At 60.7% G+C, this 114,084-nt stretch carries 105 protein-coding genes and 1 tRNA gene (2 of these 106 only partly in view); 54 read left to right on the top strand and 52 right to left on the bottom strand.

Translation table 11 applies throughout. The features are described from left to right. The 3 genes in view from lpxK to JQ863_RS00790 are tightly spaced (at most 8 nt apart) and all read right to left on the bottom strand, a layout consistent with a single transcriptional unit that may run on beyond the window. Window positions 1-117, bottom strand: partial view of a tetraacyldisaccharide 4'-kinase gene (lpxK, locus tag JQ863_RS00800; protein ID WP_204112435.1) — the beginning only. 876 nt of this gene lie to the left of the window's left edge; 117 of the gene's 993 nt are visible here — the first part of the coding sequence; it begins with the start codon at window positions 115-117; the stop codon falls past the left edge of the window. 1 nt (window position 118) lies between these two features. After that, complete coding sequence (locus JQ863_RS00795) at window positions 119-1,336, bottom strand: 3-deoxy-D-manno-octulosonic acid transferase (RefSeq protein WP_204112434.1); 1,218 nt, start codon at window positions 1,334-1,336, stop codon at window positions 119-121. Between the two features lie 8 nt (window positions 1,337-1,344). Beyond that, window positions 1,345-1,587 carry a DUF4170 domain-containing protein gene (locus JQ863_RS00790; RefSeq protein WP_204112433.1) on the bottom strand — a complete coding sequence of 81 codons (243 nt, stop codon included), beginning with the start codon at window positions 1,585-1,587 and terminating at the stop codon, window positions 1,345-1,347. A 182-nt stretch (window positions 1,588-1,769) separates the two neighbouring features. Between JQ863_RS00790 and JQ863_RS00785 the strand changes: the two genes are divergently transcribed. After that, the gene (locus JQ863_RS00785; RefSeq protein ID WP_204112432.1) at window positions 1,770-2,510 is read left to right on the top strand and encodes a glutamine amidotransferase; all 741 of its coding nucleotides are present in this window, start codon (window positions 1,770-1,772) and stop codon (window positions 2,508-2,510) included. Here JQ863_RS00785 and JQ863_RS00780 read toward each other — a convergent pair. Together JQ863_RS00780 and JQ863_RS00775 are read right to left on the bottom strand one after the other, a co-directional pair. Continuing rightward, window positions 2,507-3,967: an amidase gene (locus tag JQ863_RS00780; protein WP_239113182.1), complete on the bottom strand. Its 1,461-nt coding sequence runs from the start codon at window positions 3,965-3,967 to the stop codon at window positions 2,507-2,509. The two genes, JQ863_RS00785 and JQ863_RS00780, sit on opposite strands and share 4 nt — an antisense overlap. A 91-nt stretch (window positions 3,968-4,058) precedes the next feature. Continuing rightward, window positions 4,059-4,949 carry a sugar kinase gene (locus JQ863_RS00775; RefSeq protein ID WP_204112431.1) on the bottom strand — a complete coding sequence of 297 codons (891 nt, stop codon included), beginning with the start codon at window positions 4,947-4,949 and terminating at the stop codon, window positions 4,059-4,061. 105 nt (window positions 4,950-5,054) lie between these two features. Here JQ863_RS00775 and JQ863_RS00770 point away from each other — a divergent pair, with 105 nt between their 5' ends. Beyond that, window positions 5,055-5,756 (top strand): GntR family transcriptional regulator, encoded by a 702-nt coding sequence (locus tag JQ863_RS00770; RefSeq protein ID WP_204112430.1) that lies wholly within the window; start codon window positions 5,055-5,057, stop codon window positions 5,754-5,756. Here the strand turns inward: JQ863_RS00770 and JQ863_RS00765 are convergent. Next, window positions 5,748-6,785 carry a LacI family transcriptional regulator gene (locus JQ863_RS00765; protein WP_338055453.1) on the bottom strand — a complete coding sequence of 346 codons (1,038 nt, stop codon included), beginning with the start codon at window positions 6,783-6,785 and terminating at the stop codon, window positions 5,748-5,750. The two genes, JQ863_RS00770 and JQ863_RS00765, sit on opposite strands and share 9 nt — an antisense overlap. Before the next feature lie 191 nt (window positions 6,786-6,976). On the opposite strand from JQ863_RS00765, the gene JQ863_RS00760 reads away from it, so the two are divergent. The 7 genes from JQ863_RS00760 to JQ863_RS00730 all read left to right on the top strand — a co-directional run bounded on the left by JQ863_RS00760 (window position 6,977) and on the right by JQ863_RS00730 (window position 14,730). Then, entirely contained in the window at window positions 6,977-8,209 is a 1,233-nt protein-coding gene (locus tag JQ863_RS00760; RefSeq protein WP_204112429.1) for an ABC transporter substrate-binding protein, read from the top strand. 94 nt (window positions 8,210-8,303) lie between these two features. Then, window positions 8,304-9,194, top strand: a complete 891-nt coding sequence (locus JQ863_RS00755) for a carbohydrate ABC transporter permease (RefSeq protein ID WP_204112428.1) — start codon at window positions 8,304-8,306, stop codon at window positions 9,192-9,194. Window positions 9,195-9,207: 13 nt separating this feature from the next. Continuing rightward, the gene (locus JQ863_RS00750; RefSeq protein WP_204112427.1) at window positions 9,208-10,113 is read left to right on the top strand and encodes a carbohydrate ABC transporter permease; all 906 of its coding nucleotides are present in this window, start codon (window positions 9,208-9,210) and stop codon (window positions 10,111-10,113) included. A gap of 4 nt (window positions 10,114-10,117) precedes the next feature. Next, window positions 10,118-11,209, top strand: coding sequence for an ABC transporter ATP-binding protein (locus tag JQ863_RS00745; RefSeq protein WP_204112426.1), 1,092 nt, complete (start codon window positions 10,118-10,120; stop codon window positions 11,207-11,209). Window positions 11,210-11,247: 38 nt separating this feature from the next. After that, a complete protein-coding gene (locus JQ863_RS00740) occupies window positions 11,248-12,000 on the top strand; it encodes a sugar phosphate isomerase/epimerase family protein (RefSeq protein ID WP_204112425.1) in 753 nt (250 codons plus the stop codon). 10 nt (window positions 12,001-12,010) lie between these two features. Beyond that, window positions 12,011-13,132, top strand: coding sequence for a Gfo/Idh/MocA family protein (locus JQ863_RS00735; RefSeq protein WP_204112424.1), 1,122 nt, complete (start codon window positions 12,011-12,013; stop codon window positions 13,130-13,132). After that, a complete protein-coding gene (locus tag JQ863_RS00730; protein ID WP_204112423.1) occupies window positions 13,129-14,730 on the top strand; it encodes a glycoside hydrolase family 43 protein in 1,602 nt (533 codons plus the stop codon). The genes JQ863_RS00735 and JQ863_RS00730 overlap by 4 nt, the downstream gene beginning before the upstream one ends. 93 nt (window positions 14,731-14,823) lie before the next feature. On the opposite strand, the gene JQ863_RS00725 is transcribed toward JQ863_RS00730, so the two are convergent. The 7 genes from JQ863_RS00725 to JQ863_RS00695 all read right to left on the bottom strand — a co-directional run bounded on the left by JQ863_RS00725 (window position 14,824) and on the right by JQ863_RS00695 (window position 22,347). Further along, entirely contained in the window at window positions 14,824-17,040 is a 2,217-nt protein-coding gene (locus JQ863_RS00725; RefSeq protein WP_204112422.1) for an NADP-dependent isocitrate dehydrogenase, read from the bottom strand. Window positions 17,041-17,232: 192 nt separating this feature from the next. Beyond that, entirely contained in the window at window positions 17,233-18,366 is a 1,134-nt protein-coding gene (locus JQ863_RS00720; RefSeq protein ID WP_204112421.1) for an ABC transporter permease, read from the bottom strand. Further along, window positions 18,363-19,289 carry an ABC transporter ATP-binding protein gene (locus tag JQ863_RS00715; RefSeq protein WP_204112420.1) on the bottom strand — a complete coding sequence of 309 codons (927 nt, stop codon included), beginning with the start codon at window positions 19,287-19,289 and terminating at the stop codon, window positions 18,363-18,365. The genes JQ863_RS00720 and JQ863_RS00715 overlap by 4 nt, the downstream gene beginning before the upstream one ends. Further along, on the bottom strand, window positions 19,286-20,239 hold the full coding sequence (locus JQ863_RS00710) for an HlyD family secretion protein (protein ID WP_204112419.1): 954 nt from the start codon (window positions 20,237-20,239) through the stop codon (window positions 19,286-19,288). The genes JQ863_RS00715 and JQ863_RS00710 overlap by 4 nt, the downstream gene beginning before the upstream one ends. Window positions 20,240-20,312: 73 nt before the next feature. Further along, a complete protein-coding gene (locus tag JQ863_RS00705) occupies window positions 20,313-21,116 on the bottom strand; it encodes a metal ABC transporter permease (protein WP_204112418.1) in 804 nt (267 codons plus the stop codon). Next, window positions 21,113-21,868: a metal ABC transporter ATP-binding protein gene (locus JQ863_RS00700; RefSeq protein ID WP_204112417.1), complete on the bottom strand. Its 756-nt coding sequence runs from the start codon at window positions 21,866-21,868 to the stop codon at window positions 21,113-21,115. Before JQ863_RS00700 ends, JQ863_RS00705 begins: the two co-directional genes overlap by 4 nt. Continuing rightward, a complete protein-coding gene (locus JQ863_RS00695) occupies window positions 21,865-22,347 on the bottom strand; it encodes a transcriptional repressor (protein WP_204112416.1) in 483 nt (160 codons plus the stop codon). The genes JQ863_RS00700 and JQ863_RS00695 overlap by 4 nt, the downstream gene beginning before the upstream one ends. A 93-nt stretch (window positions 22,348-22,440) precedes the next feature. On the opposite strand from JQ863_RS00695, the gene JQ863_RS00690 reads away from it, so the two are divergent. Next, window positions 22,441-23,436, top strand: coding sequence for a zinc ABC transporter substrate-binding protein (locus JQ863_RS00690; protein WP_204112415.1), 996 nt, complete (start codon window positions 22,441-22,443; stop codon window positions 23,434-23,436). Here JQ863_RS00690 and JQ863_RS00685 read toward each other — a convergent pair. After that, window positions 23,433-23,996, bottom strand: coding sequence for a UbiX family flavin prenyltransferase (locus JQ863_RS00685; RefSeq protein WP_204112414.1), 564 nt, complete (start codon window positions 23,994-23,996; stop codon window positions 23,433-23,435). The genes JQ863_RS00690 and JQ863_RS00685 overlap by 4 nt on opposite strands. Continuing rightward, the gene (locus JQ863_RS00680) at window positions 23,993-25,489 is read right to left on the bottom strand and encodes a UbiD family decarboxylase (RefSeq protein WP_204112413.1); all 1,497 of its coding nucleotides are present in this window, start codon (window positions 25,487-25,489) and stop codon (window positions 23,993-23,995) included. The genes JQ863_RS00685 and JQ863_RS00680 overlap by 4 nt, the downstream gene beginning before the upstream one ends. 183 nt (window positions 25,490-25,672) lie before the next feature. Here JQ863_RS00680 and ubiT point away from each other — a divergent pair, with 183 nt between their 5' ends. The 5 genes from ubiT to JQ863_RS00655 all read left to right on the top strand — a co-directional run bounded on the left by ubiT (window position 25,673) and on the right by JQ863_RS00655 (window position 30,418). Beyond that, window positions 25,673-26,215, top strand: coding sequence for a ubiquinone anaerobic biosynthesis accessory factor UbiT (ubiT, locus tag JQ863_RS00675; protein WP_239113181.1), 543 nt, complete (start codon window positions 25,673-25,675; stop codon window positions 26,213-26,215). After that, the gene (gene ubiU, locus JQ863_RS00670; RefSeq protein ID WP_204112412.1) at window positions 26,215-27,198 is read left to right on the top strand and encodes a ubiquinone anaerobic biosynthesis protein UbiU; all 984 of its coding nucleotides are present in this window, start codon (window positions 26,215-26,217) and stop codon (window positions 27,196-27,198) included. Before ubiT ends, ubiU begins: the two co-directional genes overlap by 1 nt. A gap of 4 nt (window positions 27,199-27,202) precedes the next feature. Further along, window positions 27,203-28,102 (top strand): ubiquinone anaerobic biosynthesis protein UbiV, encoded by a 900-nt coding sequence (ubiV, locus tag JQ863_RS00665; protein WP_204112411.1) that lies wholly within the window; start codon window positions 27,203-27,205, stop codon window positions 28,100-28,102. A 74-nt stretch (window positions 28,103-28,176) separates the two neighbouring features. Then, window positions 28,177-29,175 (top strand): LacI family DNA-binding transcriptional regulator, encoded by a 999-nt coding sequence (locus tag JQ863_RS00660; RefSeq protein WP_204112410.1) that lies wholly within the window; start codon window positions 28,177-28,179, stop codon window positions 29,173-29,175. A gap of 160 nt (window positions 29,176-29,335) precedes the next feature. Next, window positions 29,336-30,418, top strand: coding sequence for a response regulator (locus JQ863_RS00655; RefSeq protein ID WP_204112409.1), 1,083 nt, complete (start codon window positions 29,336-29,338; stop codon window positions 30,416-30,418). A gap of 43 nt (window positions 30,419-30,461) precedes the next feature. Here the strand turns inward: JQ863_RS00655 and JQ863_RS00650 are convergent, their stop codons facing one another. Continuing rightward, on the bottom strand, window positions 30,462-31,049 hold the full coding sequence (locus JQ863_RS00650; RefSeq protein WP_204112408.1) for an acyl-homoserine-lactone synthase: 588 nt from the start codon (window positions 31,047-31,049) through the stop codon (window positions 30,462-30,464). Between the two features lie 515 nt (window positions 31,050-31,564). On the opposite strand from JQ863_RS00650, the gene JQ863_RS00645 reads away from it, so the two are divergent. The 3 genes from JQ863_RS00645 (at window position 31,565) to JQ863_RS00635 (ending at window position 33,846) form a co-directional block, all read left to right on the top strand. After that, complete coding sequence (locus JQ863_RS00645) at window positions 31,565-31,948, top strand: hypothetical protein (RefSeq protein WP_204112407.1); 384 nt, start codon at window positions 31,565-31,567, stop codon at window positions 31,946-31,948. A 130-nt stretch (window positions 31,949-32,078) separates the two neighbouring features. Next, complete coding sequence (locus JQ863_RS00640) at window positions 32,079-33,515, top strand: sensor histidine kinase (RefSeq protein WP_204112406.1); 1,437 nt, start codon at window positions 32,079-32,081, stop codon at window positions 33,513-33,515. Beyond that, complete coding sequence (locus JQ863_RS00635) at window positions 33,508-33,846, top strand: hypothetical protein (protein WP_204112405.1); 339 nt, start codon at window positions 33,508-33,510, stop codon at window positions 33,844-33,846. The genes JQ863_RS00640 and JQ863_RS00635 overlap by 8 nt, the downstream gene beginning before the upstream one ends. Before the next feature lie 15 nt (window positions 33,847-33,861). On the opposite strand, the gene JQ863_RS00630 is transcribed toward JQ863_RS00635, so the two are convergent. Continuing rightward, on the bottom strand, window positions 33,862-34,254 hold the full coding sequence (locus JQ863_RS00630; RefSeq protein WP_204112404.1) for a response regulator: 393 nt from the start codon (window positions 34,252-34,254) through the stop codon (window positions 33,862-33,864). Between the two features lie 232 nt (window positions 34,255-34,486). On the opposite strand from JQ863_RS00630, the gene JQ863_RS00625 reads away from it, so the two are divergent. Beyond that, a complete protein-coding gene (locus JQ863_RS00625; RefSeq protein WP_204112403.1) occupies window positions 34,487-35,872 on the top strand; it encodes an aspartate aminotransferase family protein in 1,386 nt (461 codons plus the stop codon). Window positions 35,873-35,981: 109 nt separating this feature from the next. Here JQ863_RS00625 and JQ863_RS00620 read toward each other — a convergent pair whose 3' ends face one another. Continuing rightward, on the bottom strand, window positions 35,982-38,090 hold the full coding sequence (locus JQ863_RS00620) for a caspase family protein (RefSeq protein WP_204112402.1): 2,109 nt from the start codon (window positions 38,088-38,090) through the stop codon (window positions 35,982-35,984). A 9-nt stretch (window positions 38,091-38,099) separates the two neighbouring features. Further along, a complete protein-coding gene (locus JQ863_RS00615) occupies window positions 38,100-38,729 on the bottom strand; it encodes a hypothetical protein (RefSeq protein ID WP_204112401.1) in 630 nt (209 codons plus the stop codon). 236 nt (window positions 38,730-38,965) lie between these two features. On the opposite strand from JQ863_RS00615, the gene JQ863_RS00610 reads away from it, so the two are divergent. The 8 genes from JQ863_RS00610 (at window position 38,966) to JQ863_RS00575 (ending at window position 50,707) form a co-directional block, all read left to right on the top strand. Then, the gene (locus tag JQ863_RS00610; RefSeq protein ID WP_204112400.1) at window positions 38,966-40,165 is read left to right on the top strand and encodes a trypsin-like peptidase domain-containing protein; all 1,200 of its coding nucleotides are present in this window, start codon (window positions 38,966-38,968) and stop codon (window positions 40,163-40,165) included. 12 nt (window positions 40,166-40,177) lie between these two features. Continuing rightward, window positions 40,178-40,882 (top strand): response regulator transcription factor, encoded by a 705-nt coding sequence (locus tag JQ863_RS00605; protein WP_204112399.1) that lies wholly within the window; start codon window positions 40,178-40,180, stop codon window positions 40,880-40,882. Beyond that, window positions 40,879-42,237, top strand: coding sequence for a sensor histidine kinase (locus tag JQ863_RS00600; RefSeq protein WP_204112398.1), 1,359 nt, complete (start codon window positions 40,879-40,881; stop codon window positions 42,235-42,237). The genes JQ863_RS00605 and JQ863_RS00600 overlap by 4 nt, the downstream gene beginning before the upstream one ends. An 83-nt stretch (window positions 42,238-42,320) precedes the next feature. Further along, window positions 42,321-44,372 (top strand): caspase family protein, encoded by a 2,052-nt coding sequence (locus tag JQ863_RS00595; RefSeq protein WP_204112397.1) that lies wholly within the window; start codon window positions 42,321-42,323, stop codon window positions 44,370-44,372. Window positions 44,373-44,387: 15 nt separating this feature from the next. After that, window positions 44,388-45,452 carry a serine protease gene (locus tag JQ863_RS00590; protein ID WP_204112396.1) on the top strand — a complete coding sequence of 355 codons (1,065 nt, stop codon included), beginning with the start codon at window positions 44,388-44,390 and terminating at the stop codon, window positions 45,450-45,452. A 13-nt stretch (window positions 45,453-45,465) separates the two neighbouring features. Next, entirely contained in the window at window positions 45,466-48,147 is a 2,682-nt protein-coding gene (locus tag JQ863_RS00585) for a UDP-N-acetylglucosamine--peptide N-acetylglucosaminyltransferase SPINDLY family protein (protein ID WP_204112395.1), read from the top strand. 132 nt (window positions 48,148-48,279) lie between these two features. Continuing rightward, on the top strand, window positions 48,280-48,990 hold the full coding sequence (locus tag JQ863_RS00580; protein WP_204112394.1) for a hypothetical protein: 711 nt from the start codon (window positions 48,280-48,282) through the stop codon (window positions 48,988-48,990). 85 nt (window positions 48,991-49,075) lie between these two features. Then, window positions 49,076-50,707, top strand: coding sequence for a CHAT domain-containing protein (locus JQ863_RS00575; RefSeq protein WP_204112393.1), 1,632 nt, complete (start codon window positions 49,076-49,078; stop codon window positions 50,705-50,707). 9 nt (window positions 50,708-50,716) lie between these two features. On the opposite strand, the gene JQ863_RS00570 is transcribed toward JQ863_RS00575, so the two are convergent. Further along, complete coding sequence (locus JQ863_RS00570) at window positions 50,717-52,054, bottom strand: lytic murein transglycosylase (protein ID WP_204112392.1); 1,338 nt, start codon at window positions 52,052-52,054, stop codon at window positions 50,717-50,719. A 64-nt stretch (window positions 52,055-52,118) separates the two neighbouring features. After that, the gene (locus tag JQ863_RS00565; protein WP_204112391.1) at window positions 52,119-52,841 is read right to left on the bottom strand and encodes a helix-turn-helix transcriptional regulator; all 723 of its coding nucleotides are present in this window, start codon (window positions 52,839-52,841) and stop codon (window positions 52,119-52,121) included. A gap of 84 nt (window positions 52,842-52,925) precedes the next feature. Here JQ863_RS00565 and JQ863_RS00560 point away from each other — a divergent pair, with 84 nt between their 5' ends. Next, window positions 52,926-53,648, top strand: coding sequence for a glutathione S-transferase family protein (locus JQ863_RS00560; RefSeq protein ID WP_204112390.1), 723 nt, complete (start codon window positions 52,926-52,928; stop codon window positions 53,646-53,648). Here the strand turns inward: JQ863_RS00560 and rnr are convergent. From rnr to dapE, 3 genes are all read right to left on the bottom strand, one after another. Next, a complete protein-coding gene (gene rnr / locus JQ863_RS00555; RefSeq protein WP_204112389.1) occupies window positions 53,629-55,884 on the bottom strand; it encodes a ribonuclease R in 2,256 nt (751 codons plus the stop codon). The two genes, JQ863_RS00560 and rnr, sit on opposite strands and share 20 nt — an antisense overlap. An 86-nt stretch (window positions 55,885-55,970) precedes the next feature. Continuing rightward, window positions 55,971-56,546, bottom strand: a complete 576-nt coding sequence (locus tag JQ863_RS00550) for a TIGR04282 family arsenosugar biosynthesis glycosyltransferase (RefSeq protein ID WP_204112388.1) — start codon at window positions 56,544-56,546, stop codon at window positions 55,971-55,973. Window positions 56,547-56,574: 28 nt separating this feature from the next. After that, on the bottom strand, window positions 56,575-57,720 hold the full coding sequence (dapE, locus tag JQ863_RS00545; RefSeq protein ID WP_204112387.1) for a succinyl-diaminopimelate desuccinylase: 1,146 nt from the start codon (window positions 57,718-57,720) through the stop codon (window positions 56,575-56,577). A gap of 460 nt (window positions 57,721-58,180) precedes the next feature. On the opposite strand from dapE, the gene JQ863_RS00540 reads away from it, so the two are divergent. Further along, window positions 58,181-59,074: a Hint domain-containing protein gene (locus JQ863_RS00540; protein ID WP_204112386.1), complete on the top strand. Its 894-nt coding sequence runs from the start codon at window positions 58,181-58,183 to the stop codon at window positions 59,072-59,074. Window positions 59,075-59,076: 2 nt separating this feature from the next. Here the strand turns inward: JQ863_RS00540 and JQ863_RS00535 are convergent, their stop codons facing one another. The 5 genes from JQ863_RS00535 to JQ863_RS00515 all read right to left on the bottom strand — a co-directional run bounded on the left by JQ863_RS00535 (window position 59,077) and on the right by JQ863_RS00515 (window position 62,659). After that, entirely contained in the window at window positions 59,077-59,439 is a 363-nt protein-coding gene (locus tag JQ863_RS00535) for a hypothetical protein (protein ID WP_204112385.1), read from the bottom strand. 42 nt (window positions 59,440-59,481) lie between these two features. After that, a complete protein-coding gene (locus tag JQ863_RS00530) occupies window positions 59,482-59,967 on the bottom strand; it encodes an NAD(P)H-dependent oxidoreductase (protein ID WP_204112384.1) in 486 nt (161 codons plus the stop codon). Window positions 59,968-59,991: 24 nt separating this feature from the next. Continuing rightward, window positions 59,992-60,819, bottom strand: coding sequence for a 2,3,4,5-tetrahydropyridine-2,6-dicarboxylate N-succinyltransferase (gene dapD / locus JQ863_RS00525; RefSeq protein WP_204112383.1), 828 nt, complete (start codon window positions 60,817-60,819; stop codon window positions 59,992-59,994). 92 nt (window positions 60,820-60,911) lie between these two features. Continuing rightward, on the bottom strand, window positions 60,912-61,700 hold the full coding sequence (locus JQ863_RS00520; protein WP_204112382.1) for a 2-keto-4-pentenoate hydratase: 789 nt from the start codon (window positions 61,698-61,700) through the stop codon (window positions 60,912-60,914). A 38-nt stretch (window positions 61,701-61,738) separates the two neighbouring features. Continuing rightward, window positions 61,739-62,659, bottom strand: a complete 921-nt coding sequence (locus tag JQ863_RS00515) for a threonine/serine dehydratase (RefSeq protein WP_204112381.1) — start codon at window positions 62,657-62,659, stop codon at window positions 61,739-61,741. 76 nt (window positions 62,660-62,735) lie between these two features. Here JQ863_RS00515 and JQ863_RS00510 point away from each other — a divergent pair, with 76 nt between their 5' ends. Further along, window positions 62,736-63,578 (top strand): LOG family protein, encoded by an 843-nt coding sequence (locus tag JQ863_RS00510; RefSeq protein WP_204112380.1) that lies wholly within the window; start codon window positions 62,736-62,738, stop codon window positions 63,576-63,578. Window positions 63,579-63,587: 9 nt separating this feature from the next. On the opposite strand, the gene JQ863_RS00505 is transcribed toward JQ863_RS00510, so the two are convergent. Continuing rightward, window positions 63,588-63,797, bottom strand: a complete 210-nt coding sequence (locus JQ863_RS00505) for a hypothetical protein (RefSeq protein WP_204112379.1) — start codon at window positions 63,795-63,797, stop codon at window positions 63,588-63,590. Window positions 63,798-63,938: 141 nt separating this feature from the next. Continuing rightward, window positions 63,939-64,937 carry an asparaginase gene (locus tag JQ863_RS00500; protein ID WP_204115010.1) on the bottom strand — a complete coding sequence of 333 codons (999 nt, stop codon included), beginning with the start codon at window positions 64,935-64,937 and terminating at the stop codon, window positions 63,939-63,941. A 180-nt stretch (window positions 64,938-65,117) separates the two neighbouring features. On the opposite strand from JQ863_RS00500, the gene JQ863_RS00495 reads away from it, so the two are divergent. The 5 genes from JQ863_RS00495 (at window position 65,118) to JQ863_RS00475 (ending at window position 68,998) form a co-directional block, all read left to right on the top strand. Continuing rightward, window positions 65,118-65,675, top strand: coding sequence for an invasion associated locus B family protein (locus tag JQ863_RS00495; RefSeq protein ID WP_420826198.1), 558 nt, complete (start codon window positions 65,118-65,120; stop codon window positions 65,673-65,675). A gap of 105 nt (window positions 65,676-65,780) precedes the next feature. After that, complete coding sequence (locus JQ863_RS00490) at window positions 65,781-66,410, top strand: Hint domain-containing protein (protein WP_204112378.1); 630 nt, start codon at window positions 65,781-65,783, stop codon at window positions 66,408-66,410. A gap of 98 nt (window positions 66,411-66,508) precedes the next feature. Beyond that, complete coding sequence (rlmN, locus tag JQ863_RS00485) at window positions 66,509-67,708, top strand: dual-specificity RNA methyltransferase RlmN (RefSeq protein ID WP_204112377.1); 1,200 nt, start codon at window positions 66,509-66,511, stop codon at window positions 67,706-67,708. Window positions 67,709-67,769: 61 nt separating this feature from the next. Next, window positions 67,770-68,390 (top strand): FMN-binding negative transcriptional regulator, encoded by a 621-nt coding sequence (locus tag JQ863_RS00480; protein WP_204112376.1) that lies wholly within the window; start codon window positions 67,770-67,772, stop codon window positions 68,388-68,390. 2 nt (window positions 68,391-68,392) lie between these two features. Then, entirely contained in the window at window positions 68,393-68,998 is a 606-nt protein-coding gene (locus JQ863_RS00475; RefSeq protein ID WP_204115008.1) for a glutathione S-transferase, read from the top strand. 75 nt (window positions 68,999-69,073) lie between these two features. On the opposite strand, the gene JQ863_RS00470 is transcribed toward JQ863_RS00475, so the two are convergent. After that, window positions 69,074-69,736 (bottom strand): outer membrane protein, encoded by a 663-nt coding sequence (locus JQ863_RS00470; RefSeq protein ID WP_204112375.1) that lies wholly within the window; start codon window positions 69,734-69,736, stop codon window positions 69,074-69,076. Window positions 69,737-69,957: 221 nt separating this feature from the next. Between JQ863_RS00470 and petA the strand changes: the two genes are divergently transcribed. From petA to JQ863_RS00450, 4 genes are all read left to right on the top strand, one after another. Next, entirely contained in the window at window positions 69,958-70,533 is a 576-nt protein-coding gene (gene petA / locus JQ863_RS00465) for a ubiquinol-cytochrome c reductase iron-sulfur subunit (protein ID WP_204112374.1), read from the top strand. 11 nt (window positions 70,534-70,544) lie between these two features. Beyond that, on the top strand, window positions 70,545-71,858 hold the full coding sequence (gene petB / locus JQ863_RS00460) for a cytochrome b (protein ID WP_204112373.1): 1,314 nt from the start codon (window positions 70,545-70,547) through the stop codon (window positions 71,856-71,858). 15 nt (window positions 71,859-71,873) lie between these two features. After that, the gene (locus JQ863_RS00455) at window positions 71,874-72,665 is read left to right on the top strand and encodes a cytochrome c1 (RefSeq protein WP_204112372.1); all 792 of its coding nucleotides are present in this window, start codon (window positions 71,874-71,876) and stop codon (window positions 72,663-72,665) included. A 193-nt stretch (window positions 72,666-72,858) separates the two neighbouring features. Next, entirely contained in the window at window positions 72,859-73,245 is a 387-nt protein-coding gene (locus JQ863_RS00450) for a phage holin family protein (RefSeq protein WP_204112371.1), read from the top strand. An 11-nt stretch (window positions 73,246-73,256) separates the two neighbouring features. Here JQ863_RS00450 and pncB read toward each other — a convergent pair whose 3' ends face one another. From pncB to pncA, 3 genes are all read right to left on the bottom strand, one after another. Further along, window positions 73,257-74,549, bottom strand: a complete 1,293-nt coding sequence (gene pncB / locus JQ863_RS00445; RefSeq protein ID WP_204112370.1) for a nicotinate phosphoribosyltransferase — start codon at window positions 74,547-74,549, stop codon at window positions 73,257-73,259. A 103-nt stretch (window positions 74,550-74,652) separates the two neighbouring features. Next, a complete protein-coding gene (locus JQ863_RS00440; RefSeq protein WP_204112369.1) occupies window positions 74,653-76,236 on the bottom strand; it encodes a BCCT family transporter in 1,584 nt (527 codons plus the stop codon). A gap of 121 nt (window positions 76,237-76,357) precedes the next feature. Further along, window positions 76,358-76,954 (bottom strand): bifunctional nicotinamidase/pyrazinamidase, encoded by a 597-nt coding sequence (gene pncA / locus JQ863_RS00435; RefSeq protein ID WP_204112368.1) that lies wholly within the window; start codon window positions 76,952-76,954, stop codon window positions 76,358-76,360. 98 nt (window positions 76,955-77,052) lie between these two features. On the opposite strand from pncA, the gene trhO reads away from it, so the two are divergent. Then, window positions 77,053-77,958: an oxygen-dependent tRNA uridine(34) hydroxylase TrhO gene (trhO, locus tag JQ863_RS00430; protein WP_204112367.1), complete on the top strand. Its 906-nt coding sequence runs from the start codon at window positions 77,053-77,055 to the stop codon at window positions 77,956-77,958. Here the strand turns inward: trhO and JQ863_RS00425 are convergent. The 6 genes from JQ863_RS00425 to JQ863_RS00400 form a co-directional block, all read right to left on the bottom strand. Next, window positions 77,945-79,144 (bottom strand): multidrug effflux MFS transporter, encoded by a 1,200-nt coding sequence (locus tag JQ863_RS00425; RefSeq protein ID WP_204112366.1) that lies wholly within the window; start codon window positions 79,142-79,144, stop codon window positions 77,945-77,947. The two genes, trhO and JQ863_RS00425, sit on opposite strands and share 14 nt — an antisense overlap. A 49-nt stretch (window positions 79,145-79,193) precedes the next feature. Beyond that, on the bottom strand, window positions 79,194-79,616 hold the full coding sequence (gene arfB / locus JQ863_RS00420) for an alternative ribosome rescue aminoacyl-tRNA hydrolase ArfB (protein WP_204112365.1): 423 nt from the start codon (window positions 79,614-79,616) through the stop codon (window positions 79,194-79,196). Window positions 79,617-79,923: 307 nt separating this feature from the next. Next, window positions 79,924-80,547 carry a queuosine precursor transporter gene (locus JQ863_RS00415; protein WP_204112364.1) on the bottom strand — a complete coding sequence of 208 codons (624 nt, stop codon included), beginning with the start codon at window positions 80,545-80,547 and terminating at the stop codon, window positions 79,924-79,926. Between the two features lie 121 nt (window positions 80,548-80,668). Then, a complete protein-coding gene (gene mepA / locus JQ863_RS00410; protein ID WP_239113304.1) occupies window positions 80,669-81,475 on the bottom strand; it encodes a penicillin-insensitive murein endopeptidase in 807 nt (268 codons plus the stop codon). Between the two features lie 107 nt (window positions 81,476-81,582). Beyond that, window positions 81,583-82,968, bottom strand: coding sequence for an MFS transporter (locus JQ863_RS00405; protein WP_239113180.1), 1,386 nt, complete (start codon window positions 82,966-82,968; stop codon window positions 81,583-81,585). A 79-nt stretch (window positions 82,969-83,047) separates the two neighbouring features. Further along, window positions 83,048-83,584: an acyl-CoA thioesterase gene (locus JQ863_RS00400; RefSeq protein WP_204112361.1), complete on the bottom strand. Its 537-nt coding sequence runs from the start codon at window positions 83,582-83,584 to the stop codon at window positions 83,048-83,050. A 133-nt stretch (window positions 83,585-83,717) separates the two neighbouring features. Here JQ863_RS00400 and JQ863_RS00395 point away from each other — a divergent pair, with 133 nt between their 5' ends. The 3 genes from JQ863_RS00395 (at window position 83,718) to yaaA (ending at window position 86,993) form a co-directional block, all read left to right on the top strand. Then, the gene (locus tag JQ863_RS00395) at window positions 83,718-84,002 is read left to right on the top strand and encodes a YggT family protein (protein WP_204112360.1); all 285 of its coding nucleotides are present in this window, start codon (window positions 83,718-83,720) and stop codon (window positions 84,000-84,002) included. Window positions 84,003-84,137: 135 nt separating this feature from the next. Next, the gene (gene recQ / locus JQ863_RS00390; protein WP_204112359.1) at window positions 84,138-86,183 is read left to right on the top strand and encodes a DNA helicase RecQ; all 2,046 of its coding nucleotides are present in this window, start codon (window positions 84,138-84,140) and stop codon (window positions 86,181-86,183) included. 30 nt (window positions 86,184-86,213) lie between these two features. Further along, window positions 86,214-86,993 (top strand): peroxide stress protein YaaA, encoded by a 780-nt coding sequence (gene yaaA / locus JQ863_RS00385; protein ID WP_204112358.1) that lies wholly within the window; start codon window positions 86,214-86,216, stop codon window positions 86,991-86,993. A gap of 10 nt (window positions 86,994-87,003) precedes the next feature. Here yaaA and JQ863_RS00380 read toward each other — a convergent pair whose 3' ends face one another. Next, complete coding sequence (locus JQ863_RS00380; RefSeq protein ID WP_204112357.1) at window positions 87,004-89,190, bottom strand: response regulator; 2,187 nt, start codon at window positions 89,188-89,190, stop codon at window positions 87,004-87,006. Between the two features lie 141 nt (window positions 89,191-89,331). Here JQ863_RS00380 and JQ863_RS00375 point away from each other — a divergent pair, with 141 nt between their 5' ends. Both JQ863_RS00375 and pbpC read left to right on the top strand, forming a co-directional pair. Further along, window positions 89,332-94,758 (top strand): alpha-2-macroglobulin family protein, encoded by a 5,427-nt coding sequence (locus JQ863_RS00375; RefSeq protein WP_204112356.1) that lies wholly within the window; start codon window positions 89,332-89,334, stop codon window positions 94,756-94,758. A 7-nt stretch (window positions 94,759-94,765) separates the two neighbouring features. Then, the gene (gene pbpC / locus JQ863_RS00370) at window positions 94,766-96,811 is read left to right on the top strand and encodes a penicillin-binding protein 1C (protein ID WP_204112355.1); all 2,046 of its coding nucleotides are present in this window, start codon (window positions 94,766-94,768) and stop codon (window positions 96,809-96,811) included. A 57-nt stretch (window positions 96,812-96,868) separates the two neighbouring features. On the opposite strand, the gene JQ863_RS00365 is transcribed toward pbpC, so the two are convergent. Continuing rightward, window positions 96,869-98,044 carry an acetyl-CoA C-acyltransferase family protein gene (locus tag JQ863_RS00365; protein WP_204112354.1) on the bottom strand — a complete coding sequence of 392 codons (1,176 nt, stop codon included), beginning with the start codon at window positions 98,042-98,044 and terminating at the stop codon, window positions 96,869-96,871. A gap of 136 nt (window positions 98,045-98,180) precedes the next feature. On the opposite strand from JQ863_RS00365, the gene JQ863_RS00360 reads away from it, so the two are divergent. From JQ863_RS00360 to JQ863_RS00345, 4 genes are all read left to right on the top strand, one after another. Further along, window positions 98,181-98,744 (top strand): helix-turn-helix domain-containing protein, encoded by a 564-nt coding sequence (locus JQ863_RS00360; RefSeq protein ID WP_204112353.1) that lies wholly within the window; start codon window positions 98,181-98,183, stop codon window positions 98,742-98,744. Window positions 98,745-98,883: 139 nt separating this feature from the next. Then, on the top strand, window positions 98,884-100,071 hold the full coding sequence (locus JQ863_RS00355) for a glycine C-acetyltransferase (protein ID WP_204112352.1): 1,188 nt from the start codon (window positions 98,884-98,886) through the stop codon (window positions 100,069-100,071). A gap of 14 nt (window positions 100,072-100,085) precedes the next feature. Beyond that, window positions 100,086-101,114, top strand: a complete 1,029-nt coding sequence (tdh, locus tag JQ863_RS00350) for an L-threonine 3-dehydrogenase (protein ID WP_204115007.1) — start codon at window positions 100,086-100,088, stop codon at window positions 101,112-101,114. 65 nt (window positions 101,115-101,179) lie between these two features. After that, window positions 101,180-102,136, top strand: a complete 957-nt coding sequence (locus tag JQ863_RS00345; RefSeq protein WP_204112351.1) for a PLP-dependent cysteine synthase family protein — start codon at window positions 101,180-101,182, stop codon at window positions 102,134-102,136. Window positions 102,137-102,351: 215 nt separating this feature from the next. Here the strand turns inward: JQ863_RS00345 and JQ863_RS00340 are convergent, their stop codons facing one another. From JQ863_RS00340 to JQ863_RS00330, 3 genes are all read right to left on the bottom strand, one after another. Further along, on the bottom strand, window positions 102,352-103,098 hold the full coding sequence (locus JQ863_RS00340; RefSeq protein ID WP_204112350.1) for a metallophosphoesterase family protein: 747 nt from the start codon (window positions 103,096-103,098) through the stop codon (window positions 102,352-102,354). A 69-nt stretch (window positions 103,099-103,167) separates the two neighbouring features. Then, complete coding sequence (serA, locus tag JQ863_RS00335) at window positions 103,168-104,763, bottom strand: phosphoglycerate dehydrogenase (RefSeq protein ID WP_204112349.1); 1,596 nt, start codon at window positions 104,761-104,763, stop codon at window positions 103,168-103,170. Between the two features lie 88 nt (window positions 104,764-104,851). Further along, the gene (locus JQ863_RS00330; RefSeq protein WP_204112348.1) at window positions 104,852-106,006 is read right to left on the bottom strand and encodes a phosphoserine transaminase; all 1,155 of its coding nucleotides are present in this window, start codon (window positions 106,004-106,006) and stop codon (window positions 104,852-104,854) included. A gap of 157 nt (window positions 106,007-106,163) precedes the next feature. Here JQ863_RS00330 and serB point away from each other — a divergent pair, with 157 nt between their 5' ends. From serB to JQ863_RS00315, 3 genes are all read left to right on the top strand, one after another. Beyond that, on the top strand, window positions 106,164-107,042 hold the full coding sequence (gene serB / locus JQ863_RS00325; protein WP_204115006.1) for a phosphoserine phosphatase SerB: 879 nt from the start codon (window positions 106,164-106,166) through the stop codon (window positions 107,040-107,042). Window positions 107,043-107,045: 3 nt separating this feature from the next. After that, window positions 107,046-107,804 (top strand): TSUP family transporter, encoded by a 759-nt coding sequence (locus JQ863_RS00320; RefSeq protein WP_204112347.1) that lies wholly within the window; start codon window positions 107,046-107,048, stop codon window positions 107,802-107,804. 108 nt (window positions 107,805-107,912) lie between these two features. Further along, the gene (locus JQ863_RS00315; RefSeq protein WP_204112346.1) at window positions 107,913-108,227 is read left to right on the top strand and encodes a YciI family protein; all 315 of its coding nucleotides are present in this window, start codon (window positions 107,913-107,915) and stop codon (window positions 108,225-108,227) included. Between the two features lie 20 nt (window positions 108,228-108,247). On the opposite strand, the gene JQ863_RS00310 is transcribed toward JQ863_RS00315, so the two are convergent. Genes JQ863_RS00310 through dapF form a run of 3 tightly spaced genes read right to left on the bottom strand, consistent with a single transcriptional unit; the run spans window position 108,248 to window position 110,976 of the window. Continuing rightward, the gene (locus tag JQ863_RS00310) at window positions 108,248-108,877 is read right to left on the bottom strand and encodes a glutathione S-transferase (protein ID WP_204112345.1); all 630 of its coding nucleotides are present in this window, start codon (window positions 108,875-108,877) and stop codon (window positions 108,248-108,250) included. Between the two features lie 24 nt (window positions 108,878-108,901). Continuing rightward, the gene (gene mtaB / locus JQ863_RS00305) at window positions 108,902-110,161 is read right to left on the bottom strand and encodes a tRNA (N(6)-L-threonylcarbamoyladenosine(37)-C(2))-methylthiotransferase MtaB (protein ID WP_204112344.1); all 1,260 of its coding nucleotides are present in this window, start codon (window positions 110,159-110,161) and stop codon (window positions 108,902-108,904) included. Beyond that, window positions 110,161-110,976 (bottom strand): diaminopimelate epimerase, encoded by an 816-nt coding sequence (gene dapF / locus JQ863_RS00300; RefSeq protein ID WP_204112343.1) that lies wholly within the window; start codon window positions 110,974-110,976, stop codon window positions 110,161-110,163. Before dapF ends, mtaB begins: the two co-directional genes overlap by 1 nt. 126 nt (window positions 110,977-111,102) lie before the next feature. Here dapF and JQ863_RS00295 point away from each other — a divergent pair. Then, window positions 111,103-111,178: transfer RNA gene (locus tag JQ863_RS00295), tRNA-Lys, on the top strand. 57 nt (window positions 111,179-111,235) lie between these two features. Then, window positions 111,236-112,273, top strand: a complete 1,038-nt coding sequence (locus JQ863_RS00290) for a TolB family protein (protein WP_204112342.1) — start codon at window positions 111,236-111,238, stop codon at window positions 112,271-112,273. A 122-nt stretch (window positions 112,274-112,395) separates the two neighbouring features. On the opposite strand, the gene JQ863_RS00285 is transcribed toward JQ863_RS00290, so the two are convergent. The 3 genes in view from JQ863_RS00285 to JQ863_RS00275 are tightly spaced (at most 36 nt apart) and all read right to left on the bottom strand, a layout consistent with a single transcriptional unit that may run on beyond the window. Further along, window positions 112,396-113,130, bottom strand: a complete 735-nt coding sequence (locus JQ863_RS00285) for a proteasome-type protease (RefSeq protein WP_204112341.1) — start codon at window positions 113,128-113,130, stop codon at window positions 112,396-112,398. A 36-nt stretch (window positions 113,131-113,166) separates the two neighbouring features. Then, window positions 113,167-113,964, bottom strand: coding sequence for a transglutaminase family protein (locus JQ863_RS00280; protein WP_204112340.1), 798 nt, complete (start codon window positions 113,962-113,964; stop codon window positions 113,167-113,169). A 7-nt stretch (window positions 113,965-113,971) separates the two neighbouring features. Further along, window positions 113,972-114,084, bottom strand: the 3' end of a protein-coding gene (locus JQ863_RS00275) for an alpha-E domain-containing protein (RefSeq protein ID WP_204112339.1). It continues 829 nt past the right edge of the window; 113 of the gene's 942 nt are visible here — the last part of the coding sequence; the start codon falls outside the window, past its right edge; it ends in the stop codon at window positions 113,972-113,974.

Raw genomic sequence — 114,084 nt, 5'->3', positions numbered from 1 at the left:
TTCCTGCGCCACGCGCCTGTGGGTCGCTTGCGCATAGAGATATCCTAAAGGGGACAACAGCCGCGCACGCCAGCCCGGGGCATCGGGGGGTGTTTTCCAGAAATCCGGTTCGCGCATCTCAGATTCCTTCCTCGTCGAGACGGTCCAGAACATGGGCAATGATCTGGTCCGAAGTCTCGGCACTTTCGGTCACGGTTTCCCACCCTGCCTGCGCCATGGTCGCGATCTGGTCCGGGGCCGTCAGCAACCCCAGCGCGGCGGTCAGGCTGGCGCTGTCACGCACGATACGCGCCGCGCCTGCACGTGCCAATCTGGTATAGCTTTCCAAGTGGTTGCGCACGCCGGGCCCATAAAGAACTGCAGATCCCAGCGCGGCAGGTTCCATCGGGTTCTTGCCGCCAAATCCAGGGGTCAGGGACGATCCCATGAAGGTCACCGGGGCGACGCGATACCACAACCCCAACTCTTTCAAATCCTCAGACAGCAGGATCTGTGTGTTCTCGTCTGGGAATTCACCGTCGTCCCAACACGCCACCCGCCAGTCCGCGGCGCGTAACCGCTCGCGAAACGGTACCGCCAGGTCCGGGCTGCCCGGCACCAGCACCATCATCAACCGATGAGACAGGCGTTGCGTGGCGCGATGGGCCGAGACGATGGCGTCCAACTCGCCTTTCTGGATCATTGCCGCCAACCAGACCGGACGGCCGGCCAGGGTGCTGCGCAGTTCTTCCAGGTCGCCTTCATTGCAGCGTCGCACCATGCCTTCTTCCAGCACCGGGCCACTGTCGATCACAGCCGCGTCTTCGGGCAATTGTCGCCGGATTCGGGTGCCGGCGACGCTGGAATGGGCAAAGATTGCATCAAACAGGCGCAGTGTCGCCCGCGTCGGTTCTGGAAGCAGTCGAAAACGCTTGTTCTCAAGCCGGGGTTCGCCGGCGTCCAGAAGATACATCGCGACGCCCCGGCGGTGGGCTTCGAACGTCAGTGCGGGACGCAGCCATTGTCCCAGCCACAGGCCGACCGTCGGGGACCAATGGTTCAGGAAGGCTGCGACCTCGGTCGGGCTTTCGCCGGGGGCGGTGTCGGTCAGGATGCTGTCACGGACGTCATCGGGCGCCCTCATCCCGCCGGGGAGCGTCAGCAATAGGGTGAAATCGCTGCGTTGTGACACCAATCGCTGTGCCAGTTGCACCAACGCTCGCGCCCGAGCGGGGTCCGCGCAGTGCAGCCAGAGGATGCGTCCATCCGGGCGCGGCTTCCGCTCAATCGGGTCGCCGGCGGGTTCACGGCGCGCGAAGGCCAGATATGCTGACAGGCTGAGGGGCGCGCGCGCCATGACGGTCCTTAGTTCAGTTCTTCGGTCGACGAAGCCTCGGCCTCTTCGTCACGAAGCCGGTGCAGATGCGCGATGAAGTAACGCATGTGCGCATTGTCCACGGTGCGCTGGGCTTCGGCTTTCCACGCATCGAAAGCGGTGGCGTAATCCGGGAAGATGCCTACAACGTGGATGTCGTCGACATTCTTGAAGGTGTTTTTGGTGGGGTCCACCAACTCACCGCCAAAAACGAGGTGCAGGCGCTGTGCCATGTCCCTGATCCTTTTGTCATTTGTCGTTCGGGCGCAAACTAGGCGCTGCGCTGTCCTGCGGCAAGGGTTGGCGCGACCATAGCGACCGGCACTTCGCCGCAGGTGGGGTTGACGTGCGGCCATCGCCTCTGCCACCAAGCGCCGACGCGTTGACGACGCCCCAATGTTCGAAAGACCACCTGATGAAACCGTTTCTGATCTTGCAATTGCGTCCCGAGACTGAAGCCTCGGATGATGAGTTTGCCGCGATCCTGCGCAAGGGTGGGCTGGCCGAAGATCAGGTCACGCGCATTCGTCTGGACCAGTCGGCGCTTCCAGGTGATCTTGACCTGACTGCGTTCAGCGGGGTGATCGTCGGCGGCGGTCCCGGTTGTGTCAGCGATCCGGTGGACAAGAAAAGCCCGGTAGAAAAACAGATCGAGGACGCGGTCATGGGGCTGATGCCCGAAATCGAGGCGCGTGATTTCCCTTTCCTCGGTTGTTGCTATGGGATTGGTATCCTGGGCCACCACCTTGGCCGGGTTGTCAGCAAGGAGAACTTTTCGGAACCGGTGGGCACCTCGGATTGCCGCCTGACCGAAGACGGCCGCGCCGATCCTCTGCTGGATGGCGTGCCGGAAAATTTTCACGCCTTTGTTGGCCACAAGGAGGCCGTGCAGCGCCTGCCTGAAGGCTGCACCCATCTTGTTGAAAGCCCGACCTGCCCGTTCCAGATGATCCGCTATGGCCGGAATGTTTATGCCACCCAGTTCCATCCCGAAGCTGACAGCGATGGGTTCGAGGTGCGGATCAACATCTACAAGCATCGCGGCTATTTCCCGCCCGAAGATGCTGAGCGGTTGATCGCCATGTGCCGGGCGGCGGATGTGCATGCGCCCGAACTTATCCTGCGAAATTTCGTGACCCGGTATCGCAGCGACTAAAGTCGGTCGACCAGCCGTTGCTGCGTAGCGGCCCAGGGTGCGGCGCGTTCCAATTGGCCCGCGAGGGACATCAGCTGGCAATCGGCACCGAACCGTGCGGCAAGATGGAGACCGATGGGCAGGTCCTCGGAATTGTGGAACAGGGGCAGGGATACTGCCGGTTGCCCGGACGCATTGAACAGAGCGGTATAGGGCGAATAGGCAAAGACCCCGGTCGGCCCGTTGCGGTAGTCGATGAAATCTTCGTTGTCGGGTTTCAATGCCCCGATCTCGATTGGCGGACGGGCAAGGGTTGGGGTCAACAGGATGTCAAACCCCTGGAACCAACGCGCGATGCGGCGGCCAAAGGCGTGAATTTCCTCAACAGATTCGAGGTAGTCGGCCCCTGACAGGGTGTGCGACAGGGCAATGGCACCGCGAGTCACGCCCTCGATAAGGCTGGGGTCCAGCGGCTTGCCTGCCAGTTTCTGACGCACCGACAAGGCGGTGCCGCAGGCAACGACGCGGGTCCAGGCCAGCATCAGATCAGAGATGTTCAGACCGGGATCCAGCGTGACCGGCTCGACATCATGGCCCAGATCGGCCAGCAGCTTTGCCGTGCGTTCGACCGCGGTGACGCAGTCGGGGTGGATTGGTGTGCCGTCCAGCGTGGTCGTGGCAAAGCGGATCTTCAGCTGTTCGGGGTCGCGACGGGCAGATTCGGCGAATGTCATCTCCATCGGCGGCGGAAAATAGGGCGCGCCAAGGTCGGGGCCGTTGATGCAGTCAAGCAATGCGGCTGTGTCGCGCAGGGATCGGGTCAGGAAACCGTCGGTGGCCATGCCCGCCCAGCCCTCACCCGCGCCGGGACCCTCAGGCAGACGCGCTCGGGTGGGTTTGAAACCGACCAGCCCACAAGAGGCCGCGGGAATGCGTACCGAACCGCCTCCGTCCGAGCCATGGGCAACCGGCACGATCCCGGCCGCCACTGCCGCACCGGCGCCGCCAGACGAGCCGCCCGAAGTGCGGCCGATGTTCCACGGGTTGCGGGTTGGTCCGCCATAGGCCTGTGCTTCGGTCACCGCACCGACGCCCAATTCGGGCGATGTAGTGCGCCCGAATGTGACCAGGCCGGCGGCTTTGAGGCGCAGATAGACTTCGCTGTCATAGCTGTGCTGCGATCCGGCCCATAGCCGTGACCCGGCACTGGTCGGGAAATCCACTGCTTCCGCGCCAAGGTCCTTCAACAGGAATGGCACGCCTTTGAAGGGTCCCTCGAGCAGTCCACCCGCGATGTGGCGGCGCGCGGTGTCCTTTTGAATGTTGACCACGGCGTTGATGTCCGGGTTCCGCGCGGCGACCAGCGACAGCGCCACATCCAGGAGTTCCCCTGCCGAAAATTCGCCCCTGGCCAGTTCCGCGGCAAGGCTGGTCGCGTCCTGTGAAAGGTAGTGGTTTGTCAGGTCCTGGCTTGGCATTCGATTGTCCCGGATGATTTGCGTGCCGCGCCACTGTTGCAGGTCAACGTGGCGGACACAAACCGGAATTTTCCGCGCTTGCCGGGTGTGGTCAGGCGACCGGTTTCGGCACCAACGCGCCCGGCCCCTGAACCACGCGCATGGCTAGATCATGGCCGGACAGCGCTGCGTCACGCACATTTGCGCCAGTCAGACGCGCCGACAGGTATCCGGCCGAGAAACTGTCGCCCGCGCCGGTCGTGTCTACCGGGGTGACAGTCGTCAGGTCATCGATCCGCCCGTCTTTTCCGTCGAAGTACAGCACCGGCCCGCCTCCGCTTTTGACCACGATTTCCCCGACGCCCAGTCCAACGTAGCGGGCAAGAGTCGCCTCAGGCGACGCATCACCGAAACATGCAGCATCGTCATCCGCCGAAGGCAGGACGATGTCGGATACCAGTGCTGCCGCCGTGATCCAGTCCCGCGCGGCCTCGGTGCCTTCCCACAGGCGGGGGCGATAGTTGGTGTCAAAAGCGACTGTGGCCTTTGAGGTGGCCAGCGCATCCAGAAGCGCCTGCCGCCGATCTGGGGCAAGAATCGCAAGGGTGATCGCGCTGACATAGGCCAGGGTCACGCCATCCAACGCCTTGTTCAGCATATTCGCGTCGTCAGCAAGGTGTCGGGCGGCGGATTGGCCGCGCCAATAGGCAAAGCTGCGTTCGCCCTTGTCCAGCGAGATCGCATAAAGCCCGACCGCACGGGATGGGTCGCGCGAGACATGAGCGGTCCCAATCCCGGCCTCGGCCAGGAAATTGACGACCCGGTGTGAAAACTCATCTGTGCCGACCCGGGTCAAGTAGTCGACCTGCCAATCGGGGCTCAGCGACTCTCGCAGGTACCAGGCGGTGTTCATCGTGTCGCCCGCGACTCCCAGTCGCCACAAGTCGTCGCCTGCGCCGGACAGCTCCAGCATCGCCTCGCCGATGGAAATAACCCGCTTCATGATCCGCTTTATCCTGCCTTGTCGTGGTGCCATGTCTGTGGCATTGCGTGTCTGGCAACTGGTATGGTAGTTGTCAAGCGGAACCCTCAAATCACGGGCATCGACATGGCTATTTCTCGACTGGACGATGGAAAACCGATCAACACGCAGCTGATAGTCTTGCTGCGCAACCGGATCGTGCAGGGAGAGCTTTTGCCCGGTGCAAAACTTTCGGAAGCAAAAATTGCCGCCGATCTCGGGGTCAGTCGCCAGCCTGTGCGCGAAGCCTTCATCAAACTGGCCGACGAGGGATTGTTGGAGATCCGCCCACAACGGGCAACCGTGGTCCCCAAGATCTCGGTTCCGCGCGTCATGGAGGTTCGGTTTGTGCGTGAGGCGATCGAGGCCGACATCGTGCGATTGGCCGCCACGCGCTTCGGTAGGGCCGAGCATGGCGAATTGGCAAGGATCATCGCCGCACAAGAGGGCGCGGACTCGGTCGAAGAGTTCATCGCCGAGGATGATCGTCTGCACCGATTTCTCGCGGAAGGCGTGGGGCAGGGCTATGCCTGGGGTGTGGTCGAGTCGCTGAAGCTGCAATTGGACCGAGTGCGATTCCTGACGGTTCGGCAATTTCCGAAGCAGTCGATCCTTGACCACCACCGGGCCATTGTCGCGGGGGTTGTAGCGGGTAACCCGGACAGGGCAGAACAGGCAATGCGCGCGCATCTCAACGCCATCAACGATGATTTGCCCGAGATTGCAAAATCAATGCCGGAACTGTTTGAGGATCATGTCGGGGCGGGGGGGCAGCCTGATCTAGCCTGAGCGTGATCCGGGGGCGTCCAACCCCTGCAAGGGCGGTCGGTCTGGATGTTCGATGGCCTGAACCACCGCGCGGGCCAGAAACGCACCGGCCTTGGCAACGTCTTCTGAGACCACGATGATCTCGTTCCGAAAGGCGTTCAGGAAGGGGATCGCTTCCTTCGCCGCCAGGTCGCAATTCTTGCCCAATTCTCGGCCCAGCCCCTCAAGCGCGACGGCGGCAGCAAAAGCGGCCTGCACGGCAGGGGCAATGATGCCATCAATGGTAGGGTCGGCGCGCACCTGTTTCTGGATTGCGGCCTGGATATCTTCGACCGAAGAGTCCGAGTTGGCCCCTGTCAGAGTGGTGATTGTTGCGCCCAGCCGGGCCGCGGTTTCGCGGCACCCGGCCATCAGGTGGCGGGCATAGTTCTGATCCATCGGAGGGGCCAGAACCAGAATGTTGCGGCGGTCCTTGGCCACCAGTTGCGTGACGCATTCGGTGCCGAAGACATGGTTGTCAAAATCGAAATAGGGTTCGTTCGCGCAATCCTGAGTTCGGCCATGTGTGGCGAAGGGGCACCCGTTCTCGCGAAGGTAGCGGACGCGTTCGTCGTCGGGTTGGATTCGGTTAAGGATCACGCCGTCTGCCGACCGTGTTTGGACCACGTATTTCACCGGGTTGAGCGGTGACTCATCCGGGAAATAAGGGATCACGATCATGTGGTACGGAGTGGCGCGCAGTTCAGACGCGATCGAGGTGATAAGTCGCGCGGTGTTGTGGTTCATAACGTCATTGTCCGTGCGCAGGACAAGCGCGATCACATTGGTCTTGCCGGTGCGCAACCGCAACCCGGCGCGGTTGGGGCGATAGCCGATTTCCTGTGCAATGGCTCGGACCCGCGCTTTGGTGGATTTGCCGATGTCCGGAGCATCCGACAGGGCGCGCGATACAGTGGGAACCGACAGGCCGGCCATGGACGCGATGGTTTTCAGTGTCGGCCTTTGATTGGCCGCCACGTTCAGTCCATCCTGTTTTCCGGTCTTGGCCACTTTAATTCGCGCTCCGAATCAATTTGCTGTTGCGTTCCGAAATGCGTCCCCGAACACTGAGTCCAATTTTGCAGATTCTTGCGATCTATAGAAAAACAAACGAACTTTCCAGCTTGATCGGAGAATCTAAATCGATTTAAGCTTAACGTAATCGTTTTAGAAGTCAAAAGGCTCATCAGGGAGGAGAAACGATGAACAAACTGAAATCGCTGCTTTGCGGCACTGCAATCTGCGCTGCGGGCGCAGTTAGCGCCGCTGACCTTGAGGTCACGCATTGGTGGACATCCGGTGGCGAAGCCGCTGCTGTCGCCGAGTTTGCGCGTGAGTTCCAGGAGCAGACGGAACACAAATGGATCGACGGCGCGATTGCCGGCGGTGGCGGCACTGCCCGCCCCGTGATGGTCAGCCGGATCATTGGTGGCGACCCGATGGGCGCGTTCCAGTTCAACCACGGTCGTCAGGCTGAGGAACTGATCGAGGCCGGTCTGCTGCGCGACATGACCCATGTTGCCGAGGCCGAGGGCTGGAAAGACATCGTCAACCCGCCATCGCTTCTGGATGCCTGCACCCTCGACGGCAAAATCTATTGTGCGCCGGTCAACATCCACTCGTGGCAGTGGTTGTGGCTGTCCAACAAGGTGTTCGAGGATGCCGGGCTTGCAGTCCCGACCAACTGGGACGAGTTCGTTGCCGCCGCGCCGAAGCTGCGCGAGATGGGTGTCCAGCCGATGGCGCTGGGCGGTCAGTCCTGGCAAAGCTCGGGCGCGTTCAACGTGCTGATGGCGACGCTGGCCGGTCCTGAAATCCTGCAAAAGATCTATGGTGACGGCGATGCCGACCTTGCCGGCGGCGAGGAAATGGCCCGCGTGTTCAAAGCGGCCGAGGACATGCGTGACATGGTTCAGGGCTCGAACGTGCAGGACTGGAACCAGGCGACCAACCTTGTCATCACCGACAAGGCCGGTGGTCAGATCATGGGTGACTGGGCACAGGGTGAGTTCGCCGTTGCAGGTGAAGTGGCCGGTGAGGATTACACCTGTCTGCCGGGTCTCGGCGTGCATGAGGTGATCTCGACCGGTGGCGACGCCTTCTATTTCCCGGTCACCAACGACCCGGAAATCGAGGCCGCACAGGACGCGCTTGCCGCGACCCTGCTGAAGCCGACCACCCAGGTTTCTTTCAACCTGAAGAAAGGGTCGCTGCCGGTGCGTGCCGATGTTGACCTGGCCGCGGCGAACGACTGCATGAAGAAGGGTCTTGAGATCCTGGCATCGGGCAACATCATGCCGGACGTCAACATGCTGAACACCGAGGACACGAACAATCAGCTCAACGACCTGTTCGTGCAGTTCTTCCAGGATACGTCGATCAGCGCAGCCGATGCGCAGGCACGTTTCGTGTCGATCGTGGAAGACAAGGACTGATCTATCAGTCTCCGGCTGACCCGCGCGTGACTGTTGCGCGGGTCGGTCCGGCCGCTCTTCTTTTCTGACCCCCCTTCTTGCCGGAGGCGGCACTATGGCCACGGGTAAACCCATCCGTCTGTTCCGCAATCTCAGTTCCAAGATTGCAGCAATCCCGATGATCCTGACGGTCTTGTTCGTCTTTGTCGGGGGCACCGCATGGACGGTGACCTATTCCTTCACCTCGTCAAAACTGTTGCCGAAGACAAAATTCGTCGGCTTGCGGCAGTATGAACGGCTGTGGGAGACCGAGCGCTGGCTGGTTTCGATCGAGAACCTTATGATCTATGGCCTCTGCTCGATGGTCCTAAGCCTGCTGATCGGGTTCATCCTCGCTGCGCTTCTGGATCAGAAGATCCGGTTCGAAAACACGTTCCGGTCGATCATGCTGTACCCATTTGCGCTGTCCTTCATCGTCACAGGGCTGGTCTGGCAGTGGCTGCTGAACCCGGATTTCGGTATCCAGAAAATCATCAACGGGCTGGGCTTCACCAGCTTCGAGTTCAACCCGCTCTACAATTCCGACATCGTGATCTATGGCGTCCTCATCGCCGGTCTGTGGCAGGGGTCGGGGCTTGTGATGGTGCTGATGTTGGCTGGTCTGCGTGGCATCGACCAGGACATCTGGAAAGCCAGCCGTGTTGACGGCATCCCGGCCTGGAAGACCTACCTGTTCATCATCATCCCGATGATGCGTCCGGTGTTCATCACCACGCTGGTCCTGATCGCCAGCGGCATCGTCAAGCTTTATGACCTGATCGTTGCGCAAACCGGGGGCGGGCCGGGCATCGCGTCTGAAGTGCCCGCGAAATACGTCTATGACTATATGTTCCAGGGACAGAACCTGGGTCAGGGCTTTGCCGCCTCGACCATGATGCTTCTGGCGGTTCTGATCGTGATCATCCCGTGGGCCTATCTTGAATTCGGAGGCAAGAAACGTGGCTGATACCGCTTCCCAAATGGCACCGACTACCGCGCGCGACATGACCGGACCGCATGGTCCCAAACCTCGGCGCGCCCTGTCTGGCCGCAACATCATGATCTATGGCACGCTGATTGTCGTCTCTATCTATTACCTGCTGCCGCTCTACGTGATGATCGTAACCTCGTTGAAGGGCATGCCCGAGATCCGCATGGGCAACATCTTTGCGCCCCCGATGGAAATCACCTTTGAGCCCTGGGTCAAAGCCTGGTCGGAGGCTTGCACTGGCCTCAATTGTGATGGGCTCAGCAGGGGATTCTGGAACTCGGTTCGCATCACGGTGCCGTCGGTCATCGTGTCGATCGCGATTGCCTCGGTGAATGGCTATGCCCTGGCAAACTGGAAGTTCAAGGGCGCGGATATCTTCTTTACCATCCTGATCTTCGGGGCGTTCATTCCCTATCAGGTGATGCTCTATCCCATCGTGATCCTTCTGCGCGAAATGGGTCTTTACGGGTCGCTGACCGGACTGGTCATCGTGCATTCGATCTTTGGCATGCCGATCCTGACCCTGCTGTTCCGCAACTACTTTACCTCGCTGCCTGAAGAGTTGTTCAAGGCCGCGCGTGTCGATGGAGCCGGATTCTGGGGTATCTATTTCCAGATCATGCTGCCGATGTCCTTGCCGATCTTCGTTGTGGCGATGATCCTTCAGGTCACTGGTATCTGGAACGATTTCCTCTTTGGTGTGGTTTACACCAAACCTGACCTCTACCCGATGACCGTGCAGCTGAACAACATCGTCAACTCGGTTCAAGGCGTGAAGGAATACAATGTCAACATGGCCGCCACCATCCTGACCGGCCTTGTTCCCCTGATCATCTACTTTGTCTCCGGCCGCCTCTTCGTGAGGGGCATCGCCGCAGGCGCCGTGAAAGGCTGACCCAATGACCATTACCACCCAATCCACCGGCCAGCCATCCGTCGAGGTCCGCGACCTTGTGCTGAAATTCGGAGAGCTGACCGTTCTGAAGAACCTCAACCTTGATGTCTATGAGGGCGAGTTTCTTGTGTTGCTGGGATCATCCGGCTGCGGCAAGTCCACGCTTCTAAACTGCATCGCCGGGCTGCTCGACGTCTCGGGTGGGCAGATCTTCATCAAGGGCAACAATGTGACCTGGGCCGAACCCAGCGAACGTGGCATCGGCATGGTGTTCCAGTCCTATGCGCTTTATCCGCAGATGACAGTCGAAGGGAACATGAGTTTCGGTCTGAAGAACCAGAAACTGCCCAAGGACGAGATCGCCCAGCGTGTCGCGCGGGCGGCGGAAATCCTCCAGATCGAACCATTGATGAAGCGCAAGCCCTCGGCCCTGTCGGGAGGGCAGCGCCAGCGGGTTGCAATTGGCCGTGCGTTGGTGCGGGACGTGGATGTCTTCCTGTTCGACGAGCCGCTGTCGAACCTTGACGCCAAGCTGCGCGCCGATCTCAGGGTCGAGCTGAAACAGCTGCACCAGCAGCTTGAGAACACGATGATCTACGTGACCCACGACCAGGTCGAGGCGATGACGCTGGCCGACCGGATCGCAATTATGAAGGACGGGTTGATCCAGCAGCTTGCCAGCCCGGAAGAGATCTATAACCGCCCCGCGAACCTCTATGTCGCGGATTTCATCGGCTCGCCGTCGATGAACCTGATCAAGGGAAAATTGAGCGGCGACACGTTTGACGCCGACGGATTTGCCGTATCGGTCGCAGGCTATGACTTCTCGCGCCAGCCCTCATCTAACGAAGTCTGGTTCGGCATCCGTCCCGAACACGTCGAGCTGGGCGAAGGCAGTGGCCCCCATTTCGAAGTGACCGCAGAAGTGGTCGAGCCTTTGGGTTCGGACACGCTGGTCATGACGCGACTGGGCGGTGAGCGGTTCTGGTTGCGGATGGACGGTCAAAGCCGGGTCACGTCTGGCGACAAGCTGACCATCGGCCTGCCGGTGCATGCGGTATCGCTCTTTGACGGGCGGGACGAGACAAGACTGTAAAACGAAGGCCCGCGCGGGCGAACAAGGACAAAGACACGATGCAACCGATTTCCTATCAACTTTATTCCTCTCGGAACTTCGGCCCGCTGCCCGAGACCTTCAGGATGCTGGCAGACATGGGCTATGCCCAGGTCGAAGGCTATGGCGCGCTTTACGCGGCGCTGGACGATATCGACGGGGTGAAGGCGGCACTGGTCGAGACCGGGCTTCAGATGCCATCGGGCCATTTTGGTCTTGACCTGGTCGAGGGCGATCCCGCTGCGGTGATCAAGATTGCCGGGGCGCTCGGCGTTAACCATGTCTTTGTGCCCTATCTTCTGCCGGAAAAACGGCCCTCTGATCTTGCCGGCTGGAAGGCCTTTGGCGCACGGCTTGAGGCGGCCGGCAAACCGCTGGTCGAGGCCGGTCTTGGTTTTGGCTGGCACAACCACGATTTCGAATTTGCCGGCGATGGCGACACCCTTCCCATTGACGCGATCCTTGAAGGCGGGCCGTCGCTTGCCGTCGAATTCGACGTCGCCTGGGCTGCGCGTGCAGGCAAAGATCCCAGCACCTTTATCGCCAATTACGGGCCGCGCATTGCCTCTGCGCATGTCAAGGATATCGCCCGCGAAGGCGAATGCGTTGACGAAGACGGATGGTCCGATGTTGGCCTTGGTGTCATGGACTGGGGGCGCCATATGGCCGAACTGCGCGACGCGGGCTGCCAGTTGTTCGTGATGGAGCATGACAACCCCAGCGACGACCGGCGCTTTGCGCAACGCTCAATCGATTATCTCAGAACCGTTTAAGGGGCAGACCATGACCACTCTTGGCGTCGGCATCATCGGATGCGGCAATATCTCGAAGGCGTATCTGTCGCTGGCCCCGAACTTCAACGGGATTGAGCTTCGCGCAGTAGCCGACCTGAACAAGGACGCAGCGCAGGCGCGGGCCGCTGAATTTGGCGTGCGCGCCGAGACGGTGGATGGCCTGCTGGCGGCAAGCGACATCGACATGATCGTCAACCTGACCATTCCCGCTGCGCATTACGATGTGTCGTCCCGGGCGCTTGAGGCGGGAAAGCACGTCTATTCCGAAAAGCCTTTCGTGTTGTCGCTGGAAGAGGGAGAGGCGCTGCGCAAACTGGCGTCGTCCAAGGGGTTGCGCGTCGGCTCGGCGCCGGACACGTTCCTTGGCGGGGCGCATCAACTGGCGCGCCGGGTCATCGATGAAGGCCATGTTGGGCAAATCACCAGCGGGACCGCCTTCGTGATGAGCCACGGGATGGAGCATTGGCACCCCAACCCCGATTTCTTCTTTCAGCCCGGCGCTGGCCCGGTTCTGGATATTGGCCCTTATTACATCACCAACCTCGTGCAGCTGATCGGGCCGGTGAAACGTGTCGCGGCCATAACCTCGACCCCATCGCCGACACGCACGATCCTGTCCGAACCGCGTAAGGGTGAGAAGATCCCGGTCGACACCCCGACCACGATCCACGCGCTTCTGGAATTTGCCAATGGCGCCACCATCACCCTTTGCACAAGCTGGGATGTCTGGAAGCACACCCATTCCCCGATGGAACTTTATGGTTCGGAAGGCAGCCTGTATGTGCCCGATCCAAATTTCTTCTCAGGCGATGTGAAGCTGACCCCCGCGAATGGCGAAACCGAGGTTGTACCGATGTGGGGCCATCCTTTTGCGGTGCCCAATGACGGCGAGCGGGCGAATTACCGGGTCTCGGGGCTGGCGGATATGGCACTGGCGATTTCCGAAGGCCGGGCGCACCGGTGTTCTCTTGAACTCGCGACCCATGTGGTCGAGGTCATGACTGGTATCCTTGCTGCCGGTGAACAGGGTGGCTTTGTCGACATGACGACCACCTGCGACCGCCCCGCGCCGCTTGGCCCGGACGAAGCACGGGCATTGATGGCGTCATGATCACCAATCCCATCCTGCCGGGTTTCCACCCCGATCCGTCCATGTGCCGGGTTGGGGATACCTACTACATCGCCACTTCGACTTTCGAATGGTACCCCGGCGTGCGCATCTACCGCTCGACCGACCTGACGAACTGGGAGTTCTGCGCCGCGCCGCTGGACCGGGCCGACCTGCTTGATATGCGTGGCAACCCGGATTCAGGTGGCGTCTGGGCACCGTGTCTGTCTTATGCCGACGGGCGGTTCTGGCTGGTCTACACGGATGTGAAGCGGCTGGACGGGTCGTTCAAGGACGCCCACAATTACATCACCAGCTGCGAAACCATCGACGGGCGCTGGTCGGACCGGATCTATGTCCATTCCTACGGGTTCGATCCATCGCTGTTCCACGATGACGATGGCCGCAAATGGGTTGTCACCATGCGCTGGAACCATCGCGGACCCGGTACTGGCTGCAACCCGGCACATGACAGTTTCGACGGCATCCTGTTGCAGGAATGGCATCCAGAACGCGGGTTGATCGGGGAACCGGTCAATATCTTCGCCGGCACCCCGCGCGGACTGACCGAGGCACCGCACCTGTTCAAGCGTGGCGGGTATTATTACCTGACCACAGCCGAGGGTGGCACCGGCTATCGCCATGCTGTGACATTGGCACGGTCCCGCGACATTGCGGGCCCTTACGAGGTTCATCCCGATCATCATGTCATGTCGGTTGTCGATACACCGGATCATCCGATCCAGCGCACCGGACACGGCCAATATGTCGAGGCACCTGACGGCACGGTCTGGCATTCTTTCCTGATGGGGCGCCCAATCGCAGGGCCGGAAGGTAAAGGGCGGTTCTGTCCTTTGGGTCGTGAAAGCGGGATCGAGCGCTGTGTCTGGGGTGACGATGACTGGCTCTATCTTGAGGCGGGCGGGCTTCTGGCGCGCGAGCATGTGCCCAGCGATGCTGAGCAGGAACCGCTTGGTCCCAGCCACTATCGTTTTGACGGCGACAGCCTGCCAGATGATTTCCAGTGGCTGCGGACACCTGAGACAGATCGTATTTTCCGCGTGGGTGGTGGCGCGCTGACCCTGATCGGGCGTGAAAGCATCGGCAGCTGGTTTGAACAGTCGCTGGTCGCACGCCGCCAACAGCATTTCCGCTATCGCGCCGAAACCGAGGTCGATATCGACCCGATCACGTCCCAACACATGGCTGGCCTGACGACTTACTACAACAGTCACAAGTTCCATGCCCTGATGGTCGGCGGTGACGGCAGGGGCGGACGCGAACTGGCGATTCTCAGCTGTCCCGGTGATTTTCCCTATGGCGAATTGGACCGCTCGATGCCTGCGCCGGTTGCTTTGCCAGACGGCCCGGTGCGGCTTGCGGTCGAAGTCGACCGCGCTACGCAGCAGTTCTTTTATGCGGTTGAGGGGGGCGATTGGCAGGCTTACGGACCGCCACTGGATGCCAGCCAGATTTCGGACGAGGGCGGCAAGGGTGAGCATCGCTCGTTCACCGGGGCTTTTGTCGGCTTGGCGTCGTTTGACACAACCGGAATGGGCGGCGAGGCGCGGTTTCCCTGGTTCAGCTACGTACCGAACTAAACCGCTCCGCGCGCGTCAGGGCCGCTCTGGGTTCACAAAACAAAAAGGCCGCCCCGAACCGGAGCGGCCTTTCGTTTTCCAAAGGGAAAGCCCTTATCCGATGATCGCGTTCAGCGTGGCGCTGGGGCGCATGACCTTGGCTTTCTTTTCAACGGACGGACGGTAGTAGCCGCCGATATCCGCTGCGGGCCCCTGGGCTGCGGCCAGTTCGGACAGGATCGCAGCCTCGCCATCGGCCAGCGCCTTGGCAATCGGCGCAAATTCCGCGGCGAGGTCCGCATCCTCGGTCTGTGCGGCCAAAGCTTCCGCCCAGTAACGCGCGAACCAGTAGTGGCTGTCGCGGTTGTCCGGCTCACCGACCTTGCGGCTGGGCGAGCGGTTGTTGTCCAGAATGCCTTGCGTCGCGGCCTCGGCTGCGGCACCCAGTACTGCGGCCTTGGCGTTTTTCTTGCTGTCGGCAAGGAAATTCAGCGATTCACTCAGCGCACAGAACTCACCCATCGAGTCCCAGCGCAGGTGGTTCTGTTCCACCAATTGCTGCACGTGTTTCGGAGCAGAACCGCCTGCACCGGTTTCAAACAGGCCGCCGCCGTTCATCAGGCTGACGATGGACAGCATTTTGGCCGAGGTGCCCAGTTCTAGGATCGGGAACAGGTCCGTCAGATAGTCGCGCAGCACATTGCCGGTGATGGCGATCGAGTCCTTGCCTGCCGTGATGGTTTCAAGCGACTGGCGGGTTGCCTCGCGTGGTGCCATGATCTTGAACTTGTCGGCAACGCCTGCGGCCTCAAGTGCCGGCTTGACGTATTTGATCAGTTCCGCGTCATGGGCGCGGTTTGCGTCCAGCCAGAAGATCGCTTCGGACCCGGTCAGGCGTTGGCGGTCCATCGCCAGCTCAATCCAGTTCTCAATCGGCGCTTTCTTCACGGTACAGGCACGCCAGATGTCTCCCGCTTCGACATTGTGCGAATGCAGCGTCTCACCATTGGCGAGAACAATGCGGATCACCCCGTCGGCGGGGGATTCGAACGTGGTCGGGTGCGAGCCGTATTCCTCTGCTTTTTGTGCCATCAGGCCGACGTTTGCGACCGAGCCCGCCTTGGTCACGTCCAGCGCACCGTTTTCCTTGAAGAAATTGATCGTCTCGTCGTAAACGGTCGAATAGCAGCGGTCGGGGATCACACAGTTGGTGTCGCCCTTTGCGCCGGTTTCATCCCAACCTTTGCCGCCCGCGCGGATCACGGCAGGCATCGAAGCGTCGATGATCACGTCCGACGGCACGTGCAGGTTGGTGATACCCTTGTCGCTGTCCACCATGTACATCGACGGACGCTCAAGTGCGGCGATCTCAGCCTTGATTTCTGCCGCGTTGGGGAGAGAGTCGATGGCCGACAGAACCGCACCAAGACCCGAGTTCGGCGACCCGCCAGCGGCAGCGATCGCGTCACCGTGCTTGTCCCAGACCGGGCCCAGCCATGCCTTGACCGCGTGGCCAAAGATGATCGGGTCCGACACCTTCATCATGGTCGCTTTCATGTGAAGCGAGAACATTGTTCCGTCTTTCTTGGTGTCCTCGATGGCATCCGCCAGGAACGCGCCCAGTGCCTTGGCCGACATGAAGGTCGCATCCGCAACGGTGCCCGCTTCCAGCGGCCAGCCATCTTTCAGTACGGTCACACTGCCGTCCTTGCCGACGAATTCGATCTTGGCATTGCCTGCCTGTGCCTCAGTGATCGTTGCCGAGACCTCGTTGGCGTAGAAATCGTTGCCCGGCATGGACGAGACCTTGGTCTTGCTGTCCGCAACCCATTCCCCCATCGAATGCGGGTTCTTCTGGGCATAGTTCTTGACCGCCTTGGCAGAGCGGCGATCGCTGTTGCCTTCGCGCAGGACCGGGTTTACCGCCGAGCCCTTGATCGCGTCAAAACGCGCGCGGATTTCCTTTTCGGCATCCGTCTTCGGGTCTTCGGGATAGTTCGGGATGTCATACCCTTGGGCTTGAAGCTCGGCGATTGCGGCCGTCAATTGCGGCACCGAGGCCGAGATGTTCGGCAGCTTGATCACGTTGGCCGAGGGAGTTTTGACCAGTTCGCCAAGCGCGGCCAGGTCGTCGGACTGGCGCTGTTCTTCGGTCAGGTTCTCGGGGAAGGTCGCGATGATGCGGCCCGAGAGCGAGATGTCCGGTGTGCCGACGGTGATCCCGGCGGCCGACACGAACTTGCGAATGATCGGAAGGAACGAGGCCGAGGCCAGTTCGGGGGCTTCGTCTACAATGGTATACAATATGTCGGCGTTCAGATTGTCGGCCATGATTTTTCTACCTTTTTGCAAGTCAGGAAGTTGAGCGCCACGGGTCGCGGCAGGGATCTGTTAGTGCCCAAACACGCCGGAACGGTCCGGCGGGGGCGGAATTCCCGCATCGTTTAGACCAGACAGGATGCGGGATCAATGACTCGAAACGTGTTGTGGCCACGCATATTGACGCGGTTTGCGGTAACCTTATCAGTCTAGGCGCTTGTTGAACCGGAAAGTCGCCACGGCCAGCCCGACCACAGTGAACCCGGACAGCCACAGCGCCCCGCCCGCCATTTCGACCAAAGTGGCGTCGCGCAGGACGACGCCCCGGATCATCGACATGAAGTGGGTCGCGGGGAACAGTTCTGCGATGTATTGCGCGGGTTTGGGCATGCCGTCGAAAGGAAACATGAAACCCGACAGAAGGATCGAGGGCAGGATCACGAACATTGTCATCTGCATCGCCTGCAACTGGTTCTTTGCAATGGTGGACAACACCAAACCAAGCGACAGGCTGGCCCCGATGAACAACAGGGTTACCGCCAGCAATGTGCCCATGCCGCCATTGATCGGGACATTGAACAGCAGGTTGCCAAGCCCCAGCACGATGGCGACCTGAACAAGGCCGATGACAAGAAATGGGATGATCTTGCCGATCATCAGTTCCAGCGGTTTCACGGGCGTATTAATCAGCATTTCCATGTTGCCGCGCTCGGTTTCCCGCACAATCGCCGCAGAGGTGAACATGATCATCGTCATCGTCAGGATGATCCCGACAAGACCGGGAACGATATTGACCTCGGACCGCTGTTCAGGATTGTAAAACAGAGCGACCTCGAATGTCGGCACCTGCGCATTGGCCGGTTGCTGCACAAGCTCTGCAAGTGGCATCCCGCGCAGCCCCCGGATGGCGGCGGCGACCATCGTGTCCGAGCCGTCGACGATCCATTGCCCCACCGGGCGCTTGGTCTCGCGCTTGCCGGGGCCGGCAGGGTCGCGGGATTGCGATACACGGCGGGCAAGATCATGCGGCAGGATCAATGCGGCGCGCACATCCGAGGCAGCAATCGCGCGTTCGGCCTCTTCCGGGGTGGCGAATGTGTGGGTGAATGTGACGACCTGTGTGGCCTCGACCATCTGCACAAGCGCACGGCTGAGGCCAGTTCGGGACTGGTCCACCAGTGCGGCCGGAACCTCGCGCAGGTTGGTGTTGATCGCGTAGCCGAACAGCAGCAGCTGGATCAGCGGGATCATGATGACCATGCGCAGAGTCATGCTGTCGCGTCTCAGCTGGATCAGTTCCTTTTTCAGGATCGCGCCGATGCGGCGGGGGCTGATCATGTCGCCTCTCCCGTCGTGGCAGACACAAAGACATCTTCGAGGTTGGCTCGCGTCCCGGTGACCATACCCGATGCACCCAGATTGGCGGCCTTTCGGACGAGACCCTCGGGGTCGGCGATTTCAGGTCTGACCATCACCCGCAGCCGCGCGCCGATCTGCGCCGCGGACAGGATGTCGGGTGTAGCGTCCAATAGGCGTTTGGCCTCGCGCAGGTTGTTGCCCTCGACCTGAACCACTTGTGCCTTCAGACCCGCCATCAGGTCGGGCGGTGCGCCGTCGAGCCGCTTGATCCCGTATTCAAGGATGGCGATGCGGTGACAGCGCTCGGCCTCGTCCATGAAATGCGTGGTGACAATGATCGAGGTGCCGTCGTCCACCAGGTCGAACAGTGCCTCCCAGAATACCCGGCGGGATTCGGGATCAACGGCGGATGTGGGTTCATCAAGGAACAATAGCCGGGGGTTATGCAGCACCGCCGCCGCCAGCGCCATCTTCTGCCGTTGGCCGCCACTCATGCTGCCGGACAGCTGGTTGACCTGCCCCTCAAGTTCGTACCGGGTTAGCAATTCCTCGATCCGGGATTTCTTCTGCTTGCGAGGATAGCCATAGACCGAGGCGGCGAAATCAAGGTTTTCCCACACCGTCAGGTCGCGGTAGTGCGAAAACGTCTGGGTCATGTAGCCGATCTGCCGCTTCAGGCCCTCGGCATTGCCGGGCAGGTCGGTGCCAAGAACACGTGCGGTGCCTTCCGTCGGGGTCAACAGCCCGGTCAGCATCCGCATCAGCGTGGTCTTGCCGCAGCCATTCGGCCCGAGGAAGCCATAGATCATGCCGGGGTCGATACGCAGATCGACATTGTTCACTGCCCGCTTGTCACCAAAGTCGCGGGTCAGCCCGTGGGTTTCGACAACTGCGTCGCTCAAGGCATGACCGCCTGTGCCGGAACACCAGACGGAAGCGTGGCCGCGGCGTCGGGCAAGTCAATCTCGGCGAGGTACATCAGACGCGCGCGGTCAGTCTGGTTGAGAGCATAGTAGGGTGTGAAAGCGGGTTCGGCGCTGATCCAGCGAACGGTTCCCTGCAGCGGCTCGTCGATGCCGTCAACGCGAACCTGAAGTGTAATCCCTTCATGCACTTTCACCCGGTAGGGTTCGGGCACGTAAACGCGGGCAAAGGGACGTTCCCCGGCCAGAAGGATGGCAACCGGGCTGCCGGCCGACACGCGTTCTCCCAGGTTCCAGGGCAACGCATCCAGAACCCCGTCGCGGGATGCGGTCACGACAAGATCGTCAAGCCGACGGCGTTCGACCTGAACCTTGGCCTGGGCAGCCGCAACTGCGGTTTCTGCAATGCGAATGTCCTCGGGGCGGGCGCCATTCTTTAACTCGCGCAGGTATTCGCGGGCGGAGTCCAGTTCCGCTTGGGCCGCATCCTGGCGGGCCAGGTCCGTGTCCAACCGTGCCTGGCTGACCGCATCCCTCGCCGCGAGAACCGTGTTGCGTTTCACCGTTGCCACCGCATCGGCAAGCGCGGCCTTAGCGCCTTTCACACGTGCCTCGGCGATGGCAATTTCTTCTTCTCGCGGACCGGCCTGAAGCTTGTCGAGGTTGGCGCGAGCAGAAGATAATTCAGCCTCTGCCAGCGACAGGTTCGACCGTTGGATCGTGTCGTCCAGACGTACCAGCACATCACCGCGTTCGACTTCCGATCCCTCTTCGACAGGCAGTTCGGTTATGATCTCGCTCATGGTGGCGATATGCGTCACACGCTCGCGCTCGACAATCCCAAGGGCAAGCCCGTCATCGCCGCCTTTGCAGCTGTCCAGAAGCGGGATTGCGGCGGAAAGGGTGAGCGCGGCGAGAAAGGTTTTCATCTGAGGCACCATGTCGGGACATCTGTAACTAAACTGACAAGTTTAGTTTGCGATGTCCATCGCTATCCCAAAGCTAGCTTCGGGCGTTTTGGCGCATCGGGATCAAGGCAGTCAGTGTAAAAACCAGCGCCGCAAGGCTTACGATACTGGGGCCGGCAGGCGTGTCGAAACGCCAGGCGATTGCCAGCCCGCCGAGGGCCGAAAACCCACCGATGACGGCCGCCATCAGTGCCATGCGCTCGGGCGTCGTGGACAGGTTACGTGCGGCCGCAGCAGGTACGATCAGCATTGCGGCGATCAGCAGGACACCGACAACTTTGATCGCTACGGCCACTACAAGCGCAAGGGCAATCGTCAGAATGCGCTGTTCGCGGGTCGGGTTGATCCCGGCGGACCAGGCCAGATCAGGGTTCAGGGTTGCCGTCAAAAGTGCCGACCAGCGCCAGCCCAACAGCCCCAGAACCAGCGTCGAACCGCCCCAGATCACAAGCAGGTCGGTGCGACTAACAGACAGGATGTCGCCGAACAGATAGGCCATCAGGTCGATCCGCACGCCGTCAATGAATGACACGGCGACCAGACCAAGCGCCAGTGCCGAATGTGCCATGACCCCCAGAAGCGTATCGACCGCGTGGCCCCGCCCCGACAGGGTCGAAACGGTCAAGGCCATTGTCAGCGCCACAGCCAGAACCCCGGCGAAGACCGAGGTTTGAAATGCCAAAGACAGTGCCACCCCTAGGATCGCGGCATGGGCGGTGGCGTCGCCGAAATAGGCCATGCGCCGCCAGACGACGAAACATCCGAGCGGCGCCGCAGCCAGCGCGACGCCGAGACCGGCAAGCGCGGCGCGGATCAGAAAATCATCCAACAGGCTCATGTCGCTGCCTCGTGGTCGTGCGCATGTTGGTGCGTATGATCGTGATCATGGGCGTGGTTGTGTTCGTGACGGTAAAGCGCCAGTGCGCCCTGCGTTCCGGTACCAAAGAGCGCACGGTATTCCGGGGCTGAGGCGACATGCTCTGGCTCACCTTCGCAGCAGACATGCCCATTCAGGCAGATGACCCGGTCGCTGGCCGCCATGACCACGTGCAATTCATGGCTAACCATAATCACCGCGCAACCGAGTTCCGCACGCAATTCTTCGATCAGCCGGTAAAAGGCCGCCGATCCAGGTTGGTCCAACCCCTGCGTGGCTTCGTCAAGGATCAGGATGTCGGGGTCATGTAACAGGGCACGGGCCAGAAGGACGCGCTGAAACTGGCCGCCGGACAGGGCCGACATCTGACGCCCTGCCAGCGCCGCCGCTCCGGTGCGCTCCAGGGCGCGCATTGCCCTGTCATCATCAACCCTGCGCGGCAGGCTGAGAAAACGGCGCACCGTCAGCGGTAATGTCTGGTCGATATGGAGCTTCTGCGGCACGTAACCGATCACCAGACCGGGCGTTGCTGTCACCATGCCCGCGCTTGGGGTTACGGCACCGATGATAGCCTTCAGCAGGGTTGACTTCCCAGACCCGTTCGGGCCGACGATGGTGACGATCTCACCTTTTTTGATGCTCAAGTTGACGCCCCGCAGCACAGTTTGGCCGGCAAGAGACACGGACATGTCCTGCAGCGAAATTAGCGTCATTCTGCGTGTCCTTCGCGGCAATTTGGACACAGGCCAAGGGCTTCGACCACACTGCGGTCAATGGCGAACCCGCTTTGCGACGCGGTGTCTGCCATGGCTTTGCGAACAGTGCGGCCATCGGACTCGGCCACGCTGTTGCAATCGCGGCAGATCAGGAAAACCGGGGCGTGATCACCTTCGGGATGGGCGCAGGCGACAAATGCGTTCAGCCGCTCGATCTTGTGGGCAAACCCGTGTTTTACAAGGAAATCCAACGCGCGGTAGGCCACGGGCGGCTGGCTGCCCAGCCCCTCGTTGCGCAGGTGGTCGAGAATGTCATAGGCGCCCATGGCGCGGTGCTCTTGCAACAGGATTTCCAGCACGCGCCGGCGCACCGGCGTCAGTTGCAGCCCTTTGGCGCGGCACTGCGCGTCGGCCGCTGCGACGCCGTCCGAGATGCAGTGGTCGTGGTTATGGGGGGAAAAACCGAGCGGGTCCAAATCGAGTCACATCCTGCCTGAAACTAGGACTTGATATGTTATACCATCCGCCTTATCAAGCCGCGGCTGTTATAACATTACATGAGTCCCGACATGCGTTTTACGAACTGGATTGGCGTCGCGCTGTTTTGCGCGGCAGGCACGGCTGCGGCAGAAGTGCCAAATGTAGCTGCCGACATCGCACCCGTGCGGGCGCTGGTGGCGCGGGTGATGGACGGCGTTGGTACGCCGGACCAGGTGTTGCCAGCCAATGCCTCGCCACACGGTTACTCCATGCGCCCATCCGAAGCGGCGATACTGGAAAAGGCCGATCTGGTGTTCTGGGTTGGACCCGAACTGGCACCGTGGATGGGGAAGGCAGTGTCTGAGCTGGCCTCGGATGCTGTGGTCATCTCGCTTTTGCACCAGGGTGGTGGGCTCGAGTTGCAGTTGCGCACTGGCGAAGCGTTTGCTGAACACGATCACGGAGATGACGATCACGGCCATGACGAAGATCATCACGACGACGATCGCCACGACGAACACCAGGACGATCATCACGACGCCGATCACTCGCACGAGGGCGAAGTCATCGACCCGCATGCTTGGCTCGACCCGGAAAACGGCAAGGCCTGGCTTGATGTGATCGCTGAGAACCTGGCCGGTGCAGACCCGGAGAACGCGTCCGCCTATCGTGCCAACGCCCGGGCGGGTCAGGAAGAGATCGACGCTGCAATCGCGGATGTCGAGGCGCTTCTGGCGCCAGTTCGGGGCGTGCCTTTCGTTGTGTTCCACGATGCCTATCAGTACTTCGAGACCCGGTTTGGGATTTCGGCCAAAGGATCAATTGCGCTGGGCGATGCGGCTGATCCCGGTCCGCGCCGGGTGGCTGCGATCCGCGACCTGGTGCGCGGCGCGGGGGTGACATGTGTCTTTTCCGAACCGCAGTTCAATCCCAAGCTGGTTCGAACCGTCACAGAAGGAAGCGATGTCGGCACCGCGGTCATTGACCCAATGGGGGCGGGCCTGGCCGAAAACATGGGCTTCTATCCTGACCTGATCCGCAACATCGGCATTGCGATGTCTGGCTGCCTTGGCGGGGAAAGTTAACCGTTCCAGGCCTCTGCAATAGGCGGCGCGACGCGCAACAGATCGACGGCGCGCGCCGCAATCTGGGTGGCGGCGACATCAAGGTTGGCGTGTCCCAAGTAGAAAGCGGGCACCGGAGGCATGATGATCCCGCCCATCTCGGTCACGGCGGTCATGTTGCGCAGGTGGGCCAGGGTCAGCGGAGTTTCCCGCGCCAGAAGGATAAGTTTGCGTCGCTCTTTCAACTGCACACCGGCGGCGCGGGTCAGAAGGTTGTCATCCAGGCCATGCGCAATGGCCGCCAGCGACCGCATGGAGCAGGGGGCGACGATCATGCCTGCGACCGGGGAAGAACCGCTGGCGATCCGCGCCCCGATATCGCGCACCGGATAGGTGGTGGCTGCGAGGTCTTTCAAACCGTCATAGGCATCGGGACCGATTTCTTCGGTCAGGGTGCGACGTCCCGCTTCGCTGACAACAAGGTCGATGGATGCGCCGATGTCCCGAAGCGCCCGCGCCACGGCTAGCGACAATACCGCGCCGGATGCGCCACTGACCCCTAGCACAACCCGGACCGTCATGGCCGCACCCCCGGTAGGACACGCGCGACAAGGTCTTGCGCCCAAGCCACATCGCCGGGGTCGGTGCGCATGACTTCACCCCAATCGCGGTGAGTTTCCGCACCGATCTTGGTGGTCGCGTCGATCCCCAGCTTACCGGCCAGCCCCGGTTCCGGCGACGCGAAGTCGAGGTAATCCATCGGCGTGCCATCGACCAGCATCAGGTCGCGACCCGGATCCATCCGGGTTGCAAGCGCCCAGGCGATATCGTCCCAGTTGGACGGGTCTAGGTCGTCATCCACTACGATGACCAGCTTGGTATAGGAAAACTGCGGCAGCATCCCCCACAACGCCATCATCACCCGCCGCGCCTGACCGGGATAACGTTTGTCGATCGACACCACCGCCATGCGATAGGAACAGGCGGCGGGAGGAAGCCACAGGTCGCGGACCTCGGGGATCTGCGCGCGGATCACTGGCAGTGTCAGGCGGTTGAATACCTCTCCGATTATCGCCGGTTCGTCCGGTGGACGCCCCGTATAGGTGGACAGGTAAAGGGGATCGGGTCGGTGGGTGATGGCGCTGACCTGCATGAGGGGAAAGGGCTCGGCGGCGTTATAGTACCCGGTGTGGTCGCCGAATGGTCCCTCGGGGGCGGTTTCAACCGGGTCAACCCAACCCTCTAGTATGATCTCGGCTTCAGCGGGCACCATCAGCGGCACGGTTTTCGCGGGCACCAAATGCGGGCGCGCTCCACGCAGGACGCCTGAGAAGGTCAGTTCCGACACGGTTTCCGGCAAGGGAAGCGCCGCCGCCAGCAGCGTGCCAGGATCACATCCCAGCGCAATGGCGACGGGCATCTTCTCACCCGCCTTCTGCCAGCTTCGATGATGCGCCGCGCCGCCGCGGTGGGCCAGCCAGCGCATGATGATGCGGTCCCGGTCAATCACCTGCGCGCGGTAAACGCCGGCATTATAGCGCCCGGTATCGGTTGGGTCGCTGTCGTGCGGGCGGGTCAGGACAACCGGCCAAGTGATCAGTGGCCCGGCGTCGCCCGGCCAGTGGGTCTGGACCGGGATTGCGCTCAGATCGACATCTTTTCCCTGCCAAACCTCTTTCTGTACCGCAGCCTTACCGCCGGTTTTTGGCCGGGTCGCCAGCGCCGCCTTCAGCATCGGCCAGCGCGACAGGGCATCTCGCATGCCTTCGGGCGGAGCCGGGCTGCGGAGCGAAGCAAGAAAGGCGCCGAACTCGTCCAGCCCGTCCAGAGTCAGGCCCAGCCCGGCAGCAACCCGGTCAGCAGTGCCGAACAGGTTGGTCACGACGGGCATGCCGTTTCCGCCAAGTGGATTGTCAAACTGAAGAACCGGGCCGCCCGCCTCCAACACGGTCTTGTGGACTGCCGTCATGCGATGGCGGATCGGGACCGGGTCGGCGATATGCGCAAGTTGCCCGGTGTCGTCGCACCATTGAAGGAAGTGTCTGAGGTCGGGAAAGGCGGGTAGGGCGCGCATCGGGCAGTTCCGGGGTCCGTTGATTGGAGATCGGCGGATTCTGTCCTAGCAGGGGAAAACCGCACGCCACTTGACGATTGTCAAGCAAGGCCCGGGCGACTCGGACTATGCCCTGTTTCGGGGGTGGGGCCTGCGTCCCGGTTCCTGCCCTCCAATAATCTTGGCCCGTGCAAGGAGGACAATTTGCATTACGCCGAAACGCCGGGATCGATACCGGTCTTTCCGCGCCCGGCGGCGCTGGCCTTGCGCCTGCCGCCGCTGGCGCCTTTGTCCGTCGCGCTGACAGCGCTGGCCCGTCGCATCACTCGACGCCACCCTGAACTTCTGACCCGCCTGGGTAGCGACGGCGCAGCGCGGTTCGTGATTGACCCGACCGACCTGCCGATGGTGCTGCAATTCGACCTGCGCGCATCCGAGCCGCATATCCGTGTGCTGCGCCGCGATCCCGGCGGGGATGCGCGGATTGCTGGGCCGATGGCTGCGCTGCTGGGTCTGGTTCACGGGGTCTATGATGGCGATGCTCTGTTCTTCTCGCGGGATCTGGTGATCGAGGGGGACACCGCCGCGACACTGGCCCTGCGCAATGCGATCGACGACGCGGAACTGGACCTGTCCGAGGAGATCGACGCCCTGCCGATGACCCTTTCCCGCCCCTTGCGTGCGCTGATCCGGTTCGCCGAACGTCGCACCGGCGTCGCGCTGACCCGCCCGGAAGAGGATTACTGATGACCCTTGAAATCGTCTGCCCCGCCGGAACGCCTGCAGCCCTGCGCGCTGCGGTCAAGGCCGGGGCCCACACGATCTATTGTGGCTTCGCCGACGAAACCAACGCCCGCAATTTCCCCGGCCTCAACTTCGGCCGCGCGGAAATGGCCGAAGGGATCGCATTTGCCCATGCCCGCGGTTCAAAGGTGCTGGTGGCGATCAATACCTATCCCCGTGCCGGAGCCGAACACCTGTGGCATGCTGCGATTGCCGATGCCGAAACCGCCGGGGCGGATGCGGTGATCTTGGCCGACATCGGCCTTCTGGCCTTTGCCGCCGAGCATCATCCGGGTCTGCGACGGCACCTTTCGGTTCAGGCTGCTGCCGCCAATTCCGATATTATCAACTTTTACGCCGATACGTTCGACGTGAAACGCGTGGTGCTGCCGCGTGTCCTGTCCGTTCCAGAAATCGCCGCGATCAATGCCGAAATCGATGTCGAGACCGAGGTGTTTGTCTTTGGCGGTCTCTGTGTCATGGCCGAAGGGCGGTGTTCACTTTCGTCCTACGCTACGGGAGAGTCTCCGAACATGAACGGGGTCTGCTCTCCGGCAAGCCATGTAAAATACAGTGAGGAACCCGACGGTTTGGCCGCCCGGCTGGGTGGTTACACAATCCACAAGGTCGGCCGCGATGAACCCGCGCCTTATCCGACCTTGTGCAAGGGGTGTTTCACCGCCGGTGACAAGACCAGCCACACGTTCGAAGACCCCACCAGCCTCAATGCGGAGCAACTGATCCCGCAACTGGCCAAGGCCGGAGTGACTGCGCTGAAGATCGAGGGCCGTCAGAGGTCGCGCTCTTACGTGGCGCAGGTGGTCAGGAATTTCCGCGCCGCAGTTGATGCCGTGGCCGAGGGGCGTCCGTTGCCTGCGGGTATGCTGGCGCGGCTCAGCGAAGGGCAATCCGGCACCACCGGCGCCTACAAGAAAACCTGGAGGTGACGCGATGGACCTGACAATCGGACCAAACCAGTTCTTCTGGGACGCAGACACCTGGGCGGGTTTTTACGGCGAAATGGCAGACAGCGCTGCGCTACGCGTGGTGCTGGGTGAGTTGGTCTGTTCCAAACGTCTGCCGTTTTATCAGGATCGTATCCCCGCGGCGGTCGAGACGCTGTTGGACGCCGGCAAGACCGTTGCGCTGACCTCGCTTGCGCTGGTGACGCTGAAGCGTGAACGGAAGTTGACGGCTGATCTGGGCGCGATGGGCGTCCCGGTCGAGATCAACGACCTAACGGCGCTGTCCCATGTGCCGGATGGGGCGGAGTTCTGGGTGGGTCCGCTGGTCAATGTCTATAACGAGGGCACGTTTCGCTGGCTTGCGTCGCGCGGCGCGACCCGGATTTGTCTGCCGCCCGAGTTGCCGCTGTCTTCGGTTCAGGTGCTGGCCGCGCTGGGCGCCGAGCTTGGCGTCGCGGTCGAGGTCTGGGGTTTTGGACGCCTGCCGCTGGCGATTTCAGGGCGGTGTTACCACGCGCGTCTGCATGGCCGCACCAAGGACAATTGCCAATTCGCCTGCGAGGACGACCCCGACGGGTTGTCAGTCGTGACAACCGATGGCCAGCCCTTCCTCGCCATGAACGGGGTCCAGACTTTGTCGGACAGCACCGCCAGCCTTGTGCGCAAAGTTGAAGAGTTGCGCGATGCCGGTGTCTCGGCCCTGCGACTGTCGCCGCAGACCGGTGCGTTCGGCAGCGTCGTTGCTGCCTATCGCGGTGTGCTAGATGGCTCCGTATCGCCTGATGATGCCGCGCGCGTCCTGGCTGCGCTGGCACCGGGGGGACGGCTGTCGGACGGGTTCCTGACGGGCGCGCGAGGCGCGGATTGGTCCGGCGTGGCAGTCTGATCAACCGATTTGCCTTTGATCTTGGTCGCCCGATTGACCATTATCGCCCGAAACCTTGAAGGAAACGGGCAGACGTGTCGCAGCGGGTGACGATCAAATCCATCGCCAAAGATCTTGGCATCTCGCATATGACCGTCAGCCGGGCGCTGTCGAACCATCCCAATGTGCAGAAGGAAACCCGCGACGCGGTGCTGAAACGCGCCGCTGAGCTGGGATACGTCAAAAGCGCCGCGGCCAAGGCGATGCGCGGTGATCGGACGGCAATTGTCGGCCTTCTGCTGCCCAATATCGTGAACGAGTTTTATGCCCGCTATGCCAACGCGTTGGCCGTCGCCTGTGAAGAACACGCGCTGCACCTGATTATTCACCTGACTGGTGACGACATACTGCTTGAGCGTCGTGCGCTGCAGCGGCTGGTCGAAGTTCAGGCCGGTGCCGTGGTCATGGTGCCGGCGCCGGGCGACTGGCAGTTCGAACGGCCACTGTTGAAATCCATGCGGGTTATCCAGTTGATTCGACACCGAGTTCTCGAGCAACCGGCCTCTTCCGTCCTGATCGACGATTCGACCGCATTGGCCCATGCGGTTGGTCAGCTCGCTGCCAAAAATCATCGAAAGATTGCATATGTCGGCGGCGAGGCCACACTGTCTTCGGGTGCCGAGCGGTTGGCAGCGTTTCTCAACGGCCTGTCGCAGGCCGGGCTTGGCAGGGACGAAACGCTTGAATTCACCGACGCGCCCAGTTTCGACCTGGGGCGTAGCAGCGCCAAAGCCATCCTGGACAGGGGCGATGTGGATGCCGTCGTCTGTGGCGGTTTCGAGATATCCAACGGCATTCTGAGCGCGCTTCTCGAGGCGGACCGAAGCCTGAACTCCGGCCCGGAGTTCGTCGGTTACGGCGATCCGGGACATTACAAGTGGATCGGAGGCGGGGTGTCGACCATTGGACTTCCTGTCGAGGAACTGGCCGCCAGAACGCTGACCTGCCTGACCGCCGAACAACAGGCGGCGACGCATTCACTGCCCGCAAACCTTATCCTGAGAGGGAAAATGCAGTCGTTTGAAAATGGTTAACGACCGGTAAAGAATCCTCTTTTCTGCCCGAATTCCGTCGCATTGCGCCAATAGCTTGACCTTGAAGCGGGCCACAGAACCATCCACTCCAACGGGGCGTGGTCGGCACATGGGAGCATGTAAAGGAGTCCTGGGGGCCAAAATCCCCGGGGGCGCACAGATGAAGATACTGGCAGTCGATGACGACGAAAACATCCGTGATCTTTTGACCGCTTCGGTGGAGGCCGAAACCGATCACCAGATCGTCACAGCCGAATCCGGCCCCGAGGCGATCCGGTTGATCAACGAGGCCGACGATCCGTTCGACTGCTTCCTTCTGGATATTCAAATGCCGGTGATGAACGGCATTACCCTTTGCGAGAAAATCCGAAAGACGCCCGGGTATCGCCGCACGCCGATCGTCATGCTGACGGCGATGAGTCAGAAGAAATACATCGACCGGGCCTTTTCCGCCGGTGCTACCGACTATGTGACCAAGCCCTTCGATTTTCTTGAGCTGTTCAGCCGCATCAAGAACGCCGAGCGTCTCTTCCGCGAGCAGGCTCGCAACCGGCAGGGGATGTCCGAAGTCGCGGCGCTGAAAAAAGATCTCGACAAGAGCATGGAGCACAGCCTGAACGAACCCATCGAGATTTCAGGAATCGAACGGGTTGTGGGCTATGTAAGTTTTGAAAACTACCTGATGCAGCTCAGCCGCGCGCGTCTGCTGCGGCTCAGTGTCTTTGGCGTGAAAATCGCCAATGCCGAGCAGGTGTTCGAGGGACTCAGCCACCTGGCCTTCCGCCAGCTTCTGACCGATGTGGCGTCTTATCTTTCGGACAATTTCAACAGCGAAGAAAACTTGATCACCTATCGCGGTGCGGGAGTGTTTCTGGTTGCGGTGAAATCGCGCAATGCGCTGTCACAGCATGCATTCGAGATGATGCTGAACGCACGTGTCGGGGAAACCTCGGCTGTCCGCATGAGCGGCCAACCGGTTCGCATGTGCGTCGGCGAAACCGTATCGCTGATGTCGCTGACCCGCGCCGGGGCATTGTTCTCGTTGCAGCAAGCGGTTGAAAACGCTGAATATCGCTCGTCCAACCAGAAGGAAGTCATGCGCAAGCTGCAGCGGATCATCCGTTCGCGCCGCCGGTCCGACATGCAGTCGGAAATGGAGCGCCGCGCCTATGAGGTCCTGCTGCGTGACTCGATGCGGGACGATCCCAGCGCGTCGGGGGCGTTTTCAGGCAAAGCCAGCTAAAAGCCGCGTGACGTCGCGGTCCCGTGGCGCGGGGCGGGCGGTGTCAGTGCAGGTTTTCTTCCAGGTCCATCATGGCGACCTGAACCTTCAGGCCGTCCATCTCCATCACCGGACCTGCGGGTTCCGCCCGCAGCCCAAGACGACCGATCCAGCGCGGCCAGACCGCAGGCACCATGCCCAGAAGTTTCTTGGCGCCTTGTTCCCGCGCTGCGGTGATCAGCTGCATCATCAACTGGCGCTGGACCTTGTTGCGGATGTTGGCGGGGATATCTTTGGCGATGAAGACCCGGCTGCTTTCCCAAACGTCCGGGTCAACCGGCGCTTCGAAATCCAGAAGGTTCGACGGGATCGTGTCCAGCATTCCCTTCTGAGCATCCCGGATCATATAGGAGTACATCCCACATTTCGCCGTTGTGGGCGTCAGGCGGATTCCGGCCAGGATACGATCCCCTTCATGCACCGCGATCCACCGGCTGGCGGGGGTGTCATACTGGTCGTATTCCATCCCTTCCGTTTCAGGAAGGTTCCAGTTGTTCTGGACAATAAAGCTTTGGCGTCGTGCTTTGAACAGACGCACCAGAAGGTCGCCGTGATTGTGCATGTTGCCGAATGAGAGCGTTGTCGCATGCATAGTTGTCTTCAGTCCCGTCGCAGTCGGTTCATGTCGTACCGGTGAACACCGTCAACCTGTCGCCACGCAATCGGCAACAAATATACCACACGCGTTGTCGAGCGAAGACTCCAAGCCCCAGGAGCACTCTACTACCGATAGACTCCTGGATCTTTCTGATCCTTCGGTGCCTTGATGTCTGCCTCAACTTTTCTAGTAACAGGCCACATGCCTGACCGTTTTTCCAGAGAAAAAATGCCACAATCGCAGGAAAACGGCAAAACTGTGGCAAATGCGTTATCAATTTTGCGATTCAACTATGAGTAATGCACAACTTTGACGCCGTGTCGCGCCAGATCGAAGTGCTTTTGGTACTGCATTGGCGTCAACCTGACGCTCCGCCGAAATTTCACGCAACTACCATGTTTTTGCCAGTTTGCGGCGCCACAACCATAGGGCAGGTCGCCAAGCGGTGGCCAAAGTGTTGAAAAATATGGGCCACGTGGGGGCGCGGCCCGGCTGCCGAAAGGGTGAACATGTCTGAATTTTTCATGCGTTTCCATGTAATGGGTGAAGTCGCAGAAACCCTGTTTCTACAAGATGAGGACCCGCGTCTTCTTGTCGATCTTTCGGTCGAACCCGCAAATCCTGGCGTGACACCGGTTCAGAAATACCCCAATCGCGTGTCCTTTACGCTGCGCGACCCGCAACTGATCGCGGAGTTCCAGGCACGTGTCGAGACTGGCGATCTTGTCGAGGCAACGGGCACTTTTTCGCAGTCAGCCTACGTGCCGCACCGCACCAGCCACATCGATACGACATTCGAAATGGTCGAATTCAACTGCCATCATCGCGTTGTTCCGCAGCTGCGGTATCAAGGGCAGGTGATCGAACCGCCGTGCGGATCGGCGCTACATTGAACACAATCACCGTTGAAATTCCGCGATTGGTCCCGAACCTTGCCACAATCCAGGGCTAACATGGTAGGCAACAAGTATTCTTATACGGGCAGCAGTCATCATGAAGCCAACCGCAGAAACCCAAGGGGATATGCCCAACGCACCCGATTTCGCGATCGGGCCAAAGGCCGCCCTTCGCCATATTGTTGGCAAACTGCGATCGTCTCACAAGCTGACGGGCGCGGACGTCAAGCGCCTTGAGAAGCAGATCAAGGATTTCGCCGGCGGCGGGCTTGCCCTGTTCTGGCAGCGCCAGGGGATCTATTTCGGCGCGGCCTTGTTGTGCGCGTTTTTCTATAGTCCCGATATCGCACTTTTCTGTTTCGCCCTGTGCCAGGGCACCGAGATGCTGGACACCTTCGTCTCGATGCGTGCGTTCCGCTGGAATGGCGGGTCGGCGCGCAAGGCGCGCATGTTCCATCGGCAATTGCTGGCCACATCGACGCTGAGTTCAATTGCGGTCGGCAGTTTCACCTTGATGGTGGCGAACCTCGAAGGGCCAGCCGAGCATTTCACATCGTTGTTCTTCCTCTTTGCCGCTGGGCTTTTTGCGGCCGTGAACAACCACCAGTTGCCATCGGTTCTGGGTGTCCGTCTGGTGATCTATGGTGCTGTATTCCTGTTCATCCCGCTGCGCGACATCTGGGTCGAGCAGCCGCCGATCCGATCGGCGATGTGGGTGCATTTCCTGACGGTCCTGTTTGTTCTCTACTTCGTGCTGGAATGTTCGATGATTTTCCTGCGGCTCTACCGCAATGGCATCGAACAATACGAGGAACTGAGGATCGAACGCGACCGCGCCAAAGAGGTCTATGAGCTGAAGTCGCAGTTCGTTTCTGTTGTCAGCCATGAATTGCGCACGCCATTGACTTCGATCATCGGGGCGCTTGGGTTGATGAAATCCATGGATACGACCGCGAATCCAGAGGGCTATCAGAAGATCCTTGGGATCGCGGACAAAAACAGCAAACGGCTTTCCAACCTGATCAACGACCTGCTGGACCTGCAAAAGCTGGAAAGCGAGCAGATGAACTACAACTTCGTCTCGCTTGATCCGGCCGAGGTGGTCGAGGATTCGGTCGATGCGATTGCCTCGTTCTCGCAGAAGGAAAACAAGGACGTGAAAGTCGTCACCGGGCGCATGGATCGCGGGCATCTTGTGCGTGGCGACTATGACCGGATGTTGCAAGTCTTTGACAACCTGTTGTCGAACGCTGTGAAATTTTCATCAGACGGCAGCAGCGTCACCGTCGAAGTGTGCAATATCGGCGATGCCATTCGGATCAGTGTCACCGACACCGGGATCGGTATTCCCGAGGGATCGAAGGACAAGATTTTTGCCAAGTTCAGTCAGATCGATTCGACCGATCACCGCGCCCATGAAGGCACCGGGCTGGGGCTGAACATCGTGCAGCAGATCGTGCATGCCCACGCCGCTGAAATCGACTATGAAAGTGAGCTGGGCAAAGGCACGACCTTCTTCGTAACAATGCCGCTGGCGGAACAGACCGAGGTGGATCATGGCTGACGGAACCGCGCTTGACCCGATTGCGCAATTGCGCCTTCGATTCCTGGGGTCGCTGCGGCGCAAGCACTCCGAGGTTGAGGACCTGATCTGCGAGTTTTCGGCAGGAACCGGAACGCCTGAGATGGTTCATCGGCTGTTTTACCTGTCCCACAATATCGTTGGCGTTGCGCCGACGCATGGATTCCACGAGCTTGCCCGCGTAGCGCAGGCCACTGAAGCTATGCTGGCGGATGTGGTTCTGCGCAATCTGCCGCTGGCGGATGAGATGGAGATGCTTCTTCTGGCCGATGAACTGGCGGACGAGATGTGCGCCTGTTTCGGGGACGAGTGACGGGGCGACCCGATTCTATTGACCCTGATGATGCGCGTTCCAGATGTCTGTGATCTGCTGCGCGAGGGTCATCGGATCAAACGGTTTCTGAACTGCCCCGACCGAAAGTGCGCGTAACTCGCTTTTGTATTCTTCCGCAACATTGACCGATGTGCAGAAAATCGCGGGCACGCCGACAAGCGCGGGGATTTCGCGAAGTGCTTTCAGCGTGTCGATCCCGCTCATGCCTGGCATCATCAGGTCGAACAGAAACAAGTCGGGCGCGAATGCCTCGGCCTTGTCCATCGCTTGCTGACCGCCTTCACATTGCAACAACTCGAACCCGCCCATTGCGCAAAGGCAGATATTGACGATTTCGCGGATGTCCGGGTCGTCTTCGACATGAAGAATGCGGTTGAGGCTTGGCACTAGTAAAATCCTTAAAGTTGTCCCGCTCACTATGCGCAAGCTGGCGCGTAACTGCAATATTTTGGTCGTTCGATCGGTAATTCAATACGGGCATTTTGGGGTGTCCAAGAACGGCATACCCTGAATTATCTATTTTTTATCCTTCGGAACTGCTCTACCAGCGATATCAAGATCCGTGAGATATCCATCCCCACGGTCCGATTTCTTGACCCCACCTTTCAAGGAGAGTCCGATGAACCTTATGAACTCGACTGCCGAACTGGACAAGCGCGCGCACCTGCACCCCTATACCAACGCCCGCAAGCTTGAGGCTGAAGGCCCGCGGGTCATGGATCGCGGCGACGGAGTCTTTGTCTATGACGACCAGGGCAATGAGTATATCGAGGCGTTGGCGGGATTGTGGTCAGTTGCGGTCGGCTTCGGCGAGGACCGTTTGCAGAAGGCCGCGTCAGAGCAGATGGCCAAGCTGCCCTATTATCATGTGTTTGCTCAAAAGACCCACGGTCCGGCTGCTCGATTGGCCGACAAGCTGGTCGAAATTACGCCGGATCATCTTACCAAGGTGTTCTTTACCAATTCCGGCTCGGAAGCCAATGATACGGTAATCAAGCTGGTCTGGTTCATGAACAACGCACTGGGCCGGCCTGAGAAAAAGAAATTTATCGCACGCAAGAACGGCTACCACGGTATCACCATTGCCTCGGGGTCGCTGACGGGCTTGCCCTGGAACCACACCGGGTTCGACTTGCCCGCGATCCCGGTGCGCCATGTGACTACGCCGCATGCTTATGCGTTTGCCAACGATGGCGAGACCGAAGAACAGTTCGCTCAGCGGCTGGCAGATGAGATCGAGGCGGTGATTCAGGAGGAAGGCCCGGAAACCGTCGCGGCCTTCATTGGCGAACCGCTGATCGGGGCGGGCGGCGTGCTGGTGCCCCCGGCGGGCTACTGGGAAAAGGTGCAGGCCATCTGCAAAAAATATGACATCCTGCTGATTGCGGATGAAGTCATCACCGGCTTCGGGCGCACTGGCAAGATGTTCGCGTGCGAGACATTCGGCATCAAACCCGATTTCCTTGTTCTGTCCAAACAGCTGACGTCATCTTATCAACCTCTCGCGGCGATCATGCTGTCGGACGAGGTCTATCAGGCCATTGCCACACACACCGCCGAACTTGGAACGCTGGGGCATGGCTTCACCGGCTCGGGGCACCCGGTTGCGACGGCGGTTGGTCTGGAAAACCTTGCGATCATCGAGGAACGTGACCTTGTTGGAAATGCCGCCCGTGTGGGCGAGGTGCTGCATGCGGAACTGGGCAAGCTGGCCGATCACCCGATGGTCGGGCAGGTGCGCGGCGTCGGCCTGATCGCGGCGGTGCAACTGGTGGCGGACAAGACCAATCGCACGCTGTTTGATCCCGAGGGCAAGGTCGGCGCGTTTTTCTTCGAGCGCGCCCACGACCACGGGCTGATAATCCGCAACATCAAGGACGCCATCGCATTCTGCCCGCCGCTGATCATCACCGAAGCGCAGGTTAGGGAAGCGGTGGCGCGGTTCGCCAAGACGCTGGATGACGCCTATGAATACGCCAAGTCGGAAGGGTTGATGAAAGCCTGACCCACCCGGTTAGTCAGACCTGTCAACGGCGCCCCGGTTCGGGCGCCGTTTTCGTTTTACAGGGCCGGGGCGCTGCCCCGGACCCCGGGGTATTTGAAACCAGAAAAAGTCAGCGCGCCGGTTTGGTGTCGATATCGAATTGCAAGATTGCCGGGGCCGGGCCGCTGTCATCTTCAAGCGCCATCGCGCCGCGGGTGACGGTTCCGAAACCGGCTTCCTGTAGAGCGGCGGAAAAGCCGCTGCCGCCGGTCGTCTGACCGCGGGTAACTGCCACCGCATCCTGCGCGAGAAACCGCAAATCCTCGACCGGGGTCTGGGGTTGGGCGGGCGAGATGATGACCACCACGCGGTCGCGTCCGAAGGCTTCGTCCGTTATGCGGAACAGACCCTTCTTGAGTTGGTCTCCGGGGTTCAGTCGACCCGAGTAGAAATGCGAGATCGAGTAGTCCGAGCCGATATGCAGGACGTTCACGTCGACGGGGAAATCCTTGTCGTTGCGAGTCAGGATATGGACCTGGTCGTCCGGCAGCAGCACCGGAACCGAAGCAAGGTCGAGGTCACGCAGGTTGCGGTTCTGTTTGTTCTTGGTCTGAAGCCGCAGGTCGATGCGCAGGCCCGTGTTGTCGTATTGACCGCCCAGTCGCAGCAGGTTGATCGCACGCGACATGGTCTCGAGGTTGTCCCGCAACAGTGCCGCGACCTCGGCGGCGTCGCGGCCATCCGTTCCGATGGACGGGATTTGTCCTTGTTTTTCATTCTCGAACATGCCCGATCCGGGTAGCATCCAGACTGCATCCGGGCGCCGGCTTTCGGGCAGAACCGCCAGGCGGACATCGGCCTCGGAACCTGCGGGCACGAACTGCACGCGGCCCGTCGTGCCCAGATCGGTCTGTAGCTGCGCTATCGCCTCGAACAGAGCGTTTGGAAGGGCGGGGCCGTCGGCGTCAGGAAGGGCCACGGTCAGGGTGAAATCCACAGGCTCCTGCAAGCGGCGCACATAGGCGCCGCGGGGCAGGTCGGCCTCGTCATAGGCGGCAAGGCCCTCGTGGTCTATACCCTCGGCTTCGGCAGTGAAGGTATCGACGAAGGTCACCTCGACATATCCCAACGCCTCGTTCAGCGTGCTGGCGGGGCTGGGTAGGATCGCCAGCACTTCGCCCTGAGTTAGGCCTTGCAGGTGACCGGCCTTGACCGAAAGGCCAAAGTCACTCTGAGAGACGGGCCATTGCGTGATCTTGCCGCTTGCCTCGCCCGAGAATACATGGGCGTCGAGATCGCCTTCGAACATCGGGGTCGACAGGGCCAGGTTCTGGACAGCGTATTTGCGCATCACTTCCTGCCCCAACTGGCGGTAGGTCAGGCCGGGTTTCTCGGCCAGAGTTTCAAAAATCGTATAAGTGAACACGCCTTGCGAGCGGCGACCCGGCTTGCCCTTGGGCAGGCGTTTTTCCGGTGTCGTTTCATTGGTCTGCGCGGCATAGAATGCGACAAACGCGCCGTCACCATCGCCCATCAGGGCATCCCCCACCGGGCTTTCGGGGCGGGTGCGGGGATCGGGGAGAGCACGGGAGCGTGTGGCTGCATCATCCAGTGCCGCTTGCGTCACACCCAGCGTTTCGGGGGACAGCTTGCGCAGACGGACCTCGTCCTCGTCATCGCCAGAGGGCGCGCCGCGGGTGACGGTGCCCGAATGGCAGCTGTCGAACACCGCCCAAACCGTGGCACCCTTGGCCCGTATCGCACCGATCAGAACACCGATCTCATCATCGACCAGCGCATTTTCAACGGTGCCGACCGTGTCGTTCCACGGGCCGATATCAACCGGCAGGAACATTTCATCCAGTCCGTCGATTTCGGTTTCCGGGTTGATCGCCGGGGCCTGGGTGCCGTGGCCCGAGAAATGCAGATAGACGAAATCGCCCTGCTGGGCACGGGCGGCGATCTGGGCGAATGCCTCGCGGATGGCGGCGAGGGTCGGCTTGGTGCCGCCTTCCAGCCCATCCGCCAGTACCGTGACATTCTCAGGTGCGAATGGCACAGGCGCGGTGGTGGTCAGGTAGGTGCGCACAAGGTCGACATCATTTGCCGGCCCCGTGAGCCAGAACCGTTCGTCGAGGTTGTCGTAAGTCGAGGCCCCGACCAGAAGGGCGAAATTCTCAGCCCAGGCGCCACCTGCGATGGACGAAGCCAGAATTGCAGCAAGGGACAGGCGTTTCATGTTGCCCCCTCAGTTCGTCATCAGCGAATATTCGGTGGTGAGCCCGGCGGCGTTCACCACCTTGACCGCGAAAGACCCGGTGGTCGCGGGCCGCCAGCCGCAATAGGCGATGGCGCTGGCGTCTGTGTCTGAACAGACAAGCCGGTTCTGGCTGTCATAGATAAATAGATTCAAATCGGTGCTGTCATGGGCCTCGACATAGACCGCGGCGTAGTCGGCGGCGGCGAAGTCAATTGGGCGATAGAGATGCTCGGCCTTTCCGTCGAGCTTGCCGATGTTATAGACCGGCCCGGCCAGAACGCCCTTGGTGTTTTCGGCTTCGACATCCGCAATGATGCCAAGAAGCACGTCGTCCCCGACGGCCAGTTCGCGGGCGGTCGCAAGCATCTGCTCCCAACCCAAGCGAGAGCCGTCATAGGCTATGCCGCCCTCGGGCAGGCGGTCCTTGGCGGCAAGGCCGACCGCGCGGCGCAACTTGGCGGCGGCGATGATGACAAGCGGGTCCTTTGCCGCGACACCTTCGTCGTAGACCTGCCGCGACAGGCGGGCCTTTTCCAACAGGTTTTGGGTATCGGCAATGGCGGGACCGGTCAGGCCAAGGGCACACAAGCTGACGAAAAATACCTTTTTTGAAATCATGAAAGCCTCCAATCCAACTGGCTGATGGAAGCCTAGGTCAGGGCCGGGTCTGCTGCCAATGGCTTTGTGAAACATGACAGGGTTTTTCACGTGAGTTTCTGCCCGTTTCGGCCCATCACGGAAGGCGAATGGATTGAAGAAACGGAATAGAGATGCGGATTTTTGGCGTTTTTGCAGTTATTTGGTTGTTGTTTTCGGCTGGAGCGGCGGTCGCCTCGTCTGGGCTATCACAAGCGATGGCTGCAACCCTTGTGGTGCGGAGTGCGAATCTAGATGAGCGTTTTCTTGGCTCTGGATTTGTCTATGGCGACGGGTTCACGGTGATTACCAACGCCCATGTGGTCGGGCGGGCGGATGAGGTGGTGCTGGTCGATCACGCGGGGCGGCGGGTGACCGCGCGGGTGCGGGCCGTGGATCCCGCGCGCGATCTTGCAGTCCTTCAGGTCGCCACCCCATTCGATGTAGTCCTGACCGCAGGCGCCGTGCCGCAGGTCGGAGAGGATGTCTATGCCGTCGGCGCGCCGCTTGAGGCAGTTTTCAGCGTGACCAGAGGGATCGTTTCGACGCGCATGCGGCAGGTCGACCCGCAGCAACCGGTTCGCTATCTGCAACATTCCGCACCGGTCAATCCGGGTTCCTCCGGAGGGCCGCTTGTGGATGCGGTGGGCCGGGTTGTCGGGGTCAATACGCGTATCGCTGACGGATCACGCTATTTCGTGGGAATTGCCTATGCCGTGCCCATGGAAGAGGTCGATCACCTGGTCGAGGGCGGTGCAAAGGCCGCGATGTCGCCTGGATTTCGGGTGCGGGCGTTATCCGCCACCATCCGCGCGGCTTTGGGGCTGGAACAGGCGCATGGTGTTCTGGTTGACCATGTCGCGGCCGGGAAACCGGCGGCGCTGGCGGGGCTTAAGGCGGGTGACATCCTTGTCGCGCTGGCGGGGACCGAGATCACGTGTCCGGGGGACATCGCCTTTGCCCTGGCTGCCCTGTCGCAGGGGCAGTACGAACCTGATATGGTTGTGATCCGGGACGGTGTGACGATGACTCTCACGTTGGCATCCCCACGCAGCGCACAGCCCATCGCGCCAATGGCAGCGACCGCTGTTCTGCGCAAGGCAAGCTATACGCTGCACGAGATGGGGATACAGACTGACCTTGCCGGAGCGATCACCAAGATCGGCGAAGACGGGATCGGCTTTTTCTCGGGTCTGAGTGTTGATGACCGCATCCTTGCGGTGAATGGCACGGCGGTTGATGCGCTTGAACAGGGATGGGCCGACGCCATCGGTTTCACCACGCCAGTCCTGCTTCTGATACGCCTCGCCGATGGCTCTACCCGGCATTATGTCTTGAACCCTTGGGAAGAAGGCGACAGGCTTCGTCCATCCAGCCGCGCCAATATTCTGGACCGCGAAGTCGTTATTTTCGATTGAGGGATTATGCAGATGGCCGAGAAAGAGCGCATCCTGATTGTCGAGGATGACCGCGACATGGGCGCAGTCTTCAGGGCCGCCTGTGCCGAGCTTGGATATGAGCCGGTGCTAATGACCAGCTATACGGACGCGATCAAGGCTGCGCCGCTGTCGCGCTATGCCATGGCGATCCTTGACCGGCTGCTGCCCGATGGCGACGGGATCGACGCCATTGCCGAGCTAAAGCGGGCTGGCACGATCCCGGCGATCCTTGTCGTATCCGCTCTGGCCCATGCCGGGCACCGGGTCGATGGATTGGAGCGGGGCGCGGATGACTATCTGCCAAAACCCTTTGCGCCAGAAGAATTGCGCGCCAGGATCAAGGCGCTGGTGCGTCGCGGAAGGGCGCAGGCGACGGACAATGATTTCCTTGTCTTTGGTGATCTCGAAATTCGCATCCGCGCCCGAACCGTGCATTTTCGACAGGAGTTTATCCCAGTTTCACCCAAGGAATTCGAACTGTTGATGTATTTCGCCACCAATGCCGGGGTCGCGGTGACGCGGATGCAGCTGCTGGAGCACGTCTGGAACCTGCATTTCGATCCGCAGACAAATGTCGTGGATGTGCATGTCGGCCGCCTGCGCCGCAAGCTCGAAGGTGCGACGGGCCTGGCCTTTATCCGAACAGAGCGCGGGGCAGGCTATCTGTTTGATCCCAACGGGGGGCAAGCCGAATGAACCGACGGTTCCTTTCGGGCCTGATGATTGCGTTTCTTCCCGTCGCTATGGCGCTTATCGGGGCGGTCATGATGCAGACACGGCTGGAAACGCGGCTGATGAAGGACGCCGAAACACGGCTTCACGCAGAGCTAGACAGCTATGCCGCGCTTTATGATCAACGCCGCATCATTGCCGTGCGTCAGGCGATGGAGTTTCGTGCCACGACCGGAGAAACCGGTGACACTGGTGCCCTGTTCATGTTGCTTGACCGTCAGGGCGAAGTGTTGGCGGGAAATCTGGATTCATGGCCCAATGACCTGACTCGCCCAGCCGAAGGCGAAGCGCCCGTGGTGATGCCATTGGCCCTTGAAAAGGATGGTCAGGATATGACTCATCTTGTCGCCGCCCAGCCGTTGCGCGGCGGCTTCGCGATGTTGGTTGGGGTGGGGCTTGCGCCACTGAATGACACGATGGCAGCTTTTCGACGGATCGTGCTGGGGTTTGCCGCGCTGATGGCGGCTGCGGGTCTGTTGGTGGCCTGGGCCATGTCCTACCGGGCAGAGCGGCAGATGCTGGCGCTGAACCGGGCTTTGGATGACATCGGCAGGACACGCGGATTGGAACAGCGGCTTGCCGGACAGGAAGGGGAAGGGCGGGGCGAATTCGCGACTCTGCGCGCCCATATCAATGCTATGCTGGACCGGATCGCGCATCTGTTTGCGGCGCATGGGCGTCTGGGCGACACAGTTGCACATGAGATGCGAACGCCTCTTGCCCGCATTCAGTCGCAGCTTGAAAAACTGGATATAGACGCCGCCGCCCGTGCCGGACTGGACGATGAGATCCGCGCGACCATTCGATTGTTCGACTCGCTTCTGTCAATCGCGGCGATGGACGCCGAGGCCGGGTCATCTGCGGGGTTGGACCCGCTCGACCTCTCAGCTGTCTGCGAGGGAATCGTCAACCTGTACCAACCGGTCGCCGAGGAGGAAGACCGCCATCTTGAAGCGGCAATCCTGCCCGACGCGATGATCCTAGGGGATGGCCAGCTTTTGGCGCAGATGGTGTCGAACCTTGTCGAGAACGGGATCAAATACACCCGTCCTGGTGACATGGTCCGGGTTAGTCTCAGCGATGCCGGAGACCAGGTCGTTCTCAGGGTTTCCGATACCGGGCCAGGGGTCGAAGGTGATGTCGGTGAAACGCTGCTCCGACCGTTTGCGCGGGGCGCAGGAACCGAAGCCAAACCGGGACACGGTCTCGGACTTTCTCTGGTGCGGGCAATCGCCTTGCGCCACGGCGCGGTCTTGCGCCTGCCCGAGACCGGGGTCGGTTTTGCCGTCGAAATCACTTTCCGCCGATACGCACCCTGACAAATCCCGAAACAAACATGAAAAAACTTGTCACCAATTTCGAAATCGTTGCTAGCATTGGTGGCCAAGGCTAGGTTTTCCACATGTTAAAGAGTTTCTTAGGCCTCATTTCCCTTGCCCTGACCGCCGGAGTGTTTGCGGGGTCACAGGCCTTTGCCCAGGATCGGATCCACGCGGTTCTGATCGGGGTTGGCGACTATCTTCATCTGGATGCCGATCTGAAAGGGCCGGTGAATGATGTCGGGCTTGTCGCCGACGCGCTGTTGCGGCGCGGGGCCGATCCGCGTGATATGACGATCCTGTCCGATCCACAGGCCGAGGTGCCGGAAGGAGCAGCCCGTGGTCTGCCTGACAAGGCGGCGATCCTGAACGCGCTGCAGTCGGCCGCGCAGACCGGGGCGGCGGGGGATACCCTGGTGATCTATTTCTCGGGTCATGGCAGCCAGGCGCCCGATCTTGATGGCGACGAGGCAGGCGGCGCGGATGAAATCTTTCTGCCCCGCGACGCAGGCACATGGAACGGTGCCTTTGGCGCGGTCGAGAACGCCATCCTGGATGACGAGTTTAACGCGATTGCCCGCACCGCATTGGGTCGGGGCATGAAGCTGGTGGCCATCATCGACGCCTGCCACTCGGCCACCGGTTTCCGTGCGCTGGGCGATCCGAGCCGGGGCAAGGCGCGCTATCTCGACCCGGAGGTCCTGAATATCCCCGAGGCCGTGCCAAATCCCGAAGCCGTGCCAAACCCTCCGCTGGAAGGGGAGTTCGTGTTCCTCTATTCCTCGCAATCCGATCAGCGCAGTTTCGAATACCCGGTTGGCGAAGGTGCAGACCGGCGCTGGTATGGCGATTTTTCCCGCAACCTCGTTAATGTGCTGAACGACACCGCCGGGCTGAGCTGGCAGCAGGCGTTCGACGCGGTATCGCTGCGGCTGCGGCAGTCGGGCGGTCAGGCGGCGCAGATCCCCGATATCGAAGGCCCAATGGCCGGGGACGCCGTCTTTGGCGGTGACGCGCCGGGGCTGAGCCGGATCGTGGTCGAGGGACAGGTGTTGAAGGCTGGGCTTCTGCAGGGGGTCACCGAGGGAAGCCGTGTCGCGTTATATGCTGACATGCTGGCACAGGATCCAGCGGGTTTTGCCCGTGTGCGCGAAGTCGAAGGCGTGACCTCGGTCGTGGACTACGAAGAGCCGGCACCCAGCGTAAGAGTCACCCATGCGGCGATTATCGAACGCGCATTACCAAGCGGACGTGGGATTGGCCTGTCAGATGACGCGCGGGAATTTCTTAATGCCAGGTTGGATGGCGGCGTGGATGCTCTGGCCGCCGCGCTGGATTTCCCGTTGGCACGCGACGAGGCCGACCAGCTTGTCGTCGTCAATGGTGTTGAGTTGGTAATTGTCGGTCCGGACCGAGTGGTAGATCCGGCCGGGCTCGGCACCAGCCCGCGCTTGGCGTTTTCCGAAGCGGGTGCGGTTTCTGACCTTGCGCTGGCGCTGGATCGTCACGCCCGCCGGATGCGGTTGGAAAAGGCACTGGCGGGGCTGGCGCATTCCGGCGGCGGTATGGCGTTTTCGCTGATCAAGACCGGGGTGGAAGTTGTATTCACCATCGAACCCGGCGCGTCACGCGGGCGCAAATGCGGCAACGGCGAGGGCGCGGCGGCGGACGTCATAGCGTGGGCCGAGGCCAATCATTGCGACGCACTTCGGTTAACGATGAAGAACGGCACAAGTTCGGCGCAGGATGTCACCGTGCTCTATCTGGATGCGGAAGGCGGCATTTCCGCGCTCTGGCCGCAGAACAACCTTTCGAATCGGCTGACCAGCGGCGAGGAAAAAACCCTGCGTTTCCGCCTTGTGAATGCCGCGCAGGATGGGCGTGCCCTGTCCGAGTCGCTTTTGGTTCTGTCGGTGCCTGCCAATCCTGGTGCCCCTCGTACCGTTCTGACCGCGCTGGCTGATGGCGGAGCGACACGTGGGGCAGACCCGACTGGTCTGACGTCATTCCTTACGGGCGCGGCCGACCCCGGCGCGTCATCCCGTGGGTTTTCCCTGGCTCCGAAAGGGGCCGCACTTGATATGAAACGGCTGGATCTGATCATTACCCCCCAGCCAGCAACCAAAACCGACTGAATGGAGTATTTCTGTATGAACCAAATTACCCAGATTGCAGCTGGCCTGGTATTGGCGGCGGGGCTGGCATTCCCGGCCAGTGCACAAGAGCTTGCCATGCCGGAAATTGCGCCGGACGTGGCTTCGCCCTTTGCGTTTGCAGAAGCAGGCAAAAAGGCCGCGCGCTCGGCGATGGCCGCCGAGAAGGCCGACGACAGCGGTGCCCGTGTAATCGGTGGCCAGCCAGCGGATGAAGGCGAATGGCCATGGCAGGTGGCGTTGCTGATCAATGGCGGCGCGGTCGACTACAATAGTCAGTTCTGCGGTGGGTCAATGGTGCTGGACACCTGGGTTCTGACTGCCGCGCATTGTGTCCACATGGCAGACAAGAACGGTGTTTACCGCGACCTGAACCCGCAGGCGATCTCGGTCTATCTTGGGTCGGTCGAGATTGACCCGGCCAAAGGAGACGTGATCCCGGTTGAGGCGGTCTATCGGTATCCTGACTATGTCGGGACCGAGTTCGACAATGACATCGCGCTTATCAAGCTTGCTCGCGCGCCCCGCGTTCCCTTTGAGACGATCAAGGTTCCCGATGCACAGTTTGGCGACATGCTGGACCAGCCAGGTGTGAAAACCGTAGTGACCGGCTGGGGGCTGGTTGAGGGCGGTGAGCGGACACCAGTTATGCGCGAAGCCGAGATCCAGATGATGAGCCGCGACATGTGCAACCAGATGATGCTGGAAGCGCGCGCGAAATCCGCCGCGCAGGGCATTGGGCTGGCGGCACAGGCATTTGGCCTGAAACAGGCCGAGGCAGAACTTGTCTGGGCTGAACTGATCAAATACGTGCGCGCTCCGATGTCGGAAAACATGTTGTGTTCGGGCACGTTCGAGGGCGGCAAGACCTCGTGCAACGGTGACTCGGGCGGGCCGTTGGTGGTGCCGCTGGGTGAGGGCAAGTTTATCCAGGCCGGCGTTGTCAGCTGGGGCATGTCGTCGTCCTCGGGCAAGTCCTGCGCTGAAAACGCGCTTTTCTCGGCCTATACCCGTGTGTCGAATTATGTGGACTGGCTGAACGCCACCGTGAACGCGAACTAAGGCGGGGCCCCAAATGAAACGATGGGCGGCGACATTCCTGAAATCGGCGGCGTTCCTGTCGCTGATGATGGTCGCGCCGCCTGTCACGGCTCAGGAAACCAGCTTTGAGTCCCCAGCCGATTACCTCTTGGTGTTTGCTGGCAAGCTGGGCGAAGTCGACAAGCTTTACAACCAAGGCCGCAAGAAAGAGGCCTGGGATCTTGCCCATGCGCTAGAGGAAGAACACAACAACTATGAGGATTGGTTTGCTGGTCACCCGTCCTTCTGGTGGCCCGACCTAAAACTGGCGAAACTCGCACGGCGGGAAAAGGATTATGTCACCGCCGAAAAATGGCTGGTGCCCATCGTGCGCGCGATGGACACGCCCGATCACCGGGACAACAACACCCGGTCCGAGGCCATGGTCCTGCTGGGCAAGGTGCTTTACCGGCAAAAGAAATACGAAGAAGCCGAAGTCGTGTTCCGTGCGCTTCATCAGGACGCTGGCGAAAAAACATCGCAAAACTGGAAACGCGAAGGCGCGGTCTGGCTGGCTTATGCCACATCACGGACGCGCGCCGCTGATGAGTTCGAATTGCGGGCGGGGCTGCTGGATAATTTCCTGGAAGAGGAAAAGGGTTCATTCGGGCAATATGTCGATCTGTGGCGCCTGGATCTGATCGCGCAGCGGCGCACCGACAGGTATTCAAAGAAACTGGTCACCGATGCCCGCTTCCTGCACGATCTGATTACCAGTGACGAGCGGGCCGCAGACACCAACCTGACGCTCGCCGAAGAGGTACTGGGGCGCATTTTCGTTGAAAACCGCGACTTTGCGCGGGGTGAGCCTCTTTTGCAGAAGAACCTGGACAGGCTGGCGACATCCGCGCCGGGTTCGGTGAAATACTACTTTGCCCGTCAGAACATGATTACGCTGAAACTGCGGCAAAAGGACTACGACACTGCCCTGCGCATGGCAAATGAGGCATTGAAAGAGCTGGAAGACAAGGGGCGGGATTTCGCGCTTGTTACCGGGTTCATCGAGCGTGACATTTACTATGTCGGCCGTGCCACAGGTGATCAGGCCATGGCGCAAGAGGCGATCCAGCGGTCCTATGCCGCCATCCGCGAGGTGCGCTCGGCGAACCATGAAGATGCGCTCAAGATACGAAACCTGATGGACCTGACCCGGATCGACCCCGAGACCTATCCCTATGCCGACGAACTGGGGTTGGGAAAGGCAGGGGGCGATCTGGTGCTGACCGAAGACGGCGCGCCCCTGTTGAAGGCGTTTTTCGAAGGGCGCTATATCTGGATCGGGCGTGAACTGGCAGCATACGAAAAACGCAAAACGTCTGACAAGCTGCTGGTGGCGCTCAATCGTGGGCTCTACCATGCGCTTCTTGGAGAGATCGGCCCGGCAGAAGGCGCGCTGGACAAGGCCCGCAACATGGCGCGGGCGGTTGGGCCAAAAAGCATTCCGGCCAACTCTCCCTGGTTTGATATCGCCTCGTTGATCGCCCATGTCTGGTCACGCGAATACGAGCCCGAAAGGGGCAAGCCGTATCTTGATCGTCTTTTGCGGCGCACCGATCTGACGGATGAGGTGCGGACACTGGTCCATGTTTTGCATTTTGCCTATGCAGGCGCGCTGGAAAACGATGCCGAGCGGCGCGAAATCCACACCGCGTATTTTGCGGCCCATGATCCGGGTGATGATCTGTCGCCTTGGGGCATGTTCACCAGCATGACCCTGATTGGGTCCGGGATATACGAGATACTGACTCAGGCCGAGGCAGATGAGTTTTACTTTTCCTTCCGGGACTGGGCAGAGCAAGCCAAGGCGCCGCCGATGCTTATGGCGCTTCTGCCGGTGTTCCGCGCCAATATTGCCACCGGCATCTTGTCAAACGAGCGCGCGTTTCAGGCCCAGGCTTTTCATATCCGTGCCCTTAGCCGAATGCTGCCGGATGACCACCAATGGCAGGTGGTTGCGCGGCTCAGCTATGCTTTCGCCCTGTCCGAACGCGGCTTTTATCAGGATGCCCTGGACCTGATCCAGCTTGCTACCCGGCAATACCGCGCTTCACCCTGGCACCGGCGGGATGTGGTCGGCTTCCTTGAAGTTCAGCAGGCCTATTCGCTGTGGTTCCTGGGCCAGACCGACCTGGCTACAACGATGGTCTCGAAGGCGTTTGAGGAAATCGATTACGACAGCTATGCCCCGCGCCTTTGGCGCGACATTCTGGGCAACTACGTCAACACGATGCTGGCCCAGAACAAAAACGCCGAGGCCTTGGCCGCCATCGACCCAGTGGCCCGTGACGAGAAACTTGTGGCCCGGCTGCTGCCCAACGACGGGATGATGCTTTTTGCAAACTATGCATATGCTTTGGCCAGGAACGGCCGTCATGAAGAGTCGCTGGACGCCTATGAAAAGGCCATGAAGCAGCTGCCCAATGAAGGTTTCCGCGCCGGTGTGCCAATGTCCTGGCTGTTGACGCAGGACGCCAACCAGAGTTTCGACATGGAAAAATATGACCGCGCTTACGTGAATATGCTGCGGTCCAACGACATCTTCTTTTCATTCCAGGAAGAGGCCGCGCTGGCCGGGGAAATCGTGCGCAATCAACAGGCCGACCGGGACAGGGTGGTGAATCAGGCCGTGTTCGGCTGGGCGCTTGCGCGGGAACTGCGTGAAGCCGGAAGTCAGTGAAATGGTCTGTAAAACCTGACCCTCCAGGCCGTTTTTGACAGGATTTGTCACCAAAAAACAGTGGATTGACGTAAGGCAAATCGCCATTGTTAACGCATAAGGACATTCAAATACTTCTCAAAAGGATTGCACATGATCACTCGTAAACTGATTGCCTCGTTGATGTGCGCCACCGCGCTGATCGCGGTTTCGGCCCCGGCGACGATGGCCTCTGAAGACAAGAGCGGCGAAAACGCCATGGCGATGGCAGATGGCGATGGCGGTGCGGTGGCTCAGGCAGCCATGGCGCATGACATGTTCGCCTATGCGGTGGCCAACAAGAATGCGGTCGCGGCGCTGGCCGCAGCGCAGGTGATGATGTCGCTGGGCATCGAAGACGTCGAACGCGACAAGGAAACCAAGGACGTCGAAGGCCACGACGGAGTCGAAGAAGGCGAGGGCAAGGACATTCCCGCCGACGCTGTCGCCATGCTTGCCGCGGCCAAGGAGTATGCCGCAGGTGACGAGGCGCTATTGGGTCTGATCGAGGACGTCGAAGCCGAAGGATCCCGCGGCCGGATCGGTGGGGCGTCCAGAACTCTGTCACGCCTGCGGGCGGGCAAGACGGATATCTTCAAGGTGCCCTTCTATGGTGGGCGCCTGGCCGAGCTTGCCATTATCGGTGACGGAGACGCCGATCTGGACCTGGTCGTGACCGATGAAAATGGCAACGTAATGTGCCTGGATCGCAGCTATTCCGACAAGCTTTATTGCTCGTGGACCCCTGCGTGGGATGGGTATTTCTTCATTGGCGTGAAGAACATGGGCCGTATCCGCAACAGCTATTACATCCTGACGAACTGAGGCGGCACTCCCCATGGCGCACATTCCCAAGATAGGCTGTGCGCAGCGCCTCTCGGGGCCCGGTGTCCTCCTCCGGGCCCTGATCTTGTTGATCTGGCCCGCCCTTGCATGGGCCAATTCACAGCCGGAACTCACCCCCGAAGGCATTCGGGACGACGTTTTCTTCATGGTGCAGCGTGGCAAATCTTCAGTTGCAGCGAAGGCGCTGCAACAGGCGGCGCTGCGGCAGGAGGCCGGAAATCCCCGCTTGGCCGCGTTGTTGCGGCGGCGGCAGGACATGACTGACCGGCAGAAGGAAGATCAGACGATACTCTCGGAAGCCGTGGGGCAGAGCGGTCGCAAGGCAGAGGTGACGATCGAAACGATCAAGGCCCGGATGGACGCTACACGGGCCGAAATCGACCGGCTCGACCGCGAGATCGAAGAGGAATCTCCCAGTTTCAAGGAACTGACCAACCCGCGCCCCATGACCCGCGCCGAAGTGCAGGATGCGCTGGGCGAGGACGAGGCATTGATCCTGACACTGACCGGGTTCTACGAAACATATGTCTGGGCGATCAGCAAAGATTCCGCCGACTGGACAGTCGTCTACATGGCGGAGTCCGAGATTGCGTCGAAGGTCAAGCTGTTGCGGCAGATGCTGGATGTCACGTCCGCCAACCGATCAGCAGCGGCGCTGGATGACGACATTTCGGCCAGCGTGGACGAGTTTGACCGCCACCTTGCCCACGAACTCTATGTGCAATTCCTGAAGCCGCTGGAACACGTCTTTGGCGATGCCCGCCACCTGATAACGGTAGTCGACGGGCCGCTGACATCGCTACCGCTGGCGGTGCTCGTGGGGGATGCGCCCGAGGGTGAAAACAACAATGCCGACGCATTGCGCGACACCGACTGGCTGATCCGGCGCTACGCGTTGACGACCTTGCCCAACGTCTCATCCCTGCGGGCGCTCAGGCGATCCGCGGCCAACCTGCCCACGGGCGGGACGTCGCAGCCTTTCGTCGGCTTTGGTGATCCGATCTTCCGCTACCGCGAGGTGGCACCGGGTGAGGCGACCGGAATGATCGAGGAACAGGCCGGGTTTCATGGGCGCGGCGTGTTTGAAAAAGTGTCCGAGGTCGCGCGGCTGGCGCAACTGCCCAACACCCGGACCGAGCTGCGGCGGCTTGCGCAACTGACAGGGGTCGGGGACGAGGCGCTCTATCTTGGTGCCGCCGCCAGCGAAACCGCAGTCAAGAAGGCCGACCTGTCGGGCGCGGAAATCCTGGCATTTGCCACCCACGGTTTGTTGGCCGGCGGGCTTGATGGGCTTGAGGAACCCGCGCTTGTCTTTACCCCGCCAGAAACTCCGTCCGAAGACGACGACGCCCTTCTGACCGCGTCTGAGGCGGCGGAACTGAAGCTGTCGGCCAAGCTGATCATCCTGTCGGCCTGCAACACCGCAGGCAGCGACGGCACACCGGGGGCCGAGGGGCTGTCCGGTCTGGCCCGCGCCTTTATTTATGCCGGCGCGCGGTCGATCCTGGTGTCACATTGGCCGGTCGATGACTATGCGACGTCAGTTCTGACCACCGGCATGGTGGGCGAGATGGCCAATGGCACATCTCGTGGAGAGGCGCTGCGCCAGTCGATCCTGAAGCTGATGAATGACGACGACCCGCGTCACACCCATCCCCGCTACTGGGCGCCTTTCGTGCTGGTTGGGGAGGGCTAGCGGGTCAGGTCAGCCGCGCAGCCGTTGCAGGATGGCAAGCGAGGCATAGCCGTCCGGCTCCATCCCGATCGACCGCTGGTAACGGCGCACTGCGTCAATCGTCAGAGGCCCGATCTTGCCGTCGACTTTCTTGGTGTCGAATCCGGCCTTGGTCAGGCGGCGCTGCAATTCCTTGCGTTCGTTGAACGTCAACGCCCGGTCCCCGCGCGGCCAGTCGCCCTTGATCTTGCCTTTGCCCTTGATCCGGTCGCTCAGGTGCCCGACGCCGATCACATAGGCGTCCGCAGTGTTATAGCGTTCGATCACGGCGAAGTTCTTGAAGATCATGAAGGCCGCGCCGCGTGCGCCTGCAGGCAACAGAACCGAGGCCGAGCCATAATTTGGAACCGCACGACCGTCCATGCCGACCACACCCATTCTGGCCCAGTCGCGTGGCATTTTGGTGATCTTGCGATTGGACAGGGAATAGTCAAAGCCGCGCGGGATCTTTACCTCGACCCCCCATGGCTGACCTTTCACCCACCCCGATTTCGCAAGGTAGGCCGCGGTCGAGGCCAGCGCGTCCGCCGGGTTTTCCGACCAGATGTCACGTTTGCCATCGCCGGTGAAGTCCACCGCAAAGGCAAGATACGAAGTTGGGATGAACTGGGTGTGCCCCATAGCGCCCGCCCAACTGCCCTTCATATTACGCGGCGTGGTGTCACCGGATTGCAGGATCTTGAGCGCGGCCATCAATTGTTGTTCAAAGAATCGCCCACGCCGCCCGTCATAAGCCAGCGTTGCCAGTGCCTCGATCACAGGTGTATCGCCGCGATAGGTGCCATAGGCGCTTTCCAGACCCCAGACGGCGGTCACGACCTCTTTGTCGACGCCGTATTTGCGCTCGATCTGGCTGAGAACACGGTCATGTTTGCGCAGTGCGGCCTTGCCGTTCTTTACGCGTGTGTCGGAAGCGGCACTGTCAAGGTAGTCCCACAGGGTCTTGGTGAACTCGGACTGGTTGCGGTCCTTCTGGATCACGTCGGCGTTGTACTTCACACCCTGAAAGGCACGGTCGAAGACTGTTGGGCTGATGCCGCGCTGTACGGCGCGACCACGGAACGAGCGAATCCATCGTTGAAAGCCCAGGTTGCCCGCCGCCGGTTCCGGCGCCAGGGTGATAGCCTCAAGCGTTTCGGGGCGCAGGACCGGGCGCTGCGAATCGAATGTTGCAGACGCCTTGGTCGCGATGGTTGCAACCGGAGAGGGGCGCAGCGTGGGCCGCAGCGAGGATTGCGGAGGGTTTGCAAGCGCCGCCAAGGGCGCAAGACCAACCGTCAGGACAAGTGCCGGCAGAAGGGGTCGCATCGGTAGCCTCAAATCTCTTTTGTCACCGAGTCTAGCGCGTTTTGCGACGACGACAAAGTGGCAGCTATGTGTCTTCGCGGGGAATTGCCGACTGTCGTTCGGGTTCAGCTGCTTTCAACTGCTCTTGGAACTGGCGCAGCATCGGTACGCGGCGGGGTCGGAAAGATTGTGTGCTGACGTCAAGATTTGACATGCGGTCCAGCCGGAACACCCTGAAATCCTGACGCAAATGGCAGAAAGCCAGCAGACAATGGCTAGCTTGCATGAATGTGATCGACAACGGATCGACCATACGCCGGGTCGCAGCACCGTGGACGTCGCTGTAGTCAAAGCTGACGCTGCGCTCGTCCCAGGCCGCTTGACGAAGGACTCTTGCGTCGATGCCGGGTTTCGGCGGGCGATCGTGGCGATAGGCTGACAGGACCGCATGGCGCAGGCGGTGTGCCTGGGCTTTGGGAAGACGGGCGCGGAGCTTCGACAGCGCCGATTCGGCGGCCTGAACCAATGCGGGGTCGCCAACAGCCATGACCTCTTTCAGCCCTACGACAAGCGCCTCGAGTTCTTCCTCGTGAAAGCCCATCGGCGGCAGGGTGGCGTCTTCGATCAGGGTGAAACCGAACCCGGCCTCGCCGTCGATCACCGCACCCAGCGCACGCAGGGCGTCGATGTCGCGATAGATCGTGCGCGGGCTGACGGCCAGTTCGTCCGCCAGCCTGTCGGCGGTGACGGGGGGCGGCAGGTTTCTGAGGGCCTGCATCATCTGGAACAGTCGGGCGGTTCGGTTCATGGGTGCGTCAATACTGCCCCCTCCTGACAGGTTCTGGCAAGAGGGGGTGTTAGCCAGAGGGCATTGTTAGAAAAGGATGACCCGATGCTGACCTTATTGACCTTTCCCGGATCCGATCACCTGCCGACCCACAGCCCGTTCGGGCTAAAGGCGATGTGCCTGCTCACCATGAGCGGTTTGCCTTGGCAGGTGGAATACACAGGCGATCTTGATGCCATGCCCCTGCGCCGTCTGCCAGTGTTGCGCACAGATCATGGGTTGATTCCTGACAGCCACCACATTCAGGAACACCTTGAAAGCCTTGGTGCCGATTTCCATCCGGGCCTTGATGCCGCCGACCGCGCTTTGTCTCATGCGCTGGTCCATATGGTCGAAGACAGCTTGCGGCTGGGCCTGGTGCATGATCGCTGGTTGCACCCCGATGTGTGGCCAACGATGCGCGAGGCGTTCTTTGCTGGCGTCCCCGCGCCTGCGCGAGCCGCAGTGTCAGAAAAGGCGCAGGCCCAGGTGCGGGCCGGGCTGATGGGTCAGGGTATCGCGCAGTTCGCCGAAAAGGACAGGCTGCGCCGTCTGGCAAAGGATGTCCATGCGCTGGAAACCGTGCTTGGGGACGGTCCGTTCCTGTTTGGCGATGTGCCAACGGCGGCGGACGCGGTGGCTGGGCCCGTCGTGGACATGATCCGCGACTTGCCGACCCTGACCGGGTTGCGCCAACTGATCACGGACCGCACGGGGCTGATCGCCTATGCCGACGCGGTGCGCCGCGCGATTTACCCGCAAAAGGTAATCATTTCCGACGCCGCGTGACCTTGCGCTTGATCTTGTCCTTCTTGCGTTTGGCCTGTGCAGCCTTGCGTTTCACGGGCCGACCGCGTCCCTTGCCACCGCCACCTTTTTTGACCGGCGCGTCGCCAAGTTCGAGGAGTTCGAACGCCAGCCCGCCGGTGACCGGCGCGGCCTCGGACAGGCGAACAAGGACGCGCTGCCCAAGCTGAATCACGCGGCCAGAGTCCGATCCGATCAATGTGTTGCTGTCGCGGTCGAACTTGAAATACTCGCGTCCCAGTTCTCGCATCGGCACCAGCCCGTCGGCGCCGGTCTCATCCAGCTTCACGAAGACGCCAAATCGCGCGATGCCGCTGATGCGGCCAGCAAACTCGTTGCCGATCCGGTCGCTGAGATAGGCGGCCAGATAGCGGTCATTGGTGTCGCGTTCGGCCAGCATCGAGCGGCGTTCGGTGTCCGAGATGTGAGCGGCGGTCTGCTCCAAACGCTCGATCCCCTCTGGCGACAACCCGTCCTGACCCCAGCCATGGGCCGTGATCAACGCGCGATGCACAATCAGGTCGGAATAGCGGCGGATGGGCGAGGTGAAATGCGCATAAGATTGCAGCGCCAGCCCGAAATGGCCGAAATTCGTCGGGCTGTAATAGGCCTGAGTCATCGACCGCAGCGTGGCGAGGTTGATCAACTCGCTTTCCTCGGTACCCTCGGCGGCGTTCAGCAGCGCGTTCAGGTGGCGCGTCATCAACACCTGCCCCTTGGCCAATGAGAACCCGGCGGCCTCGGCAGTTTCGCGCAGCGCGTCCAGTTTCTCAGGGTTGGGTTCCTCATGCACGCGGAACAGGAGAGGTGAGCGTTTGGCGATCAGGGTCTCGGCGGCGGCGACATTGGCGAGGATCATGAATTCCTCGATCAGCCGGTGCGCGTCCAGACGGTCACGGAAATTGACCGAGGCGACCTTGCCCTCGGGTGTCAGTTCAACCTTGCGCTCCGGCAGGTCGAGGTCCAGCGGTTGACGCTCCGCCCTTGCTTTTTTCGTGGCCTCGTATGCGGCATAGAGCGGGGCGATCACCTCTTCCATCAAGGGCGCGCAGGTTTCGTTCGGGTTGCCGTCCTGCGCCTGTTGCACCTCGGTATAGTTGAGTGACGCGATCGAGCGCATCATGGCGCGGGTGAAGCGGTGGCCGATCTTGCGCCCCTTGGCATCCAACTGCATCCGTACCGCAATACATGGACGCGGCACGCCTTCATGCAGCGAACACAGGTCCCCGGACAACCGGTCCGGCAGCATCGGCACGACCCGGTCGGGGAAATAGCTGGAATTGCCGCGTTTGCGAGCCTCGCGGTCAAGGGCGCTGTCGGGATGGACGTAATGGGCAACATCGGCGATCGCGACCCAGACCACATGACCGCCCTCGTTTTTCGGGTCGTCATCGGCATGGGCCCAGCACGCGTCGTCATGGTCACGCGCATCCGCTGGATCGATGGTGACAAGCGGCATGTCGCGCAGGTCTTCCCGGTCGCCCAGCGGTGCGGGCTTGGCCTTGTCCGCCTCGGCGATGACATCGTCGGGGAAGGTGTCAGGGATGCCGTGTTGGTGAATTGCAATCAGGCTGACGGCCTTCGGCGCGGATGGATCACCCAGTCGCTCAACCACCTTGGCGCGGGGCAGGCCCAGCCGACCCTTGGGACCGGTTTGCTGCGCCTCGACCAGTTCACCGTCCTTTGCGTCGCCGGTCTGATCGGCCAGCACCTGCCATTCGCGCCCGTCTCCCTTGTCGATGGGCAGGATTCGCCCGCCCTCGGCCGTTTTGCGGAACAGGCCAAGTACGCAACGCGGGTTGGTGCCGATGCGACGGATCAGGCGGCCTTCGTAGGTGTGATCGTCGTTCGGTGTCTCGGTCAGGCGGGCAAGGATGCGGTCGCCTTTGCCCAGGGCGGGATCGCTGGCACGCAGGATCAACATCACCGTCGGGGCCTCGGCTTCGCCCTGCCATTCCAGCGGGTGTGCGATCAGGTCTCCGTCCGAATCCGGGTCGCCTACTTGCAAGACCGCCACTGGAGGCAATTTGTCGGGGTCGCGGAACGTCTTGTTGCGCTTGGTCAGGTGACCTTCGGCTTCAAGCTCTTTCAGCAGGCGTTTCAGATCGATCCGTTCAGCGCCCTTGATGCCAAAGGCACGGGCGATATCACGTTTCGAGGTTTGGGTCGGGTTCGAGGAGATCCAGTCGAGGACCTGCTCTTTTGTCGGAATGGCCATGAAAGTGGCCTAGCACGGGCGCAAGGCGGCGTCACGCGGAACCGTCGGGCAGGGGCGCTGCCCCTCTGGTCGCCGGCGGCGCCCATTCACCCCGAGGTATTTGGCGAAAGAGAAAGCAGGTCCTGGTACGTGTCGACGTCATCCAGAGTGTCGATCAGAGCGATCGTCCGGCCGGGCAGTGTGGCGAGGGTGTCCGTCAGCGCGTGCTCGGTGGACCATCGGACATTGTCGAACAATGTGGCGGGCGGCGGCGCGGTGCGTTTCAGCCCGATCAACCAATAGCCACCATCAGTGGCGGGGCCAAAAACGGCGTCATTGTTGCCGAGTGCTGCAAAGGCGCGGGCAATGTGGGCGGGCGTGATGCCGGGGATGTCGGCGCCGATGATGCAGGTTGGGCCGGGCGGCAAACCCCGCAGCAGGCGGCCCATTCGGCCGCCAAGATCGCCCGGGCCTTGTGGGACACGTGGCAGGGTCGGTGGCCAGATGCGGCTGTGCAGACCTTCGACGTCAGGGGACACGGCAAGGATGGTTTCCCAACGCGGATCTGTGATCCGGCGCAAAAGGCGGGCGGTTTGCTGGCGGAACCACCATGCCGCGCCGGTCATGCCGATGTCCTGACCCAGCCGTGTCTTGACCCGTCCGGGGCGTGGTTCCTTGACCATCACTACCAGTCGGTGGCGCCAGCGAGATTCAGGCGAAATAGTCACGCAATATCCGGCCATAGATCGCCTTCAGTTGGTGAATATGGGCGATTTCAACATGCTCATCGACTTTGTGCATGGTCTTGCCGACCAGACCGAATTCGACCACTGGACAGATATGCTGAACAAAGCGCGCATCCGAGGTTCCGCCCGAGGTCGACAGTTCTGGTGTGCGGTTGGTCTCGGCCTGGACTGCTGACGCGACCATGTCGGAAAGCGGCCCCGGTGGGGTAATGAAGCTTTCGCCCGAGACTTGAACCTTCATAGCAATGTCGATGCCGGTGGCCGCGGCGACATCATCCACCTTTTCCTGCATCCAGGACGTCAGGCTGACGCCGGAATGCAGGTCGTTGAAGCGGATATTGACAGTGGCGCGGCAGGTGGCGGGGATGACGTTCGTGGCGGGATTGCCGGTGTCCATGGTGACGATGGCCAGGGTCGAGGGGTCGAAATGGTCGGTGCCCTGGTCAAGTTCATGTTCGGCAAAGGCATTCATCAGTTGCGCCATCGCCGGCAACGGATTTCTGGCGCGGTGGGGATAGGCTGAATGGCCTTGCACACCTTCGAAAGTGAACCACGCGGTCAGTGATCCGCGCCGCCCGATTTTCATCATGTCGCCCATCTGGTCGGGGCATGTCGGCTCCCCGACAAGGCAGACTGACATGACCTCGTTCTGTTCACGCATCCAGTCGAGAATTGCCACGGTTCCGTCTACGGCGTCACCTTCTTCATCGCCGGTGATGGTGATGGCAATGGCGCCATCCGGGGGCGTGTCGGATACGAGATCAATCGCAGCGGCGACAAAGGCGGCGACACCGGATTTCATGTCCGTGGCCCCGCGCCCGAACATCAACCCATCGCGGATTTCCGCGCCAAAGGGGTCGACGGTCCAGGCGGCTTCATCTCCGACCGGGACCACGTCCGTATGGCCGTTGAAGCCGAAGGTGCGGTCATGACCCTTTGCACCCCACCGGGCGTGCAGGTTGGCGATACCGCCACGGTCAATGCGGGTGCAGGTGAAGCCTGCGTTTGTGAGCATCTCTTCTAGCAGCTCCAGCGCGCCGCCTTCCTCGGGTGTGACCGAGGGGCAGCGGATCAGGTCGGCGGTCAGGGCGGCGGGGTCGATCGGTGGCATGGCATTCATAGGTTTGTTGAGAAACCCCGGTGTTGTTGCACAGATGATGTTGACCCGAAAGGCACAAACCGCGCGTGAAAAGGCGGTGCGACGATTGCAGGCTTAACAGTTTGGTGTCGTTCGTGTTTAAAATTCCCGCAAACAATCACGACGCGACGGGCAAACCCGTTCCGAATGCAGGCAAAAACTTGATGCGGCACCACAGCATGACGCCCACCCGAAAGCGCAGGGCAACTGCCTGCGCCGTTTGCCATGCGCGGGGGGATGGCTAATGGGGTGGTTGGTGCATGGTGACCATACCGGCGCGCAAAACTGCGAGTTCGGGCTGGCCGGGACAAGGACGAATGCCTCGCAGGACGACGTCCCGTTGCCCCGAGGAAGCCTCGTCATCGAGGCGCGGTCATCGGTCCATGACCGCCCGCAGACTTTTCTTGGAATGGCCAGAGTGCATCCGCGCCGGATGTCACTGGCCCTGCAGTCGGTTCCCGGTGGCGGTGTGTCGCTGGTGATCGAAAAGACCGGCAAGGTTTTTCATGCGGCCGTGAACCTTTTGGCGGATGGGCGGGCGGACATAATCCGAATCACCTATTCCTGGGACTTGAAGTCGGGGTTGGGGAGGTTGGCGGTTGAAAAGCCTGACAAGGCGCGCACGGTGCAAAGCGTTGTCGAGAACCCGGCCGCCCTGTCTCGCGCTGATCTGCGCGAGTTGGCGCTAAAGGGGGCGCAGGTGATCGTAGGCCAAGAGGTGCAGTTGTTCGCGGCCTCGACCCATATCGAACCGATCGGCCCGATGCCTGCGCTGACGACGACAGTGCCGATCCTGACACCGAACGGATATGTCAGTGCCGGAAAAATTCGGCGCGGCGACGTGGTGACCACTCTGGAAGGCGGCAATATGCCAGTCCTTGACGTTGTGAAACGCACCGTTCCCGCACGTGGATTGTTCGAGCCCGTGCGCCTGCGGGCGCCCTATTTCGAGTTGAAACGCGACATTGTGGTTGCGGGCAACCAGCGGCTGGTGATTGGCGGATCGCGGGTCGAGTACCTGTTTGGGGCCGAACATGTGCTGGTGCAGGCCCGGCATCTGGTCAACGGCAGCGCGGCAGTGCGCGAACGAGAGCACTGGCTGGTGACCTATGTTCATATTCTATTGCCCGATCACGAGGCCGTTGTCGCGGCGGGGACCTTTGTTGAAAGCTTGAACATCGGGCGAATGCGGCGCAAGCCTGACCTGCATTCGGCCAGCCTTCTGGCGCGTCATCCGCGCCGCGACCTGCCGGAGCATTCGCGTACGATATGCCCGGTTCTCGCCCCGTTCGAAGCGATCATTCTGGCAGAACAGCGCGCCGCCTGAAACTAGTGAACGACCTCGTCGTCGCTGCTTTCCTCACCCTTGAAGAAGGGCGTCATCTGCGCCACCACGACCGAATTTTCATCCAGCGCGCGCTGCATCAACTCGCGTTCGTCGCTTTCGATCTCGTGGCCCTGGGCCTCGCGCTCTTCGATCGTGCCATAACCGGTGACGTCCAGCGGTGCCAGGTCGGCCTGTTTCAGGATCGCGACGGTTTCACGCACGGCTTCGCCCTCGTCCACGCCACTGGCATAGATCATCAAAGCGGCACCGGTTGCGCCATCTGGCAGGCCGTCGCCCTCTTTGCGCCCAACCTGGACGAGAAGGGTATAGACTTGTTGGCGAGAGGGTTTCTTTTCCTTGGTCATGGGCACGGGCAATATCGGGCGCGGTCGGCCCGGTCAACAGAGTCAGAACGCACCCATGGCCAATCCCGCGCCCATCGCCTGCCCAAGATCGCGGCACCGGGCCAGGTCAGCTTCGGCTATGGTCTTGGGGGCCAGGATTTCTTCGGTTGTTTGTGCACGGGTGCAAACGATCATCGGCGGTTGGACCGCTTTCAACCGCCAGCCGGTGGCGATGCGCGCCGCCTGCCGCGCTGCGTTTTCGCCATCTGACCCGGCGCAGATCATCAACGCATATGGGCGGCCTTCGATCCGCCCCAACACGGGATAGTAGCTGCGGTCGAAAAACTCTTTCATCGTGCCGGATAGCGCGGCGAGGTTTTCCGGGGCGCAGAAGAGATAGCCGTCAGCGTCCAAAAGATCGTCCGGGCCGGCCGTGCTGGCTTCTAGAAGCACGGTTTCCGTTTCGCCCAGCGATCCGTCTCGGGCGGCCTCGGCCATCTGCCGGCTGCCGCCCGTACGCGAATGATAAACGATCAGAAGCCGGGCCACGGCGTCCCCTTTGGCGCTGTCGGATCAGTCGCGCAACAGCTCGTTGATGCCGGTCTTGGAGCGGGTTTTCTCATCCACGCGCTTCACGATCACCGCGCAATAAAGGTTGATACCGTTCTTCGAAGGCATGGAACCTGCGACGACCACGGAATAGGGCGGAACTTCGCCATACATGACTTCACCGGTTTCGCGGTCGACGATCTTGGTGGACTTGCCGATGAAAACGCCCATGCCGAGGACCGAGCCCTCGCGCACGATGCAGCCTTCGACCACTTCCGAACGCGCGCCGATAAAGCAGTTGTCTTCGATGATGGTCGGTCCGGCCTGCATCGGTTCAAGCACACCGCCGATGCCGACGCCACCCGACAGGTGGACGTTCTTGCCGATCTGGGCACAGGAACCGACGGTTGCCCACGTGTCAACCATGGTGCCCTCGTCGACATAGGCGCCGAGGTTCACGAAGGACGGCATCAACACGACACCCGGCGCGATATAGGCCGATTTGCGCACAACACAGTTGGGAACCGCACGGAAACCAGCCGCTTTCCATTGGTTGTCACCCCAGCCCTTGAACTTGCTGTCGACCTTGTCCCACCAACCGGACCCCTGCGGTCCACCGTCCTGCTGTTCCATGTCCTTGATGCGGAAGCCAAGAAGCACTGCTTTCTTGGCCCATTGGTTCACATGCCAGTCACCGCTTTCCAGCTTTTCCGCCACGCGCAGGGTGCCGCTGTCCAGAGCGTTCAGCGTGTCCTCGATGGCATCGCGAGTTTCGCCGGTGGTGGTTGGCGTAATCGTGTCACGGGCGTCCCATGCGGCTTCGATGGCGGCTTCAAGCTGGGCGTTGGACATGTCGGGGCTCCGATATTCGGTCAAAAAATGGGTTCGGCAAGCCGTATAGGGGCTGAGGCGGTTTCGCGCAATGTGGCGTTTTGCAGTTCAGCTCAGGACAAAGTCAGCGCGCAAGAGCCCAGCGCGTCCATCTCCACCTCGATCACATTGCCCGCTTCGACCCAGATTGTCTGGACGACCGAGCCAAGCGTGACGATCTCACCCGCGCGCAGGGGCTTACCGCGTGCGATCTGATGACGAGCCAGCCAGGACAGGGCGGCAAGCGGGTGGCCAAGGATGTCCGCGCCGATCCCTTCCCCGACCAGACCACCGTTGACAAGCATCCGCCCGGTGATGCGGTCCATCTTCATCGGATCCATGCGCACCGGCTTGCTCAGCACACATCCAGCATTGAAGAAATTGTCCGATACCAGAGACGGCGTCGCCACCTTGCGGAAATCGGTCCAGCGTTGGTCCACCAGTTCGATACTGGCCATGGCCTTGTCGACGAAGGGAGCCACGTTTGCGATATCGTCATTGGGAAGCTCAACAATGTCCCGCGCGAGGGTCACCGCGATTTCACATTCCACACCGGGGCGGCACAGGCGACTGCGCGGAAAGCTGGCTTCGCCCGTAAAGACGGTTGCGGCAAACATGGCGCCGGAACAGGGATGCGGGATCTGCATGTATTCCTGCATCACCTTGGTCGTACAGCCGATCTTGTGTCCGACAATGCCGCCCATACCCGCGCCGCTGAGTGACCGGTTCAGAGCGTCCTGAACCGCATAGGCCGTGTCCAGATCCGGCGGGGCCACCGTGTCTGGCAGCTTGTCCAGCGGTTTCGCTGTCAGGCGAACCTGTTTCAAAAGCCCGGCGGCAATGGTTTCCATGGTTTCAGACATGATGCGACGATACAGTCCGATTCAGTTCGGTCAAACGATCATTCAAAGGGATCGGGCGCGATATTGCCGCCGCACACCAGAACCGCGACCCGTTCACCGGGGGCAGGCACATATGCACCCGAGATCAGCGCAGCCAATGCGGTTGCCCCGCCGGGTTCGACCAACAGCCGACGTTCGCGCCACAGCATCTTCTGTGCCGCGCAAATGGCGTCGTCGGCGACCAGAACCGAAGCCCCAAGTGCGTGCTGTGCAAGATCGAAACAGATCGACCCGATGCGTTTTGCCCCGAGAGAATTCGCAGCAACGCCCGCGACCTCGACATCGACTGGCTCGCCTGCCGCGATCGCGGCATTGAGGGCACAGGATGTTTCCGGTTCAACGGCCACGATCTTTTTGGTCGTGCCGAACCAGCCCAATGCGCCCGCGATCAGCCCGCCGCCGCCGACAGCGATCAGCACCGTGTCGGCTTGAAGCCCCTGTTCCTGCCACTCCAACGCGCAGGTGCCCTGGCCCGCCACCGTGCCGGGTGCGTCATAGGCGTGAATCTGCATGGCGCCGGTTTCGGCCTCGTAACGGCGGGCGGCCTCTAATGCGTTGGCATAGGCCCCCGGTGTCACCACAAGATCGGCGCCAAGTCGCTCAATCAGGGCGATTTTTGAGGGGCCTGCCATTTCGGGCACGTAAATGCGCGCCTTGTGACCAAGTTGCCGGGCGGCATAAGCCACCGCCGCGCCGTGATTGCCACCCGAGGCCGCAACCAACCCCGCTTGCGGCACATCCGACGACAACAGCGTATTGAACGCGCCGCGTGCCTTGAAGCTGCCGGTATGTTGCAGCTGTTCCAGCTTCATCTCGATTGGAAAGCCCAGACCAAAGCCGTCAACCGACAGGGCGGGCGTCCTGACGACATGTCCGGCGATCCGGTTCGCGGCACCTGAAATCTCGGCGGCCCAGGTCATTTCACACCTCTGTCACTGGTCTTGGTCAGACGAAACCTATAGCTGTGGGAAACACGCGCAAGCAAGGAAGATGATGATGCATGACGACCGCCTGAGCCCGTTCCGCGACGCCCATACCGACCGGCAGACTGCCCAGCATATCCCCGACACGCCCCAGACCCGTGCCCCGGCTTATCGCCTTGCCTTCGCGGATGACGATTTCCTCTGCCGGGACGAGTTGCGGCCGGTGCGTTTGCAGCTGGAACTGTTGAAACCGCAAATGTGGTTGGATGAAAAAGGCGTCGAAAGCACGATTGTCCTCTTTGGTGGTGCGCGTATTCCTGAGCCGGCTAAAAAAGACACGGCGCGGACGCGCACCCTGGCCGACCTGTCGAAATACTATGAAGAGGCACGAAAGTTCGCCGAGTTGATGACGGTTCGCAGCCTGGATACAGGCGGGCGTCAGAATGTCATCGTCACCGGGGGTGGCCCCGGTGTGATGGAGGCGGGCAACCGAGGCGCGGCGGATGCAGGTGGGGTGTCAATCGGGTTGAATATCGTCCTGCCGCATGAACAGGCGCCGAATGAATACGTGACGCCCGACCTGTGCTTCAATTTCCACTACTTTGCGATCCGCAAGATGCACTTCCTGATGCGGGCGCGGGCAATTTGTGTCTTCCCGGGCGGTTTCGGCACGCTGGACGAAACCTTTGAATCGCTCACCCTGATTCAGACCGGCCGGATGGAACGTGTGCCGTTCCTGCTGTTTGGCCGCGCGTTCTGGGAGAAGATCATCAACTGGGAGGCGCTGGCCGATGCCGGAACCATCTCGGAGGATGACCTGGATCTGTTCCGCTTTGTCGAAACCGCAGAAGAGGCGATCGAAGTGATCGACACCTGGGGCGATACGGCGAAGCGATCGGATATTCCCGGACGCTAGGTCCGCAAGTCAGGCAAGATCGGCGGGAAGGATACCCAGTTCGCCACCGCCGATCAGCGAGGTCAGGATCTGCGATTCGCCAACTTCCTTGATCGCGTAGCCATAGCCTGCCAGACGGAATTTCCATTCACGCTTGGACAGCGCCATGGCGCGTTCACGCTGAAGAACGCTCAGAACCGGTGCGTCGATTGCGCCGCGAAGAATACCTGCTTGTGCCATTTTCAAATTTCCTTTTGATCTGCGTTTTGTCCGCAGATTGGAAACTGATTGTTGAACAAGGCGGGATTTGCCCAGAATTGCGAAAAAATCTGGGCAGGGTTGCGCGATTGTTTCTGTTTCGTGGCCGTGGTGAAAAAGCGATCAGGCGCGCAGAGCTTCTGCTGGCCGCATGAACCCGGTATCGACACCGCGCCAGTTGGTGATTTTGGGGGCAAGATACATTTGCGCGAGCGGGTGGGCCGGGTCGAGAACGCCGAGCCGGACCAGGATTGCAGCGATCGCGCATTCGGCCCCGCGCGTGGTGCCATCAGCGATCTTCAGCGCCACACCCAGCTTCTTTTCCGGGATGATGGCGATGAAATAGGCCTCGGCCCCGGTCTTGACGGCAACCTTGTGATCCATCGCACGCATCAGATTGGTGCAGCAGCGCCCTTCGCCGGCGACCAGTTCCGGGTAGGTCGCCATCGCGTGGTGCAGACGTGAGGCGGCGGACTGGCGGGCGTCGCCATCTGGATTGGCGGCGGCGAAGAACGCCATCGCGCGGGCCATGCCATGCAACGTTGTTGCAAAGTTCGGGGCCGAACATCCGTCGATGCCGTAGCCGGGGCTGTCCTCTTGAGTGACCTCTTCGAAGGCGGCTTTGCAGGCTTTCTGAACCGGGTGATCAAGGTCGATATATTCGGGTCCGGCGCCAAGATGCCGGGTCAGGGTCAGGAACCCGGCATGTTTGCCGGAACAGTTGTTGTGCACCTGACAGACGGGTTTTCCGTCGCGGATCAGTCGCTCCATTTCATTCGGGTCGCGCGGCTCTTGCGGTCCGCAACGCAGATCGTCATCGCCAAGTCCAAGGTCGGAAAGCCAGGCGTTGACCGGGTCGCGGTGGATCGCGGCGCCATTGTGCGATGCACAGGCGAGCGCCAGTTGGCGGTCCGTCAGGCCAAAAGCATCAGCTGCGCCGCTTTCTAGAAGGGGCAGGGCCTGTAGCATCTTGGACGAGGACCGGGGCAGGACCACCGCCATCGGATCGCCCCAGGCATGGACGATCTGACCTGTATCATCACAGACCACCGCCTGTCCCAGATGTACGCTTTCCAGGAAAGGACCGCGCCAGATTTCGACCATGGGAACCGCTGAACACATCGTATTACTCATTTTTGTTGGGCATCGCAGGCAAATTCATGCCAACGGGTCTTTCACCCGTCATAACTTCTGGGATAGTGTTCGGCCATCGGGTAGAAAACGTCCACCCAAAAAAAACGCCTGCGAGAACGGGCCGGGGGACATTGAAATTGAGGCAACATCAGCTGGAGGCTGTTGATTATGGGACTTCTCGGACAGGGATTTCGACTTGGTGCGCTGGGTATCGGTGCGACCGTCGCCATGTTCGCCGGACTGACCGCAACCGAGGCGGCGGCGCAAGAGGGGGCCACCACGCCCTGCACCAGCCACGTCACCGACTGGAGCGTCTGCGTCGCGCAGGAGCCCAAGGAGTGCTGGGCGGTCACGACATACAAGGAAAGCGTGAACACCAAGGAAGGCCGTGTTGTCGCGGTGCGTCGCGGTGATATCCTGTTCATGGTCTTCTTCCGCCCCGATGCCGGGGTGAAGGGGCAGATCGGTTTCACTGGCGGGTATCCTTTTGCGCCGAATTCGACCGTCAGCATGGATATCGACGGCACAAAGTTCGAATTGTTCACTGAAGGTGAGTGGGCCTGGCCTGCATCGGCTTCGGATGACGCCAAGATTGTTGCGGCACTGAAACGTGGGTCGAGCGCGGTGATGACGGCGCGCAGCGCGCGCGGAACCAAGACCGAGGACACTTTCTCGCTTCTCGGGTTCACGGCCGCCTATGACGAAGCCGAAAAACGCTGCAGCTAGGGTAACCGGCGGACCTCTGCCAAGGTCCTGTTAATGCCACATCGCTACCACGGGGGAGACCGGCCGGGGCAATCCGGCCGGCGAAACCGATAGGGGCGATGGATGATGTTGGATCATCAAAATGGCGCGAAGCAGGGGGCTGTGACGGGTCTGCTTTCCGGGACATTGGTTCTGACCCGTGACGGTGAAAAACCGGCAGAGACCCTGCGCCCAGGAGACATGGTAACGACGCGCGACAGCGGGTACGTCTCGTTGCGCTGGATCGGAGCCTCCGAGTGGGATGCGCATGTCGCTGCGCGGGCTGAATATGCGCCGGTCAGGATTCCGCGCGGCGCTCTTGGGCGTGGGATGCCCGAGCGGGATCTGTACGTTGCCCCGGATCACCGGATATGGCTGCGCGATCCGTCGTTTTCGATGCATTTCAGAGCGCGCGAGGTCTTGATCCCCGCCCGCCATCTGGTCGGCTGGAAGGGTATCGAACAGGTTGGCTATGTCCCAGCACCTGTTTATGTCCATCTGCTGTTTGACCGTCACGAGATCGTCTTTGCCGACGGGATGCAATGTGAAAGCCATCACCCCGACCAGGATGCTTCCGTTTTTGCCGATGGTCAGAGCGACGCTATGTCGGCTCTGTTTCCCGGCCTTCTGTCCCTGTGCAGTCGGGGCGCCCCCGCCAGGATCAGTCTTGACCGAAATGCCGCTAAACTGGCGTTGAAGTCGAAATTTGCGGCCTGAGAGCCCAAGACCAGCGTCACCACCCGCTTGCGGCCACACTGTTTGCATCTGCGTTGAAATGCTATATCTGACGCGTCTGGTTCTTTCGGAGTGAGCCCATGACCGCTGGCGCCCCAAAAAATGCTCCTGTCACGCAGGACGTGCTGACCCTTCCCCGCAAGCTGCCCGAGGGCGGCAAGATCAACCTTGTCGGGTTGACGCGAGAGAAGATGCGTGAGGTTCTTATCGAACACGGCACGCCCGAGAAACAGGCCAAGATGCGGGTCGGACAGATCTGGCAATGGATCTATCAGTGGGGCGTGCGCGACTTTTCCGAAATGACCAACCTGGCCAAGGCTTATCGCGCCGAACTGGACAAGGTGTTCTCGATCGAGATCCCCGAGGTGGTGTCGAAACAGGTCTCTGCCGACGGCACCCGCAAATATCTGGTCAAGATCGCTGGCGGCCACGAGGTCGAGGTCGTCTATATTCCCGAAGAGGATCGCGGCACGCTGTGTGTCTCGTCGCAAGTGGGTTGCACCCTGACCTGCTCATTCTGTCACACGGGCACGCAAAAACTTGTCAGAAACCTGACGGCGGGTGAGATCATCGGTCAGGTGATGATGGCGCGGGACGATCTTGAGGAATGGCCGACCCCCGGCGCGCCGAAGGACGAAACCCGGCTGCTTTCCAACATTGTCCTGATGGGCATGGGTGAGCCGCTTTACAATTTCGACAACGTGCGCGACGCGATGAAAATCGCGATGGATGCCGAGGGCATCCAGCTGTCGCGCCGTCGGATCACCTTGTCGACTTCCGGCGTCGTGCCCGAAATTGCCCGCACCGCCGAGGAAATCGGCTGTCAGCTGGCGATCTCTTTCCACGCGACCACGGACGAGGTGCGCGATGTTCTGGTGCCGATCAACAAGCGCTGGAACATCGACGCGCTGTGTCAGGCGCTAGCGACCTATCCCAAGGCGTCGAACTCGGAACGGATCACGTTTGAATACGTGATGCTGGACGGCGTGAATGACACCGACGAGGATGCGCATCGTTTGATCGCTTTGATCCGACAGCACAATATCCCCGCCAAGATCAACCTGATCCCGTTCAATGAATGGCCCGGTGCGCCTTACAAGAGGTCTTCAAACAACCGCATCCGCAAATTTGCCGATATCATCTACAAAGCGGGCTTTGCCTCGCCGATCCGCACCCCGAGGGGCGAAGATATCATGGCGGCCTGCGGGCAGCTGAAATCCGCGACCGAGCGGGCGCGGAAATCGAAGAAGCAGATCGAGGCCGAGGCCGGATTGGGCTGACGACTTGCCAAGCCTTTGCGGGCGCTGCATTGTTCGCAGCGACCAAAGGACCGGCCCGCTCATGCATCCCAACCCCATATTCCGTCAAACTGGCGCCGACGAAAACCTCGCATTCGCGTCCGAGCGCGGATTTGGAATGCTCGTGATCGACGGTCCGCATCTGGCGCATGTGCCTTTCGTGATCTCGGACACTGGCGACTTTGCGGAACTTCATCTTGTGCGCTCGAACCCGATTGCGCGATTGGTGAAGGGGGCAACGCCCGCGAAAATTGCGGTCAGCGGACCGGACAGCTATGTCTCGCCCGACTGGTACGGGCTCGAGGATCAGGTGCCGACGTGGAACTATGTGGCGGTGCATCTCACGGGCACGCTGTCACCCATGCCGGATGATGCGCTGCGCGGAGTGCTGGACAGGCTTTCGGCGACGTTCGAAGAGCGGCTTTTGCCAAAAACACCTTGGATGGCAGAGAAGATGCCGGAAGAGGTGCTGGCACGGATGATGCGGATGATCCAGCCTTTCCGGTTTGACATCACATCGGTCGATGGCACGTGGAAGCTGGGGCAGAACAAGCCGGATGCCGCACGCGAAGGCGCTGCCGCAGCAATGGACGGATTTGGAATCGGACAGGAAACACGGGTTTTGGCTGCGCTGATGCGGGGCGTCGCCGGAAAGGATATGTAATGATGCAATTGGTTTATGCGAGCGCCTCGCCGTTTGTGCGCAAAGTTTGCGCGACGCTTCATGAGACCGGACAAGTGGACGATGTCGACCTTCTGAACGTCAAGACAACGCCCCTGACCGTGGCGCAGGAGGCGGCGGCGGCCAACCCGTTGGGCAAGATCCCGGCGCTGATCCGGCCAGATGGACCTGCGATCTATGACAGCCGGGTGATTTGCCGCTTCCTCGACGCGCGGGCAAATGCCGGGCTCTATCCGCAAAACCGGCTGTGGGAAGTGCTGACGCTTGAGGCAACTGCCGACGGGATCATGGATGCCTCAGTCCTTGTCACCTACGAGGGACGTCTGCGCCCCGAAACTCAGCAAAGCCCGGATTGGGTCGCCGCACAGTGGGCCAAGGTCATCGGTGCGCTGGACGCGATCGAGACTCGCTGGATGAGCCACCTTTCAGGGCCACTGGACATGGGGCAGATCGCGGTAGGCTGCGCGCTGGGCTACCTCGATTTCCGTCATGATGCGCGGAACTGGCGGCATGGTCATGACGCGCTGGCTGCGTGGTATGCCGAATTCAGTCAGCGCGACAGCATGGTAAAGACTGCCCCGACAGATTAGTCAATTTATTGGTGTTAAAAGAAAAAGCCCCGGAAATCTGCTGCCGGGGCATTCTGATTTCTTTTGGCTTCAGGGTCAGAATGCCATAGACAGACCGATGTTCAGCGCGTTGGTGATAATCGGGCCCGACAGTGTGCCGCCACCGTCAAGGCTGACTTCATTGTCGGTATAGCTGAACTGATACTCGCCAAAGACGCTGAAACGGTCGTTGATGGCATAGGACACACCTGCGCCCAGTTTCGCCGCGGGGCCGGTCACCTGGTAACCATAGGTGTGCGGCGCGCCGGCATAGGTCGGCTGGATGTCGACATGGGGCATTGCGATCCCGATGCCGCCCATCACGTAAGGCGTCATGCGGCCATCCATCCACAGGCCTTTCCAGCGCCGGTGCAGGTTCAAGGTGATGATGTTGTGGCCATCGGTGAACTCGAACCGGTCGAAATCGCCCTCGGCAAGATCCGCTTCCGACGCATAGGCTTTGGCGTGGGTCAGTTCGAGACCGAACCCCCAGGCGTCATTGCGCCAATAGGTGCCACGCACACCATAGTAGGGCGGCAGGGTGAAGGATTTTCCGTCCCACGCAAACGTACCGTCATACGGGGTGCCGGCCACATCGCCGGTAAAGGTGCTGTGCGGCGAAGTCTGATACCCGCCATAAATCGCGATTTCGAATTCGGCCGCCGCCGGCCCTGCAATGGCCAAAGCGCCAAAGGCGGTGGCGCCAAGTAACTTTTTCATCTCAAAAATCCTCGCTGCCCGAAATGATCGGAATTGCAGTCTCATTACACCCGCGCCTTCTGCGGCTCAAGCGCGACACATGAACGCTGTGGCGGATTCGGTGTGATTGTATGCTGGACGCCTTGAAATGCCTCCGCTAAATAGCGGCGGGAAGGGCCAAGGGTAACTGCGGCCCCAATTCGGTATTAGGCCGGTTATGGCCGAAGAATGGAGAGAACCTCGTGTCCCACGCAGAAGATCACGAAGGCACCCGCAGAGACTTTCTCTACTACGCCACCGCTGGCGCAGGTGCAGTGACCGCTGGTGCAGCCGTCTGGCCGCTGGTCAACCAGATGAACCCTTCGGCAGACGTTCAGGCGCTGTCGTCGATCCGTGTCGACGTGTCCGGCGTTGAGCCCGGCAGCCAGCTGACCGTTAAATGGCTTGGCAAACCGGTGTTTATCCGCCGCCGCACGCAGGAAGAGATCGCCGCCGCACGTGCCGACGACAACGCCGCCCTTCCTGACCCGGATGCGCGCAACGCCAACAACCCGGGCGCTGATGGTGGTGACGGCAACCGGACGCTGCCGCCTTTTGGTGGCGCGGAAGATACTGGTGAGTGGCTTGTGATGATCGGCGTCTGTACGCACCTGGGCTGTGTGCCGCTGGGCGATGCTGGTGATTTTGGTGGTTGGTTCTGCCCTTGCCACGGCTCGCACTACGACACGTCCGGTCGTATCCGCAAAGGTCCGGCGCCTGAGAACCTCCCGGTTCCGGTTGCTGCTTTCGTCGACGAATCGACGATCAAACTGGGATAAGGAGCGCGCACATGTCCGGTATTCCTCACGATCATTACGAGCCGAAGACCCGCGGCGAAAAGTGGCTGAACAGCCGCTTGCCCATCGTCGGCCTTCTTTATGACACCCTGATGATTCCCACCCCAAAGAACCTGAACTGGTGGTGGATCTGGGGCATCGTGCTGGCCTTCTGCCTAGCACTGCAAATCGTCACCGGCATCGTCCTGGTGATGCACTACACGCCGCATGTCGACCTGGCCTTTGCGTCGATCGAACACATCATGCGCAACGTGAATGGCGGTCACATGATCCGCTATCTGCACATGAACGGCGCTTCGCTGTTCTTCTTTGCTGTCTACATCCACATGTTCCGCGGCCTTTTCTACGGGTCCTACAAGGCCCCGCGCGAGATCACGTGGATCGTCGGCATGCTGATCTATCTCCTGATGATGGCAACCGGCTTCCTGGGATACGTTCTGCCCTGGGGTCAGATGTCGTTCTGGGGTGCAACGGTTATCACCGGCCTGTTTGGTGCGATCCCGTTCATCGGGGAATCGCTGCAAGCCTGGCTTCTTGGTGGGCCCGCTGTGGACAACGCCACGCTGAACCGCTTCTTCTCGTTGCACTACCTGCTGCCCTTCGTGATTGCCGCGCTGGTCATCGTTCATATCTGGGCGTTCCACACCACGGGTAACAACAACCCGGCCGGTGTCGATGTGCGCAAGGGATCGAAGGAAGAGGCCGAGAAGGACACGCTTCCGTTCTGGCCCTATTTCGTGATCAAGGACCTGTTCGCGCTGGGTGTGGTTCTGGTTGTCTTCTTCGCCGTCGTCGGCTTCATGCCGAATTACTTCGGTCACCCCGACAACTATATCGAAGCCAACCCGCTGGCGACGCCCGCGCATATCGTTCCGGAATGGTATTACCTGCCCTTCTACGCGATCCTGCGTGCATTCACCTCGGACGTCTGGGTCGTGATGTTTGCAAGCTGGATCACCGGCGGCATTGTCGACGCCAAGTTCTTTGGGGTCCTGGCAATGTTCGGCGCGATCTTCGTCATGGCGCTGGTGCCGTGGCTGGATACCAGCCGCGTCCGTTCGGGCAAGTATCGTCCGCAGTTCAAGTGGTGGTTCTATCTTCTGGTCATCGACTTCGTCGTCTTGATGTGGGCCGGCGCGATGCCTGCCGAGCCGCCCTATTCGATCATCTCGCTGATCGGTGCGACATACTGGTTCGCCTACTTCCTGGTCATCCTGCCGATCCTCGGCGTGATCGAGAAGCCGGCAACGCCGCCAGCGACGATCGAGGACGACTTCAACGCCCATTACGGCAAACCTGCTGAATAAGAGGGAAACAGGAACATGCTTAAGAAACTTAGCATCGCTGCAATCGCCGCCCTGTCCCTGTCGGCAGGGGGCGCCATGGCCGCCGGAGACGCGGGCCATATCGAGGACGTTGACTTCTCGTTCGAGGGTCCGTTCGGCAAGTTTGACCAGAACCAGCTGCAACGCGGCCTTCAGGTCTATACCGAGGTCTGCTCGGCCTGCCACGGACTGCAATACGTGCCGATCCGCACCCTTTCGGACGAAGGTGGTCCCCACCTTCCCGCCGACCAGGTGCGTGCCTATGCCGCCCAGTTCGACATCTATGATGCCGCACTGGACGAGGATCGCCCGCGTACGCCGACCGACCATTTCCCGATGTCGGGTGTGGAAGGCGCGCCGGACCTCAGCCTGATGGCCAAGGCCCGCGCCGGGTTCCACGGTCCGCAGGGCACCGGTATCAACCAGCTGATCAAAGGCATGGGTGGCCCGGAATACATCGTCTCGATCCTGACCGGTTACACCGGCGAAGAGAAAGAAGAAGCCGGCACCACTTTCTATGAAAACACCGCCTTCCCGGGTGGCTGGATCGCCATGGCACCGCCGCTTTATGGTGAGGATGTCGAGTTTGCCGATGGTCACTCGAATTCGCTTCACCATGAAGCCGAGGATGTCGCTGCCTTCCTGATGTGGGCTGCCGAGCCCAAGATGATGGCGCGCAAGCAAGCCGGTTTCGTCGGCGTGCTTTTCCTAACCTTGCTGACGGTTCTTCTGTACCTGACGAACAAGAAGCTGTGGGCGCCGGTGAAAGGCAAGAAGCTGGATCTGTGATCCAACTCTGACCTTCTGAAATTCTGGAAAACCCCGCCGTCTGGTGGGGTTTTTCTTTTGCGATCAGCGGTCCTGAACTACTGACATGGCTGGGAGCGCAAAAAGAATGTCTGGAACCCCAGGGGCAATCGACCTAGCTTTCCGTCGAAGAGGCCGGTCGGTCTGTGACAAATTTTTATAGAAAGGGTTTCCGATGGTGCGATTTCTTTATTCCGTGGCCGCCTACCTGGTGGCAAATGCTGTCGGGCTGTTGATTGCCGCGATCCTGTTGCCGGGATTTTCGATTGGGTTCATGGCCTTTGTCGTTGCCGTGCTGATCTTTTCCGTGGTGCAGGGGGTTCTTGGGCCAGTGATCACCAAGATTTCGATGAAAAAGATGCCTCAGCTTATGGGGGGCATTTCGCTGGTCACGATCTTTATCGGCTTGTGGCTTACGTCGCTGATCGTGTCCGGCATGCAGATCGGCGGAATCTCGAACTGGCTGGCGGCGACGCTTCTGGTGTGGCTTGGCAGCCTTGTTGCGGGGATCCTGTTGCCGATTTACGTGTTCAAATCGCTGCGGGAAGGAGCGGCCAAGTAAGGTGCTGTCGGTCAGACGATCACTTCGAAACGGTCCTGCGCCCCAACATCAAAGACACGCTTGTAGCGTTGGATTTCGTCGGCTGGACCCATTGCCTTGTTCGGATTGTCCGACAGTTTTACCGTCGGGCGCCCATCTGCCGACACCGCCTTGCAGACCAGCGAGAATGGGGCCAGCGCGTCGCCGTCGGTCAGGCCACGGAAGTCGTTGGTCAACAAGGTACCCCAGCCGAATGATACCCGAACGCGGCCTGCAAACCGGCTGTGCAGTTCCAGGATCTTGTCGACATCCAGCCCATCCGAGAAAATGACCAGCTTGCGGGTTGGGTCTTCGCCGCGGTCCTGCCACCAGCGGATCGCGGCCTCGGCCCCGGTTGCCGGGTCGCCGGAATCGATGCGGATACCGGTCCAACCCGCAAGCCAGTCGGGGGCGCGTTCAAGAAAGCCCGCCGTTCCGTAGGTGTCTGGCAGGATAATACGCAAGTTTCCTTCGTGTTCTTCATGCCAGTCGGCAAGAACCTGATAGGGCGCCTGCGCCAGTGCGGTATCATCCTTGGCGAGTGCGGAATATACCATCGGCAATTCATGCGCGTTGGTGCCAATCGCCTCGATATCACGCTTCATCGCAATCAGGCAGTTCGAGGTGCCGACGAAACTGTCGCCTATGCCTTCCATCATCGCCTGAACACACCAGTCCTGCCACAGGTAGGAATGCCGCCGCCGGGTGCCGAAATCGGCAATTCGCAACCCGTCCACCCCGCGCAGACGCTCGACCTTTTGCCAAAGCTTTGTCATGGCGCGGGCATAGAGGATCTGAAGCTCGAATTTGCGCATGTCGTTCAGCACCGCCCGACCGCGCAACTCCATCAGCACCGAAAGCGCGGGAATTTCCCACAACATGACCTCATGCCATTTGCCCTCGAAGGTCAGCTCATACTGGCCGTCGCGTTTTTCCAGATGGTAATCGGGCAGGCGTAGCCCCTCGAACCACTCCATGAAATCCGAACGGAACATCTGACGCTTGCCATAGAAAGTGTTCCCGCGCAGCCATGTGCTTTCGCCGCGTGACAGGGACAGGGACCGGATATGGTCCAGCTGTTCGCGCAGTTCGCCCTCGTCGATCAGGTCGGCCAGCCGAACTTTCTTGGAGCGGTTGATCAGGCTGAAGGTCACCGTCGCGTCGGGCTTGTTGCGAAATACCGACTGGCACATCAGCAACTTGTAGAAATCATTGTCGATCAGGGACCGGACAATGGGGTCGATTTTCCACTTGTGGTTCCAGACGCGGGTGGCGATGTCGACCATGGGGTCCTCCGGGATGTGGTCGGCAAAGTGTTGCCTGCTCGCTTGCAAAGTTGCAAGCGCCCCGGCCTTTCGACCGGGGCGCAAACAAACGACGTGGGTGCTGTCAGCCCTCGCGTCGGGCCCTTATCAAGCCTATCATGATCGAGACGCACATCAGGACCAGCACGATGGCAAAGGGGAACCCGGTGGCAATGGCAGCCGCCTGAAGCGCCCCCAGTCCTCCGCCAAGCATCAGCACCACGGCGATCGCGCCTTCCAGGACACACCAGAAAACCCGCTGCGCGGTTGGCGCGTCGGTCTTGCCGCCCGCAGTGATCGTGTCGATCACAAGCGAGCCCGAGTCCGACGAGGTTACGAAGAACACGATGACCAGAATGATGCCGATGAAGGACAGGATACCCGTAAGGGGGAAGCCTTCGAACATCTTGAACATCTTCAGTTCAAGCGCCGCATCGCTGATTGCCTGACCCGAACCTCCGATCACCTGGTCCAGCGCCGCGCCGCCAAAGACCGACATCCACAATGCACCCACAATGGTCGGAATGATCAGCACGCATGTTACGAATTCCCGAATGGTGCGGCCACGCGAAATGCGCGCGATGAACATACCGACAAAGGGCGACCAGCTGATCCACCAGGCCCAATAGAACGCGGTCCAGCCTTGCAAGAAGTTGGTGTCCTCGCGGCCGACCCAATTGGACAGGGCAGGCAGGTTGACGACATAGTCCACCATGTTCGAAAAGAAGCCGGTAAAGATCGCCACAGTCGGGCCAAGAACAATAACCAAAAGCAGCAGAACCGCCGCAAGGATCATGTTGACCTCGGAAAGGCGTTTGACGCCTTTGTCCAGTCCGGCAACCACCGAAACCAGGGCCGCAGCCGTGATAAGAACAATCAAGATGACCGTGGTTCCGTCAGAGATCGGGATATCAAACAGGTAATTCAGCCCGGCCATTGCCTGGCTTGCGCCCAGACCAAGCGAGGTCGCAAGGCCGAAGATCGTGGCAAAAACCGCAAGAACATCGATCACATCGCCAACGCGACCCCAAGTTGCTTCGCCAAAAATCGGGTAGAACGCTGAGCGCATGGTCAGCGGTAGCCCGCGGTTGAAGCTGAAAAACGCCAGCGCCAGCGCGACCACCGCGTAAATCGCCCAAGGGTGCAGACCCCAATGAAAGATGGTCGCAGCCATTGCCAGCGACTGTGCGGCCTCGATGTTTCCTTCTGCGGCGCCAAGCGGCGCCCAATCCGTACGTGCCCCGGCTTCTCCAGCCACGCCGCCCATGGCGGCCCCAAAGTGCGAGATCGGCTCTGCCACGCCCCAGAACACAAGGCCAATGCCCATCCCGGCTGCAAAGAGCATCGCGAACCAACCCATGTAACTGTAGTCAGGCCCGGCATCGTCTCCGCCCAGCCGGATTTTGCCGTAGGGGGATACCACCAGGAAAAGCGAGAACAGGACAAAGATGTTGCACGCAATCATGAACACCCAGTCAAACTTGCTGGTCAGCGCGGGGCGAAGCCATCCGAAGAACGCGGTCGCCTCGTCCAGCAGCGCCAGCGAAAAGAACACGAACGCAACAATGGTCAGTCCCGAAACTGCAAACACGGGATTGTGGATATCTAAACCGAGTATTCGAACGTTGTTCTGGCCGACTTCATAGTCGGTATCTTCTTCCATTGACATGTTTCTCTCCAGATCTGTTGCACCATGCCCTTAGGGTTGGGGCATGTTCGTCACCTTGGGGTGACTGAATCTGACGGTTTTTTGCGCAGCCACGACAGAACCGCACAATTTTCGGGTGAATTCAGCCGAGATTTACGCCTGCGTCTTTCATCGCGGCCTTTGCCGTAGCAAGCGAGCCATTAAGGTCAATCGCGCGGCACAGGTCCTCTTGGACAGAGACCGCAAATCCCAGCCGCGCGGCATCCAGCGCCGAATATGCCACGCAGAAATCCGTTGCCAGGCCAACCAGGGTCAGGTCGGTGATACCACGGGTGCGCAGATACCCCTCAAGCCCCGTCGGGGTGGTTCGGTCGTTCTCGAAGAATGCCGAATAGCTGTCGATGGCCGGGTTGAAGCCCTTGCGCACGATCATGTCGGCCCGGGTGGTGTTCAGATCTCTGTGAAACGCCGCCCCTTCTGTGCCCTGAACGCAATGGTCCGGCCACAGCACCTGGGTGCCATAGGGCATTTCGGTTGTCCCAAAGGGCGCTTGGCCGGGATGGGCGCTGGCGAAGGACGAATGCCCGGCGGGGTGCCAGTCCTGTGTCAGGATCACAGAATCGAAGCCCGCCATCAGCGCGTTGATCCCGCCGACGATCTGGTTCCCGTCCTCAACCGCCAGCGCTCCACCGGGACAAAAGTCGTTCTGGACGTCGATCACGATCAGGGCATGGGTCATTGCGGTCTCCTTCGATGCGCCAAGCTATGCGAAACTTGCGCCGCGGCGTCAACGGGCCGGGATTGATTGCCGCGCAACAGGGGCCTATATCGCGCCGCATGTATGTGATCGCTGCGCTATACCATTTCACCCGTTTCGACGACCCTGCTGCCATCCGGGGTCCGCTGTTGGACTTGTGCCAGGACAACGGTATTTGCGGCACGCTATTGCTGGCGTCCGAAGGCATCAATGGAACGATTGCCGGGCCACGCGCCGGTATCGACGCGGTAGTCGCGCATATCCGTGCCTTGCCGGGCTGCGAAGCGCTGGTATGGAAAGAGGCCACCAGCGCCGATCGCCCCTTCCCACGGATGAAGGTGAAGCTGAAAAAAGAGATCGTGACGCTGGGCCAGCCAGATGTCGATCCCCGTGCCTCGGTTGGTCACTATGTCGAGCCGCAAGACTGGAACGACTTGATCACCGCGCCGGATGTTGTGACCATCGACACGCGAAACGATTACGAAGTGGCCATTGGCACTTTCAAGGGCGCGGTCGATCCGCAGACCGAGACGTTTCGCGATTTCCCCGCTTGGTGGGAGGAAAACAAGGACCGTTTCCACAACAAACGCATCGCCATGTTCTGTACTGGCGGTATCCGCTGCGAGAAGTCGACGAACTATTTGCTAGGGCAGGGGGTGGACGAAGTCTATCACCTGAAGGGTGGCATCCTGCGCTACCTAGAGGAAGTCCCGCAGGAAGACAGCACATGGGAAGGCGACTGTTTTGTTTTCGACGGGCGTGTGTCTGTCGGGCATGGGCTGAAAGAAGGGCCGCATCAATTGTGCCACGCCTGCCGCCGCCCGATTTTGCCACAGGACAAAAATCGCCCGGAATACGAACACGGCGTGTCCTGCCATCAGTGCGTTGATCATACGACAGAGGCGGACAAGGCCCGATTCCGCGAACGGCAGAAGCAGATCGAACTGGCGAAGAAACGTGGCGAAAGCCACATCAAGACGCTGTGACCACAGCTTCCTTTCGGTCGACATAGCGGACATAAAGTGCCGCGCTCAGTGCCAGCACCGCACAGCCAAGCAGGTTTACCAGCAAGGCGGTTTCGCTTGGATTGGCAGTTAATGTCAGTGTCGCCAGATTGGTCAGCACCGCCCCCGCGAGGACCCCAACCGCCCCGGACAGGCCAGATGCGCTGCCCGCCAATTGCGGACGCACCGACATCACTCCGGCATTGGCATTAGGTGCGGTCAACCCGTTGCCCAGGCCAACCGAAACTGCCCCGACGATCATCGACGGGATTGGCGGTGCCCCGATTGCAATCAGGATCAGTGCCAATGCCGTTCCGCCAAGTGTCAGTGTTCGGCCGATCAGGATCATTTTCAAAAGGCTGCTGCGCCGCACAAGGCGTCCGGTAAGGAAGTTCCCGACGAAGAACCCGGCTGTCGGCGCTCCAAGGGCCAAACCTGTCTGTGAGGGGGGCAGCCCCAATCTCGCGCCGAGGAGTGGCATTCCCGCGATATAGGCGTAAAAGGCGCCGATCGAGAATGCCAGGCACATTGTATAGCCCCAGAACCGTCGCGACCGGAAAAGCTCGGGATAGCTTTGCGCCTGTGCCCGGAAACCGCCACCCTTGGACGTGTTTGTCTCACCCAAATCGACCCAGACCAGCCCGGCACCGAATAGGCCAAGAAACGCGTAGGCCAGGAATACCGAGCGCCAGCCGGACACCTGGTCCAGAACTCCGCCCACCATTGGTCCCAGCATCGGCGCGATGGCCATTGCCATCCCGATCACGCCTAGCTTGGCGGCGGCTTCGTCCGGTTCATGGGTGTCGCGGACGATGGCGCGGGAAATCGCCATCGCCGACACCGAAGACGCCTGCAACATTCGAAACGCGGCAAAAGCCAGGAACGAGTCCGTCATCATGCACCCCAACGAGGCGACGACGAAAATTGCCATGCCCACCAGCAAGACTGGCCGTCGGCCAAACAAATCCGACAGGGGGCCAAACAGGATTTGCAGAACGGCGGTCAGGATCAGATAGCCTGAGATCATCCAGCCTGCCGCGCCATAGCTGACACCGAAGTCAACCGCCATGCCCGGTAGAGATGGCAGGAACATGTTTAGCGACAGGACCGACAAAGCGGTCAGAAATACCAGCGTAAACAGTCGAGGAGGGGATGTTGCAGCGCGCATGATGGGCGCAGTTTCACCAATTCACCAGGACTTTCAAGCCCTGAACTTGTTAATCGCTTCCGTCAACACGCCCACGCAACGCCTTGACCTCGCCACGTTCTTTCTTGGCCTTCAGGCGCCGCTGCTTTGACCCCCATGTCGGTTTCGTCGGGCGACGTTTCTTGGGTGCGACCAGCGCCTTGCGGATCAACTCAGCCAGCCTTTCGCGGGCGATTTCTCGGTTGCGCGCCTGGCTGCGGGTCTCGTCGCATTGGATTATCAACGCTCCGTCCTTGGTCCAGCGCCTTCCCGCCAGCCGCCTGAGCCGGGTCTTCACCGGGCCGGGCAGGGAAGGTGATCTTTCGGCCTCGAACCGCAACTCGACCGCTGTGGCAACTTTGTTGACATTCTGCCCGCCGGGTCCGCTGGCACGGATGAACTGCTCGGTCAGTTCCCAGTCCTGAATGGTGATCTGATCAGTGATCGCAAGCACGGGGCGCGGCCTTTCAAGGGTGCCGGATTTGCTATTGCCGGGCACGTCCGACGATCCGGCATGGTCTTGGGTCCAAAAATCGAAAAGGGCCGCTCCTCGCGTTGGGCGGCCCTTCGAGATGATAGGAGGTGCGACGGTTAGGTAGGCACCAACTCGGAAATCTTATCAGCCAAGGGCTGCCTCAGCTGCACTCCTTCCGAACTGTTCCGACACTGCTCTCCATAGCTTCTCTAGACAATGGGCACCTCCTTTCAGATTGTTTCGCGTACCCCCAGCCTGCCACAGCTTGGGGATATGTCAAACAAAATCATGTGGTGGCAGGCGATAGTTTCCCCACGATGATGCGGAAGGGCACAAGTGCCAACAAAGCAAGCGAAAGCTTAACCAGCCAGTCAGCGACACCAAGGCTGACCCAAAGCGGCACGATCGGACCTGTGCCCAGAAGCGGCAGCATTTCGCCTGCCCAGGACACGTCGTTACCCGGTTCAAGGAAGGTCAGCGCGCCGGAAAAGGCGATGGTGAAAAACAGTGCGGTGTCCACCGAAGATCCGACCAGGGTCGACGCAAGCGGCGCGCGCCACCATTTGCCACTCCGCAGGCGGTCAAAGATCGCAACATCAAGAAGTTGAGCGGTCAGGAAGGCAAGACCCGACGCCAGAGCGATCCGCAGCGTCACAAGCGGGCCGAACTCACCCATGATCTGGGTGCCGATGAACGAGCAGATAACGCCGACGACGAAACCGGCCAGCACGACACGGCGCGCGGCTGCGACGCCATAGACGCGGTTCATTACGTCGGTGACAAGGAAGGCCAGCGGATAGGTGAAGGCACCCCACGTCAGCCATTGGCCAAACAGGAATTGCACAAGAATGTTCGAGGCCACAACGATGGCGGCCATGGCAAGAATGCCGGGAAGGTGGATGCGTTGCATGGTTTTGATCCGTTTTTGCAAGGTGACGGCAACTCGTTTCCGCGACCGTCGCGGAACGGGCGGCTTCTAAGCGAGGTGGCTCAACGGATCAAGGGGAATCTGGTGCGAAACTGTTTCCGGATCAGTTGGATTGCAGCACGTTCACGCATTGCCCGGGCAAATCAACCATCTGCAATTCGCGACGCGGCTTTGGTTTTGGCGCGTTCGGGTCAGGCGGTGGCGGGAACAGGATGTTGTTGACCCATTCTTCGGCATCTGCGCATCCATCTCCGGGAGGCGGAGCTGGCTGATCGACGCAGCCTTGTGCGTCTTTCGGACAGGAAAGGCGGACGTGGAAATGATAATGATGGCCATACCACGGCCGGATTTTGCGCAGATATGCGCGGTCGCCCTTCTCGTCCTTGCACATCTTAACCTTGGCGCCGGGGAAGACAAAGATGCGTGCCGTGCGCGGGTCCTGCGCGGCTGCCTTGATGATTTCGTGGTGCTGGCGGGTCCAGTGTTCGTTGGTGAAGGCACCGTTTTCTCGGCGCAGGGATATCGATGAAATGCTTTCGCGTTCCGCTGCGCTCAGGTCCAGCCGCGTGGCGGGTAGCATCCAGATGTCAATGTCCAGGCCCAGCTGGTGGCTGCGGTGCCCGGTCAGCATCGGTCCACCGCGGGGCTGGCTTATGTCTCCGATGTAAAGCCCCTTCCAGCCCGGTTGCCGGGCGGCCTTGGCAGAAAGTGTCTGGATGTAGTCGATGGTTTCCGGGTGCCCCCAGTTGCGGTTCCTGCTCAGTCGCATGGCCTGCCAGGTGGGGCCGGTTTCCGCCAATTGCGTGCCCCCTGCCATACACCCCTTTGCGTAGCCGCCATATGGGGCGGGGGATTGCGTTGATGCGCGGGCTTCGGCGCCAAACAGCTTCTTCGCCTCGACCCCCTGCATTTCCTTGGGGATCGCCTGCCGGGTCGAAACGGTGGTTGTTTCGGTTGTTGTTGGCGGGGCAGACTGGCAGGCGGCCAAAACGGCCAGAACCAGGATCGGACCAAAAGTCAGGAAGCGGCGGACCATTTGCTGGGTTCTCCTTCTGGTTTCACCCAGACTAGCAGGATCAGGCCAACAAGAAAGAGTCCGATCAGCGGGGTAATCCCGAAACGCTGACTTCCGCTCATGTCCGATGCCAAGGCGATCAGGGCAGGGGCAAGGAAGGTCGTCGCTTTGCCCGAAAGGGCATAAAGGCCGAAGGCTTCGGTCATGCGCTCGGGGTTGGACTGGCGCACTACCATCGTCCGGCTGGCCGCCTGAAGCGATCCGCCCGCCGCACCGATCAAACCGCCGGCGACATAGAACAGGATGTCGGGCAGGGCCGACCCCTCGGCAACAGGCACCCCAAAAACGGTTTCGCGCGAGATGCCGACAACCATGATGGCGGTGAACAGAAGGACAACGATACAGGTGACGATGACAGGTTTCGGGCCGAACCGGAAATCCGCCTTGCCACCGATCCACGCAAACAGCGCACCGGTCAGGGCGGCGACGATGCCGAAAATGCCGACCTCCATGATCGACCAGTCCAGCACACCAAACGCATAGATTCCGCCGAACGTGTACATCCCGTTCAGCGCGTCGCGATAGAACATCGACCCGCCGAGATATGCCAGAAGGCTGGGATGGCGCGGCAGACTGATGATGGTCGCCCACAGGTCGCGCAGAGCCATGCCGACCTTGTATGGTTTATGGTTCGGGTCGGGTGTGTCCTTTACCCACAGGAAGAACGGCACCATGAACACCACGTACCAGATCGAGGTCAGTGGTCCAACGGCCCGCGTATCCGCTTTGGTCGCCGGATCAAGCCCCAGCACCGGATCGATTCCGATCATGGTCTTGCCGGTGCCGCCCGCCTGAAACAGGACCAGCATGATCGCCAGTGCGATGACGCCTCCGACATAGCCCCATGCCCAGCCCGTGCCCGAGATCTTGCCGATCTCGTCCTTGGTGCCCAGCGACGGCAGCATGGCATTGGTGAAGATCGTCGCGAACTCCATCCCGATCAGCCCGATGCCGAAGAAGACAAGAGTGGTGATGACGTCGAAACTACCGGGTTCGGTGTACCACAGCATCCACGCGCCCACCGCATACATGACCGAGAACAGCCAGACCCACGGCATCCGCTTGCCGGTGCTGTCGGCAAAGGCCCCAAGGATCGGCGCCATTACGGCGATGAAGATGCCCGACACGGTCAGCCCGACGCCCCAATAGGCCTGCGCCTGCGCCTTTGCGACACCCAGTTCCATGCCCTGACCGGCCAGGGACTCGGTCACGACCTGTGCGAAATATGGGCCGAAAATGAAGGTCAGAACCAAGGTGTTATACGGCTGGCTGGCCCAGTCAAACGCCCACCAGCCCCAAATCCGCTTGCGCGTTAAAATCGCGGTCATCCCTGTCCCCATGGTTTTTTACCATTAAGACAAGGTTGCCTGACGTCTGGCAAGTTAATCCTTTATGTCAGATGTGATTTCAGGCCTGCATCGGTGGCCAGGGGCGCTGGGTTTCGGCGGTTTGCCAGGCTGCAATCCAGTCGGGTGTTTCCGGGCTGGGGCCAGAATAACCGATCGCGGCGTTGATCCGGTCGACGGACACGATGCCGTTCTTGTCGGTCGCGGCTGTGCGGTACAGAGCGTGATGGGCGCAGTCGCCGTTTTTCTTGAACATCGCCTGTTCGATATAGATGAAACGGTCATCCCAGCAGACGATCCTGCTTTTCATGGTGATTTTCTCGAATGGGCGCACCCGGCGGCGATAGCGGACCGACACTCCGGCCATGGTGAACATCCAACCCTGGGCGCGGGTTGCCTGATACGCGCCATTTCGAAAGATCAGTGGAATGCGGCCCAGATCAAACAGGGTCAAAGTCCGGCCATTGTTCAGCTCCATCGCAAAGTCGATGTCCCATGGCCAGCAGCGATGGGTGCTTTCGTGTGTGTCAGTCAGTCCCAGCTGTGGCGCTCGGCGCGTGGCCGCGATTTCGCGGATGAGGCGGAAGAACGGGTACATGGGCGTCTCCTTTGATTCACCCATTCCAACCTGCTTGACGTGAACGTCAAGTGCGACCTAGCGGCACCCTTGCCCTTTTGTGCCCGGCGGCTTACCTCTTGGTCAGCAACAATTTAGACGGAGATTGCAGCCCATGATGGCCATCTACGGACCCCTGCGCCTAATCCTTGACGTGGCGTTCTTCATCATGCTGGCGCATATCATCATGAGCTGGCTGATCAGTTTTCAGGTCTTGAACCTGCGTCAACAGGTGGTGGCTCAGATTTGGTACGGGCTGAACCGTTTGCTTGAGCCGATCTATACCCCGATCCGCCGTATTCTGCCCGATACCCGTCCGCTGGACCTGGCCCCGCTGGTTGCCTTCATCGCCATCATTTCGCTGCGTGACTATATCCTTCCCGAACTCCTGCTGCGCTGATCCAACGCGGACAATGCGCGGCAATGGTTTTGCGCCAACAAATCTTTCTCGAAAGATTTGAACCGGGCGCTTGTTCACGGATTCCGAGTGTGGGACACTCTGACCCAAGAGCAGACCACAAAAACAGGTTCCTTCATGAGCACCGCTGCCACGGTTCTTCGTGACGTTTTCGGATATGATGCCTTCCGTCCCGGGCAGGCCGAGATCATCGACGCGGTGACGCGCGGCCAAAACGTCTTGGCTATCATGCCGACAGGCGGTGGCAAATCCCTGTGTTTCCAACTGCCCGCGTTGATGCGGGAAGGGGTGACTGTGGTGATCTCGCCCCTGATTGCCCTGATGCGTGATCAGGTGCGCGCGTTGCGCGAAGCCGGGGTCGAGGCCGGGGCGCTGACCTCGGGCAACACCGAGGAAGAAACCGCCGAGGTCTGGCAAGCGTTGGACGCGGGGCGGCTGAAGTTACTTTATATCGCCCCGGAACGGCTGGCCGCAGGAAGCGCAATGGGCATGCTGCGCCGAATCGGGGTCGGCTTAATCGCGGTGGACGAGGCGCATTGCGTCAGCCAATGGGGGCATGATTTCCGCCCCGATTACCTGCGTATCGGCGAGTTGCGCCGCGCTTTGGGTGTGCCTTTGGCAGCATTCACAGCCACGGCAGATGCCGAAACCCGGGACGAGATGGTGCACCGCCTGTTTGATGGCGAGACGCCGGAAACTTTCCTTTATGGCTTTGATCGGCCCAATATCAACTTGGCATTTGCCGCCAAGGACGGCCCTCGCGCCCAGATCCTGAACTTTGCCGCCGCGCGCAAGGGACAGTCAGGCATCGTCTATTGCGGAACCCGCGCCAAGACCGAGGCACTGGCCAAAGGGTTGCGTGATGCGGGTCACCACGCATTGCATTATCACGGTGGGATGGACGCCGAGGACCGTCGCATCGTTGAAACCCGGTTCCAGCGTGAGGACGGGTTGATCGTGGTGGCAACGGTTGCTTTCGGCATGGGGATCGACAAACCCGATATCCGTTGGGTCGCCCATGCCGACCTGCCGAAGTCGATCGAGGCCTATTACCAGGAAATCGGCCGTGCCGGACGTGACGGCGCGCCAGCCGAAACGCTCACGCTGTTCGGACCCGAGGATATCCGCCTGCGCCGGTCTCAGATCGACGAAGGGCTGGCCCCGCCCGAGATGCGCGCCGCCGATCATGGTCGCCTGAATGCGCTTTTGGGGTTGGCCGAGGCTTTGGGCTGCCGTCGTCAGGTTTTGCTGACCTACTTTGGCGAGGCGTCCGAACCCTGCGGCAATTGCGATCTGTGCGAGACGCCACCAGACACATTCGACGGCACCGAAGCCGTGCGCAAGGCGCTGTCGGCGATTCTACGCACGGGTGAATACTTCGGCGCCGGTTATCTGATCGACGTGCTTCTGGGTAATGAAACCGACCGTATCCGCGACCGGGGGCACGACGGGCTGCCAACTTTCGGCGTCGGGCGAGAGTTCGACAAACGTCAGTGGCAGGCTGTGTTCCGGCAGATGATGGGGCATGACCTTGTGCGCCCCGATCCCGAGCGCCACGGCGCACTGCGCATGACCGAAACCGCGCATCCGATCCTGCGCGGCGAAGCGTCTATTACCTTGCGCAGGGACCTGATCACCAAGGCTGCGCGCCGCCCTGCGGTCAAGGCTCTGGTCAGCGATGAGGACGCGCCCCTCCTGTCAGCGCTCAAGGCCAAGCGCCGAGCGCTGGCCGAGGCTGCCAAGGTTCCCGCTTACGTAATCTTCAATGATCGCACCCTGATCGAGATGGCCGAAACCCGGCCCCAGACCCTTGACCAGATGGCACGGGTCAACGGGGTGGGGGCCAAAAAGCTGGACAAATACGGCGCAGATTTCCTGAGTGTAATTGCGGGCGAGGCCGCGGCGCTGCATCCTGCCCGTATGAAACTGGCCGGGAAACCCGCCGGGTCGCTGTTTGACCGGTTGCAAGAAATTCAGCTGGATCTGTCGCGCGGAGAAGACGGAACCGGGAAGTTCCTGAACTGCACCGCCTCCACCCTGCGCCAGATCGCCGAACAACGTCCGCGTTGCCTTGACTCGCTTGCCCGGATCAACGGCATGGGAGAGCAAAAGGCCGAGCGTTTCGGCCCCGCTTTTCTGGACGCGCTGCAGGCGGCGGACTAGGTTCCACCCGACACCGATAGTGAGACAGCCATGCTTGTTGTGATTTCGCCCGCCAAACGTCTGAATTGGGATCCGGTCTCTGGACCCGCGACCGAACCTGAGTTCAAAGAAGACGCGCTGCGTCTGGCCAAGACTGCGCGCAACCTGTCGCTGGGTGAGTTGCAGAAGCTGATGTCACTCAGCCCGGACCTGGCGCGGCTGAACCGCGACCGGTTCAAGACCTTCGAGGCCGAGCCAGATTCTTTTGCCACCCGCCCGGCCGTGTTTGCCTTTGCGGGTGATACGTATGTCGGGCTGGAGGCGGCGTCACTTGAGGGTGAAGAAATGGATTGGGCGCAGGACCATCTGCGAATTCTGTCGGGGCTCTACGGCGTTTTGCGGCCGCGCGACGCGATCCAGCCCTATCGCCTTGAGATGGGGAGCCGACTGAAGACGCGGCGCGGGAAGACGCTTTATGACTACTGGCGTGACGCTCCGGCCAAGGCGTTGAACGCGCAGGCAGAGGCGGTGGGGACCGATGTTCTGGTCAATTGCGCCAGTCAGGAATATTTTGGCGCCGTCGATCCGGCGCGTCTGAAGCTGCGCGTCATCACGCCGGTGTTCATGGAAGAAAAGAATGGCAAGGCCAAGATCGTCAGCTTTTTTGCCAAGAAAGCGCGCGGCAGCATGGCTCGGTACATCATCCAGCGCCGTTTAACCGACCCGGATGGGCTGAAGGATTTCGACCTCGGTGGCTATCGCTATCAGCCCGGCATGAGCGACCCCGACCGCCCGGTCTTCCTGCGCGACTATCCCGAAACTGCGGACTGACGGCCCGGCATCAACCGGCCTTTTCTTCCGGATCCGGAAACGGCGGACGCACTCCTTTTGGGCTGTGTCGTGCAATCTGCTCCAGTATGGCAGCTTTGCGTATTGGTTTGGTCAAGTAGTGGTCCAGCCCGGCGGCAAGGATGCCTTCGCGGTCGCCGTCAACCGCATGAGCCGTCAGCGCGACAATGTGGACATGCCCGCCGGACCTGGCCTCAATCTCGCGAATTCGGCTGGTCGCTTCCTTTCCGTCCATCTTTGGCATCGAAATATCCATGAAGATCAAGTCTGGCTCAAACGACTGGAAATGCTCTACGGCTTCAATTCCGTTGTTGGCGAACCTCAGGTCGATATCCAGGGATTTCAGTAACTTGGACAGGACAAGCTGATTGGTCTTGTTGTCCTCGGCGGCAAGGATACGCATGGTGCGCTTTGGGATCGGGGCAGTATCGCTTGGCGCCTTGGGGGTCTTGCTCCCGACCCTGGCAATAGTCTTGGCCGCCTTGACAAGGGCTGCGACGAAGTCCCTGTGCAACACCGGTTTCTTGACCACCGACTCTATCAGCGCCAAATCGGGGCTCTCTGTGGACAAGCCGGGATTAGACGTGGTCAGGATCACCGGCGCATGCTGTCCCCGGTCGCGCAGCAATGCAGCAAAATCAAGGCCCGAACCACCTGGCAGGTCCAGCTCGGTCAGAACCAGGTCGACCCCGTCCAGATGCGCCATTGCACCGTCAATTCCAGCGGCGGCAACGGCGGTGCCGCCCATGGCCTGAACAAGGGTGCAGGCGATGTTGCGGTGAACCTTGCAGTTATCGACAACCAGCACCTTGCAGGCACCCGCTGGCAGTTGCGGGGGCGGCGCTGCAGGTTCAAACGGCAGGATCAGTCCGATCAGGAATGTCGAGCCCTGACCCTCGACCGACGAGACCGAGATCGTCCCGTCCATCGCCCGTACCAGTTTGCGCGAAATCGCGAGTCCCAGACCCGAGCCTTCGAATTCCCGGTTCCGGTCATCATCGACCTGATTGAACTCACCAAAGACGTGGTCAAGTTTCTCCGATGGAATGCCGATGCCAGTGTCTTCGATAGTGATATCCAAAGCGACTTCGTGGCCGATCGTGCTGCCTCGGACGCGAACGAGGACGTGCCCTTCCTTGGTGAATTTGACGGCATTGCCGATCAGATTGGTCAGAACCTGACGTATGCGCCCGGGATCGCCGGTATAGCATTTCGGAAGCGCAAGGTCGAAATCGATCGCCAGCGCGACGCCCTTTTCGCGTGCATTTGGCTGCAACAGCATCAGGACTTCGTGCAGGCACTGCTCAAGGTCAAAGACATCCGGGTAAAGGACAAGCTTCTCGGCCTCGATCTTGGAATAGTCCAAGACGTCATTGATGATGACCAGCAACGCATCGCCCGAGTTCCTGATGGTCGAGACAAAAAGCCGTTGTTCTTCGCTCAGGTCGGTTTCCAGCAGAAGGTCGGCCATGGCCACGACCCCGTTCATCGGCGTCCTGATTTCGTGGCTCATGTTGGCCAGAAAACTGGACTTGGCACGGCTGGCGGTTTCCGCACGTTCCTGTTCTTTTTTCAGCTGCCGTTCATAGCGCACCGTTTCGGTGATGTTCAGCGCAAGGCTGACGATGTCGCCACCATGCCCGCGCTGGTCGATCAGCTTGATGTATTCACCGCTCCATAACCGGCAGACTATGGGCGGCGGAGTGGGTTTCTGCCATCGCTCTATCATCGCCTTGCGCCATTGGGCCGGTTGTGCGTCGCCGATGTTGAAGATGCCTTCTTCGGTTATCAGTTGCAGAAGCCGCATGTAGGAAATCCCCGGCTTCACCTCGTCCAACCCGTCAAACACGGCCAGGTAGGACGGGTTGGCCGCGATCATGTGCCCATCGACGTCAAAGAAGGCGAAGCCGTCCTGAATAGTCTCGATCGACAGCCAAAGCCGCCGCTCAGCCAGTTCCACTTTTTCGTTGGCGACCCGCAGGTCGGATTTGACGCGTATGTTTTCGTCGCGAACCGTGCGCACCTCGGCCCGTGTCTCGACGATTTCGTTCGACAGTTCCTTGGCGTGTTCACCCAGCTTGCGATTGGCCGAAAACAGCTCTTCCTGCTTGAGTTCAAGCAGGCGTTCCGCCGCAAGCCTTGCGCGGCGTTCCTCAGCCATTTTTCGTGCAAGCGTCATCGCAACTGTCCCAGTCCCCGGAAACCCGGCCCGGCGCAGACTGACGCCCATGAATGAATAAGCATTTAAAGTTGATTGGGAATCGTTGCCAATATCGCGTTGGGCGTGCCACGATACCGGCATTTTGGAGCGGAGGCATTTATGCGTTGGATTGTTGCAGCAATTTTCGGACTGGTGTGGGCACAGGTTGCCCTGGCGCAGGACAGCTACGTCCCTGAACGTCGGGCCGTGGTCAGCATGGATGTCGATTTCTATGGGTCCGACCTGCAAAACATTTTCGACACGACCTATGAGGCCTGCCGCAACGCTTGTATTGCCAATGCCGATTGTGGGGCATTCACCTTCAACACCAAGGCCAGTTCATGTTTCCCAAAGCGCCAGATTACCGAAAAGCAACCTTACGAAGGGGCCGTTTCGGCCGAGATTTTTGCCACCGATCCTGCATATCAGGATCGTGGTGTTACTCGGGCAGCTGATCTTGGCTTCCTTGGTCAAAGCACCCTGACGCGTGCCCGCAATCTTGCGCGCGACATTGGTTGGATCCACGCTGCCGGCCCCTGGAGCGTCGAGGACATGCTTGAGGCCGCTCGGGACCGGACCCGGCAGAACGATACCTTGAACGCAATGCGCTGGACCGGTGGGGCGGTGGCCAAGGCAGACCGCAGTGATCTTTGGACCGAATATGCGCGTCTGAACGGGACGCTTGCGATTGACTCGTCGAAAGACAAGCGCCGCTATCGCGACCGTTGGCTTCTGGGTGCCGTGAATGGATATCTGCGCGCGGCCAGCGCGCCGCAACAGGTGGCCGCGCTTCTGGAAATGGGGCTGGCTCTTGAAGCATCGGGCCGTGGCCGGGACATGTTGCGCGCCTTGCGGTTGGCGGAACAGATCCAGCCACGTGACGACGTGGTGGCCCTGTTGGACGATGCGATTGGAAAATACGGCTTCCGTATCACTGAACACAGCGTCGAGAGCGATCCCGCCAGCCCTCGCATCTGTGCCGAATTCAGCGAGGATCTGGTCAAGGCTGGGGTGGATTATGCGCCCTATGTGCGGCTGCCCGACCAGCGCTTTTCTGTCCAGGCAGAGGGGCGGCAAATCTGTATCGAGGGCGTCGAACACGGCAAGCGCTACACCGTCACCTTCCGTGAAGGGCTGCCTTCCGCCAGCGGCGAAGCACTGATCCGCGATGTCGACCTCGCGATGTATGTGCGCGACCGAGAACCGTCTCTGCGTTTCCCGGGGCGAACCTATGTCCTGCCACGCACTGCGGATGCTGGGCTGCCGATTGAGACGGTGAACCTGGACACCGTTGCCCTGCATCTGCGCCGGGTCAGCGACCGCAACCTTCTGCGTGCAATCCAGAACAGTTATTTCGGTCGCCCTATGTCCTATTGGCAGCTTCAGGATTTCTCGTCCGAGATCGCAGAAAGCGTCTGGCAGGGAGAAGGCACGGTCGAGAACACGCTGAATCAGGACATGACCACGCGCCTGCCGATGGGTGAGGTGATCGCCGACCTGCCTGCCGGGGTCTATGCGCTGACCGCCGATCTGCCGGGGGCGTCGATCTATGACGAGACTTCGGCAACACAGTGGTTTGTTCTGTCCGATATCGGCGCGACAACGCTGCTGGGCGCGGACGGGCTACACGTCTTTGCTCGCGCATTGTCGGATGCCGCCGCGCTTGAGGGAACCAAGGTCACGCTTCTGTCCCGTGCCAATCGCGTGCTGGGCGAAGGGGTGACGGATGCCGAAGGCTATGCGCGTTTCGAAGGGGGGCTAACGCGCGGCACCGGGGCGAAGGCGCCTGCGCTGGTGATGCTGGAAACCGGCGACGATTTCACGTTTCTGTCGCTGACCGACCCCGCCTTTGACCTGTCCGACCGGGGTGTCGAAGGGCGTGAACCGGCGGGTGCCGTTGATCTGTTTCTTGCCACCGACCGCGGCGCTTACCGCGCGGGCGAGACCATCCATGCCACGGTGCTGGCGCGAGACGGTGTGTCCGAGGCTATTGCCAGCCTGCCGCTGACTGCGATTCTGACTCGCCCGGACGGAGTGGAATACAGCCGCCACCTGTCGCATGACGACGTGGCAGGCGGGCATGTATTCACCTTGCCGGTCGGGGCAACTGTGCCGCGTGGGGCCTGGGTTCTGGACATCAAGTCCGATGTGGATGCCCCGCCCTTGGTCAGCCGCAAACTGCTGGTCGAGGACTTTCTGCCGGAGCGTATCGATTTCGACCTGACCCTGCCCGATGTCCCGGTTCAGCCCGGCGGGATTGCCGATCTTACGGTTGCCTCACGCTATCTGTTTGGCGCGCCCGGCGCAGGCCTTGCGGTGAATGGCCGTGTCACGTTGCGTGCTGACGACGCGGTGGCCGGGTTCGAGGGCTACCGTTTCGGCCGCCATGACGAGCTGTTCTCGCCCCGGACCGAGTTCTTTGGCAGCGGCAAGACCGATGCGCAGGGTGTGGCCGAAATCCCGGTTTCGCTGCCCGATGTCGGTGATCCGGGTCGGCCGCTTAAGGCAGAGTTCATCGTTGAGGTGGCCGAAGGCTCTGGTCGTCCGGTCGAACGCAAGCTGTCGCACCCGGTCGCACCTGCGGGCGACCTGATCGGGATCCGACCGATGTTTGATGGCGTCGTGCCCGAAGGGGCCGAGGCGACCTTCCGCATCGCCGCGCTGGACCGGGATTTGAACCCCGCATCGATGAAGGTCAAATGGACCGTGAACCGGGTTCGGACGCATTACCAATGGTACATGCTCTATGGCGACTGGAACTGGGAGCCGGTGACGCAGCGCAGCCGCGTTGCCACGGGTGAAGTCATGCTGACCGGTGATCCTGTCGCGGTTTCGGCCCCGGTTGAATGGGGCCAGTACGAGATCGTGGTCGAACGGATCGACGGTGACTACGTCGCCGCGTCTACCGATTTTTATGCCGGCTGGTATGCACCGGCCGATGCGAGTGATACGCCTGACACGCTTGAATTGTCGTTGGACAAGCCCGCCTATCATAGCGGCGACACCGCAATGCTGCGCATCGTGCCACGTAATGCAGGCACCGCGCTGGTTCAGGTCATGTCGAACCGGTTGATTGCGATGAAAGCTGTCGAAGTCGTGGAGGGCGAGAACCTGATCCCGCTTGAGGTTACCGATGACTGGGGCGCGGGTGCCTACGTCACCGCCTCGGTGATCCGGCCTATGGATGAACCTGCTGGCCGCAATCCGGGGCGGGCGCTGGGCCTGAGCTATGCCAGCGTCGACCCCGGCGCGAGCGCCCTTTCGGTGACGCTGGATGCGCCGCAGAAGATTGCACCGCGCGGGGTGCTGGATGTCTCGCTAACTGTTGACGGGATCACGGCGGGCGAAACCGCCTATGTCACGCTGGCGGCGGTCGATGTAGGCATTCTGAACCTGACCGGATTCCAAAGCCCTGACCCGTCGGGTCACTATTTCGGCCAACGGCGGCTGGGTATGGAAATCCGCGACATCTATGGCCGTCTGATTGACGGTATGAACGGCGCGACGGGGGCGATCCGCTCGGGCGGTGATGCGGCCTCGGGCAGCCGCTTTGACTCGCCCCCGCCAACCGAAGAACTGGTCGCCTTCTTTAAAGGCCCGGTTGAGGTCGGTGTGGACGGAAAAGCAAGGGTCAGTTTCGACATTCCGCAGTTCAATGGCACCGTGCGGCTGATGGCCATTGCCTGGAGTCCGACCGGGGTCGGCCAGGCGGAGGCCGACGTGCTTGTGCGCGATCCGGTAGTGGTCACGGCCAGCCTGCCGCGCTTCCTTGCGCCGGGGGACCAAAGCCGGATGCTGCTTGAGATCGTCCATGCCGAAGGTCCGACCGGGCGCATGGGGCTGGACGTTTCAGGCGGGGTTGCTTTTGCCAATGGCGCCATTCCGTCAGGTGTAGAGCTTGGCGCTCAGGGAACCGTGCGTCTGTCCGTGCCAATCACCGCGCCGGATGTCGGCGACTATGCTGTGCGCATCGCGCTGACCACGCCGGATGGCAAGCAATTGGTCAAGGACCTGTTGTTGCCGGTGCGCGCCAATGATCCCGAGGTGTCGACCACTCAGCGGTTGACGCTGGCGTCGGGCGACACGTTCCGTTTGGACGACAACCTGTTTGCCGATCTCCGGGCCGGGTCCGGCTCGGCCATCGTGTCGACCGGAGCGTTGGCGCGGTTTGATGCGCCGGGATTGTTGGCGGTGCTGGATCGCTATCCCTATGGCTGCACCGAGCAGGTCACGTCAAAGGCGATGCCGCTTCTCTATTTCGACACTGTGGCCCAGGCGTTGGGGCTGGCATCCGGCGCCAAGGTGGCTGAGCGTATCGACCAGGCCATTGCCCGTGTATTGACCCGCCAGGCCAGCAATGGTGCCTTTGGCCTGTGGTATGCTGACAGCGGTGATTTCTGGCTGGACGCCTATGTCAGCGACTTTCTCAGCCGGGCGCGAGCCAAGGGCTATGACGTCCCGCAAATCGCTTTTCGGCAGGCCATGGATAACCTTCGGAACCGTATCAACTATGCCCCCGATTTCGACGAGGGTGGCGAGGATATCGCCTATGCGCTGCTGGTGCTGGCGCGGGAAGGCGCGGCCAACATGGGGGATCTGCGGTATTATGCCGATGTAAAGGCCGAGGCGTTTTCGACTCCGCTGGCGGCAGCCCAGCTGGGTGCGGCACTGGCATCCTATGGCGACCAGACCCGCGCCGATCGCATGTTCGCCCGAGCGCAAGCGCTTCTGAATGCGCGTATTGACGAGTCGAAACCGATCTGGCGCGTCGACTATGGCACCGCGTTGCGCGACAGCGCAGCAGTACTGACGCTGGCGGTCGAAAGTGGGTCAGATGCGGTTGACCGGGGCGGGCTTGTGCAGAGACTGACCGGGCCGGGGCGCGGGCTGTCGACACAGGAATCGGCTTGGTCGCTTATTGCGGCTCACGCGTTGCTTGACGACAGTTCGATGGGGCAAATTTCCGTCAACGGAGCGCCTGTCGAAGGCCCGCTGGTCCGGGCATTGGCGGATGATGCCAGCCTGGTGCCGCTGGATATCCGCAATACCAGCGACACTGCGACGGATCTGACAATTACCACGATCGGCGTGCCTGACTACAAGGTTCAGAAGGGCGGTAACGGCTATGCCATCTCTCGCCGCTACTATGACATGTCTGGGGTTGAAGTGGCCGCCGACAGTGTCAGGACCGGGGATCGGATGGTGGTGGTTCTCAAGGTCGAGCCTTTCGGCAAAACCGGTGCGCGACTGATGGTCAATGACCCGCTTCCCGCAGGGTTGGAGATCGACAATCCCAACCTGTTGTCGACAGGGGACGTGGATGAACTGAACTGGCTGAAACTGTCGAGCGCGACCTTTACCGAGTTCCGGTCGGACCGGTTCCTGGCGGCCGTCGACTGGCGCGGAGACAAACCGTTCCAGCTTGCCTATATCGTGCGCGCGGTCAGCCCCGGCAGCTTCCATCACCCCGCGGCTTCGGTCGAGGACATGTATCGCCCGCAGTTCCGCGCCCGCACCGATAGCGGCCGGATCACCGTAACAGAGTGAGTTCGGCGTGAAGCCCGCACGCGCCCTTTTTGCCCTGACCCTGCTGCTGTGGGGCGGGGCACTGTTGCGTGATGGGATCGACGACTGGATTGCCGCAACGGACCTGCCGCCGCTTCTTGCCGAAACCTCGGTCGAAGTGCGGGACAGGAACGGCAATCTTCTGCGGGCCTATACGGTGGCGGACGGTCTCTGGCGACTAGGCGCCCGGCCGGATGCGGTCGATCCCCGTTATGTCGAAATGCTGATCGCCTATGAAGACCGCCGTTTCTGCAGTCACAGCGGAGTTGATCCCATTGCAATGGGGCGGGCTGTGTTGCAGGCGGTTCGCAATGGTCGTGTGGTGTCAGGCGGGTCGACCCTGACGATGCAGGTCGCTCGGTTGATGGAAGACGGGACCACGGGGCGCTGGGCAGGAAAGCTACGGCAGGTCCGTGTTGCACTGGCGCTGGAACGGCGGCTGACCAAGCCTGAGATCCTGTCGCTTTATCTGACCCATGCACCGTATGGCGGCAACCTGGAAGGCATCCGCGCTGCGACGCTTTCGTGGTTCGGCAAGGAACCGGGACGTCTGACCCCGGCGCAGGCGGCCCTGCTGGTTGCCCTGCCACAAAGCCCCGAAACGCGCCGTCCCGACGTGTCGCGCGAGGTTGCGGACATGGCGCGGAGTCGTGTTCTTCAACGGGCGCAGGCCGCGGGTATCCTGAGTGCCGGAGATGTCGCCGCCGCAGTGACCGAGCCTGTGCCGGTCGCGCGCCGCGCCTTTCCCGCATTGGCCGCGCATATGGCGGACCGCGTCCGCGATGACCGCCCGGACGCAGGTGTCCATTCGCTGACGCTGGACGGCGACTTGCAACAGGTGCTGGAAAACCTTGCGACCCAGTCGCTGCGCGGCAAACAAGAGCGACTGTCGATCGCCATGGTGGTTGCCGATCACAAGACAGGAGAAATCCTGGCTTCGGTCGGATCGCAGGGCTATCACGGTGGCGATCTGCGGCAGGGATTTGTCGACATGACCCGCGCGCCGCGCTCGCCGGGGTCTACGCTCAAACCTCTTGTCTATGGGCTTTCGTTCGACCTCGGTCTGGTTCATCCGGAAACCCTGATCCTGGATGCTCCGGTGAATTTCGGATCTTATGCGCCACAGAACTTCGATGGTCGGTTCCGAGGAGAGATCAGGGTTGCCGACGCACTGCGAGAGTCGCTCAATATTCCGGTCGTTCTGCTCACGGAAGAAATTGGCCCGGCCCGACTGATGGGGGCTTTGCGCGCCGCTGGGACAAGTCCGACGGTGGCAGGCGGCACGGCGGGTCTGGCGGTCTCGTTGGGTGGGTTGGGCATGACGCTTGAGGAATTGGTGACGCTTTATGCCATGCTAGGCAACAAGGGGCAGTCGGTTGATCTGCATTGGCGGCTGGGCGCGGCATCCGGTGACGGGAAACGCGTTCTGAATCGTGCCGCCGCGTGGCAAGTGGGGCATGTGCTGGCACAACTGGCGCCACCGCCGGGGGCCGCCGACCTGCGTCTGTCTTACAAAACCGGCACCAGCTATGGCCACCGGGACGCCTGGGCGATTGGGTACGACGGTCGCCACGTGGCCGGGGTGTGGATTGGACGGCCTGACGGAACACCGGTGCCGGGGGCCTTTGGCGGAGAGTTGGCGGCGCCGGTTCTGTTCGATGTTTTCCAGCGATTGAAACCCACGCTCGACCCGCTCGGGCCACCGCCCCCCGAGACTTTGCTGGTGCCCACTGCCCGCCTTCCTCATCCGTTGCAGAAGTTCCGGGGCCGCGCTGGCGTCTTTGCTCGTGCGTTGGATGCGGTGGAAGTGACCTTTCCTCCTGACGGAGCCGAGATAGAACGGTCGGCAGGGGGGGTGACTTTGAAGTTGAGGAACGGTCGCGCGCCCTTTGCGGTCCTTGCCAACGGTGTGCCGGTCATGACCAACTTTCACCGCCGGGAGGTCACCCTGTCGGGACTGGGACGCGGGGCGTCCGTGTTGACGGTGATTGATGCCAACGGGCAGTCGGCGCGATCCCGGATCTGGCTGGACTGAACGAAAAAGGGCGCCACCCGAAGGTAGCGCCCCGGTTCAAAGCTGTTCCGAATTGGATCAGATACGTTCGATGGCAAGGGCGATGCCCTGACCGCCGCCGATGCACATGGTGATCAGGCCTTTCGATCCGCCGGTGCGTTCAAGCTCGTACATGGTCTTGACGGTGATGATCGCACCCGTTGCGCCAACAGGGTGACCAAGGGCAATGGCGCCACCGTTCGGGTTCACTTTCGATGTGTCCAAGCCAAGGCCCTTGTTGACGGCAATGGCTTGGGCGGCGAATGCCTCGTTGGATTCGATAACGTCGAAGTCACCAACCGAAAGGCCGGTGCGCGCCAGCAGGTTCTCGACCGCCGGAACCGGGCCAATGCCCATGACTTCCGGGCGGACGCCAGCATGGGCATAACCCAGAACGCGGAATTTCGGTGTCAGTCCGGCCTTTTCCGCGGCTTCGGCGCGGGCCATGACAATCGCCGCGGCACCGTCATTGATGCCCGAAGCGTTGCCCGCCGTCACCCGGCCGTCTTTGCGGAAGACCGGGCGCAGTTTGGCCAGCGTTTCCATGGTTGACGCCTTGGGATGTTCGTCGGTGTCAAAGGCCACAACATCGCGGCGGACCTTCACGTTCACCGGGACGATCTGTTCCTTGAAGTAGCCCGCTTCGATCGCTGCCAGCGCGCGTTCCTGGCTGGTCACCGAGAAGGCGTCCATGTCTTCACGGCTCACGTCATGTTCATCGGCGACGTTTTCTGCCGTCACACCCATATGCCCGGTTCCGAAGGGGCAGGTCAGTGCGCCCAGCATCATGTCCAGCGTCTGCACGTCGCCCATTTTTGCGCCAAAACGCTGTGAGGGAACGATATAGGGCGCACGGCTCATGCTTTCGGCACCACCTGCCAGCGCAAAATCGGCATCGCCCAGCATCAGCGATTGCGTGGCCGAGACGATGGCCTGCGCACCGGATCCGCACAGGCGGTTCACGTTCATCGCGGGCGTTGTATTCGGGATGCCTGCCTCGATAGCGGCGGCGCGCGACAGGTAGGCGTCGCGTGGTTCGGTGTTGATCACATGGCCAAAGACCACGTTGCCGACCTGACCCGGCTCAACGCCGGCGCGCTGCATCGCGGCCTCGGACGCGATCTTGGCCAGTTCAATCGGGGGGGTGTTGGCAAGTGCGCCGCCAAAGGTGCCAATGGCAGTCCGGGCGCCGCCCAGGATGACGATATCCGACATGGGGATGTCCTTTTCGGTGAAGAAAAACTCAAGCGCCCGCAGGCTACTGTTTTGGGGTCAGCCTGTTAAGGCGCGAATGGTCGCTGCGACGCAGCGTGCATTGACATCGACGTGACGTCACGGGCAGGTATGAAAAATGTCCAGTGATTCCCATATCCTCGGCCTTCTGCCCGCACGCCTGAAACAGGCGCGCCAGAAACAGGGCCTGTCGCTTGATGCGGTGGCCAAACTGTCTGGCGTCAGCCGTTCCATGGTCAGTCAGATCGAGCGCGGCGAATCAAGCCCGACAATCGCGACGCTCTGGAACCTGACCAAGGCGCTTCAGGTGGATTTTGCTGGTCTCCTTGATGACAGCGAACCGGTGGACAAGATCGCGGTCATCCGCAACTCGGACGTGCCTTCGTTTGACAACATGGGGCAGGGCTGCCTCATCCGTATCCTGTCTCCGCCGGAAGAGGCGGGCGGGCACGAAGTCTATGACATCCGGCTCGAACCCGGCGGCGCGCTGACCAGCCAGCCGCATGCACGCGGCGCGACCGAACAACTGACGGTTCTGGATGGAACGGTGAAGGTGACCAGCGGCACGGCTGTCACGACCTTGTCGGAAGGTGACACGGCACAATATGCTGCCGACCTGCCGCATGCGATCCAGTCCCCCGACGGCCCGGCGCGCGTCTTCCTGATCGTCAAAAACGCCTGATCCCCGCCAAAAGCGGTTTTCGTGTTATGCTCGAACTGAGGTGTTCGTGATTGCGGATTTTTGTCCGTTATCTTGAAATCCGCTATTTCGAACTGAAATCCATTATGTTAGATGATGCTCCAGAATCACGGAGAAACCCATGTCCGAAGCTTTCCTGAACGATATTCGCGCCACGCTTGATCAAATCGAATCCGAGGGGCTGATGAAGCGCGAGCGAATGATCACCTCGCCGCAAGGCGGTGAGATCCGGGTGGGCGATCGCGAGGTTATCAACCTCTGCGCCAACAACTACCTTGGCCTCGCCGATCATCCCGACCTGATAAAGGCGGCGCAGGGGGCGATGGACCCGCGCGGGTTTGGCATGGCTTCGGTCAGGTTCATCTGCGGCACGCAGGACATTCATTGCGAGCTGGAACAAAAGCTGGCGGCGTTTCTGAAGAAGGATGACGCGATCCTGTTCGCTGCCTGTTTCGATGCCAATGGCGGCTTGTTCGAACCGCTTTTGGGCCCGGAGGACGCTATTGTTTCAGACAGTCTGAACCATGCCTCAATTATCGATGGGGTGCGGCTCTGCAAGGCGAAGCGCTATCGCTACATGAACAATGACATGGCTGATCTGGAAGCGATGTTGCAACACGTTCGTGATGAGGGCGCTCGCCATATCATGATTGCCACCGATGGCGTGTTTTCGATGGACGGCTACCTTGCCAACCTGCCCGAGATCACCCGCCTGGCGCAAAAATATGATGCGCTTGTGATGGTCGATGACTGCCATGCGACTGGGTTCATGGGGCCGAACGGGGCTGGCACGCCGGATCATTTCGACGCGGATGTCGACATTTTGACGGGGACGCTGGGCAAAGCACTTGGAGGGGCCATCGGCGGTTATATCGCAGGGCCGCAGCCAGTGGTTGACCTGTTGCGGCAGCGCGCGCGGCCCTACCTGTTTTCCAACTCGCTGCCGCCATCCATCGTTGCCGCCGGGATCGAGGCGATCCGCCTGGTCGAAGACGGAGCAGATCTGCGCGCTCAACTATTTGACAACGCTCGCTATTGGCGGGCTGGTCTGGAAGCGCTGGGTTTCGACCTTTTGCCGGGCGAGCATCCGATTGTTCCGGTGATGCTGGGCGATGCGCAGCTGGCACAGGATATGGCGGCGCGGTTGTTTGACGAGGGCGTCTATGTGTCGGGCTTTTTCTTCCCGGTGGTCCCGCGCGGTCAGGCGCGTATCCGAACCCAGATGAACGCCGCCCTGACGCGGGAGGAACTGGACCGCGCGCTGGCCGCTTTTGGCAAGGTCGGGCGCGACCTGGGAGTGATCCAATGAGCAGACCCAACACCATGAAGGCGCTTGAGAAGTCCGAGCCGCGCGAAGGCCTGTGGATGGTGCAGGCGCCCGTGCCAGAGATCGGGCCGGACGATGTGCTGATCCGAGTCAACAAAACCGGCATCTGCGGCACCGACATTCATATCTGGAACTGGGATGACTGGGCCGCACATACCGTGCCCGTGCCCCTGATCACAGGCCATGAATTCGCGGGCGAGATCGTCGAGATAGGACGCGATGTGACGGGTTTGGAGATCGGCCAGCGGGTGTCGGGTGAAGGTCACCTGATCGGCACCGAAAGCCGCCAGAGTCGCGCTGGGAAGTTCCACCTTGATCCCGGCACACGCGGGATCGGGGTGAACGAGCAGGGGGCCTTTGCCGAATACCTGCGCTTGCCCGCCTTCAACGTCGTGCCGCTGCCTGACGACATACCGGACGAGATCGGCGCGATCCTTGATCCGCTGGGCAACGCGGTCCATACCGCACTGAGTTTCGATCTGTTGGGCGAGGACGTATTGATCACCGGGGCCGGACCGATTGGTATCATGGCAGCAGCGGTGGCCCGGCATGCAGGTGCGCGCCATGTTGTTATCACTGACATCAATCCAGACCGTCTGAAGCTGGCGGAACACGTGGTGCCGACCGTGCGGCCCGTCAATGTCGCCAAGGAAGACCTGAACGACGTGATTGCAGGCTTGAAGATGAAACAGGGTTTCGATGTCGGGCTGGAAATGTCCGGGTCGCAGGCGGCGCTGGACCAGATGGTCGAGGCGCTGGTGATGGGCGGCAAGATCGCGCTATTGGGTATCCCGCCGGGGAAATCGCCTGTCGACTGGAGCCGGATTGTCTTCAAGGCGATCACGATCAAGGGCGTCTACGGACGCGAGATGTTCGAGACCTGGTACAAGATGATCGCCATGTTGCAGAACGGGCTTGATGTCAGCCGGGTCATCACGCACCAGATGGGTGTCGATGAATTCCGAGACGGGTTCGCGGCAATGAAATCCGGGGCGTCGGGCAAAGTGGTTCTGAATTGGCGATAGGGGCGTTGCCCCTCTGGGCCTTCGGCCCATTCACCCCAAGGTATTTGCGGCAAGAGGAAAGTGGCATGGCGGCGGGCTCATTGGTTGATGTGATTGGGGGCACACCGTCGGTCTGGCTGGACCGGCTGGTGGCGGCGCATGGGGCATCCGGGCGAATCCTTGCGAAGCTTGACTATCTGAACCCCGGGTTTTCCAAGAAGGACCGGGCCGCGAAAGGCATCATCGAAGCGGCCGAGGCATCCGGCGCGCTACGACTGGGACAGACCGTGGTCGAGCTGACCAGCGGCAACATGGGCACCGGCCTGGCGATTGTCTGCGGTATCAAGGGGTACCCGTTTGTTGCGGTGATGAGCCGGGGCAATTCGGTTGAGCGCGCGCGCATGATGATGGCGCTTGGGGCCGAAGTGGTGCTGGTGGATCAATTGCCGGGGTCTGTTCCAGGGCAGGTTTCAGGTGGGGATCTGGCCGAGGTCGAAAAGGTTGCGAAGGAGGTCACGGCGGCGCGTGGGGCGTTCCGCGCGGACCAGTTTCACCACGCCGGCAACGCGGCGGCGCATTATCAGACCACAGGGCCCGAACTTTGGACGGACAGCGATGGCAGCCTGACGGCCTTTGTTGATTTCGCCGGGTCTGGCGGAACCATTGGAGGCACGGTCCGCTACCTGAAAGAACAGAACCCGGGCCTGCGGGCATACCTCCTGGAGCCTGATGGAGCAGCGGTGCTGGGCGGCGGCGATGCGACCTACCCCGACCACCCGATTCAGGGTGGCGGATATGCCATGGCGGATTTGGAGTTCCTGCATGGCGTACCTGTCGACGGATATCTGACCATCGAAGGCGACAGCGCCCGGCAAACAGCCCGGGAATTGGCGCGGGTCGAAGGAATTTTTGCAGGGTTTTCAGCCGGAGCCAATGTCGCCGCCGCGCTCGAGTTGCTGTCCGGCCCAGAGAAGGGCGGAACGGTGGCTGTTGTCATCTGCGACAGCGGATTGAAATACCTGTCCACCGATCTCTGGGCGTGACCTGTTTACCCGCGGAACGGTGCAAACCGGTTGAAGTTCACGATCAGCTCACACAGCCCGGTTCTGAAGGCTGCCCAACTGATTGACGTCGTTGTTGGTTCCCATTCACGATCACTCATTACCCGACCCTTTCGACGAAAAGGCCCCCACAAGGATCAGTTTTCGCAAAGCGGGTTACGATATTCTAAACGGCAACCCGGCAATCCCGTCGTGTTTTAATGGTCTGGGCGCAAGGGCGTACGGCCCGTCGGCCCGAGCAGGAAAACCCCATCCTCATCAATAACGGCGGCAGTCAGGGGGCGTCCGAATCCAGCGCCGCTGTCGAGGTCGATCCGATTGCCAAAATGCCGAGCCTGCGGTAGCGGGGTGTGGCCATGCACCACGAGCCAGGGGTGCGGACCGGAATGGCCGAGAAAGGGCTCTCGGATCCAGACAAGGTCATCCTCGGTCTGGCTTTCCAGCGCAATACCGGGGCGGATACCGGCATGCACAAAAAGCTTGTCCTGAAACACCAGATGAGTCGGCAGGCCTGACATGAAGTCGATATGGCTTCTGGGAACGGCGGCGCGCGCCTCCGCATGGGCGGCGTGGATACGCGTCTGATCTGTGATCATCACGCCGTAAGAGGCCAGCGTCTCGCGCCCACCGAGGTTTTCGTGAAACCAGTCCCAACCTACCAGAAGGCCAGTTTCCATCACCGGGGTCGGAGCAAGGAAACGCGCGAACATGCGGTCGTGATTGCCCTTGAGTACGGTCCAGTTGCGTCCTTCGGCAACGCCCCGCGCCAGCAGGTCGATCACCCCGCGGCTGTCGGGGCCGCGATCGACCAGGTCGCCAAGGAACACGACGCGGGCATCCGGGCCACCGTCAGACACGATCCGCGCCAGCGCATCTTCCAGCATGGTTAATTGGCCGTGGATATCTCCGATGGCATATATGGGGTCTGTCTTGGGGGGTGTCATGGGACAAAGGCTAAATGAAAAACGCCGCCCCGAACAGGGACGGCGTTTCACTGAATTTTGCTTTTTGGGTCAGGCCACTTCGAATTGCAGCGGTTTCACCTGACGGAACATTCCGGTCTGGCACAGCTTGTCGATCACCGGACCCGGGACCACGTCATCAACATAGAGAAGCGCGATCGCTTCGCCGCCCCGGTCCGAACGCCCAAGGGTGAAGTTGGCGATGTTCACGCCGTTTTCACCCATGGTCTGACCCAGCGTCCCGATGATGCCGGGCACGTCCTCGTTGGTGGTATAAAGCATGTGGGCGCCGACTTCCGCGTCGATGTTGATGCCCTTGATCTGGATGAAGCGCGGCTTGCCATCCGAGAAGACGGTTCCGGCAACGGACCGCTCGCGCTTGTCGGTGACGACGGTCACCTTGACATAGCCGTCGAATGTGCCGGATTTGTCCTGGTTCGTGGTCGAGATCTGAATACCGCGTTCCTTGGCGACAACCGGGGCCGAAACCATGTTCACGTCCGGGTTCACCCGCTTCATGATGCCCGCAATCACCGAGCAGTTCAGCGCATCCAGGTTCATCTTTGAGGCGACACCGTCATAGAGGATATTGATCGCCTTGATCGGTTCGTCGGTCAGCTGACCGGCAAAGGCGCCCAGATGATCGGCCAGCTTGATCCAGGGGCCCATGATCTTGGCTTCTTCCGCCGTGACCGAAGGCATGTTCAGCGCATTTTCAACCGCGCCGGTCAGAAGGTAGTTGGCCATCTGATCGGCCACCTGCAGGGCAACGTTTTCCTGCGCTTCGGTGGTGGCTGCGCCCAGGTGCGGAGTGCAGACAACATTGGGCAGGCCAAACAGCGGGTTTTCCTTGGCCGGTTCCACCGAGAACACGTCAAAGGCGGCGCCAGCAACATGGCCGGACTTCAGCAGTTCTGCCAGTGCTTCTTCGTCAACCAGTCCGCCACGGGCGCAGTTGATGATGCGAACGCCCTTTTTGGTCTTGGCCAGGTTTTCAGCCGACAGGATGTTGGCGGTTGCCGGGGTGAAGGGAACGTGCAGGGTGATGAAATCGGCGCGCGACAGAAGGTCGTCCAGCTCGACTTTCTCAATGCCCATCTTGTTGGCCTTTTCCTCGCTCAGGAAGGGGTCATACGCGATAACTTTCATCTTCAGGCCGCGGGCCCGGTCGCAGACGATGCCACCGATATTGCCGGCACCGATGACACCAAGGGTCTTGTTGGTCAGTTCGACCCCCATGAATTTGGATTTTTCCCACTTGCCCGCATGGGTCGAGGCGCTGGCTTCGGGAATCTGGCGCGCCACGGCAAACATCATCGCAATTGCGTGTTCGGCAGTGGTGATCATGTTGCCAAACGGCGTGTTCATCACGATCACGCCTTTTTTCGACGCGGCTTCCTTGTCGATATTGTCGGTGCCGATACCGGCACGGCCGATCACCTTCAGGTTGGTGGCGTTTTCCAGGATCGTCGGGGTGACGCGGGTGGCCGAGCGGATGGCGAGGCCGTCATACTGACCAATGATCTGTGCCAGCTTTTCCTTGTCCTTGCCCACATCGGGCAGGAAGTCGACGTCGATTCCGCGATCCTTGAAGATTTGAACGGCAGCGTCCGACAGTTTGTCGGAAATGAGAACTTTGGGGGCCATGGTGGTGGTCCTTTTGTCGGGGGCCTGGGGCCTGAAAAGAAATGGTTGGGGGCGGGGGCGGCCCGGCGCAACCGCCGGGCGCCTCGGCTTAGGCGGCTTCTGCCAGCGCGGCGATCTCGGCGTCAAACGCCCATGCCAGCCAGGGCAGCATGGCCTCGATATCCGAGGTTTCGACCGTGCCGCCGCACCAGATGCGCAGACCCGCAGGCGCGTCGCGATAGGCGCCGATGTCCAGCGCGATGTTTTCGGTCTCAAGACGTTTGGCGACGGCCTTGGCAAAGGCAGCGCCGTCTTTGATCCGGTCATCGGTGAACTTCAGGCAAACGCTGGTGTTCGAGCGGGTCGCGTCATCCTCGGCGAGGTTGGCGATCCAATCGTTGGCGTCGCAAAAGTCGAACACGGCCCGAGCGTTGGCATCGGCGCGGGCGATCAGACCCTGCAAACCACCGACCGAGCGCGCCCAGTCCAGTGCGAACAGGTAATCTTCAACGGCCAGCATTGACGGCGTGTTGATTGTGGCGCCGGTGAAAATACCGTCGATCAGCTTGCCGCCCTTGGTCAGGCGGAAGATCTTGGGCAACGGCCATGCCGGGGTGTAGCTTTCCAGACGTGCGACGGCACGGGGGGAAAGGATCAGCATGCCGTGGGCCGCTTCGCCACCCAGAACCTTCTGCCAGGAGAAGGTGGTGACATCCAGCTTGTCCCAGGGCAGGTCCATCGCGAAGGCGGCCGAGGTCGCGTCGCAGATGGTCAGACCTTCGCGGTCGTCTGCGATCCAGTCGGCGTTCGGCACGCGCACGCCAGCGGTGGTGCCATTCCAGGTAAAGACGACGTCGTTGTTGCAATCGACCGAAGTGAGGTCAACGATCTGACCATAGTCGGCGGTTTTGACTTCAGCATCGATTTTCAGCTGCTTCACAACGTCGGTAACCCAGCCTGAGCCAAAGCTTTCCCATGCCAGCATCTCGACCTTGCGTTCGCCCAGAAGCGACCACAGCGCCATTTCGACCGCGCCGGTGTCCGAGGCGGGAACGATGCCGATCTTGTAATCTGTGGGGATGCCGAGAATTTCGCGCGTGCCTTCGATCGCGGCCTTCAGCTTGTCCTTGCCAATGGCAGCACGGTGCGAACGACCCAGAGCGGCGTCGGCGAGTTTGTCCAGCGAAAATGTCGGGGGTTTGGCGCAGGGGCCAGAGGAAAAACGCGGATTGGCCGGCCGCGTTGCCGGTTTTTGCATAGCCATGTAGCTACCCTTCCAGATAAGCGCCCCTCGTTGGGGAGGGGTGTCCCGCGGACGGAGATAGACGGGTGTTTCAGGTTCCACAACTGCCAAAATGACGCTATAGCGCCGCATGAGCGCATATTTGCGACCCTGAATGACTACGATCGGAAACATTCTCATGTACATCGTCACTTTACTGACCGCCCCGGCGACCCCTTCCCTTGACCCCTCATTGGTCGAGTCGCTGCGCAATGCCTGGGGTGGTGGTGACGCCAATTGGCTGGCAGTGGACGAAGCCGCGGAATTTCCGATCGAAATCCTGCCTGACAATCGGTGGGACGTATGGGGCGACCTGCAAGGCATGGGCGTGGACCTAGTGATCCAGCCTGCCGAGGGGCGGCAGAAGAAGATGCTGTTGGCGGACATGGACAGCACCATGATCCAGCAGGAATGCATCGACGAACTGGCGGATGAGGCGGGCGTGGGTGACCGGGTCAAGGATATCACCGCTCGGGCGATGAATGGCGAATTGGATTTCGAAGGGGCGCTGACCGAGCGGGTTGGCCTTCTGAAGGGGCTGGACTCAAGCGTGATTGACAAGGTGCTGGCCGAGCGCATCACATTGATGCCCGGCGGCAAGGCATTGCTTGCCACGATGAAGGCCAATGGTGCCTATGCCGCGCTGGTGTCGGGCGGGTTCACCGCTTTCACGGCCAAGGTCGCCGCCGAGCTGGGATTTGACGAAAACCGCGCCAATACGCTGCTGGTCGAGGATGGCACGCTGACCGGTGATGTCGGCCGCCCGATCCTTGGCCGGGAAGCCAAGGTGCGGGCGCTGAAAGAGATCGCGGCCCGGCTTGGGCTTGCCCATACTGACGTCATGGCTGTCGGCGACGGGGCCAATGACCTTGGCATGCTGGAATTGGCAGGGGCAGGGGTCGCGCTTCACGCCAAACCCTCGGTCGCGGCGCAATGTGATATCCGTATCAATCACGGCGACCTCACCGCGCTCCTATACATCCAAGGCTACGCGAAATCTGAATTCCGGGCCAGCTGATCCATGTTGGAGTTTGGTCTGGAAGGCCTGATGATCCTGCTGGTCGCAGGTTTCTTTGCCGGGTTTATTGATGCAATTGCGGGCGGCGGCGGGTTGATTACTGTTCCTGCCTTGATGATTGCCGGTGTTCCGCCAGTGCAGGCGCTGGCGACCAACAAGATTCAGGGTCTTTTTGGATCTGGCACGGCGGCCTTTTCCTATGCCCGCAGCGGCCTTGTGGATCTGAAGACCCAGGTCGGTCCCGCCGCGCTGGCGTTCTGCGCGTCGCTGGCCGGGGCGCTGGCGGTGTCAGTCTTGCCGACGGATTGGGTGCGGCTGATCCTGCCCGCGCTTCTGGTTGGTATCGCCCTGTTCTTTGCTCTGCGCAAGGACCCCGGCGAGATCGACCGCACCGCACGGCTCAGACCTGCGGTATTTTCGCTGACCGCCGTGCCGCTGGTTGCCTTCTATGACGGGCTTCTCGGGCCGGGTGCGGGAAGCTTCTACATGATCGCCTTTGTCGCCCTTGGCGGTTATGGCATCCTGAAAGCGACCGCGCGCACAAAGCTTTTGAACTTTGCGTCGAATCTTGGCGGGCTTGCCGGATTTGTCCTTGTGGCGGAGCCGCTTTGGGCGATTGGCCTGGCGATGGGGGTCATGCAGATCATGGGGGCGCGTCTTGGGGCGCGGATGGCGATGGCAAGGGGGGCAAGGTTGATCCGGCCTCTGTTGGTCGTGACCTCACTCGCGCTGGCGTCAAAGCTGTTGTGGGACGTACTTTAGGCCGGAATCTGGCCCTTTCATCCCAAAAATTTCCGAATTTCAGAGAATCAGGACATTCTGGAGGGCAGAGATGCATTTGTTGCACTCGGTTTTGCCAGGAGGACCAACATGCCTAAATTCATGTTCATTTACCACGGTGGCGGACGCCCCGAGACACCGGAAGAAGGCGAAAAGGTCATGGCTGCCTGGGGCGCATGGATGGCGGGAATCGGAGATGGCCTGCTTGACGGCGGCAACCCGGCTGGCCTGTCGAAAACCGTGACAGCGACCGGGGTCGAGGACAATGGCGGATCAAACCCCGTTTCGGGCTATACGCTGGTCGACGCTGCCGACATGGACACCGCCATTACCATTGCGCAGGGCTGTCCGATCCTTGACGGTGGCAAGGGCACCGTCGAAATCGCCGAAGCAATTGAAATGTGATCCCGCGAAGGGATCGCTTGTTACGGGAACAGGTTGACAGGGTCGCCTTGTTTCCACTGAGGGATCTTGGCAAAGGCCGAGATGAAACGCTGTGATCCGATGAAGCGGTCAAGCCAACCGGCAAGTGCTGGCCAGTCCTGGGCATAAAACCAGGTCTTGTCGACAAAGGCGAACTGACGGACAAATGGCAGGATCGCGAAATCGGCAAGCCGGGGTTCTGCGCCAAATAGCCAGTGGTGATCGTCAAGCTGCCGGTCAAGCGCAGCCAGATGCTTGGCAGCCTGAGCGCGGTCATGGTCGCGGTCCCGTTCTGGGTGGCGGCTGGTGTACTTGTAACGGTCAAGCGCGGTCTTGAACGGCCCGTCATTGGTCGCGATCAGGTCGAACCCAGTTTCGGGCATGTCCATCAATCCCTCGGGGTCGCTTTGCCCCAAAGCCCACAGCATGATGTCGAGGCTTTCGTCGATGATCCGCCCGTTTGCATCAAGGCACGGCACAGTGGCGCTGGGTGACGTTTCCAGGAACGCCCTTGGCTTGTCGCGCAAGACCACCTCTCGCAGTTCCACCTGCACGCCCGCCGAGGCCACACCCAGCCGCGCGCGGATCGCATAGGGGCAACGACGGAAACTGTAGAGAATGGGGAGGGGCATACCATGTCCTTCCTGTTTGGCGGATCAGACCAAGAGGCGCTGTCCATCCCGCCCCGAAACCACAGCGTCCACAATCGCGCCCTCAGTCTGCGGAGAGCGGAAGGTGACTTCGGTAAACTGTTCGGTTCGACCCATCAGCGGGTTTTCCATCAACACCCTGTGGCGCACTCCGATCTGTGTCGCCAGATGCCGATCCACCTGTGCGTCCCCTGCTGCACGCAGACGGGCTGCGCGGTCCTTGATTACCTTGCCGTTGACCTGTTTCGGGATCTTGGCTGCCGGGGTGCCTTCACGCTTGGAATAGGGAAAGACGTGCAGCCATGTCAGGTCACAGTCCGTAACCAGCTTGACCGAGTTTTCGAACTGATCTTCGGTTTCAGTCGGGAAGCCGGCAATAATGTCGGCGCCGAATGTCATGTCGGGTCTCAGCCGCCGAGCCTCTTCACAGAAAGCGATGGCATCGTCGCGCAGATGGCGGCGGGCCATGCGTTTCAGGATCAGGTCGTCGCCATGTTGCAGGGACAGGTGCAAATGCGGCATCAGGCGCGGTTCTGTGGCGATGGCCTGCATCAGAGCATCGTCCGCCTCGATCGAGTCGATCGAGCTGATCCGCAGGCGCGGCAGGTCCGGCACCAGCTTCAGAATCCGCATCACAAGGTCGCCAAGGCGGGGGTGCTGCGGCAGGTCCGCCCCCCAGGATGTCAGGTCGACCCCGGTCAGTACGACCTCATTGAAACCCTTGTCGACCAGTCGTTTGATCTGGTCCACAACAACGCCTGCGGGAACCGAGCGGGAATTGCCCCGGCCATATGGAATGATGCAGAAGGTGCAGCGGTGGTCACAGCCGTTCTGGACCTGCACATAGGCCCGGCTGCGGGTGCCGAAGCCGTCGATCAGGTGACCCGCCGTCTCGGTGACGGACATGATGTCATCAACCATCACGCGCTCGGTTTTACCGACGAAATCGGGGGCCATGCGCGCCCAGGTCTCGGGCTGCATCTTCTCGTTGTTGCCGACGACCTGATCGACCTCGGTCATGGCCGAAAATGTCTGGGGTTCGGTCTGGGCGGCGCAGCCGGTGACGACGATACGGGCATCAGGGTTTTCGCGGCGCAGGCGGCGGATTTCCTGGCGCGATTTTCGCACGGCCTCGGCGGTGACCGCACAGGTGTTCACAATCACCACGTCACCCAGCCCGGCGTCTTGGGCAAGTTTCTTCATTGCCTCGGATTCGTAGGCGTTTAGCCGACATCCAAGCGTGGTGAGTTTCGGTGGTGTGGACATCAGATCGAATCCAGAAACTGGTCGCTGAATTTGCCCGAACAGACGGTCATCGTGGGCCCGGTCATCCAGACGCCGTCTTCGGCCCAATTGATCCAAAGGGTGCCGCCATCCAGGTCAATCTGCACCTTGCGTCCGGTCAGCCCACGTCGCGCCGCCGCCACAGCGGTTGCACAGGACGACGACCCCGAGGCGAGAGTCACACCGACCCCGCGCTCCCACACCCGCATGCGAATGTGATCCGGGCCAACGATCTGAGCGACCTGAACGTTGGTGCGCTGCGGATAAAGTGGGTGATGCTCATGCCTGGGGCCGAACTCGTCCAGATCAACCGCGGCCACGTCATCGACAAAAAAGGTGCAGTGCGGATTACCCATTCCGGTCGCCACCGGCCCGCCGTCGATCGGCAAATTCAGCGTGTCCATTTCGTGGGCAAGCGGAACCTCGTCCCAGGTCAGTTGCGGTTGCCCCATATTGACCGACGTAAGTCCATCACCGGCATCACGCGCCAAAAGCGTGCCGCGATCGGTGGTCAGGACCAGCTCGGAAGTGCCGTTTTCGTCCATCAGCTTTCGGGCGATGCAGCGTGTGGCATTACCACATGCGGCCGAGGTCGATCCGTCGGCATTGTAAAACGTCAGGTGCGCATCGGCGTTGCCGCGCAACGAGATCACGGCAAGCTGGTCGAACCCGATCCCCTTGTGGCGATCTGCAATCGCGGTGATCAGCGCGGCCGACAGCTCGATGGCCCGCGCACGTGCGTCCACAACAACAAAATCGTTGCCCAAACCGTGCATCTTTTCAAAAGCCAGTGCCATCGAGACCCCATAATTTCCTGCGCCGCATATAGCGGCAGGACCAAACATATTCCAGTGGAGTCGTTTTTCTTCTTTTTCGGGGTTGACCCCACCCCTGACCAAATCTAGATAGCGCCTCTGTGAAGTGGGCCGTTAGCTCAGTTGGTAGAGCAACTGACTTTTAATCAGTGGGTCGCAGGTTCGAATCCTGCACGGCTCACCACTTTTCAAGACATGGCATGTAGAATGCGAGCGGTGCTTGGAGCCGTATGTGTATTGAGTGGTTTTCGCGCTTTGTTTTGGTCGCGAAACGGGTGATTTTCTTCATCGAACGGGTTTCTTCGTATCGCAGCGCATATTTGGGCCGGGCGACTTGCTCTGGTCTTGGAAGAAAACGTATCTGTTGAGTATGCCACCACGAACGCTTGCTCATAACCAAACTTGCCAAGTTTGGGTCCACGACACCGAAACCGGTCAAGATCAGCTTGTTTTTGAAACACAGGACCTATTGCTGGAGGCCCCGAACTGGACGCTTCGGGGGGACGCGCTGATTCTTAATGGGGATGGCCGTTTGTGGCGCCTGTCATTTGATGACCCACGCCTGATTCCGATTGAGATTGAGGGACTGCCACCGGCAAACAATGACCATGTCCTTCACCCGAATGGCCGCGAAATCTTTGTTTCCACCTATGACAACTGGCAGATCTATCTGGCGCCATTAAGGGGCGGCCGTGCGGTTCAGATTACAGGCAACGCCGGTCCGCAAGGATTGCGGAATTTCCTGCATGGTGTTTCTCCAAGCGGGCAGGAACTGGCTTTTGTCGGGGTCCAGGTGGATCAATCGGGAGGCAAGGAAACCTTTGCCTCGGCCGAAATCTGCCTCATCGCGGCCGATGGCCGGAACTTTCGTCAACTGACGAACGCAGGAGTGCCGGCAGACGGGCCAGAGTACAGTCCTGACGGGCAATGGATTTATTTCAACACCGAGCAGTTTAGTGGACATGCGCAGATTGCCCGAATGCGACCCGATGGCTCTGGCGTGACGCGCTTGACGTTTTCTGACACCGTTGACTGGTTCCCGCATTTGTCGCCCGACGGCAAGTTGGCGCTCTATCTGGCCTACCCGGAAAACACTCGCGGACACCCTGCAGATAAACGGGTGAAATTGCGCGTCGTGCGGGACGGAGACTGGATGAACGCGTGTACTGCGGTCGAACTTTTTGGCGGGCAGGGAACGATAAACGTGAACAGTTGGTCTCCTGACAGCCACCGATTTGCATATGTCGCCTATCCAGTTACTGGAAATGGTGGCGCGTAGGGGGCTGTCTTGAATGATCGGCAGTTCGCTTCAGGAGCCGAATGAGAAAACCGCTTTGCCTTTGTCAGCTTTCGGCACATGATCTGAACCCGGTGCCCGCCCCGGATAGGTGCCCACCCCCACTAGTCCAGTTTGAAATCCGGCATTTGGTCCAGCGCGTCTTTCAGGGCGTCGCCCCAGCTGTTCGAGATAGTTTCGAAATAGGGATCGGTGGCGTGAAAGCGGATCTGGCGGCCGGTTGTCAAACTGTCTTCGGTGTAAAGTTCGGCATCTAGTGGCGCCCCGACTGAAAGGTTGGCCTTGATTGTCGAATCAAAACTGACCAACAGAAGTTTGACCGCCTGCTCGAACGTCATGTCCGGGTCGTAGGCCCGCACTAGAATCGGGCGGCCATACTTGGTCTCGCCGATCTGGAAGAAGGGCGTTTCTGCGCCGGCTTCGATGAAGTTGCCCTCCGGGTAGATCAGAAACAGGCGTGATGGTCCGCCGGATATCTGGCCGCCCAGGATCATCGTCGCGTGAAAGGCCGAATCCGCCTGCTGACCAGCCTTGTCGTGCGTGGCGATTACCTCTTTCAGGGTTGCGGCCACGATCCGCGCGACCTGGAACATGGTCGGCGCTTCGAACATCGAGGGCGCGCGGTCCGCGGGGGCTTTCATCCGCTCTTCCAGTATCGACACCACTGCCTGAGTCGTGGCCAGGTTACCGGCCGTCATCAATGTGATCGCGCGCTCTCCGGGCACGTCCCAGCTGAACATCTTGCGGAAGGTCGAGATATTGTCGACTCCGGCGTTCGTGCGCGTGTCCGACATGAACACGAGCCCCTTATTTAGCCGGATACCAACGCCATAGGTCATGGCCGATTCCTGTTCCTGAACACGCCTGCGGGCGCCTTATTGCTGCGCGACTTCCAGCGCCACAGACAGGGTTTCGCCCGCATCGCCGAGTCTTGTGCCCAATACAGGAGCGGCCTGAGAATAGTCCAGTCCCGTCGCAACGCGCACGTAACGCGCATCCGGGGATATGCCGTTCGACACGTCGAAGCCAACCCACCCCAGCCCATCAACATGGGCTTCGGCCCAGGCATGCATCGCGTCCTGGTCCTGAACCCCGTCCATCATCAAATACCCCGAGACATAGCGCGCCGGGTGCCCCATCAGGCGGGCACAGGTCAGGAACGCATGAGCATGGTCCTGGCAGACCCCTTTGCCTTCTTCAAGGACCTTTTCGGTCGTCCAGTCGGGATGGGACGCGCCGATGGTGTATTCCACCCGAGCATGCAGTTCCGCCGACAGCGCGTGCAGCCGGTCGAGTTCGCTGCTGCCGTCGATTCCGCGCACCAGCTCGCGCGAGAGTTTTCCCGGTTTGGTCAGGTCGGTTGCGCGCTCGAACAACCATAGCGGCGTCGTGCCTTCGTGTGGACCGGTGACACCATGGGTGTCGGTCAGTTCGACCACGCCCTCGCTGAGCAGTTCGATATGCCGAGTACCGGATTCGAAGCTTATCAGTTCGACCTTGTTGCGGTGGTAGTCGTCGAAACTCAGTTCTTTTTGTCCACCGGTCACTTCGGTCCGCCATTCCAGAACTTTCTGGCTGCGAAAGCTTTTGGGAGTCTTACGCAATTGTTGCAGGCCAAAGGGAACGGCGGCATCGAAATCATATCGGGTGCTGTGTCGGATTCGCAGTTTCATGGCGCCCTCACTCGTAGAACCGATAGTCTATTTCGATCCGGCTGCTCAGGGCGCCCAGATCGCGCAGGAAATCCTCGATGTATTCATGCAGGCCGTGGTCAAAGACCTCGGCTATCGTCA

Source organism: Shimia biformata, from assembly GCF_016888515.1.
GTDB lineage: Bacteria > Pseudomonadota > Alphaproteobacteria > Rhodobacterales > Rhodobacteraceae > Shimia_A > Shimia_A biformata.
Note: the sequence above shows the minus strand (reverse complement) of the source record. Positions and strands in the feature narration are given on the sequence as shown.

Coding starts and splice junctions, on each gene's coding strand:
- JQ863_RS00795 (WP_204112434.1), bottom strand. CDS start 1,336: ATGGCGCGCGCGCCCCTCAGCCTGTCAGCATATCTGGCCTTCGCGCGC.
- JQ863_RS00790 (WP_204112433.1), bottom strand. CDS start 1,587: ATGGCACAGCGCCTGCACCTCGTTTTTGGCGGTGAGTTGGTGGACCCC.
- JQ863_RS00785 (WP_204112432.1), top strand. CDS start 1,770: ATGAAACCGTTTCTGATCTTGCAATTGCGTCCCGAGACTGAAGCCTCG.
- JQ863_RS00780 (WP_239113182.1), bottom strand. CDS start 3,967: ATGCCAAGCCAGGACCTGACAAACCACTACCTTTCACAGGACGCGACC.
- JQ863_RS00775 (WP_204112431.1), bottom strand. CDS start 4,949: ATGAAGCGGGTTATTTCCATCGGCGAGGCGATGCTGGAGCTGTCCGGC.
- JQ863_RS00770 (WP_204112430.1), top strand. CDS start 5,055: ATGGCTATTTCTCGACTGGACGATGGAAAACCGATCAACACGCAGCTG.
- JQ863_RS00760 (WP_204112429.1), top strand. CDS start 6,977: ATGAACAAACTGAAATCGCTGCTTTGCGGCACTGCAATCTGCGCTGCG.
- JQ863_RS00755 (WP_204112428.1), top strand. CDS start 8,304: ATGGCCACGGGTAAACCCATCCGTCTGTTCCGCAATCTCAGTTCCAAG.
- JQ863_RS00750 (WP_204112427.1), top strand. CDS start 9,208: ATGGCACCGACTACCGCGCGCGACATGACCGGACCGCATGGTCCCAAA.
- JQ863_RS00745 (WP_204112426.1), top strand. CDS start 10,118: ATGACCATTACCACCCAATCCACCGGCCAGCCATCCGTCGAGGTCCGC.
- JQ863_RS00740 (WP_204112425.1), top strand. CDS start 11,248: ATGCAACCGATTTCCTATCAACTTTATTCCTCTCGGAACTTCGGCCCG.
- JQ863_RS00735 (WP_204112424.1), top strand. CDS start 12,011: ATGACCACTCTTGGCGTCGGCATCATCGGATGCGGCAATATCTCGAAG.
- JQ863_RS00730 (WP_204112423.1), top strand. CDS start 13,129: ATGATCACCAATCCCATCCTGCCGGGTTTCCACCCCGATCCGTCCATG.
- JQ863_RS00725 (WP_204112422.1), bottom strand. CDS start 17,040: ATGGCCGACAATCTGAACGCCGACATATTGTATACCATTGTAGACGAA.
- JQ863_RS00720 (WP_204112421.1), bottom strand. CDS start 18,366: ATGATCAGCCCCCGCCGCATCGGCGCGATCCTGAAAAAGGAACTGATC.
- JQ863_RS00710 (WP_204112419.1), bottom strand. CDS start 20,239: ATGAAAACCTTTCTCGCCGCGCTCACCCTTTCCGCCGCAATCCCGCTT.
- JQ863_RS00705 (WP_204112418.1), bottom strand. CDS start 21,116: ATGAGCCTGTTGGATGATTTTCTGATCCGCGCCGCGCTTGCCGGTCTC.
- JQ863_RS00700 (WP_204112417.1), bottom strand. CDS start 21,868: ATGACGCTAATTTCGCTGCAGGACATGTCCGTGTCTCTTGCCGGCCAA.
- JQ863_RS00690 (WP_204112415.1), top strand. CDS start 22,441: ATGCGTTTTACGAACTGGATTGGCGTCGCGCTGTTTTGCGCGGCAGGC.
- JQ863_RS00685 (WP_204112414.1), bottom strand. CDS start 23,996: ATGACGGTCCGGGTTGTGCTAGGGGTCAGTGGCGCATCCGGCGCGGTA.
- JQ863_RS00680 (WP_204112413.1), bottom strand. CDS start 25,489: ATGCGCGCCCTACCCGCCTTTCCCGACCTCAGACACTTCCTTCAATGG.
- ubiU (WP_204112412.1), top strand. CDS start 26,215: ATGACCCTTGAAATCGTCTGCCCCGCCGGAACGCCTGCAGCCCTGCGC.
- ubiV (WP_204112411.1), top strand. CDS start 27,203: ATGGACCTGACAATCGGACCAAACCAGTTCTTCTGGGACGCAGACACC.
- JQ863_RS00655 (WP_204112409.1), top strand. CDS start 29,336: ATGAAGATACTGGCAGTCGATGACGACGAAAACATCCGTGATCTTTTG.
- JQ863_RS00650 (WP_204112408.1), bottom strand. CDS start 31,049: ATGCATGCGACAACGCTCTCATTCGGCAACATGCACAATCACGGCGAC.
- JQ863_RS00645 (WP_204112407.1), top strand. CDS start 31,565: ATGTCTGAATTTTTCATGCGTTTCCATGTAATGGGTGAAGTCGCAGAA.
- JQ863_RS00640 (WP_204112406.1), top strand. CDS start 32,079: ATGCCCAACGCACCCGATTTCGCGATCGGGCCAAAGGCCGCCCTTCGC.
- JQ863_RS00635 (WP_204112405.1), top strand. CDS start 33,508: ATGGCTGACGGAACCGCGCTTGACCCGATTGCGCAATTGCGCCTTCGA.
- JQ863_RS00625 (WP_204112403.1), top strand. CDS start 34,487: ATGAACCTTATGAACTCGACTGCCGAACTGGACAAGCGCGCGCACCTG.
- JQ863_RS00620 (WP_204112402.1), bottom strand. CDS start 38,090: ATGAAACGCCTGTCCCTTGCTGCAATTCTGGCTTCGTCCATCGCAGGT.
- JQ863_RS00615 (WP_204112401.1), bottom strand. CDS start 38,729: ATGATTTCAAAAAAGGTATTTTTCGTCAGCTTGTGTGCCCTTGGCCTG.
- JQ863_RS00610 (WP_204112400.1), top strand. CDS start 38,966: ATGGCTGCAACCCTTGTGGTGCGGAGTGCGAATCTAGATGAGCGTTTT.
- JQ863_RS00605 (WP_204112399.1), top strand. CDS start 40,178: ATGGCCGAGAAAGAGCGCATCCTGATTGTCGAGGATGACCGCGACATG.
- JQ863_RS00600 (WP_204112398.1), top strand. CDS start 40,879: ATGAACCGACGGTTCCTTTCGGGCCTGATGATTGCGTTTCTTCCCGTC.
- JQ863_RS00595 (WP_204112397.1), top strand. CDS start 42,321: ATGTTAAAGAGTTTCTTAGGCCTCATTTCCCTTGCCCTGACCGCCGGA.
- JQ863_RS00590 (WP_204112396.1), top strand. CDS start 44,388: ATGAACCAAATTACCCAGATTGCAGCTGGCCTGGTATTGGCGGCGGGG.
- JQ863_RS00585 (WP_204112395.1), top strand. CDS start 45,466: ATGAAACGATGGGCGGCGACATTCCTGAAATCGGCGGCGTTCCTGTCG.
- JQ863_RS00580 (WP_204112394.1), top strand. CDS start 48,280: ATGATCACTCGTAAACTGATTGCCTCGTTGATGTGCGCCACCGCGCTG.
- JQ863_RS00570 (WP_204112392.1), bottom strand. CDS start 52,054: ATGCGACCCCTTCTGCCGGCACTTGTCCTGACGGTTGGTCTTGCGCCC.
- JQ863_RS00565 (WP_204112391.1), bottom strand. CDS start 52,841: ATGAACCGAACCGCCCGACTGTTCCAGATGATGCAGGCCCTCAGAAAC.
- JQ863_RS00560 (WP_204112390.1), top strand. CDS start 52,926: ATGCTGACCTTATTGACCTTTCCCGGATCCGATCACCTGCCGACCCAC.
- rnr (WP_204112389.1), bottom strand. CDS start 55,884: ATGGCCATTCCGACAAAAGAGCAGGTCCTCGACTGGATCTCCTCGAAC.
- JQ863_RS00550 (WP_204112388.1), bottom strand. CDS start 56,546: ATGGTCAAGGAACCACGCCCCGGACGGGTCAAGACACGGCTGGGTCAG.
- dapE (WP_204112387.1), bottom strand. CDS start 57,720: ATGCCACCGATCGACCCCGCCGCCCTGACCGCCGACCTGATCCGCTGC.
- JQ863_RS00540 (WP_204112386.1), top strand. CDS start 58,181: ATGTCACTGGCCCTGCAGTCGGTTCCCGGTGGCGGTGTGTCGCTGGTG.
- JQ863_RS00535 (WP_204112385.1), bottom strand. CDS start 59,439: ATGACCAAGGAAAAGAAACCCTCTCGCCAACAAGTCTATACCCTTCTC.
- dapD (WP_204112383.1), bottom strand. CDS start 60,819: ATGTCCAACGCCCAGCTTGAAGCCGCCATCGAAGCCGCATGGGACGCC.
- JQ863_RS00520 (WP_204112382.1), bottom strand. CDS start 61,700: ATGTCTGAAACCATGGAAACCATTGCCGCCGGGCTTTTGAAACAGGTT.
- JQ863_RS00515 (WP_204112381.1), bottom strand. CDS start 62,659: ATGACCTGGGCCGCCGAGATTTCAGGTGCCGCGAACCGGATCGCCGGA.
- JQ863_RS00510 (WP_204112380.1), top strand. CDS start 62,736: ATGCATGACGACCGCCTGAGCCCGTTCCGCGACGCCCATACCGACCGG.
- JQ863_RS00505 (WP_204112379.1), bottom strand. CDS start 63,797: ATGGCACAAGCAGGTATTCTTCGCGGCGCAATCGACGCACCGGTTCTG.
- JQ863_RS00500 (WP_204115010.1), bottom strand. CDS start 64,937: ATGTGTTCAGCGGTTCCCATGGTCGAAATCTGGCGCGGTCCTTTCCTG.
- JQ863_RS00495 (WP_420826198.1), top strand. CDS start 65,118: ATGGGACTTCTCGGACAGGGATTTCGACTTGGTGCGCTGGGTATCGGT.
- JQ863_RS00490 (WP_204112378.1), top strand. CDS start 65,781: ATGTTGGATCATCAAAATGGCGCGAAGCAGGGGGCTGTGACGGGTCTG.
- rlmN (WP_204112377.1), top strand. CDS start 66,509: ATGACCGCTGGCGCCCCAAAAAATGCTCCTGTCACGCAGGACGTGCTG.
- JQ863_RS00480 (WP_204112376.1), top strand. CDS start 67,770: ATGCATCCCAACCCCATATTCCGTCAAACTGGCGCCGACGAAAACCTC.
- JQ863_RS00475 (WP_204115008.1), top strand. CDS start 68,393: ATGCAATTGGTTTATGCGAGCGCCTCGCCGTTTGTGCGCAAAGTTTGC.
- JQ863_RS00470 (WP_204112375.1), bottom strand. CDS start 69,736: ATGAAAAAGTTACTTGGCGCCACCGCCTTTGGCGCTTTGGCCATTGCA.
- petB (WP_204112373.1), top strand. CDS start 70,545: ATGTCCGGTATTCCTCACGATCATTACGAGCCGAAGACCCGCGGCGAA.
- JQ863_RS00455 (WP_204112372.1), top strand. CDS start 71,874: ATGCTTAAGAAACTTAGCATCGCTGCAATCGCCGCCCTGTCCCTGTCG.
- JQ863_RS00450 (WP_204112371.1), top strand. CDS start 72,859: ATGGTGCGATTTCTTTATTCCGTGGCCGCCTACCTGGTGGCAAATGCT.
- pncB (WP_204112370.1), bottom strand. CDS start 74,549: ATGGTCGACATCGCCACCCGCGTCTGGAACCACAAGTGGAAAATCGAC.
- JQ863_RS00440 (WP_204112369.1), bottom strand. CDS start 76,236: ATGTCAATGGAAGAAGATACCGACTATGAAGTCGGCCAGAACAACGTT.
- pncA (WP_204112368.1), bottom strand. CDS start 76,954: ATGACCCATGCCCTGATCGTGATCGACGTCCAGAACGACTTTTGTCCC.
- trhO (WP_204112367.1), top strand. CDS start 77,053: ATGTATGTGATCGCTGCGCTATACCATTTCACCCGTTTCGACGACCCT.
- JQ863_RS00425 (WP_204112366.1), bottom strand. CDS start 79,144: ATGCGCGCTGCAACATCCCCTCCTCGACTGTTTACGCTGGTATTTCTG.
- JQ863_RS00415 (WP_204112364.1), bottom strand. CDS start 80,547: ATGCAACGCATCCACCTTCCCGGCATTCTTGCCATGGCCGCCATCGTT.
- mepA (WP_239113304.1), bottom strand. CDS start 81,475: ATGCAGGGGGTCGAGGCGAAGAAGCTGTTTGGCGCCGAAGCCCGCGCA.
- JQ863_RS00405 (WP_239113180.1), bottom strand. CDS start 82,968: ATGACCGCGATTTTAACGCGCAAGCGGATTTGGGGCTGGTGGGCGTTT.
- JQ863_RS00400 (WP_204112361.1), bottom strand. CDS start 83,584: ATGTACCCGTTCTTCCGCCTCATCCGCGAAATCGCGGCCACGCGCCGA.
- JQ863_RS00395 (WP_204112360.1), top strand. CDS start 83,718: ATGATGGCCATCTACGGACCCCTGCGCCTAATCCTTGACGTGGCGTTC.
- recQ (WP_204112359.1), top strand. CDS start 84,138: ATGAGCACCGCTGCCACGGTTCTTCGTGACGTTTTCGGATATGATGCC.
- yaaA (WP_204112358.1), top strand. CDS start 86,214: ATGCTTGTTGTGATTTCGCCCGCCAAACGTCTGAATTGGGATCCGGTC.
- JQ863_RS00380 (WP_204112357.1), bottom strand. CDS start 89,190: ATGACGCTTGCACGAAAAATGGCTGAGGAACGCCGCGCAAGGCTTGCG.
- JQ863_RS00375 (WP_204112356.1), top strand. CDS start 89,332: ATGCGTTGGATTGTTGCAGCAATTTTCGGACTGGTGTGGGCACAGGTT.
- JQ863_RS00365 (WP_204112354.1), bottom strand. CDS start 98,044: ATGTCGGATATCGTCATCCTGGGCGGCGCCCGGACTGCCATTGGCACC.
- JQ863_RS00360 (WP_204112353.1), top strand. CDS start 98,181: ATGTCCAGTGATTCCCATATCCTCGGCCTTCTGCCCGCACGCCTGAAA.
- JQ863_RS00355 (WP_204112352.1), top strand. CDS start 98,884: ATGTCCGAAGCTTTCCTGAACGATATTCGCGCCACGCTTGATCAAATC.
- tdh (WP_204115007.1), top strand. CDS start 100,086: ATGAAGGCGCTTGAGAAGTCCGAGCCGCGCGAAGGCCTGTGGATGGTG.
- JQ863_RS00345 (WP_204112351.1), top strand. CDS start 101,180: ATGGCGGCGGGCTCATTGGTTGATGTGATTGGGGGCACACCGTCGGTC.
- JQ863_RS00340 (WP_204112350.1), bottom strand. CDS start 103,098: ATGACACCCCCCAAGACAGACCCCATATATGCCATCGGAGATATCCAC.
- serA (WP_204112349.1), bottom strand. CDS start 104,763: ATGGCCCCCAAAGTTCTCATTTCCGACAAACTGTCGGACGCTGCCGTT.
- JQ863_RS00330 (WP_204112348.1), bottom strand. CDS start 106,006: ATGGCTATGCAAAAACCGGCAACGCGGCCGGCCAATCCGCGTTTTTCC.
- serB (WP_204115006.1), top strand. CDS start 106,164: ATGTACATCGTCACTTTACTGACCGCCCCGGCGACCCCTTCCCTTGAC.
- JQ863_RS00320 (WP_204112347.1), top strand. CDS start 107,046: ATGTTGGAGTTTGGTCTGGAAGGCCTGATGATCCTGCTGGTCGCAGGT.
- JQ863_RS00315 (WP_204112346.1), top strand. CDS start 107,913: ATGCCTAAATTCATGTTCATTTACCACGGTGGCGGACGCCCCGAGACA.
- JQ863_RS00310 (WP_204112345.1), bottom strand. CDS start 108,877: ATGCCCCTCCCCATTCTCTACAGTTTCCGTCGTTGCCCCTATGCGATC.
- mtaB (WP_204112344.1), bottom strand. CDS start 110,161: ATGTCCACACCACCGAAACTCACCACGCTTGGATGTCGGCTAAACGCC.
- dapF (WP_204112343.1), bottom strand. CDS start 110,976: ATGGCACTGGCTTTTGAAAAGATGCACGGTTTGGGCAACGATTTTGTT.
- JQ863_RS00285 (WP_204112341.1), bottom strand. CDS start 113,130: ATGACCTATGGCGTTGGTATCCGGCTAAATAAGGGGCTCGTGTTCATG.
- JQ863_RS00280 (WP_204112340.1), bottom strand. CDS start 113,964: ATGAAACTGCGAATCCGACACAGCACCCGATATGATTTCGATGCCGCC.